General features: G+C 73.9%; 95 protein-coding genes and 4 tRNA genes (2 of these 99 cut by a window edge). 23 read left to right on the top strand and 76 right to left on the bottom strand.

Annotation, left to right across the window (positions count from 1 at the left end; all coding sequences use genetic code 11):
- From tuf to JOE63_RS07040, 12 genes are all read right to left on the bottom strand, one after another.
- Positions 1–106, bottom strand: partial view of an elongation factor Tu gene (gene tuf, locus JOE63_RS07095; RefSeq protein WP_087471311.1) — the 5' portion only. 1,091 nt of this gene lie to the left of the window's left edge; 106 of the gene's 1,197 nt are visible here — the first part of the coding sequence; the start codon lies at positions 104–106; its stop codon lies beyond the left edge, outside the window.
- A 128-nt stretch (positions 107–234) separates the two neighbouring features.
- Positions 235–2,337 carry an elongation factor G gene (fusA, locus tag JOE63_RS07090; RefSeq protein ID WP_087471310.1) on the bottom strand — a complete coding sequence of 701 codons (2,103 nt, stop codon included), beginning with the start codon at positions 2,335–2,337 and terminating at the stop codon, positions 235–237.
- 117 nt (positions 2,338–2,454) lie between these two features.
- Complete coding sequence (gene rpsG / locus JOE63_RS07085; protein WP_087471309.1) at positions 2,455–2,925, bottom strand: 30S ribosomal protein S7; 471 nt, start codon at positions 2,923–2,925, stop codon at positions 2,455–2,457.
- Positions 2,925–3,299, bottom strand: coding sequence for a 30S ribosomal protein S12 (gene rpsL / locus JOE63_RS07080; RefSeq protein WP_021479869.1), 375 nt, complete (start codon positions 3,297–3,299; stop codon positions 2,925–2,927). Before rpsL ends, rpsG begins: the two co-directional genes overlap by 1 nt.
- A gap of 454 nt (positions 3,300–3,753) precedes the next feature.
- Positions 3,754–7,635: a DNA-directed RNA polymerase subunit beta' gene (locus tag JOE63_RS07075; protein ID WP_204540206.1), complete on the bottom strand. Its 3,882-nt coding sequence runs from the start codon at positions 7,633–7,635 to the stop codon at positions 3,754–3,756.
- Positions 7,636–7,750: 115 nt separating this feature from the next.
- Positions 7,751–11,263, bottom strand: a complete 3,513-nt coding sequence (rpoB, locus tag JOE63_RS07070) for a DNA-directed RNA polymerase subunit beta (RefSeq protein ID WP_087471307.1) — start codon at positions 11,261–11,263, stop codon at positions 7,751–7,753.
- Positions 11,264–11,775: 512 nt separating this feature from the next.
- Positions 11,776–12,165 (bottom strand): 50S ribosomal protein L7/L12, encoded by a 390-nt coding sequence (gene rplL, locus JOE63_RS07065; RefSeq protein WP_087471306.1) that lies wholly within the window; start codon positions 12,163–12,165, stop codon positions 11,776–11,778.
- A 114-nt stretch (positions 12,166–12,279) separates the two neighbouring features.
- Positions 12,280–12,810 (bottom strand): 50S ribosomal protein L10, encoded by a 531-nt coding sequence (gene rplJ / locus JOE63_RS07060; protein WP_087471305.1) that lies wholly within the window; start codon positions 12,808–12,810, stop codon positions 12,280–12,282.
- A 288-nt stretch (positions 12,811–13,098) separates the two neighbouring features.
- Entirely contained in the window at positions 13,099–15,477 is a 2,379-nt protein-coding gene (locus tag JOE63_RS07055) for a CHAT domain-containing protein (RefSeq protein WP_204540203.1), read from the bottom strand.
- A 232-nt stretch (positions 15,478–15,709) separates the two neighbouring features.
- Positions 15,710–17,536, bottom strand: a complete 1,827-nt coding sequence (locus tag JOE63_RS07050) for a S8 family serine peptidase (protein WP_204540200.1) — start codon at positions 17,534–17,536, stop codon at positions 15,710–15,712.
- 149 nt (positions 17,537–17,685) lie between these two features.
- Entirely contained in the window at positions 17,686–18,183 is a 498-nt protein-coding gene (locus JOE63_RS07045) for a carboxypeptidase regulatory-like domain-containing protein (RefSeq protein ID WP_087471302.1), read from the bottom strand.
- Positions 18,180–18,815 (bottom strand): RNA polymerase sigma factor, encoded by a 636-nt coding sequence (locus JOE63_RS07040; protein ID WP_047233802.1) that lies wholly within the window; start codon positions 18,813–18,815, stop codon positions 18,180–18,182. Before JOE63_RS07040 ends, JOE63_RS07045 begins: the two co-directional genes overlap by 4 nt.
- 455 nt (positions 18,816–19,270) lie before the next feature.
- Between JOE63_RS07040 and JOE63_RS07035 the strand changes: the two genes are divergently transcribed.
- A complete protein-coding gene (locus JOE63_RS07035; RefSeq protein ID WP_204540197.1) occupies positions 19,271–20,548 on the top strand; it encodes a glycosyl hydrolase family 18 protein in 1,278 nt (425 codons plus the stop codon).
- Between the two features lie 101 nt (positions 20,549–20,649).
- On the opposite strand, the gene rplA is transcribed toward JOE63_RS07035, so the two are convergent.
- The 5 genes from rplA to JOE63_RS07010 all read right to left on the bottom strand — a co-directional run bounded on the left by rplA (position 20,650) and on the right by JOE63_RS07010 (position 23,516).
- Positions 20,650–21,366, bottom strand: a complete 717-nt coding sequence (rplA, locus tag JOE63_RS07030) for a 50S ribosomal protein L1 (protein ID WP_087471301.1) — start codon at positions 21,364–21,366, stop codon at positions 20,650–20,652.
- Positions 21,367–21,530: 164 nt separating this feature from the next.
- Positions 21,531–21,962 (bottom strand): 50S ribosomal protein L11, encoded by a 432-nt coding sequence (rplK, locus tag JOE63_RS07025; RefSeq protein ID WP_087471300.1) that lies wholly within the window; start codon positions 21,960–21,962, stop codon positions 21,531–21,533.
- 121 nt (positions 21,963–22,083) lie between these two features.
- A complete protein-coding gene (gene nusG / locus JOE63_RS07020) occupies positions 22,084–22,938 on the bottom strand; it encodes a transcription termination/antitermination protein NusG (RefSeq protein ID WP_204540194.1) in 855 nt (284 codons plus the stop codon).
- Between the two features lie 117 nt (positions 22,939–23,055).
- The gene (gene secE, locus JOE63_RS07015; RefSeq protein ID WP_047233797.1) at positions 23,056–23,313 is read right to left on the bottom strand and encodes a preprotein translocase subunit SecE; all 258 of its coding nucleotides are present in this window, start codon (positions 23,311–23,313) and stop codon (positions 23,056–23,058) included.
- A gap of 130 nt (positions 23,314–23,443) precedes the next feature.
- Positions 23,444–23,516: transfer RNA gene (locus JOE63_RS07010), tRNA-Trp, on the bottom strand.
- A 206-nt stretch (positions 23,517–23,722) separates the two neighbouring features.
- Between JOE63_RS07010 and JOE63_RS07005 the strand changes: the two genes are divergently transcribed.
- The 8 genes from JOE63_RS07005 (at position 23,723) to JOE63_RS06970 (ending at position 31,441) form a co-directional block, all read left to right on the top strand.
- On the top strand, positions 23,723–24,751 hold the full coding sequence (locus tag JOE63_RS07005; RefSeq protein ID WP_204540191.1) for an ABC transporter ATP-binding protein: 1,029 nt from the start codon (positions 23,723–23,725) through the stop codon (positions 24,749–24,751).
- A complete protein-coding gene (locus tag JOE63_RS07000) occupies positions 24,748–25,620 on the top strand; it encodes an ABC transporter permease (protein WP_087471297.1) in 873 nt (290 codons plus the stop codon). The genes JOE63_RS07005 and JOE63_RS07000 overlap by 4 nt, the downstream gene beginning before the upstream one ends.
- Positions 25,607–26,923, top strand: coding sequence for a sensor histidine kinase (locus tag JOE63_RS21645; protein ID WP_307839981.1), 1,317 nt, complete (start codon positions 25,607–25,609; stop codon positions 26,921–26,923). Before JOE63_RS07000 ends, JOE63_RS21645 begins: the two co-directional genes overlap by 14 nt.
- Positions 26,920–27,597, top strand: a complete 678-nt coding sequence (locus JOE63_RS06990; RefSeq protein WP_307839980.1) for a response regulator transcription factor — start codon at positions 26,920–26,922, stop codon at positions 27,595–27,597. The genes JOE63_RS21645 and JOE63_RS06990 overlap by 4 nt, the downstream gene beginning before the upstream one ends.
- A 102-nt stretch (positions 27,598–27,699) precedes the next feature.
- Entirely contained in the window at positions 27,700–28,719 is a 1,020-nt protein-coding gene (locus JOE63_RS06985; RefSeq protein WP_204540188.1) for an adenosine deaminase, read from the top strand.
- A gap of 51 nt (positions 28,720–28,770) precedes the next feature.
- Complete coding sequence (locus JOE63_RS06980) at positions 28,771–29,076, top strand: hypothetical protein (protein WP_204540185.1); 306 nt, start codon at positions 28,771–28,773, stop codon at positions 29,074–29,076.
- Positions 29,073–30,776, top strand: a complete 1,704-nt coding sequence (locus tag JOE63_RS06975; protein ID WP_307839979.1) for a sensor histidine kinase — start codon at positions 29,073–29,075, stop codon at positions 30,774–30,776. The genes JOE63_RS06980 and JOE63_RS06975 overlap by 4 nt, the downstream gene beginning before the upstream one ends.
- Positions 30,773–31,441 carry a response regulator transcription factor gene (locus tag JOE63_RS06970; protein WP_204540182.1) on the top strand — a complete coding sequence of 223 codons (669 nt, stop codon included), beginning with the start codon at positions 30,773–30,775 and terminating at the stop codon, positions 31,439–31,441. Before JOE63_RS06975 ends, JOE63_RS06970 begins: the two co-directional genes overlap by 4 nt.
- Before the next feature lie 123 nt (positions 31,442–31,564).
- On the opposite strand, the gene JOE63_RS06965 is transcribed toward JOE63_RS06970, so the two are convergent.
- Together JOE63_RS06965 and JOE63_RS06960 are read right to left on the bottom strand one after the other, a co-directional pair.
- Positions 31,565–31,969, bottom strand: a complete 405-nt coding sequence (locus tag JOE63_RS06965; protein ID WP_087471293.1) for a hypothetical protein — start codon at positions 31,967–31,969, stop codon at positions 31,565–31,567.
- A gap of 64 nt (positions 31,970–32,033) precedes the next feature.
- Complete coding sequence (locus tag JOE63_RS06960; RefSeq protein WP_204540179.1) at positions 32,034–33,392, bottom strand: aminoglycoside phosphotransferase family protein; 1,359 nt, start codon at positions 33,390–33,392, stop codon at positions 32,034–32,036.
- A 127-nt stretch (positions 33,393–33,519) separates the two neighbouring features.
- Between JOE63_RS06960 and JOE63_RS06955 the strand changes: the two genes are divergently transcribed.
- The 3 genes from JOE63_RS06955 to JOE63_RS06945 all read left to right on the top strand — a co-directional run bounded on the left by JOE63_RS06955 (position 33,520) and on the right by JOE63_RS06945 (position 36,022).
- Complete coding sequence (locus tag JOE63_RS06955; RefSeq protein WP_204540176.1) at positions 33,520–34,494, top strand: hypothetical protein; 975 nt, start codon at positions 33,520–33,522, stop codon at positions 34,492–34,494.
- Positions 34,481–34,882, top strand: coding sequence for a GntR family transcriptional regulator (locus JOE63_RS06950; protein WP_307839978.1), 402 nt, complete (start codon positions 34,481–34,483; stop codon positions 34,880–34,882). Before JOE63_RS06955 ends, JOE63_RS06950 begins: the two co-directional genes overlap by 14 nt.
- Positions 34,883–35,011: 129 nt before the next feature.
- Complete coding sequence (locus tag JOE63_RS06945) at positions 35,012–36,022, top strand: L,D-transpeptidase family protein (RefSeq protein WP_307839977.1); 1,011 nt, start codon at positions 35,012–35,014, stop codon at positions 36,020–36,022.
- An 81-nt stretch (positions 36,023–36,103) separates the two neighbouring features.
- Here JOE63_RS06945 and JOE63_RS06940 read toward each other — a convergent pair whose 3' ends face one another.
- The 3 genes from JOE63_RS06940 to JOE63_RS06930 all read right to left on the bottom strand — a co-directional run bounded on the left by JOE63_RS06940 (position 36,104) and on the right by JOE63_RS06930 (position 40,515).
- The gene (locus JOE63_RS06940) at positions 36,104–37,348 is read right to left on the bottom strand and encodes a UDP-N-acetylmuramate dehydrogenase (protein ID WP_374059064.1); all 1,245 of its coding nucleotides are present in this window, start codon (positions 37,346–37,348) and stop codon (positions 36,104–36,106) included.
- A 219-nt stretch (positions 37,349–37,567) separates the two neighbouring features.
- On the bottom strand, positions 37,568–38,875 hold the full coding sequence (locus tag JOE63_RS06935; protein WP_087471290.1) for an MFS transporter: 1,308 nt from the start codon (positions 38,873–38,875) through the stop codon (positions 37,568–37,570).
- Positions 38,872–40,515 (bottom strand): MFS transporter, encoded by a 1,644-nt coding sequence (locus tag JOE63_RS06930; protein ID WP_204540173.1) that lies wholly within the window; start codon positions 40,513–40,515, stop codon positions 38,872–38,874. Before JOE63_RS06930 ends, JOE63_RS06935 begins: the two co-directional genes overlap by 4 nt.
- 72 nt (positions 40,516–40,587) lie before the next feature.
- Between JOE63_RS06930 and JOE63_RS06925 the strand changes: the two genes are divergently transcribed.
- The gene (locus tag JOE63_RS06925) at positions 40,588–41,727 is read left to right on the top strand and encodes a LacI family DNA-binding transcriptional regulator (RefSeq protein ID WP_204540169.1); all 1,140 of its coding nucleotides are present in this window, start codon (positions 40,588–40,590) and stop codon (positions 41,725–41,727) included.
- 22 nt (positions 41,728–41,749) lie between these two features.
- On the opposite strand, the gene JOE63_RS06920 is transcribed toward JOE63_RS06925, so the two are convergent.
- The 7 genes from JOE63_RS06920 to JOE63_RS06890 form a co-directional block, all read right to left on the bottom strand.
- A complete protein-coding gene (locus JOE63_RS06920) occupies positions 41,750–43,285 on the bottom strand; it encodes a Tat pathway signal sequence domain protein (protein ID WP_204540166.1) in 1,536 nt (511 codons plus the stop codon).
- Positions 43,286–43,506: 221 nt separating this feature from the next.
- Positions 43,507–43,941 carry a MaoC family dehydratase gene (locus JOE63_RS06915; RefSeq protein ID WP_087471287.1) on the bottom strand — a complete coding sequence of 145 codons (435 nt, stop codon included), beginning with the start codon at positions 43,939–43,941 and terminating at the stop codon, positions 43,507–43,509.
- Positions 43,938–44,399, bottom strand: coding sequence for an FAS1-like dehydratase domain-containing protein (locus tag JOE63_RS06910; RefSeq protein WP_087471286.1), 462 nt, complete (start codon positions 44,397–44,399; stop codon positions 43,938–43,940). The genes JOE63_RS06915 and JOE63_RS06910 overlap by 4 nt, the downstream gene beginning before the upstream one ends.
- Before the next feature lie 28 nt (positions 44,400–44,427).
- On the bottom strand, positions 44,428–44,598 hold the full coding sequence (gene rpmG, locus JOE63_RS21395) for a 50S ribosomal protein L33 (protein WP_021482899.1): 171 nt from the start codon (positions 44,596–44,598) through the stop codon (positions 44,428–44,430).
- Between the two features lie 86 nt (positions 44,599–44,684).
- Positions 44,685–44,761 (bottom strand) — tRNA-Met (locus JOE63_RS06900).
- A gap of 62 nt (positions 44,762–44,823) precedes the next feature.
- Positions 44,824–44,896, bottom strand: a tRNA-Thr gene (locus tag JOE63_RS06895).
- Between the two features lie 205 nt (positions 44,897–45,101).
- A tRNA-Tyr gene (locus tag JOE63_RS06890) sits at positions 45,102–45,183 on the bottom strand.
- A 140-nt stretch (positions 45,184–45,323) separates the two neighbouring features.
- Between JOE63_RS06890 and rarD the strand changes: the two genes are divergently transcribed.
- From rarD to JOE63_RS06875, 3 genes are read left to right on the top strand one after another with little or no spacing between them, the layout of a single operon-like run.
- Positions 45,324–46,349: an EamA family transporter RarD gene (gene rarD, locus JOE63_RS06885; RefSeq protein ID WP_087471285.1), complete on the top strand. Its 1,026-nt coding sequence runs from the start codon at positions 45,324–45,326 to the stop codon at positions 46,347–46,349.
- Positions 46,350–46,406: 57 nt separating this feature from the next.
- Positions 46,407–46,901, top strand: coding sequence for a YajQ family cyclic di-GMP-binding protein (locus tag JOE63_RS06880; protein ID WP_204540164.1), 495 nt, complete (start codon positions 46,407–46,409; stop codon positions 46,899–46,901).
- Between the two features lie 8 nt (positions 46,902–46,909).
- Entirely contained in the window at positions 46,910–47,878 is a 969-nt protein-coding gene (locus JOE63_RS06875) for an HAD family hydrolase (protein ID WP_204540162.1), read from the top strand.
- On the opposite strand, the gene JOE63_RS06870 is transcribed toward JOE63_RS06875, so the two are convergent.
- From JOE63_RS06870 to JOE63_RS06690, 37 genes are all read right to left on the bottom strand, one after another.
- Positions 47,847–48,236 (bottom strand): hypothetical protein, encoded by a 390-nt coding sequence (locus JOE63_RS06870; protein WP_204540160.1) that lies wholly within the window; start codon positions 48,234–48,236, stop codon positions 47,847–47,849. The genes JOE63_RS06875 and JOE63_RS06870 overlap by 32 nt on opposite strands.
- Positions 48,237–48,321: 85 nt before the next feature.
- The gene (gene htpX, locus JOE63_RS06865; protein ID WP_087471281.1) at positions 48,322–49,206 is read right to left on the bottom strand and encodes a zinc metalloprotease HtpX; all 885 of its coding nucleotides are present in this window, start codon (positions 49,204–49,206) and stop codon (positions 48,322–48,324) included.
- Positions 49,207–49,416: 210 nt separating this feature from the next.
- Positions 49,417–50,829, bottom strand: coding sequence for an FAD-dependent oxidoreductase (locus JOE63_RS06860; protein WP_087471280.1), 1,413 nt, complete (start codon positions 50,827–50,829; stop codon positions 49,417–49,419).
- Positions 50,830–51,048: 219 nt separating this feature from the next.
- Positions 51,049–51,522: an LpqN/LpqT family lipoprotein gene (locus tag JOE63_RS06855; protein WP_087471279.1), complete on the bottom strand. Its 474-nt coding sequence runs from the start codon at positions 51,520–51,522 to the stop codon at positions 51,049–51,051.
- 187 nt (positions 51,523–51,709) lie between these two features.
- The gene (locus JOE63_RS06850) at positions 51,710–51,982 is read right to left on the bottom strand and encodes a WXG100 family type VII secretion target (RefSeq protein ID WP_021482523.1); all 273 of its coding nucleotides are present in this window, start codon (positions 51,980–51,982) and stop codon (positions 51,710–51,712) included.
- A 135-nt stretch (positions 51,983–52,117) separates the two neighbouring features.
- A complete protein-coding gene (locus tag JOE63_RS06845) occupies positions 52,118–56,602 on the bottom strand; it encodes an FtsK/SpoIIIE domain-containing protein (protein ID WP_204540158.1) in 4,485 nt (1,494 codons plus the stop codon).
- Between the two features lie 123 nt (positions 56,603–56,725).
- Positions 56,726–57,427, bottom strand: coding sequence for a hypothetical protein (locus tag JOE63_RS06840; protein WP_087472808.1), 702 nt, complete (start codon positions 57,425–57,427; stop codon positions 56,726–56,728).
- Positions 57,424–59,229, bottom strand: a complete 1,806-nt coding sequence (locus JOE63_RS06835) for a serine/threonine-protein kinase (protein WP_087471277.1) — start codon at positions 59,227–59,229, stop codon at positions 57,424–57,426. Before JOE63_RS06835 ends, JOE63_RS06840 begins: the two co-directional genes overlap by 4 nt.
- Positions 59,226–60,872: an FHA domain-containing protein gene (locus JOE63_RS06830; RefSeq protein ID WP_307839975.1), complete on the bottom strand. Its 1,647-nt coding sequence runs from the start codon at positions 60,870–60,872 to the stop codon at positions 59,226–59,228. Before JOE63_RS06830 ends, JOE63_RS06835 begins: the two co-directional genes overlap by 4 nt.
- The gene (locus JOE63_RS06825) at positions 60,869–61,726 is read right to left on the bottom strand and encodes a PP2C family protein-serine/threonine phosphatase (protein ID WP_204540156.1); all 858 of its coding nucleotides are present in this window, start codon (positions 61,724–61,726) and stop codon (positions 60,869–60,871) included. Before JOE63_RS06825 ends, JOE63_RS06830 begins: the two co-directional genes overlap by 4 nt.
- Positions 61,723–63,333 carry an RDD family protein gene (locus tag JOE63_RS06820; RefSeq protein WP_204540154.1) on the bottom strand — a complete coding sequence of 537 codons (1,611 nt, stop codon included), beginning with the start codon at positions 63,331–63,333 and terminating at the stop codon, positions 61,723–61,725. Before JOE63_RS06820 ends, JOE63_RS06825 begins: the two co-directional genes overlap by 4 nt.
- Complete coding sequence (locus tag JOE63_RS06815) at positions 63,330–65,831, bottom strand: transglutaminase-like domain-containing protein (RefSeq protein WP_204540150.1); 2,502 nt, start codon at positions 65,829–65,831, stop codon at positions 63,330–63,332. Before JOE63_RS06815 ends, JOE63_RS06820 begins: the two co-directional genes overlap by 4 nt.
- On the bottom strand, positions 65,831–67,168 hold the full coding sequence (locus JOE63_RS06810) for a DUF58 domain-containing protein (RefSeq protein ID WP_204540147.1): 1,338 nt from the start codon (positions 67,166–67,168) through the stop codon (positions 65,831–65,833). The genes JOE63_RS06815 and JOE63_RS06810 overlap by 1 nt, the downstream gene beginning before the upstream one ends.
- 109 nt (positions 67,169–67,277) lie before the next feature.
- Positions 67,278–68,252, bottom strand: coding sequence for an AAA family ATPase (locus JOE63_RS06805; RefSeq protein WP_157759590.1), 975 nt, complete (start codon positions 68,250–68,252; stop codon positions 67,278–67,280).
- Positions 68,253–68,304: 52 nt separating this feature from the next.
- Entirely contained in the window at positions 68,305–74,325 is a 6,021-nt protein-coding gene (locus JOE63_RS06800) for an Ig-like domain-containing protein (RefSeq protein ID WP_307839974.1), read from the bottom strand.
- Between the two features lie 357 nt (positions 74,326–74,682).
- A complete protein-coding gene (locus tag JOE63_RS06795) occupies positions 74,683–75,687 on the bottom strand; it encodes a polyprenyl synthetase family protein (protein WP_087471272.1) in 1,005 nt (334 codons plus the stop codon).
- Positions 75,688–75,752: 65 nt separating this feature from the next.
- Complete coding sequence (gene nuoN / locus JOE63_RS06790; protein WP_087471271.1) at positions 75,753–77,525, bottom strand: NADH-quinone oxidoreductase subunit NuoN; 1,773 nt, start codon at positions 77,523–77,525, stop codon at positions 75,753–75,755.
- On the bottom strand, positions 77,522–79,192 hold the full coding sequence (locus tag JOE63_RS06785) for an NADH-quinone oxidoreductase subunit M (RefSeq protein WP_087471270.1): 1,671 nt from the start codon (positions 79,190–79,192) through the stop codon (positions 77,522–77,524). The genes nuoN and JOE63_RS06785 overlap by 4 nt, the downstream gene beginning before the upstream one ends.
- A 13-nt stretch (positions 79,193–79,205) precedes the next feature.
- Positions 79,206–81,236 carry an NADH-quinone oxidoreductase subunit L gene (nuoL, locus tag JOE63_RS06780; protein WP_087471269.1) on the bottom strand — a complete coding sequence of 677 codons (2,031 nt, stop codon included), beginning with the start codon at positions 81,234–81,236 and terminating at the stop codon, positions 79,206–79,208.
- A gap of 13 nt (positions 81,237–81,249) precedes the next feature.
- Positions 81,250–81,549: an NADH-quinone oxidoreductase subunit NuoK gene (gene nuoK, locus JOE63_RS06775; RefSeq protein ID WP_047234414.1), complete on the bottom strand. Its 300-nt coding sequence runs from the start codon at positions 81,547–81,549 to the stop codon at positions 81,250–81,252.
- Entirely contained in the window at positions 81,549–82,487 is a 939-nt protein-coding gene (locus JOE63_RS06770) for an NADH-quinone oxidoreductase subunit J (RefSeq protein WP_087471268.1), read from the bottom strand. The genes nuoK and JOE63_RS06770 overlap by 1 nt, the downstream gene beginning before the upstream one ends.
- The gene (nuoI, locus tag JOE63_RS06765; RefSeq protein WP_204540144.1) at positions 82,484–83,215 is read right to left on the bottom strand and encodes an NADH-quinone oxidoreductase subunit NuoI; all 732 of its coding nucleotides are present in this window, start codon (positions 83,213–83,215) and stop codon (positions 82,484–82,486) included. The genes JOE63_RS06770 and nuoI overlap by 4 nt, the downstream gene beginning before the upstream one ends.
- Positions 83,208–84,623, bottom strand: a complete 1,416-nt coding sequence (gene nuoH, locus JOE63_RS06760; RefSeq protein ID WP_087471266.1) for an NADH-quinone oxidoreductase subunit NuoH — start codon at positions 84,621–84,623, stop codon at positions 83,208–83,210. Before nuoH ends, nuoI begins: the two co-directional genes overlap by 8 nt.
- Positions 84,620–87,310 (bottom strand): NADH-quinone oxidoreductase subunit G, encoded by a 2,691-nt coding sequence (locus JOE63_RS06755; protein ID WP_204540141.1) that lies wholly within the window; start codon positions 87,308–87,310, stop codon positions 84,620–84,622. The genes nuoH and JOE63_RS06755 overlap by 4 nt, the downstream gene beginning before the upstream one ends.
- Positions 87,310–88,677: an NADH-quinone oxidoreductase subunit NuoF gene (nuoF, locus tag JOE63_RS06750; protein WP_087471264.1), complete on the bottom strand. Its 1,368-nt coding sequence runs from the start codon at positions 88,675–88,677 to the stop codon at positions 87,310–87,312. Before nuoF ends, JOE63_RS06755 begins: the two co-directional genes overlap by 1 nt.
- Positions 88,674–89,588 carry an NADH-quinone oxidoreductase subunit NuoE gene (nuoE, locus tag JOE63_RS06745; RefSeq protein ID WP_087471263.1) on the bottom strand — a complete coding sequence of 305 codons (915 nt, stop codon included), beginning with the start codon at positions 89,586–89,588 and terminating at the stop codon, positions 88,674–88,676. The genes nuoF and nuoE overlap by 4 nt, the downstream gene beginning before the upstream one ends.
- Positions 89,585–90,964, bottom strand: a complete 1,380-nt coding sequence (locus JOE63_RS06740; RefSeq protein WP_204540138.1) for an NADH-quinone oxidoreductase subunit D — start codon at positions 90,962–90,964, stop codon at positions 89,585–89,587. Before JOE63_RS06740 ends, nuoE begins: the two co-directional genes overlap by 4 nt.
- Positions 90,961–91,662, bottom strand: coding sequence for an NADH-quinone oxidoreductase subunit C (locus tag JOE63_RS06735; protein WP_239577389.1), 702 nt, complete (start codon positions 91,660–91,662; stop codon positions 90,961–90,963). The genes JOE63_RS06740 and JOE63_RS06735 overlap by 4 nt, the downstream gene beginning before the upstream one ends.
- A gap of 71 nt (positions 91,663–91,733) precedes the next feature.
- Positions 91,734–92,285 (bottom strand): NuoB/complex I 20 kDa subunit family protein, encoded by a 552-nt coding sequence (locus tag JOE63_RS06730; RefSeq protein WP_047234408.1) that lies wholly within the window; start codon positions 92,283–92,285, stop codon positions 91,734–91,736.
- Between the two features lie 56 nt (positions 92,286–92,341).
- On the bottom strand, positions 92,342–92,704 hold the full coding sequence (locus JOE63_RS06725) for an NADH-quinone oxidoreductase subunit A (protein WP_047234407.1): 363 nt from the start codon (positions 92,702–92,704) through the stop codon (positions 92,342–92,344).
- Positions 92,705–92,810: 106 nt separating this feature from the next.
- On the bottom strand, positions 92,811–94,145 hold the full coding sequence (locus JOE63_RS06720; protein WP_087472805.1) for a geranylgeranyl reductase family protein: 1,335 nt from the start codon (positions 94,143–94,145) through the stop codon (positions 92,811–92,813).
- Positions 94,146–94,422: 277 nt separating this feature from the next.
- Positions 94,423–95,118, bottom strand: a complete 696-nt coding sequence (locus JOE63_RS06715; protein WP_204540135.1) for a hypothetical protein — start codon at positions 95,116–95,118, stop codon at positions 94,423–94,425.
- The gene (locus JOE63_RS06710; protein ID WP_204540133.1) at positions 95,115–95,687 is read right to left on the bottom strand and encodes a signal peptidase I; all 573 of its coding nucleotides are present in this window, start codon (positions 95,685–95,687) and stop codon (positions 95,115–95,117) included. The genes JOE63_RS06715 and JOE63_RS06710 overlap by 4 nt, the downstream gene beginning before the upstream one ends.
- Positions 95,680–96,150 (bottom strand): hypothetical protein, encoded by a 471-nt coding sequence (locus tag JOE63_RS06705; RefSeq protein ID WP_204540129.1) that lies wholly within the window; start codon positions 96,148–96,150, stop codon positions 95,680–95,682. The genes JOE63_RS06710 and JOE63_RS06705 overlap by 8 nt, the downstream gene beginning before the upstream one ends.
- On the bottom strand, positions 96,147–96,689 hold the full coding sequence (locus JOE63_RS06700) for a hypothetical protein (protein ID WP_204540126.1): 543 nt from the start codon (positions 96,687–96,689) through the stop codon (positions 96,147–96,149). The genes JOE63_RS06705 and JOE63_RS06700 overlap by 4 nt, the downstream gene beginning before the upstream one ends.
- A gap of 10 nt (positions 96,690–96,699) precedes the next feature.
- Positions 96,700–97,242 (bottom strand): alternate-type signal peptide domain-containing protein, encoded by a 543-nt coding sequence (locus JOE63_RS06695; protein WP_087471256.1) that lies wholly within the window; start codon positions 97,240–97,242, stop codon positions 96,700–96,702.
- A 145-nt stretch (positions 97,243–97,387) separates the two neighbouring features.
- Positions 97,388–98,083, bottom strand: a complete 696-nt coding sequence (locus JOE63_RS06690; protein ID WP_204540123.1) for a demethylmenaquinone methyltransferase — start codon at positions 98,081–98,083, stop codon at positions 97,388–97,390.
- A 67-nt stretch (positions 98,084–98,150) separates the two neighbouring features.
- Between JOE63_RS06690 and JOE63_RS06685 the strand changes: the two genes are divergently transcribed.
- Together JOE63_RS06685 and JOE63_RS20925 are read left to right on the top strand one after the other, a co-directional pair.
- Positions 98,151–99,527 carry an isochorismate synthase gene (locus JOE63_RS06685; protein ID WP_204540120.1) on the top strand — a complete coding sequence of 459 codons (1,377 nt, stop codon included), beginning with the start codon at positions 98,151–98,153 and terminating at the stop codon, positions 99,525–99,527.
- Between the two features lie 114 nt (positions 99,528–99,641).
- Complete coding sequence (locus JOE63_RS20925) at positions 99,642–100,145, top strand: GNAT family N-acetyltransferase (RefSeq protein WP_204540117.1); 504 nt, start codon at positions 99,642–99,644, stop codon at positions 100,143–100,145.
- A gap of 211 nt (positions 100,146–100,356) precedes the next feature.
- Here the strand turns inward: JOE63_RS20925 and JOE63_RS06675 are convergent, their stop codons facing one another.
- The 6 genes from JOE63_RS06675 to pdxR all read right to left on the bottom strand — a co-directional run bounded on the left by JOE63_RS06675 (position 100,357) and on the right by pdxR (position 107,705).
- Entirely contained in the window at positions 100,357–102,147 is a 1,791-nt protein-coding gene (locus JOE63_RS06675) for a S1C family serine protease (protein ID WP_204540116.1), read from the bottom strand.
- An 83-nt stretch (positions 102,148–102,230) separates the two neighbouring features.
- Complete coding sequence (gene menD / locus JOE63_RS06670) at positions 102,231–104,177, bottom strand: 2-succinyl-5-enolpyruvyl-6-hydroxy-3-cyclohexene-1-carboxylic-acid synthase (RefSeq protein ID WP_204540115.1); 1,947 nt, start codon at positions 104,175–104,177, stop codon at positions 102,231–102,233.
- Complete coding sequence (locus JOE63_RS06665) at positions 104,174–105,175, bottom strand: o-succinylbenzoate synthase (protein WP_374059000.1); 1,002 nt, start codon at positions 105,173–105,175, stop codon at positions 104,174–104,176. Before JOE63_RS06665 ends, menD begins: the two co-directional genes overlap by 4 nt.
- A 52-nt stretch (positions 105,176–105,227) precedes the next feature.
- Entirely contained in the window at positions 105,228–105,833 is a 606-nt protein-coding gene (locus JOE63_RS06660; protein WP_204540114.1) for a TetR/AcrR family transcriptional regulator, read from the bottom strand.
- Positions 105,834–105,838: 5 nt separating this feature from the next.
- Positions 105,839–106,162 carry a DMT family transporter gene (locus JOE63_RS06655; protein WP_087471249.1) on the bottom strand — a complete coding sequence of 108 codons (324 nt, stop codon included), beginning with the start codon at positions 106,160–106,162 and terminating at the stop codon, positions 105,839–105,841.
- Positions 106,163–106,226: 64 nt separating this feature from the next.
- Positions 106,227–107,705: a MocR-like pyridoxine biosynthesis transcription factor PdxR gene (pdxR, locus tag JOE63_RS06650; RefSeq protein WP_204540113.1), complete on the bottom strand. Its 1,479-nt coding sequence runs from the start codon at positions 107,703–107,705 to the stop codon at positions 106,227–106,229.
- Between the two features lie 67 nt (positions 107,706–107,772).
- Between pdxR and JOE63_RS06645 the strand changes: the two genes are divergently transcribed.
- Positions 107,773–108,798 carry a DMT family transporter gene (locus tag JOE63_RS06645; RefSeq protein WP_204540112.1) on the top strand — a complete coding sequence of 342 codons (1,026 nt, stop codon included), beginning with the start codon at positions 107,773–107,775 and terminating at the stop codon, positions 108,796–108,798.
- A 5-nt stretch (positions 108,799–108,803) separates the two neighbouring features.
- Positions 108,804–109,823, top strand: coding sequence for a 1,4-dihydroxy-2-naphthoyl-CoA synthase (locus tag JOE63_RS06640; protein WP_204540111.1), 1,020 nt, complete (start codon positions 108,804–108,806; stop codon positions 109,821–109,823).
- An 8-nt stretch (positions 109,824–109,831) separates the two neighbouring features.
- Here the strand turns inward: JOE63_RS06640 and JOE63_RS06635 are convergent, their stop codons facing one another.
- Together JOE63_RS06635 and JOE63_RS06630 are read right to left on the bottom strand one after the other, a co-directional pair.
- Positions 109,832–110,089, bottom strand: coding sequence for a hypothetical protein (locus tag JOE63_RS06635; RefSeq protein ID WP_204540108.1), 258 nt, complete (start codon positions 110,087–110,089; stop codon positions 109,832–109,834).
- Positions 110,090–110,228: 139 nt separating this feature from the next.
- Complete coding sequence (locus tag JOE63_RS06630) at positions 110,229–111,305, bottom strand: DUF3048 domain-containing protein (RefSeq protein WP_087471243.1); 1,077 nt, start codon at positions 111,303–111,305, stop codon at positions 110,229–110,231.
- 98 nt (positions 111,306–111,403) lie between these two features.
- Between JOE63_RS06630 and JOE63_RS06625 the strand changes: the two genes are divergently transcribed.
- Both JOE63_RS06625 and JOE63_RS06620 read left to right on the top strand, forming a co-directional pair.
- A complete protein-coding gene (locus tag JOE63_RS06625; protein ID WP_204540103.1) occupies positions 111,404–112,666 on the top strand; it encodes an AMP-binding protein in 1,263 nt (420 codons plus the stop codon).
- A gap of 51 nt (positions 112,667–112,717) precedes the next feature.
- Complete coding sequence (locus JOE63_RS06620) at positions 112,718–113,587, top strand: 1,4-dihydroxy-2-naphthoate polyprenyltransferase (RefSeq protein WP_087471241.1); 870 nt, start codon at positions 112,718–112,720, stop codon at positions 113,585–113,587.
- A gap of 36 nt (positions 113,588–113,623) precedes the next feature.
- On the opposite strand, the gene JOE63_RS06615 is transcribed toward JOE63_RS06620, so the two are convergent.
- Entirely contained in the window at positions 113,624–113,962 is a 339-nt protein-coding gene (locus JOE63_RS06615; RefSeq protein WP_087471240.1) for a DUF4229 domain-containing protein, read from the bottom strand.
- Between the two features lie 31 nt (positions 113,963–113,993).
- Here JOE63_RS06615 and JOE63_RS06610 point away from each other — a divergent pair, with 31 nt between their 5' ends.
- Complete coding sequence (locus JOE63_RS06610) at positions 113,994–114,464, top strand: PLD nuclease N-terminal domain-containing protein (protein ID WP_087471239.1); 471 nt, start codon at positions 113,994–113,996, stop codon at positions 114,462–114,464.
- Positions 114,465–114,575: 111 nt separating this feature from the next.
- Here the strand turns inward: JOE63_RS06610 and ccsB are convergent, their stop codons facing one another.
- Positions 114,576–115,343, bottom strand: partial view of a c-type cytochrome biogenesis protein CcsB gene (ccsB, locus tag JOE63_RS06605; RefSeq protein ID WP_204540101.1) — the 3' portion only. The gene runs 285 nt beyond the window's last position; only the last 768 of its 1,053 coding nucleotides appear in the window; the start codon falls outside the window, past its right edge; its stop codon occupies positions 114,576–114,578.

Here is a 115,343-nt window from a genome sequence, read left to right as displayed (position 1 = left end):
GCGTCTTCGAGATCGCCGCCGTGAGCGTCGTCTTACCGTGGTCGACGTGACCGATGGTGCCGACGTTGACGTGCGGCTTGGTCCGCTCGAACTTGGCCTTAGCCACTGGGGTCCTCCTGGGACTTGGGTAGATGTGCCGAACGTTGCGAATGTCGACCGAGAGATCCTACATCCGCGGGGCGTTGCGGTTTTCCTACAGGTTGATGGTTGTGCGGGTCTTCGACCTGTGGGGACTCACTCGCCCCGGGTCTTCTTGATGATCTCTTCGGCAACGTTCCGAGGAACCTCGGCGTAGCTGTCGAACTGCATCGAGTACACGGCGCGACCCTGGGTCTTGGACCGGAGGTCGCCGATGTACCCGAACATCTCTGACAACGGTACTTGGGCCCGGACGACCTTCACACCCGTCGCGTCCTCCATGGACTGGATCATTCCACGACGTGAGTTCAGGTCGCCGATGACGTCGCCCATGTACTCCTCGGGCGTACGCACCTCGACCGCCATCACCGGCTCCAGCAGAACCGGGTCCGCCCGCTTGACGCCCTCCTTGAGGACCATCGAGCCGGCGATCTTGAACGCCATCTCCGAGGAGTCGACCTCGTGGTAGGCGCCGTCGAGCAGCGTCGCCTTGACCCCGACCAGCGGGAAGCCGGCGAGCACGCCGAGCTCCATCGCGGACTGGATACCGGCGTCGACGCTCGGGATGTACTCGCGCGGGATGCGACCACCGGTGACGGCGTTGGCGAACTCGTAGAGCTCACCCTCGGCCGTGTCGAGCGGCTCGAAGGTCACCTGGACCTTCGCGAACTGCCCGGAGCCACCGGTCTGCTTCTTGTGCGTGTAGTCGATCTTCTCCGCCTTGCGACGGATCGTCTCGCGGTACGCGACCTGCGGCTTGCCGACGTTCGCCTCGACCTTGAACTCGCGACGCATGCGGTCGACGAGGATGTCGAGGTGGAGCTCGCCCATGCCGCCGATGACGGTCTGACCGGTCTCCTGGTCCAGCTTGACGCGGAAGGTCGGGTCCTCCTCGGCGAGCTTCTGGATCGCCGTCGAGAGCTTCTCCTGGTCGGCCTTCGTCTTCGGCTCGATCGCGACGTCGATGACGGGCTCGGGGAACGTCATGGACTCGAGGATCACGGGCGCGTCGAGCGCGCTGAGCGTGTCACCCGTCGTGGTGTCCTTGAGGCCGATGAACGCGTAGATGTGGCCCGCGCTCGCCTCCTCGACCGGGTTCTCCTTGTTGGAGTGCATCTGGAAGAGCTTCCCGATGCGCTCCTTCTTGCCCTTGGTCGAGTTGAGCACCTGGGCGCCCTGCGCGACCTTGCCCGAGTAGACCCGGACGTAGGTGAGCTTGCCGAAGAACGGGTGCGACGCGACCTTGAACGCGAGCGCGGAGAAGGGCTCGGTCGCGTCGGGGTGACGCTCGACGATCTTCTCCTCGTCCTTGACGTCGTGGCCCTCGATCGCGGGGACGTCGAGCGGCGACGGCAGGTAGTCGATGACCGCGTCGAGCATGGGCTGGACGCCCTTGTTCTTGAACGCGGACCCGCACAGGACCGGGAACGCCTCGCCCGCGATGACGAGCTTGCGGATCCCGGACTTGATCTCCGCGATCGTCAGCTCCTCGCCGCCGAGGTACTTCTCGAGCAGCTCCTCGTCAGCCTCCGCGACGGCCTCGACGAGCTCGCTGCGGTACTGCTCGGCCTTCTCGACGAGGTCGGCCGGGATCTCCTCGGTCTCGTACGCCTCGCCGAGCTTCGTCTCGCCGCGCCACACCAGAGCCTTCATCTCCAGGAGGTCGACGACACCGGTGAAGTCGTTCTCGGAGCCGATCGGCAGCTGGATGACCAGCGGCTTCGCCTTGAGGCGGTTGATGATGGTGTCGACGGTGAAGTAGAAGTCCGCACCGAGCTTGTCCATCTTGTTGACGAAGCAGATGCGCGGCACGTTGTACTTGTCCGCCTGGCGCCACACCGTCTCCGACTGCGGCTCCACGCCCTCCTTGCCGTCGAAGACGGCGACGGCGCCGTCGAGCACGCGCAGGGAGCGCTCGACCTCGACCGTGAAGTCGACGTGGCCGGGCGTGTCGATGATGTTGATCTGGTTGTTCTTCCAGTAGCAGGTCGTCGCGGCCGACGTGATCGTGATGCCGCGCTCCTGCTCCTGCTCCATCCAGTCCATCGTCGACGCGCCGTCGTGCGTCTCACCGATCTTGTAGTTCACACCCGTGTAGAACAGGATGCGCTCGGTGGTCGTGGTCTTCCCGGCATCGATGTGGGCCATGATGCCGATGTTGCGGACCTTGTTCAGGTCGGTCAGCACGTCAAGTGCCACGGTCTGTTTCCCTCGCTAGGTGGGTTGAGTCGGGGGCGCTGCTCGGACCGGGGTGGCCGGCCGGAGACCCGCCGACGGCCCCGGGGACCGTGAGGTCCCCGAGGCCGGTCGGGCGGACTACCAGCGGTAGTGGGCGAAGGCCTTGTTGGACTCCGCCATCTTGTGCATGTCCTCGCGACGCTTGACCGCGGCACCGAGGCCGTTGCTCGCGTCGAGGATCTCGTTCATGAGGCGCTCGGTCATGGTCTTCTCGCGACGGGCGCGCGAGTAGTCCGTGAGCCAGCGCAGCGCGAGGGTCGTGGAGCGCGCGGGACGCACCTCGACGGGGACCTGGTAGGTCGCGCCACCGACGCGGCGCGAGCGGACCTCGAGCGCGGGACGCACGTTCTCGAGCGCACGCTTGAGGACGACGACCGGGTCGCCGTCGGTCTTCGCACGGACGCCCTCGAGGGCGCCGTAGACGATCGACTCGGCGGTGGACTTCTTGCCGTCGAGCAGCACCTTGTTGATGAGCTGCGTGACGACGGGCGACCCGTAGACGGGGTCGATGATGAGCGGCCGCTTCGGGGCCGGGCCCTTGCGAGGCATCAGCTCTTCTCCTTCTTGGCGCCGTACCGGCTGCGGGCCTGCTTGCGGTTCTTCACGCCCTGCGTGTCGAGCGCGCCGCGCACGATCTTGTAGCGCACACCCGGGAGGTCCTTCACACGACCGCCGCGCACGAGCACGATGGAGTGCTCCTGGAGGTTGTGGCCGACGCCCGGGATGTAGGCCGTGACCTCGACCTGGGAGGAGAGCTTCACGCGAGCGACCTTGCGCAGCGCGGAGTTCGGCTTCTTCGGGGTGGTGGTGTACACGCGCGTGCACACACCGCGCCGCTGCGGGGAGCCCTTGAGGGCGGGGGTCTTCGACTTCCCCACCTTCGAGGTCCGCCCCTTGCGGACGAGCTGCTGGATCGTAGGCACTACGTCTCCGTGTCTTCTCGAGCTACCGGGGCTATCCCCGATGGTGGTCGTGCTGGCTGCTGGAGCCGATCGCACGAGGCACCCGCAGCGCGAGACACGCTGCAGCAGCCACCTACCACCGGCTCGATGGTCCGTCCCTGCCCACGAGCACGAGGTGCCGTCAGGACCGGGATCCGGAATGCCCGGGCACTCACATCGGCCCGTCCGGAGCCCGCTGCGCGGAGGTGGGAGCGATAACTCGCTGACACCGCCCCGCCAGGGACATCACGGAGGGCCCGACGGCGCGGGCACGGTTTACCAGGTTACCTGCCGCCCAGCAGGTAGTCAAAGGAGCAGGTCACCGCCCGCCTGCGGCGGGCGGGTCCGCTCCCCCAGGACGCCGAACGGGTGCCCCCGGCGCCCCGCACCCGAGGTGCGGGACGCCGTCGGGCACCCGTCCGGCGGTCGAGGAACGTCAGCGGTAGTCGCCGAAGTCCAGGTCCTCGAGCGGGATCGCCTCGCCGGAGCCCATGCCGAGCGCCGGGAAGTCGATCTCGTCGTAGCCGAAGCTCGGGTAGAGCTCCGTCTTGGCCTGCTCGGTCGGCTCGACCTGGACCTTGGTGTACCGGGGCAGACCGGTACCGGCCGGGATGAGCTTTCCGATGATGACGTTCTCCTTGAGGCCGAGGAGCGGGTCGCGACGACCGCTCATCGACGCCTCGGTGAGCACGCGCGTCGTCTCCTGGAAGGAGGCGGCCGACAGCCACGAGTCCGTCGCGAGCGACGCCTTCGTGATGCCCATCAGCTCGGGACGGCCGGAGGCCGGCTGGCCACCCTCCGCCACGGTACGACGGTTGGCGTCCTCGAAGCGGCCACGCTCGGCCAGCTCGCCCGGGAGCAGCGGCGCGTCACCCGAGTCGAGGACCGTGATCCGGCGGAGCATCTGCCGGACGATGACCTCGATGTGCTTGTCGTGGATGTCCACGCCCTGGGAGCGGTAGACCTCCTGGACCTCGTCCACCAGGTGCTTCTGCGTGGCACGCGGGCCGAGGATGCGCAGGACCTTCTTGGGGTCCACCGCACCCTGGACGAGCTGCGTGCCGACCGAGACCTGGTCGCCGTCCTGCACGAGCAGGCGGGCGCGCTTGGTCACCGGGTACGCGATCTCCTCCGAGCCGTCGTCCGGCGTCAGCACGAGACGGCGCGAGCGCTCCGTGTCGTCGATCGCGATGCGACCCGAGAACTCCGCGATGGGCGCCTCACCCTTGGGGGTGCGGGCCTCGAAGAGCTCCGTGACACGGGGCAGACCCTGCGTGATGTCGTCCGCGGACGCCACACCACCGGTGTGGAACGTACGCATCGTCAGCTGGGTGCCCGGCTCACCGATCGACTGGGCGGCGATGATGCCGACCGCCTCGCCGATGTCGACGAGCTTGCCCGTGGCGAGCGAGCGCCCGTAGCACTTGGCGCACGTCCCGACGCGCGACTCGCACGTGAGGACCGAGCGGACCTTGGCCTCGCGGACGCCCGCGGCCACCGCGGCGTCGATGAGGACGTCGCCCGCGTCGTCGCCGGCCTTGCCGACGACGTTCCCGTCGGGGTCGACCAGGTCGGCCGCGAGGGTGCGCGAGTAGACGCTCGTCTCCACCTTCGGGTGGCGCACGAGCTTGCCCGCGAGCTCCTCCGCGATCGGCAGGGTCAGGCCGCGCTCCGTGCCGCAGTCCTCCTCGCGGACGATGACGTCCTGCGACACGTCCACGAGACGACGCGTGAGGTAGCCCGAGTCGGCGGTCCGCAGAGCGGTGTCCGCCAGACCCTTGCGGGCGCCGTGCGTCGCGATGAAGTACTCGAGGACGGACAGGCCCTCGCGGTAGTTGGACTTGATCGGGCGCGGGATGATCTCGCCCTTCGGGTTCGCCACGAGACCGCGCATGCCGGCGATCTGACGGACCTGCATCCAGTTACCACGGGCACCTGAGCCGACCATGCGGTACACGGTGTTGCGGTCGTTCGCCTCGAGGTTCTCGCGCATGACCGACGCGACCTTGTCCGTCGCCTGGGTCCAGATCTCGATGAGCTCCTGACGGCGCTCGTCGTCCGTGATGAGACCACGGTCGTACTGCTGCTGGACCTTGAGCGCGCGCTCCTCGTGCTGCTCGAGGATGACGGCCTTCTCCTTGGGCGTCGCCACGTCGGAGATCGCGATCGTGACGCCGGAGCGGGTCGCCCAGCGGAAGCCGGCGGCCTTCAGCGCGTCGAGCGACGCCGCGACCTCGACCTTCGGGTAGCGCTCCGCGAGCTCGTTGACGATCGCCGAGAGGCGCTTCTTGTCGACGACCGAGTTCACGTACGGGTAGTCGACGGGGAGCGTCTCGTTGAACAGCGCACGACCGAGCGTGGTGTCGAAGAGGATCGGCTGACCCTCGTCCCAGCCCTCGGGAGCCTCGAAGCCGGAGACCGGCGGGACGAGGTCCGTCGTGCGGATCTTCACCTCGGCGTTCAGGTCCAGGGTGCCCTGGTCGAACGCCATGATCGCCTCGGCGACCGAGCCGAACGCGCGGCCCTCGCCCTCGGCGCCCTTGCGGTCGCTCGTCAGGTGGTACAGGCCGATGATCATGTCCTGCGAGGGCATGGTCACCGGACGACCGTCCGACGGCTTGAGGATGTTGTTGCTCGAGAGCATGAGGATGCGGGCCTCGGCCTGCGCCTCCGCGCTCAGGGGCAGGTGGACGGCCATCTGGTCACCGTCGAAGTCCGCGTTGAACGCGGCGCACACGAGCGGGTGCAGGTGGATCGCCTTGCCCTCGACGAGCTGCGGCTCGAACGCCTGGATGCCCAGGCGGTGCAGCGTCGGCGCACGGTTGAGCAGCACGGGGTGCTCCGTGATGACCTCTTCGAGCACGTCCCACACGACCGGGCGGGCACGCTCGACCATGCGCTTGGCGCTCTTGATGTTCTGCGCGTGGTTGAGGTCCACGAGCCGCTTCATGACGAACGGCTTGAACAGCTCGAGCGCCATCTGCTTGGGCAGGCCGCACTGGTGCAGCTTGAGCTGCGGGCCGACGACGATGACCGAACGGCCCGAGTAGTCGACGCGCTTGCCGAGCAGGTTCTGACGGAAACGACCCTGCTTGCCCTTGAGCATGTCCGAGATCGACTTCAGCGGGCGGTTGCCGGGGCCCGTGACCGGACGACCACGGCGGCCGTTGTCGAACAGCGAGTCCACGGCCTCCTGGAGCATCCGCTTCTCGTTGTTGACGATGATCTCCGGGGCGCCCAGGTCGAGCAGACGCTTGAGGCGGTTGTTCCGGTTGATCACGCGGCGGTACAGGTCGTTCAGGTCGCTCGTCGCGAAGCGGCCACCGTCGAGCTGCACCATCGGGCGCAGGTCCGGCGGGATGACCGGGACGGCGTCGAGCACCATGCCCGTGGGCGAGTTCGTCGTGGTGAGGAACGCGTTGACGACCTTGAGGCGCTTGAGGGCACGCGTCTTGCGCTGCCCCTTGCCCGAGCGGATGGTCTCGCGCAGGGACTCGGCCTCCGCCTCCAGGTCGAAGTCCTGGAGACGCTTCTGGATCGCCGCGGCGCCCATCGAGCCCTCGAAGTAGGTGCCGTAGCGGTCCTGGAGGGCGCGGTAGAGCATCTCGTCGCCCTCGAGGTCGGCGACCTTGAGGTTCTTGAAGCGGTCCCACACCTGGTCGAGGCGGTCGAGCTGGGCGTCCGCGCGCTTGCGGATCTGCGCCATCTCGCGCTCGGCCGAGTCGCGGACCTTGCGGCGCGCGTCGGCCTTCGCACCCTCGGCCTCGAGCTCGGCCAGGTCGGCCTCGAGCTTCTGGGCGCGGGAGTTGATGTCGTTGTCGCGGGCGTCCGCGATCTCCTTCTTCTCCAGGTCGATCTCGTTCTGGAGGTTGGGGAGGTCTTCCTGGCGACCCTCGTCGTCGACCGACGTGATCATGTACGCCGCGAAGTAGATGACCTTCTCCAGGTCCTTCGGGGCGAGGTCGAGCAGGTAGCCGAGGCGCGAGGGCACGCCCTTGAAGAACCAGATGTGCGTGACGGGCGCGGCGAGCTCGATGTGGCCCATGCGCTCACGACGCACCTTCGAGCGCGTCACCTCGACGCCGCAGCGCTCGCAGATGATGCCCTTGAAGCGCACGCGCTTGTACTTGCCGCAGTAGCACTCCCAGTCCCGGGTGGGGCCGAAGATCTTCTCGCAGAAGAGTCCGTCCTTCTCGGGCTTGAGGGTGCGGTAGTTGATGGTCTCGGGCTTCTTCACCTCTCCGTGCGACCACGCACGGATGTCGTCGGCCGTGGCCAGGCCGATGCGCAGCTCGTCGAAGACGTTGACGTCGAGCAAGTTGTCCTACTTCCTTCGTCTGCCGGGACCGGACGGGGCCGGTGCCGACGCCATAAAGACGGTTGGTGCGGGGTCGTCGGCGGGAGCGGGGTGACCCGCTCCCGCCTGCCCGAGATCAGATCTCGTCGATGCTGGACGCCGCGTTGGGGCGGCGCGACAGGTCGATGCCGAGCTCTTCTGCTGCGCGGTACACGTCGTCGTCCGACTCCCGCATCTCGATGGACACGCCGTCGCTCGAGAGCACCTCGACGTTCAGGCACAGCGACTGCATCTCCTTGAGGAGGACCTTGAAGGACTCCGGGATGCCCGAGTCGGGGATGTTCTCGCCCTTGACGATGGCCTCGTACACCTTGACGCGGCCGGGGACGTCGTCGGACTTGATGGTGAGGAGCTCCTGCAGCGTGTAGGCCGCGCCGTACGCCTCGAGGGCCCACACCTCCATCTCGCCGAAGCGCTGACCACCGAACTGCGCCTTACCACCCAGCGGCTGCTGCGTGATCATCGAGTACGGACCGGTCGAGCGCGCGTGGATCTTGTCGTCGACCAGGTGGTGGAGCTTGAGGATGTACATGTAGCCCACGGCCACCGGCTCGGGGAACGGCTCGCCGGAGCGGCCGTCGAACAGGCGGGCCTTGCCGTCGCCGCCGACCGTCCGCACGCCGTCGCGGTTGGGGATCGTCGACGAGAGCAGACCGGTCAGCGCGTCCTCGTGGAGGCCGTCGAACACCGGGGTGGCGACGGGGCGGCCGGGCACGGACGACGCCGCGATCTCGGGGACGTTCTCCTTCCAGGAGAGGTCCTTGCCCTCGGCGAGCGAGATGTCCCAGCCCTGCTTCGCGACCCACCCGAGGTGCGTCTCGAGGACCTGGCCGACGTTCATACGACCGGGCACGCCCAGCGGGTTGAGGACGACGTCGACCGGCGTCCCGTCCGCGAGGAACGGCATGTCCTCGACGGGCAGGATCTTGGAGATGACGCCCTTGTTGCCGTGGCGGCCGGCGAGCTTGTCGCCGTCCGTGATCTTGCGGCGCTGCGCGATGTAGACGCGCACGAGCTGGTTCACGCCCGCGGGCAGCTCGTCGCCGTCCTCGCGGTTGAACTCGCGCACGCCGATGACCGTGCCGGACTCGCCGTGGGGCACCTTGAGGGACGTGTCGCGCACCTCGCGCGCCTTCTCGCCGAAGATCGCGCGCAGCAGGCGCTCCTCCGGCGTCAGCTCGGTCTCGCCCTTCGGGGTGACCTTGCCGACCAGGACGTCGCCCGCGCCGACCTCGGCGCCGATGCGGATGATGCCGCGCTCGTCGAGGTCCGCGAGGACGTCCTCGGAGACGTTCGGGATGTCCCGCGTGATCTCCTCGGGGCCGAGCTTGGTGTCGCGCGCGTCGACCTCGTGCTCCTCGATGTGGATCGAGGAGAGCACGTCGTCCTGCACGAGACGCTGGCTGAGGATGATCGCGTCCTCGTAGTTGTGGCCCTCCCACGACATGAACGCCACGAGCAGGTTGCGGCCGAGCGCGAGCTCGCCCTCGTCCGTCGCCGGGCCGTCCGCGAGGACGGAGCCGGGCTCGATGCGCTGGCCCTCGTCGACGAGCACGCGCTGGTTGTAGCTCGTGCCCTGGTTGGAGCGGCGGAACTTCGCGATGCGGTAGCTGCCGGTCGTGCCGTCGTCGTTCGCGACGAGCACGAGGTCGGCCGAGACCTCGGTGACGACACCGGGCTTCGACGCGACGACGACGTCGCCCGCGTCGACCGCCGCGCGCCACTCCATGCCGGTCCCGACGAGCGGGGCCTCGGAACGGACCAGCGGCACGGCCTGGCGCTGCATGTTGGCGCCCATGAGGGCGCGGTTGGCGTCGTCGTGCTCGAGGAACGGGATGAGCGCGGTCGCGACCGACACCATCTGGCGCGGCGAGACGTCCATGTAGTCGACCTGGGCCCCGGGGACGATCTCGACCTCGCCGCCCTTGGTGCGCACGAGCACGCGCTCGTCCGCGAAGGAGCCGTCGACGTTGAGCACCTGGTTCGCCTGCGCGATGACGTGGCGGTCCTCGTCGTCGGCCGTGAGGTAGACGACCTCGTCGGTCACCTTGCCCGCCGTCACCTTGCGGTAGGGCGTCTCGATGAAGCCGAACGGGTTGATCCGGCCGTACGACGCGAGCGAGCCGATCAGGCCGATGTTCGGGCCCTCAGGGGTCTCGATCGGGCACATGCGGCCGTAGTGCGACGGGTGGACGTCACGGACCTCCATGCCGGCGCGGTCGCGCGACAGACCACCCGGGCCGAGCGCGGAGAGGCGACGCTTGTGCGTCAGGCCCGCGAGCGGGTTGTTCTGGTCCATGAACTGCGAGAGCTGCGACGTGCCGAAGAACTCGCGGATGGACGCCACGACCGGGCGGATGTTGATGAGCGTCTGCGGCGTGATCGCCTCGACGTCCTGCGTCGTCATGCGCTCGCGCACGACGCGCTCCATCCGGGACAGGCCCGTGCGGACCTGGTTCTGGATGAGCTCGCCGACGGCGCGGATGCGACGGTTGCCGAAGTGGTCGATGTCGTCGGTCTCGACGCGCACCTCGACGGCCTCGCCGTTCCGGGTGCCCGGGATGCTGGCGTGGTCGGCGTGCAGGGCCGCGAGGTACTTGATCGTCGCGACGACGTCCGAGACGGAGAGCGTCGAGTCCGTGAGCGGCGCGTCGATGCCGAGCTTCTTGTTCGCCTTGTAGCGGCCGACCTTCGCCATGTCGTAGCGCTTCGGGTTGAAGTAGAAGTTCTCGAGCAGCGCGCGGCCGGCCTCGACCGTCGGCGGCTCGCCCGGGCGGATCTTGCGGTACAGGTCGACGAGGGCCTCGTCCTGGGTGTGGACGTGGTCCTTCTCGAGCGTGTCCAGCACCGACGGGAAGTCGGCGAACTGCTCGCGGATCTCCGACTCGGTGAGGCCGAGCGCCTTGAGCAGCACCGTGACGGACTGCTTGCGCTTGCGGTCGACGCGCACGCCGACGGCGTCGCGCTTGTCGATCTCGAACTCGAGCCAGGCGCCACGCGAGGGGATGATCTTCGCGGAGAAGATGTCCTTGTCGCTCGTCTTGTCGGCCGTGCGCTCGAAGTAGACGCCGGGCGAGCGGACGAGCTGGGAGACGACGACGCGCTCGGTGCCGTTGATGATGAAGGTGCCGCGCTCGGTCATGAGCGGGAAGTCGCCCATGAAGACCGTCTGGCTCTTGATCTCACCGGTGTTGTAGTTGACGAACTCCGCGGTGACGAAGAGCGGCGCGGCGTACGTGAAGTCCTTCTCCTTGCACTCGTCGGCCGTGTACTTGGGCGGCTCGAAACGGTGGTTGGAGAACGACAGCGACATCGAGGAGCCGAAGTCCTCGATCGGGGAGATCTCCTCGAAGATCTCCTCGAGACCCGACGTCGAGGGCACGTCCTGGCGGCCGGCCGCGGCGGCGGCGGCGACACGCGCCTGCCACGCCTCGTTGCCGAGGAGCCAGTCGAAGCTCTCGGTCTGGAGGCCCAGCAGGTCGGGGACCTCGAGGGGCTCGTAGATCTTGGCGAAGGAGAGGCGACGCGATGCGGTGCGGTTCGCGATGGCGTCGGCGGTCGGAGCAGAAGGGGTGCGCGAGGCAGCCAAGAGGGGTCCTTCCCTGCAGATCGAAAGAACGCTGCACCGCCGGGCTGGACACGATCACCGCCGCCACGACACCTCGCGGACGCGCACGTACGTCGACGAGGGGGTCGGGGGTATTTGAGATCGGGGGCACAGGACAGCGCAAAGCGTGAGCATAGCCCACAACGCATCGCAACACAACCCCGGGGCGTGCGACCCCGCCCGGTACCGGACGCCTGGGCGCCCCACCGGTACTCGTGCGGGCCCCGTCGCCCGCCACCGACCCGTCCCGCGGGTCGCGAACCTGCTGCCGTCGACCTCGCTGTCCTGCGTCGTCGACCCGCACATGGTGGCACACTCGTGGCCGTTCCGTGAAGCCGGTGCGCCCGCCCGGGTGCCCGACGACGTCCCGCGCCCGCGCTCCTCCACGCGCCGCGCGGCCGTGCGGCGAGAACGACGACGAGGCCCGCACCCCGAGCGGGGTGCGGGCCTCGTGCGGCGTGCTGACCGGTCCCGTCAGGACGGGACCGGCGAGATCACTTGACGGTGACCGTGGCGCCGGCGCCCTCGAGGGCAGCCTTCGCCTTGTCCGCGGCGTCCTTCGCGACAGCCTCCAGGACGGGCTTGGGGGCGCCGTCGACGAGGTCCTTGGCCTCCTTGAGACCGAGGGACGTGAGGGCGCGCACCTCCTTGATGACCTGGATCTTCTTGTCGCCGGCAGCCTCGAGGATGACGTCGAACTCCGTCTTCTCCTCGGCCTCCTCGGCGGCGGCACCGCCACCGGCGGCAGCCGGGGCAGCAGCGGCGACGGGGGCGGCCGCGGTGACCTCGAAGGTCTCCTCGAAGGCCTTCACGAACTCGTTGAGCTCGATGAGGGTGAGGTCCTTGAACTGCGCAATGAGCTCGTCGGTGCTGAGCTTCGCCATGATGGCGTTCCTTTCGGTCGGTGCTCGGCAGCGGCCCGGTGCGGGCCTGCCAGAAGCGGGGTGTGTGCTTGCGCTGCGTGGATCACGAGTCCGGGGCGCGCCCCGGGCACGGGATCAGGCGGCAGCGCCCTCCGATTCCTGCTTCTGACGCAGGGCATCGATGACGCGGGCGGCCTGGGCGGTGTTCGCGGTGAAGACGTAGGCAGCCTGGAAGAGCTTGGCCTTCATCGCGCCGGCCGCCTTGGCCAGCAGGACCTCGCGGGACTCGAGGTCCGCGAGCTTCGTGACCTCCGCGGCGGTCAGGGGGCGCCCGTCGAGGACACCGCCCTTGATGACCAGCGCGGGGTTCGCCTTGGCGAAGTCACGCAGACCCTTGGCAGCCTCGACCGGGTCCCCGGTGACGAAGGCGATTGCCGACGGGCCCTGCAGGTCGGCGTCGAGTCCCTCGACACCGGCCTCCTTGGCCGCGATAGCGGTCAGCGTGTTCTTCACCACGGCGTAGGTTGCGTTGCCGCTGAGCGACCGACGCAGCTGCTTGAGCTGCGCGACGGTGAGCCCGCGGTACTCGGTCAGCACGGCAGCGTTCGAGTCGCGGAGCTTCTCCGAGATCTCGGCGACTGCGGCTGCCTTGTCCGGCCTCGCCATGGCAATCCTTCCGGTGGTGGTACCACCGGCGTCCGTCCCGGAACGAGAAAGAGCCCCGCGCAGGCGCGGGGCTCGTGGTCGCACGCACGGCGGGGCCGGGCGGACGTCGTCGATTCGCTACCTGCGCTGGCCTCCACCTCGTGGTGGGACTTCGATCCGTCACGTCCTGCAGACGGAGTCTGCGGGCAGCGTCGGACGACCGGCGGTCTTGGGTACACGCTCATCGTACGGGACGGCGGCGCGTGCGCCAAACCGCGCTCGCCCACGTCGGCCCCTCCCGCCGCGCGGTCAGAGCACCAGGGGACCGAAGCAGACCAGCGGGACGGGCTCGGGCTCGTCGGCGACCGCACGGGCGAGCGCCGTCCCGGGCATGGCGCCGTCGCGCAGCTCCGCGTGGAGCGACGGCATGACGCGTGCGGCGACGTCGTCGCGCAGCGGGGCGACGCTCGCGATCACGGCGCGCGCGCCGAGCCGCAGGAGGACGCTCGTCAGGCCGAGCGACTCGCCGCCGATGCGCGGCGTCGAGAGTCCGACCTCGCACGCCGACAGGACCACGACCACGCCGTGCAGGTCGGTCCCGTCGAGCTCGTGCGCGAACAGCGGGCCGTCCGCCAGACGCAGCGAGGAGAAGAGCGGGTTGTCGGTCTCGTGCGTCCCGTGCGCCGCGAGATGGACCACGCCGGCGGTCCGGAGCCCCTCGACCACCGCCTCGCACGTGGCGTCCTCGCCCGCGAGGGCCTCGGCCCCCTCCCAGACCGACGCGACGAGCTTGGCCTCCGCGCCCGAGAACCGCAGTCCCGGGCCGGCGACGACGAACGCCTCGTCCCCCCGCCGGACGGGTTCGCCGGGGCGCAGGTCCACCCACGAGTTGGCCCATGTGCGCCGACCACGCCGTGAGGGCAGCGACGCCCACGGGAGCGCGAGCAGGAGGTCGCGCGCCGCGACGTGCAGGTCGCCGTCGGCCTCCAGGGGCAGCACGAGGGCGTCGTCGAGCGCGGTCAGCGTGCGCGTGAGCGACGCGACCGCCGCCTCCCGCATCGGGACGGGGATGAGCACGTTCGACAGCACGGCGAGGTCCGCTCGGGCCCGGCGGACCTGCTCGGCGACCGTCACGCGCGCCCCGAGCCGGACGAGCCGCGTCCCGGACGCGGAGACGCGGACCGCGAGCACGTCGTCACCGTCGAGCACGAGGTCCGCGACCACGGCGTCGGTGCCCGCCGCGGCGAGCGCAGAACGAAGGCGGCGCTCCGTCGCGGCGACCGGGGTCGCCGCCCCTCCCCCGTGCTGCCACGCGCGCCGCCGCGCGTCGTCCTGCAGCCGGCGGGCAGCCCGCAGGTGGTCCTGACGCCGGGCGAGGTGCGAGGGGTCCGAGGGGGCGCCGAGCGCGCGGGCGGCCTCGACCTCGCGGCGCGCCGCGGCGAGGAGGTCCGCGAGGACCGGGTCCGACGGAGGGCGCACGCGGCCGGTGCCCGCGAACGCCGCGCGACCCCGCTCGACCGCGTCGAAGATCGTCCCAGGACGCCGCGTCCGCAGCGCCGCCGCCACGTCCACGTTGCCGAGCCGGACCCCGTGCACGGCTGATGCCGTCACCGCGTCCACGGAGCCGAGCCGCGCACGGTGCTCGGCGAGGGCCGACTGGCCGCGCCGCACGGCCCGCACGCCGCCGCGACGGTCACCAGCCGCGAACGCGAGCTGGGCGAGCACGGCCTCGTGCTGCAGCCGCACGGGCAGCGGGGCACGGTCGAGCCGCCCGGGAACCTGCGCGAGGACGTCCTGCGCGGCGGGCACGTCCCCTGCGGTCACGAGCCACTCGGCAGCGAGGAGCTGGGCCGGGATCGTCACGCCGAGGCCGGCGACGCCGCCGAGCGTGTCGCCCTCGCGCGCGAGGTCGAGCGCCCAGGCGGCGTGCCGCCGCGCCGTCGTCGGCGTCACGCCGTCCGACCGGTGCTCCGTGAGCGCCGCCTGCAGCTCGGCGACGCGGGCGCGCAGCATCCACGGGGTGTTCCCCAGCCGATCGAACCGGCGCGACGCCGACCGGGCCAGTCGGCGGGCGTCGGTGTAGCGGCGCAGGCCGAGCACGACGCGCGACCGCACCAGCTCGACCTCGGCGAGGTCGCGCAGCATGCGGTAGCGCGAGAGGTGCTCGCGCGCCTCGCGCAGCGCGTCGTCGGCCTCGGTCAGCAGCCCGGCGTCGAGCAGCACCTGCGCGCGGTCGATCAGGCCGACGGCGGCGTGCCGGTCCGGCGCCTGCTCTGCGGCCTCGTCCATCGCACGCAGGGCCGCCGGGAGGTCGCCCTGCAGATACATGACCCACCCGAGGTTGTGCGCCGCCATGGACGCGTACATCTCGTTCTCGATCCGGCGCGCCAGGGCGAGGCAGTCCGCGAAGTCGGCGGCGGCCGAGGTCAGGCGGCCGAGGTCCGAGTGCAGGCTCCCTCGGTTCATGTGGAGGACAGCTCGGTCTCGTTCGTCCTCCGGCGGAACGAGACCGACCGCCTCGTCCATCGCCCGCAGAGCTTCGCCGAGCGAGCCCGTCCGGTGCAGCACGAGGCCGCGCTGGCCGAGCACGACGGCACGAAGGGCACCGTCGTGCTCGACCACCGAGGCCGCGTCAGACAGCAGGTCGAGCGCGTGCTCGACGTCGCCACGCGACTCCAGGTGGCACACCGCCAGCCCGATCCTGGCCCGGACGACAAGGTGCGCGACCTCCCTGGTGCGCGAGGCCCCTGTTCCTCCTGCCCCTGCACACCACCCGAGCACAGCATCGAAGTCGCGCCGCGCCGCGTCGTGGCGCCCTCGGGCATTCAGTCCGAGCGCGCGGTCGAGCCGGGCGGACGCCTCCTCCAGCGTGGAGACACCCACGGCACACCTCCGTCCCGTCGGGACGGACGACTGAGCCCTAGTCGCGCGTTCCCGGTCGCTCGATCCCCACCGTCGCCGTGACGGCCTTCCACGCCGCGTCGACACGGTCTGCCACCCGGTCACCGAGGGTACCGCTCCCACCGGGCAGCAACCCGGTCTCCAGGACCGCGCCGATCTCGGCAGCCAGCACCGGGGCCGCGAACGACGTCCCGCTCCACGTGCCGAAGCCTCCCTCGAAGCTCTCGGGGTCGATCGTCGCGCGCACACCCCCGAACCGACCGTCGGGGAGCTGGAGCGACGGGGTCGTCGGGCCGTTGAGCGTCGTCGGGAACGTGCTGACGATCGCCGCGCCCGGCCGAAGGGTGGTCACCCATGCGCCCTCGTTGGTGAAGAGCGCCGTGGAGCCGTCCGGGTTGCGCGCACCGACGGTGAGGATCGGAACGTAGTCGTGCGACAGCTGCTCGTCCTCCACGACGACGGTGCTCGCAGTCCCCGAGACCTGCGGCGCGAAGGCTGCCGGGTACATCGGACGCGTCGAGCCGTCGTTCCCCGCTGCGACGACCACCACCACACCCGCCTGGCGCAGCGCGCGGAGGAGTGAACGGAGAGGGACGTCGTAGGCCAGGTCCTCGGGCTCCTCGTGGTAGTAGCCCATCGAGAGGACGGCGACGTCGATCGGGAAGTAGCCGTCGACCTCCCGCAGGCCCCGCAGGTGGAACCGCAGGAGCCGACGCAGCGACTGGAGCACGTCCCACTCGGGCACCGTGCCTGAACCGCCGAAGATCCGCACCGGCAGGATCGCCGCCTCCGGCGCGATCTGGTGGACCACGCCAGCGATGAAGGTGCCGTGGCCGGCGATCGGGTCCAGCGGTCCGGTCAGCGGCGCCGACGACGCGCCCCCGTACTCCGCGTCGTCAGCCGGCCGCCGGGCGATCGGGAAGGTACCGATCGGGTGACCGTCGAGCGTCGCGGAGCGCAGGACCACACCGTTGCCGTCGCCTCGGGTCGGGTCCTCCGGGAAGTACTCGCCGAACCACGGGTGCGAACCGACGCCGGTGTCGAGCACTGCGACGACCGGGCGACGACGACCCGTCTCGTCGACGAGCGGAGAGTCGCCCGCCGGCTTCCGGGGCGGGGCCCCGCCGAGCCGGCGAACGGGTGAACGGCCCCCGGTGCCCGCCTGACCATACTCCGCGAGCCCCCGGACGGGGAGTGGCGTCGAGTACGGCAAGGGCGTCGAGTACGGCAACGGTGTCGAGTACGGCAACGGCGTCGAGTACGGCAACGGCGTCGAGTACGGCAAGGGCGTCGAGTAGGGCAACGGTGTCGAGTAGGGCGTAGCCGTCATGACGTGGTCGAGCGTGATCGTCGGGCCTTCTGGATCGCCCGGGTCGAGGAGTCCGGAGAGCTCCTCCACGAGCTTCCACGCGTCGGGAACCTCGTCGTGGTCGTCCGGGACCAGACGCAGCGCGAACCCGTACTCGTCGTCGTCGGCGTGCTCCGGTCCTTCCCCCACCACGTCGCCCAGTGCGCGTGCGACCGAGAGCGGGGCGCGGTCACCGGCCGTGTCGAGGGCTACCGACCACCCTCGTCCTCGCGCCGCCTGCTCGATGGGCTGCATCCCTCCGCTGCCGCCCTCGGCGAACGCGACGAGAGCGTCGACGTCGGTACGCCCGGAGATGCGCTCGCGCAGCGCGCGGGGCGGCGGCCCCTGCACGATCAGCCTGTCGGCGACGTACCAGGTGGGGTTGAGCGGTGGGCGTCCGCGCCGCGGGCGCACGTCGATCGGGTCGAGGAATCGCATCGCACGTCCGGCATAGGCGTCGCCGCCGGGAGCAGGAAGGTCGGTGGAGGACTGGCTCACAGGTGGGCTCCAAACTCTGGGTCGAGGGAGTGCGTGGGCCGCGTGACGACCGTGTCACGGTCCCGGAGGGCGGCGCACGGGTGCGCGGAGAGGGATGGGCGTGGACGTCGTCGTGCCGCGGGCAAGGTCTGCCCGCGGCACGACGGCGGCTACAGCTCGACGACCGGGGTGCTCACGGCGCCGCCGGCGCCGTCGGCACGGCGCACGACGAGGCTCGCGGGGCCGCGGTCGACGGCGTCGAAGACGAAGCGGCCGTCGTCGTCGCTCGTGGTCTCGCTCACGGAGCCAGGCCGGTGCAGCTCGACGCGCAGCGCCGTCGCCGGGGCGGCCCAGCCGTCGATGCGGATGTGCCCGTCGTCGGTCGCCGAGAGGGAGATCATGACCGTGACGGACTCGGACGTGAAGGTGATGGTGCGCGCCTCGACGGGCGGCGCGTCGCCCCGCACGGACATCTCGGGGACCTGGACGTACTCCAGCTCCATGACCTCGGCCTCGAGGCCGGCGAGGGTGATCGCGAACAGCGACCGCTCCACGAGGCCGTCGGGCACGGGGTCGATCTCCTCGGCGATGCGCGCCAGCTCCGCGAGCAGCGCGAGGTCGACGGCGTCGAGCGGCTCGTCGGGGCTGTGCGTCGGCTCGGTGCTCATGATGCTTCCCACGATTCCCCCTGGTCGTCGATGATGTCGCGCAGCTTGGCGAGGCAGCGGCCACGCGTGGAGCCGATGCTCCCGACAGGCATGCCGATCGCGGCCGAGATGGCCTTGTAGTCGGGTCGGTCGGCGAGCGACACGAGCCGCAGGAGCCGCCGGCAGCGGTCCGGCAGCTGGTCCAGCGCGGCCCACAGCGTGCGGTCGCGCTCGTTGCGGAGCACCTCGACGTCCGGCGTCGGGTCTCCCGAGGGGAGCTCCGGCACGCCCTCGTCGGTGTCGTCGGGGAGCTCGGTGCGGCGCTTGGCCTCGTCGCGGTGCTTGCGCACGGCCTCCCATGCGGCGCGCTTGGCCGTGATGAGCAGCCACTTCAGGACGGCGTGCGGTTCCTTGATCGTCATCGCGTTCCGCACGAGCGCGACCCACACCGTCTGGACGATGTCGTCGGCCTGCTCGCGCTCGACGCCCTGCGCCCGCACCGTGTGCCAGAGCAGGGGCGTCGCCTCGCGGACGAACTCGCCGAGGGCGTGGGGGCGACCGTCCCGGTACTCGAGGAGCGCGAACGCACCCCGGTCCCCCAGGCTCAGGCCCGGTTCGTCGGTGTCGGCCACCTCGTCGGTCGTTCTCGTCATGGGGGGCACCGTCCTCGGCGCGCTCGTCCGGTCAGGCATCAGCGGGGGGTCCCCGGAAGCGCCTGATTCTAGGGCCGGGCCGGTGGGGTCGACAACCATCGTCACTGGTCACACCCCTCCTGGCTCGTGCGGCTGCGTCCCATCTTGCTCCTTCGACACGCGGGTCGGAGCGTCGGGCCGACACTCCTCCACCGGGACAAGAGGGACGGGTCGCCCGTCTGATACATCCGTCGCCCACCGGTCTGGGCGACGTCGCCCACCCTGCTCAGGATCGCCGTCGGCCCGGAGTGCCGTCTAGGTGGTACCCCGTATGGGAGGCCCCGGAACTGCCGGGGAATCCCTCATGCCACGGCACGGCACGGGCTCCTAGCGTGCAGGACGACCCCTGCACCCACCGCGGGTGCGGACCGGCGGGCCGCGACGTCGCGGCCCGCCCGAGCACGAGGAGCACTTCCGTGAGAACAGTCCTCTCCGGCCGCACGCGCGGCCGCACCGGGCGCGCGCTGCGCGCCCTCGCCACCGTCGTCGCCGCAGCGACCGTCGCCGCGGGCGGCGCCCTCGCTGCCGCGCCCGCGACCGCGGCGCCCGCGCCGGCCGTCGCCGCACCCGCCGCCGCGTCCGCGGGCAGCACCCAGTGGCTCACCGGCTACTGGCACAACTTCGACAACGGCTCGGTGACGATGCGCCTGTCGGAGATCCCGCAGGCGTACAACCTCGTCGCGATCGCCTTCGCCGACAACCTGACCGGCACGCCGGGCGGCATCACGTTCAACCTCTCCAGCGCGGAGCTGGGCGGCTACACGGAGGCGCAGTTCAAGGCCGACATCGCGACGATCCGGTCGCAGGGCCGCAAGGTCGTGCTCTCCGTCGGCGGCGAGAAGGGCAACGTCATCGTCTCCAACGCGACGGAGGCCAAGAACTTCGCCGACACCGCGTACGGGCTCATGCAGGAGTACGGCTTCGACGGCGTCGACATCGACCTCGAGCACGGCATCAACGCGACGTACATGTCGAGCGCGCTGCACCAGCTCTCCGCGAAGGTCGGCCCGAACCTCGTCCTCACGATGGCGCCGCAGACGATCGACTACCAGGCGACGAGCATGGGGTACTACCAGCTCACCCTGGCGATCAAGGACATCCTCACGATCGTCAACACCCAGTACTACAACTCGGGCTCGATGATGGGCTGCAACCAGCAGGTCTACTCGCAGGGCACGGTCGACTTCCTCACCGCGCTGTCCTGCATCCAGCTCGAGATGGGCCTGCGCCCCGACCAGGTCGGCATCGGCGTGCCCGCCGTCCAGAAGGCCGCCGGCGGCGGCTACCAGCCGCTCGCCAACGTCGTGAAGGCCGTCGACTGCCTCGAGGTCGGCACCGGCTGCGGGTCGTTCAAGCCCGCGACGCCGTACGGCAAGATCGGCGGCGTCATGACGTGGTCGATCAACTGGGACAAGACGAACAACTACCAGGTCGCCTCGGTCATCGGCGGGCGTCTCGCCAGCGGCCCGACCACGCCGACCGACCCGACCGACCCCACGGACCCGACCGACCCCACGGACCCCACCGACCCGGGCACCTGCACCGCCCCGGCGTGGTCAGCGTCGGCCGTGTACACCGGCGGCAACCGCGTCTCCCTCCAGGGCCACACCTACGAGGCGAAGTGGTGGACGACCAACGAGAACCCGACGCAGAGCGGGCAGTGGGGCGTCTGGAAGGACCTCGGCACCTGCTGACCCGGCCGCTCTCCTGAGACGACGACGGCGCGGCACCCTCGCAGGGTGCCGCGCCGTCGTGCGTGGTGCGGGTGGGGAACCACCCGCGGTGAGGACTGCCGTCAGGCGGCGTCGTCCTCGAGCAGCTTCGTCGTCTTGGACTGGTCCAGCGGGATGCCGGGGCCCATCGTCGTCGTCAGCGTGGCCTTGGTGATGTACCGGCCCTTCGAGGAGGACGGCTTGAGACGCAGGACCTCTTCGATCGCCGCCGCGTAGTTCTCCACGAGCGCCTTCTCGTCGAACGAGACCTTGCCGATGATGAAGTGCAGGTTCGAGTGCTTGTCGACGCGGAACTCGATCTTGCCGCCCTTGATGTCGGACACGGCCTTCGCCACGTCCATCGTCACGGTGCCGGTCTTCGGGTTCGGCATGAGGCCACGGGGACCGAGCACCTTGCCCAGGCGGCCGACCTTGCCCATGAGGTCCGGCGTCGCCACGGCGGCGTCGAAGTCGGTGTAGCCACCGGCGACCTTCTCGATGAGGTCGTCGCCGCCGACCTCGTCGGCACCGGCCGCACGGGCCTCCTCGGCCTTCGCCGCGTTCGCGAAGACGATGACGCGGGCCGTCTTGCCCGTGCCGTTCGGCAGGTTGACCGTGCCGCGGACCATCTGGTCCGCCTTGCGCGGGTCGACGCCCAGGCGGAACACGACCTCGACGGTCGCGTCGTACTTCACGGTCGACGTCTCCTTGGCGAGACGGATCGCCTCGAGCGGCGCGTAGAGACGCTCGCGGTCGATCTTCTCCTCGGCGTTGCGGTACGCCTTGCTGCGCGTTGCCATCTGCTTCTCCTTCTGCAGTCGTGGTCAGCGGGTCCGCGCGGACCCTGCCACCGTCATCCGCGGGTGCGGATCGACGTCGTGCCCGAGGCCGGCACGCGGTGCGTGCCGGCCTCGGTACGTCGTCCGGGGCGCCTCGGGCGTCCCGTGACCGACGTGGTCTGTCGTCAGCCCTCGACGGTGATGCCCATCGAGCGGGCCGTGCCCGCGATGATCTTCGACGCGGCGTCGAGGTCGTTCGCGTTGAGGTCCTCGAGCTTGGACTGGGCGATCTCGCGCACCTGGTCGGCGGTGATCTTCGCGACCTTGACGGTGTGCGGCGTCGCCGAGCCCTTCTGGACGCCCGCGGCCTTCTTGATGAGCTCCGCGGCCGGCGGGGTCTTCGTCACGAACGTGAACGAACGGTCCTCGTAGACCGTGATCTCCACGGGGATGACGTTGCCGCGCTGCGACTCGGTCGCCGCGTTGTAGGCCTTGCAGAACTCCATGATGTTCACGCCGTGCTGACCGAGCGCGGGGCCGATCGGCGGGGCGGGCGTCGCCGCACCGGCCTGGATCTGGAGCTTGATGAGGCCGGAGACCTTCTTCTTGGGAGGCATGACTCTTCCCTGACTTTCTTCTCGTGGGCCGACGCCGTGGGCGATGACCCGGTTGCAGTGTTTCCTGGGGTACTTCTGAGGTGCTGCGCTCACGCGCGCACGGCCGGTGCCGTGCGGCGCGTCAGATCTTGGCGACCTGGTTGAACGACAGCTCGACCGGGGTCTCCCGGCCGAAGATGGAGACGAGGACCTTGAGCTTCTGGTTCTCGACGTTGATCTCGGAGATCGTGGCGGGCAGCGTGTCGAACGGGCCGTCCGTGACGGTGACCGACTCGCCGACCGTGAAGTCGACCTCGACCGGAGCCTTCGCGGTGGCCTGGGCGGGCTTGCCGGGCTCCGGGGCGGGGGCCAGCATCGGCGCGAGCATCGAGAAGACCTCGTCGAGCGTCAGCGGCACGGGCTGGTGGGTGTGGCCGACGAAGCCGGTGACACCGGGCGTGTGGCGCACGGCGCCCCACGACTCGTCGGTGAGGTCCATGCGGACGAGGACGTAGCCGGGGATGCGCACGCGTCGGACGATCTTCTTCTGCGCGTTCTTGATCTCGGCCACCTCCTCCATGGGGACCTCGATCTGGAAGATGTAGTCCTCCATGTTCAGGCTCTGGATGCGGTTCTCCAGGTTGGCCTTCACACGGTTCTCGTAGCCGGCGTACGAGTGGATGACGTACCAGTCGCCGAGCTGCGTGCGCAGCGTGCGCTTGAACTCCGCGACCGGGTCCTCGATGACGTCGCCGTCCTCGTCGACCGGACGCTCGTCCTCCGACGCCTCGTCGTCCGACGCGTCCTCGTCCGCCTCGTCGTCGGAGGCGTCCTCGTCGACCGTCTCGTCAGCCTCGTCGTCGGAGGCGTCCCCGTCGACCGTCTCGTCAGCCTCGTCGACCGCCGGGACGTCCGTGGTCTCCTCGACGTCGTCCTGGGCACCCTCGGGCTGCGTCGGGTCGACGTTCTCCGTCTGGTCCAGCGACTCCTGGGACACGAACGAACCTGCTTTCTGACGAACTGCTCGATGACTTCTTCTGGAAGCGCCGACGGCGCCCCGAGGGGCGCCGGCTGCCGTGATGAGGCCCGGCATGACCGGGCGGAGGTGCGCTCGCTAGCCGAAGACCCACATGACGGCCTTGCCGATCCCGAGGTCGAGCACGGTCACGAAGGCCATGACCACGACCACGAAGACCAGGACCACCGTCGTGTAGGTGATGAGCTCCGAGCGCGTCGGCGTGACGACCTTGCGGAGCTCGGCGACCACCTGGCGCACGAACAGGGCGATGCGCGCGAAGATGTTGGGCTTCTTGTCCGCGGACGGACCGCCCTTCTTCTTCACCTCGTCGGCGCGTGCGCCGCCTGCACCCACGGCCTCTGACGGCGATTCGCTCACTCGTTCTTCCCCATCGCTCACGTACGGGACCTGCTCGAACCCTCGGTGCGACCCGGTGCCGGGCCGCGCGTGGTTCCGGGGAAGGTCCCACGAGAGCCACGCCGTGCAGGGTAGACAGGACTCGAACCTGCAACCTGCGGTTTTGGAGACCGCTGCGCTACCAATTGCGCCACTACCCTTCGTGCTCGACGACGCCGTACGAGCCCCCGGCCCCGGGACGAAACACGTGTCTCGGGCGCGGACCAGCGTGGCGGGCGTCAACCACCGAGGGATCACTGTACGCGACGCGAGGCCCCTGGTCGAACCACCGTCCACCGATCGGTGGACGCGAGGTCCGGACGAACGGCCGTCGCGGGCGGCGGGGCCCCGCCGACAGGCTGGTCCCATGACGACGACACCCCTCCCCACCGGCTCCCCCGCCGGCTTCCCCACCGCGGGCGCCCGGCATCGCGGCCCGGCCGTCGAGGTCCGCGGCCTGCGCAAGAGCTACGGCGCCAAGCAGGCGGTCGACGGCGTCGACCTGCGGGTCGAGCGCGGCGAGATCTTCGCCGTCCTCGGCCCCAACGGCGCCGGCAAGACGACGACCGTCGAGATCCTCGAGGGCTTCCGGCGCCGCGACGCGGGCGAGGTCCGCGTGCTCGGGGAGGACCCCCAGACCGCCGGCCGCGCCTGGCGCTCGCGCATCGGCGTCGTGCTCCAGGACTCGCGGGACCAGGCCGAGCTGACGGTCGCCGAGATCGTCCGGCACTTCGCGACGTTCTACCCCGCGCCGCGCGACCCGGACGAGGTGATCGACGCCGTCGGGCTGCGGGAGAAGGCCCGCACCCGCACGCGTCAGCTCTCCGGCGGCCAGCGCCGGCGCCTGGACGTCGCGCTCGGCATCGTCGGGCGCCCGGAGCTGCTGTTCCTCGACGAGCCGACGACCGGGTTCGACCCGCAGGCCCGCCGCGCGTTCTGGGCGCTGGTCCGCTCGCTGCGCGAGGACGGCACGACGATCCTCCTCACCACGCACTACCTGGACGAGGCCGCGCACCTGGCCGACCGTGCGGCCGTCGTGCGCGCGGGCCGGGTCGTCGCGCTCGACGCGCCCGACCGCCTCGGCGGCCCCGACGCGCGCCGGCCGGAGGTCCGCTGGCTCGACGACGGCGCCTGGCGGTCGGAGCGCACCGACTCCCCCACCGCGCTCGTCGCGTCCCTCGCCGCGCGGTACGCCGGACCCGACGGCGAGGTCCCCGGCCTCGCGGTGACCCGCCCGAGCCTGGAGGACGTCTACCTCGAGCTCATCGGCGAGCCGGCCACGGCGCCCGCCGCCGCGCCCGCCCGACCGACCGCACCCGGTTCCCTCGACGCACCCGCCGAGGACCCCACGCCCGACGGCACGACCGCCGTCGTCCCCGAGGAGGCCCGCCCGTGACCACCGCCCCGACCGTCGCCCGGTCCGCACGCCCCGCCCGACCCGCCGCCCTGCCCGGCGCCGGCCGGCTGGGGGTCGAGCGCACCCGCGCCGAGCTGCGCGCGTTCTTCCGCGAGCGCGACGCCGTGATCTTCATCTTCACGTACCCGCTCATCATGCTCGCGATCTTCGCGACGGTGTTCGACGGCCAGGACCAGGGCACGGCCGGCTACTCCGTGCCGTTCGCGCAGTACTTCCTGCCCGGCATGATCGCGACCGGCGTCATGCTCACGAGCTTCCAGTCGCTCGCGATCTCGATCGCCGTCGAGCGCGACGACGGGTCGCTCAAGCGGCTGCGCTCCACCCCCCTGCCGCCGTCCGCCTACTTCTACGGCAAGGTCGGGCTCGTCCTGCTGACGTCGGTCGTGCAGACCGGGCTGCTCCTGGTGCTTGCCGCGACGGTCTACGACGTCCCCATGCCGTGGGAGATGCCCGACGGCGGCGCGCGCCTCGCGACGTTCGCGTGGGTGTTCGTGCTCGGGTGCGCGGCGGGCGCGGTGTGCGGCGTGGCGTTCTCGTCGCTGCCGCGGTCCGGCAAGTCCGCGACGGCGGTCGTCACGCCCGTCGTGCTCGTGCTGCAGTTCATCTCGGGGGTGTTCTTCGCGTTCTTCGCGCTGCCGTCCTGGATGCAGACCGTCGCGTCGCTGTTCCCCCTCAAGTGGATGGCGCAGGGCATGCGCTCGGTGTTCCTCCCGGAGCAGGCGGCGGCGCTCGAGCCGTCGGGGTCGTGGCAGCACGGCGCGACCGCTGCTGTACTGGTCGCATGGCTGGTCGTGGGGCTCGTGGTGGGTGCGCGGTCGTTCCGGTGGCGGCGCCGTGACGACGGCTGAGAAGCCGCCGGGCGGGGTGGTCGCCGAGGTGGTCGACGGCGCGGCCACCGACGCCGCGACCGCCCAGCTCGACGGGACGTGGGAGCGCGACGTGCGCTGGTGGGACGTGGCGTTCTACGTCATCGTCGTGCTCAGCGCGCTCGCGCTGCTCACGGCGGGCGTCCGCGGCCCGTCGCTCGCGGTCTCGCTCGCGGCGGTCGCGGTGATCCTCGTCGGGTACCTCGGCTGGGGACGGCGCGCCGCGCGGACGCGGGACCAGGTGACGGCGCACGTGTACCTCGTCGTCGCGATCGCGTGCACGCTCGTCGTCGTCGGGCAGGACGCGCTCGGCACGCTCCTGCTGTTCGCCGTGTTCACGCAGATCTGGATGCTCTCCGAGCACCTGTGGGCGCAGGTCGTGCTGTGCGTCGCGCTCTCCGCGGGCACCGCGCTCGCGCTCGCGTTCGACCCGGCGACGGGCCGGGTCGAGCCCGCCGAGCTCGCGAGCTCCGCGCCCCAGATGGGCGTCGCGCTCGCCTTCGCGCTGAGCCTCGGGCTCTGGACGGCCCACACCATGCGGCAGGCGGAGCGCCACGCGCGGCTCGTCGACGAGCTCCGGGCGACCCAGGCGGAGCTCGCGCGGTCGCACCACGAGGCGGGCGTGCTCGCCGAGCGGGAGCGCGTCGCCCAGGAGATCCACGACACGCTCGCCCAGGGGTTCACGAGCGTCGTCATGCTCGCGCAGGCCGCGAGCGCCGACCTCGACCGGGACGCCACCGACGCCGCGCGCGAGCGGCTCGCGCTCGTGGAGTCGACGGCGCGCGACAACCTCGCGGAGGCGCGCGCGCTCGTCGCGGCGTCCGCGCCCGCGCCGCTCCAGGGCAGCACGCTCGGGGAGGCGCTGCGCCGCCTCGCGACCCGCTTCGCGGAGGAGACCGGCACGCGGGTGGACCTCGCCGCCGACGAGGCGCCCGGGCTGTCGAGCGCCGAGGAGGTCGTGCTGCTCCGCTCCGCGCAGGAGGCGCTGACGAACGTCCGGCGGCACGCCGAGGCCCGCACGGTCCGGGCCCGGCTGAGCCAGGACTCGGACGGGACGGTCCTGGAGGTGTGCGACGACGGGCGCGGGCTGCCCGCGGACGCGGCCGAGGGCTACGGTCTGCGGGGCATGCGGGAACGCGTCGCGGCGGAGGGCGGCAGCCTCGAGGTGGGGCCGGCCCCGGGCGGCGGCACCCGCGTCGCGGTCCGGCTGCACGCCACGGGCGCGGTCGCGGGGCGGGCGGGCACGGGACGGACGGGCACGACGGCGACGGGATCGGTGCGGTGAGGGGGACGACGGACAGCGGCGGCACGATCCGGGTGCTCGTCGTGGACGACCACCCGGTCGTGCGCTCGGGCATCACCGGCATGCTGGCCGCCGAGCCCGACCTGGAGGTCGTCGGCGAGGCGGGCGACGGCGAGCAGGCGGTCGCGCTCGCGGGCGAGCTGGGGCCCGACGTCGTGCTCATGGACCTGCGCATGCCCGTGCTCGACGGGGTCGGCGCGACGGCGGCCATCGTCGGCGCGCCCGGCCGGGGGGCGGGGCGCGGCGGCGCGGCGACGGCCCCCCGCGTCGTCGTGCTCACGACGTACGAGACCGACGCGGACATCCTGCGCGCCGTCGAGGCCGGGGCCACCGGCTACCTGCTCAAGGACACGCCGCGCGACGAGCTCGTCGCGGGGGTGCGCGCCGCGGCGCGCGGGCAGACGGTGCTCGCACCGAGCGTCGCGACCCGGCTCGTCACGTCGGTCCGCGGGGCGGACCGGCTCACGGGCCGCGAGATCGAGGTGCTGCGCCTCGTCGCCCGCGGGCTGTCGAACGCGGCCGTCGGGAGCGAGCTGTTCATCACGGAGGCGACGGTGAAGACCCACCTGCTCCGCGCGTTCGCCAAGCTCGGCGTGGACGACCGGACCGCCGCGGTGACGGTCGCCATGCAGCGCGGGTTCCTCCCCGGGACCTGACCGACGTCCGACGTGACGGGGCCCGCGCAGGGGGCGGGCCGCCGTCGGGACCCGGCCCCGTGCCCGACGGCGCGGGCCGGGTCCGCGTGACAGACTCCCGGTGTGCGAGACCTGGCGACGCTCCCCAAGGCCCACCTGCACCTGCACTTCACCGGGTCGATGCGCCCCGAGACGCTGCGCGACCTCGCCGCGCGGTACGGCGTGCGCCTGCCCCACGCGCTCGTCGACGGCGACCCGCTGCGGCTGCCCCCGACCGAGCGCGGGTGGTTCCGCTTCCAGCGCCTGTACGACGCCGCGCGCGCGTGCGTGCGCTCCGAGGCCGACATGCGCCGCATCGTGCTGGAGGCCGCGCAGGACGACGCCGCGGAGGGGTCGGGCCGGCTCGAGATCCAGGTGGACCCGACGTCGTACGCGCCCTTCGTCGGCGGCATCACCCCGGCCGTGGAGATCGTGCTCGACGCGGCGCGGTCCGCGAGCGCGGCGACGGGGACGGAGGTCGCGGTGGTCGTCGCGGCGTCGCGCATGCGGCACCCGCTCGACGCGCGGGCGCTCGCGCGTCTCGCGGCGCAGTACGCGGGCGAGGGCGCGGGCGAGGTCGTGGGGTTCGGCCTGAGCAACGACGAGCGTCGCGGGGACACGGCGGAGTTCGCCCGTGCGTTCGCCATCGCGCGGCGGGCCGGGCTCGCGTCCGTGCCGCACGGGGGCGAGCTGCTCGGGCCGGCGCACGTGCACGAGGTCGTGCACGAGCTCGTCCCGGACCGGCTGGGCCACGGCGTGCGGTCCGCGGAGGACCGGCGTGTGCTGGACGACGTCGTGGACCGCGGGATCGCGCTCGAGGTGTGCCCTGCGTCCAACGTCTCCCTCGGCGTCTACGAGGAGGCCGGCCAGGTGCCGCTCGGGGCGCTGGTCGACGCCGGGGCCCGCGTCGCGCTCGGCGCGGACGACCCTCTCCTCTTCGGCTCCCGCCTCGTGGCGCAGTACGAGACGGCGCGGCACGAGCACGGCTTCTCCGACGAGGAGCTCGCCGCGCTGGCGCGGTCGTCGATCCGGGCGAGCCGGGCGTCGTCGGGCACGCGGGAGCGCCTGCTGGCCGGCGTCGACGACTGGCTCGCGGCGGGCTGACGGCCGCCGACCTCTCATGTGCGTCTCATCCTGGTCTCGGATACTGGGGCCATGACTCGCCGGACCGTCGCGTGGCTCGTGGGGGCGCTCGTGCTCGTCCTCGGGGGCGCGGCCGCCGCCGGTGCGCTCGCCGCGCGCCCGCAGGACCGCGAGGTCGGGGGTGCCGTGGTCGTGACGCCCGCCCCCGCGACCCCCACCACGCCGACGACCACGCCGGACCCGTCGCCGACCACGTCCGACGACGATCACGACGGGGACGACGACGATGACGACGACGACCGCGTGACGCCGGCCCCGCCGTCGAGCGACGACGACGATGACGACGACCGCAGCGGCTCCGACCGGGGCGACGGGTGAGCCGCCGGACGCGCCGCGCGGGGCTGACCGTCCGCACCCGCATGCTCGCGGCGTTCCTCGGCCTGTCGGCACTCGCGCTCCTCCTCGCCGGGGGCGCGGCGTGGTTCCTCCAGCGCGGGCAGATCGACGACCGCATCGACGAGAGCCTCGCCCGGAGCGCGAACGAGCTGAAGCGCCTCGCCGGGTCCGGGGTGAACCCCGTCACCGGCGAGCCGTTCACGTCGCCCGAGGACGTCGTCGTCGCCTCCATCCAGCTCACCGTGCCCGCGCAGAACGAGGGCGTCCTCGGGCTCCGCGAGGGTCGCACGCCGCTCGTCTCGCAGCAGGAGGTGCGGCTGCGGCTCGAGGACGACCCGGAGCTCGTCGCCGCGCTCTCGCCGCTCGTCGCGGGGGACGACGTCGTGCTGCGCTCGCCGCGGACCGCGACGGCCGACTACCGCGCCCTCGTCGCCCCGGTCCGCTCCGTCGGCGGCACGGGCGCGCCGGCCGGTCAGGCGCCTGCGGCCCTCGTGCTCGCCTACGACCGCTCGGCAGAGCACGCCGAGTTCGCGCAGGTCTTCCGGACCTACGCCGTCGTGGCGCTCGGCGCCCTCGTGCTCATCGGCGTCGTGGGGTGGGTCGTCGCCGGGCGCCTCCTCCAGCCGATCCGCACGCTCTCGCGCACCGCGCAGGACATCGGCGAGACGGACCTGTCCGCGCGCATCCCCGTGACCGGCAACGACGACCTCTCGGACCTGTCGCGCACGGTGAACGGCATGCTCGACCGGCTCGAGGGGGCGTTCGACTCGCAGCGGCGGCTCATCGACGACGTCGGGCACGAGCTGCGCACCCCGCTCACCGTGGTCCGGGGGCACCTCGAGCTCATGGACCCGCACGACGCGTCCGACGCGTCCGAGACGCGCGACCTCGCGCTCGACGAGCTCGACCGCATGAACCGCCTCGTGGACGACCTCGTGACGCTCGCGACCGCCGGCCGCCCCGACTTCGTCCGCCCGGTCGACACGGACCTCGGGCGCCTCCTCGACGACGTGCACGACAAGGTCCGCACGCTCGGGGACCGCCGCTGGCTCGTCGACGCCCGGGCCGACGTCGCCGTGCGCGCCGACGCGCAGCGCCTCACCCAGGCGCTCCTGCAGCTCGCCGCCAACGCGGTGAAGTTCTCGGCGCCCGGGTCCGTCGTCGCGCTCGGCTCGGCCGTGTCCGACGACGGCGCGCGCGTGCGCGTGTGGGTCCGTGACGAGGGCGTCGGGATCGCCCCGGAGCAGCAGGCGCGGATCTTCGAGCGCTTCGCCCAGGCCACCACGCCCGGCGCGGCCCACCCCGAGGGCGCCGGACTGGGGCTCGCGATCGTCGCGGCGATCGCGGGGGGCCACGGCGGCCGGGTGCACGTCGCGTCGACGCCCGGCGTCGGGTCGACGTTCACGCTCGACCTCCCGCTCGTCCCCGTCGCCGCCGCACCCCGCGACCAGGTCGAGGCCCCGTCCGACGTGCACGACGCCGCACCGGGACGACCGTCCGCGCCGACCCGGGTGGCGCCCACCGCGCCGACCGTGCCCAGCGCGCCGTCGGCCGTCACGCCCGCGCTGCCCCCGCCGCCTCCCCGGGCGTCGGGGCCTGCGCCGGGCACGCCGCCCGCGGTCGGCCCGGACGCCCAGCAGCCGCCCACGCACCCCACCCCCGACGGAAGGACCACCCGGTGAGCCAGATCCTCGTCGCGGAGGACGAGACCCGGATCGCCTCGTTCGTCGCGAAGGGCCTGCGCTCCGCGGGCTACGCCAGCACGACCGTCGCGACGGGGCGGGAGGCGCTCGACCTCGCCAGCACCGGCGACTTCGCGCTGCTCGTGCTCGACCTGGGCCTCCCCGACCAGGACGGCTTCACCGTGCTGCGCCGCCTGCGGGAGACGGGCAACGCGATCCCCGTCATCATCCTCACCGCGCGCACGTCGGTCACGGACACGGTCGCCGGGCTCGAGGGCGGCGCCGACGACTACATGGCCAAGCCGTTCCGGTTCGAGGAGCTGCTCGCGCGCATCCGGCTGCGCCTGCGCACCGAGCCTGCCGGAGAGGTCACGGTGCTCACGCACGGCGCGCTCAGCCTCGACCTGCGCACGCGGCGCGCGCGCACCGCCGAGCGCGAGGTCGACCTCTCGGCGCGCGAGTTCGCGCTCGCCGAGGCGTTCCTGCGCAACCCCGGCCAGGTGCTGAGCCGCGAGCAGCTCCTGTCGCGCGTGTGGGGGTACGACTTCGACCCCGGGTCGAACGTCGTCGACGTGTACGTGCGCTACCTGCGCAACAAGCTCGGCGCGGAGCACTTCGTCACCGTGCGCGGCATGGGCTACCGGCTCGCCGACGCCGCCCGCTGACCTGCGGGACCCGACGGGCGCGGACGCACCCCTGACACGCCGAACCCGGGCCTGCGGGTCGCGAGGTGGTCCCTCGTGACCCGCAGACCCGGGTTCGGCACGGTGGCCCTGAGTGCGCCTCGGTCAGTCGGCCGACTGCGGCGACGGCGGCGTGACCGGGCTGGGCGGGGTGTTCGGCGTCTGCGGGGTGTTCGCCGTGTTCGCCGTCGGCGGGGTGTTGGGCGTGTTCGGGGTCTGGCTGGTCACGGCCGAGCCGGACGTGTTCGCCGAGCCCGAGGTGTTCGGGGAGGCGGACGTGTTCGCCGTGACGGTGGTGATCGACGTCCCGTTCTGCACGTCGGTGGGGCTCGGCGTCGCCGTCGCGGTGGGCGCGTCGGTCGGCGTGCTCGACGACGTGCCCACCTGGACCGACGGTGAGACGGTCGCCGGCTCGGGAGCGTCGAACGCGCCCTGCGCCGCGGCCACCGTAGCCCCGAGACCGACCGCGCCGAGCGCCCCGGTGACGATCCATGCGCTGCGTGCCTTCATGATCCTTCTCCTTCGTCCGATGGTGCGCACGACCCCTCGGCCGTGCATGGTCCGAGCCTCGCGGTCACGGGTGAGACGCCGAGGAGGCGCCGATGAGAGTGCTCTCAGGAACGACGCTCGGCTCGTCGGTGACGCCGCGGGCCGCGTCCAGCAGGTCCTCCGCGACGCGCAGCCACGCGTCCGCGAGGTCCCGGGACGCCGCGCCCGCCGTGAGGGACAGCACGACGCCGGCAGCGCGCGCCCGTAGCGCCGCGGGGTCGACGCGCTCGTCGAACACGGCCACGCACCGGTCGACCAGCGCCCCCACGCCGCCGTACACCGCCGGGGCGAGCGACGGGAGCACGGCGAGGTGCGCGACGAGGCACGCGAGGTCGTCCACGCGGTGCCCGGGGCCGAGCGTGTCGACGTCGAGCAGGACGCCGACGCGGGCGCCGCCACCCGGCGCGGCGGGGTCGCCGGGAGCCGCCAGGTCGAGCAGGACGTTCGCCTCGTAGAAGTCGCCGTGCGTCGCGACGACCGGCCCGGGGTCGCGCGTCGCGACGGCCGTCCGGACCGCGCGGGCGACGCGGTCCGCGCGGGCCGGGTCCAGCCCGTGCACCGCGAGCGCCGACGCCGCGTAGTGCTCGACGCGCTCGGACCACGCGGGACGTCGCCGCAGCGTCGTCGCGCGGGCGGGAAGGGCGTCGAGCGCGCGAAGGAGCTCGCGCGGGTCGATCGCGGCGGGCTGGTCGTCGGGGCCGAGCGCCGCGAGATGCTGAGCGAGCGACGGGCCGAACGCCTCCTCGAGGACGACCACGCCGTCGTCGTCGCGGGCCAGGCAGCGCGGGGCGCGGACGGCGGCGGTCCGGAAGAGGTCGTGCCGGCGGACGAGGGAGCGGGCCCGGTCGGGACGGACGACCTTGACGTAGACCGTGCGCGCGGACGTCCGCGCGCGCAGCACCGCTCGGCGCAGCGGACGGTAGGCGACCATCGTCACCGACTCCACGACCTCGCCGTCCGCGAGCGCCCCCGCCGCCGCGAGGCGGCGCGTGAGCTCGACCGCGTCGCACGCGGCGGCGAGGCCGGGCAGCAGCGGGTCGGCGGGGTGGCGCCACACGTGCACGACGCGCGGACCGTCCGCGAGGCGGACCACCCCTGCCCCGACCGCGTCCGGCGAGAGGGGCGCCGTCGTGGCGAGCAGGTACTCAGCGGCGTCCGCCGAGGCGGTGCCCCCGCCCGGGCCGGCCGCGAGCGCCCGGCGCGCGACGACGTCGTAGCCGACCGTGACCTCCGCGCCCGGGCGCGCGTGCACCTGGTGGACGCGCCACGTGTCGAGGCTCGCGCCGTCGGCACCCAGCGCCACGGCGAGCAGCTCCCCCGCCTCGGGGGCGGTGAGCAGGTCGAGCCAGGCACGCTGGTCGGGCACGGGTGGGGCGAGCGTCATGGTGCCAGGCAACCTCGCTCGCGTGGGCCTCGGGTGAGACCGGTATGAGAGAGCTCTCATCCCGGCGGGCGGTTCGGGGAGCGGGGTCTTGACGGGGCCGAGGACCGCGTGTCAATGTACTGATGTGTTGATACAAACGTCGGACGAGCCGCAGGGCGTCGACCTCTTCCTCCCCGCGACGTACGACCTCGCGTGGACCGGCGCCGTCCTCGCCCTCGTGGTGGCGCTCGGCGTCGCGGTGGTGCTCGCCGTGCGGGCCGCGACGCGCACGCCCGAGCCGTCGCTCCGCGGGCTCGCCACGGAGGACCCGGTGCGCCGCGCCGCCCGGCGGCACGCGACGACCGTGAGCGTCGCTGCGATGACGGCTGCGCTCCTCGCCGGCGCGGTCGTCACCCAGGCCGCCGCGACCTCCGTCGGGGGCCTCGCCGAGGGCGTGCTCGTGGGCCTCTCCCCCGCGGTCGTCGGGCTGGCGTTCCTCGGCGCGCACGCCGTCGGGGAACGTACCTGGCCGCGCCAGCGGACCTCGGTCCGCGCGGCCACGTTGCGGCCCCGGACCGTCACCGACGTCGCGCCGCGCGGCCTGCGTCGCCTCTCCTGGTCGCTCGGAGCGCTCGTCCTGGTGCTCGCGGCCGTCGGGGCGCTCACGGCCGGCGACGACGGGCGGTCGGTGACCCGCGTCCTGGGCGACACGACCTCGACCGCGAGCCCCTACCCCGGCGCGTTCTACGGTGCGTGGCTCGCGCTCGCGGCCGTGCTGCTCGTCGCGGGCGCCGAGGGCGTCCTGCGGCTCGTCGCGCGACGGCCCGCCGTCGCACAGGTCGAGGAGACGTGGGACGTCGGCCTGCGCCGCGCGTCCGCGCACCGCGTCCTGCGCGGCACGCAGCTCGCGCTCGGGCTCACCGCCGCCGGGATGCTCGGCGTCGGAGCGAACGCCGCGGCCCGGGCGGGCTACCCAGGGGCGGTCGTCCTCGTGGTCGTCGCGGTCGGGCTCGCGCTGGCGACGATCGCGGTCGTCGTGCGGCCCGCACCCGATCCGGACGCGCGGGCGGACGACCGCGCGGGCGCGCCCGCGGTGGCAGGGACGGGCCGTGCCGCCCGCTGAGCTGCGCGTCGAGATCGACCTGCGGTCGGGCCTCGCGCCGTACGAGCAGATCCGGTCGCAGGTCGTCGCGCACGTCGCCGCCGGACGCCTGCGCGTCGGCGACCGGCTGCCCACGATCCGCGCCCTCGCCACGGACCTCGGGCTCGCACCCGGGACCGTGGCGCGCGCGTACCGCGAGCTCGAGGCGGCCGGCATCGTCACGACGCGGCGCCGCGCCGGGACCGTCGTGGCCGACGGCGTCTCCCCGAGCGACGTCGCCGCCCGCCACGCCGCGCACGAGCTCGTCCGCGCCGGCCGCGAGGCCGGCCTGTCCGACGACGCGATCCTCGACGTCGTCCGCGGGGCGCTGCTGCACGAGCCACCCGAGCCGGGAGAAGCAGGGCACTGAACGACGCAGCGCCGCGTCACGACCGGGTCACGATCCGTCGACAGGCGCCCGGCACGGACGTCCGAGGCACCGACCGGGCGCATGATGGTGCTCCGCGGCGGACGCCGCGGCACACGTGAGGGGGAACAGGTGGACGGAGCTTCCGCGGGCGCGCGGACGGGCGCGGCGGCGCGTACGACGGCGGGGGACGCGGCGTGCGTCGCTCTCACGGCCGCGGGGCGCGGACCGGGACGACGCGGGCGCGGCGGACGAGCGGCGTCGCTCGCCGTCGTCTCCACGCTGGTCGCGGCGCTGGCGCTCGCGGGCTGCCAGGCCGGGCTGCCCGACCTCGAGCCGGGACGGACGCCGTCGGCCACCGCGGACGGGCCCGCGACGACGGGGCCGGTGAGCCCGAGCCCGACGGAGACCACGCCCGAGCCGACGGAGACGCCGACGCCGACGCCGACGCCCGAGCCCACCGAGACCCCCGACCCCGAGCCGAGCACGCCCCCGCCCGCACCGGAACCGACCCCCGAGTCGCCGCCCGCACCCGTCGAGCCGGCCGAGCTGGCCCGCGGCGCGACCGGCGACCGCGTCGTCGCGCTGCAGCAGCGCCTCGCCGACCTCGGCTACTTCATCGGCGCGCCCGACGGCGACTTCGGCGGCGGCACGCAGCAGGCCGTGTGGGCGCTGCAGAAGGCCGCCGGGCTCTCGCGCGACGGCGTCGTGGGCCCCGCGACGCAGGCCGCGCTCGACCAGGGCGTCACGCCGCAGCCGCGCAGCGAGTCGGGCAAGGTCATCGAGATCGACCTCGACCGGCAGCTCCTCCTCGCCGTCGAGGACGGCCGGGTCGTCACGGTCGTCAACGCGTCGTCGGGCAACGGGGAGTCGTACGAGGCGAAGGGCCGCACCTACCGCGCGGGCACGCCGCGCGGCGAGTTCCACGTGGGGCGGCAGGTCGACGGCAACCACTCGTCGAGCCTCGAGCTCGGCGACATGTGGCGCCCCAAGTTCTTCACCGGCGGCATCGCGGTGCACGGCTCGGGCTCGATCCCGCCGTGGCCCGCGTCGCACGGGTGCGTGCGCGTCGCGAACTCGGCGATGAACTGGCTCTGGGACACCTGGCACGCCGACCCGGGCACCACGGTCCTCGTCTACTGACCCCACGGGTTGTGGGCATGGAACGGGCCCGGTTCCGAGGCTGGAACCGGGCCCATTCCATGCCCACAACCGGTGGGTCGGTCAGAGGGAGACGCCGACGAGGACCGGCTCGGGGACGAGCTCGACGCCGAACGCGTCGAGCACGCCGTCGCGGACCGCGCGCGCGAGCTCGACCAGGTCCTCCGCGCTCGCGCCGCCCCGGTTGGTGAGCGCCAGGGTGTGCTTCGTCGACAGCCGCGCGAGGCTCGACGGGCCGTGGACACCGAAGCCCTTGGTGAAGCCCGCGTGCTCGATGAGCCACGCCGCCGACGTCTTGACGAGCGTCGGGTCGATCTCGCCGAGGCTCGGGCCCGTCGTGCGGGACGGCGTCGCCGAGCGCACCGGGTAGCGCGGGGCCTCTGCCGGGAGCAGGTCGGCCTGCTCCGCCGGGACGACGGGGTTCGTGAAGAACGACCCCGCGCTCCAGCGGTCGTGGTCCGGGCCCTTCTCCCCCGGCGCGGCGTCCCCCGCCGCCACGGGCGCGACGTCCGGACCGACGCCGTCGAGCAGCATGCCCTTGCGCGCCCGGAGCACGAGGACGGCGTCGCGCACGTCCGCGCTCGGAGCCCGGTCGCCGACCTGCACGCCGAGCGTGCGGGCGAGCTCCGGGTAGGCGACCGGGGCGGACAGCGAGCCGAGCCGGGACTGGAAGCCGACGTCGAGCACGACGTAGCGCGGCGACGGGTACCACGGGCCGTCCGCCTCGCCGTCACCGCTCACCGCGGCGTGCATGCTGCGCTTCAGCAGCGACGTGCGGTACCCGAACGCGAGCTCGCCCAGCGCCAGGGTGCGCACGCGCGACCGTCGGCGGTCCCACACCCGCACGGTCGAGATCACCCCCGCGACCTCCTGGCCGTAGGCGCCGATGTTCTGGACGGGCGCGGCACCGACCGTGCCCGGGATGCCCGAGAGCGCCTCGACGCCCACCCACTCCTCCGCGACCGCGCGCGCGACCAGCTCGTCCCAGTCCTGGCCCGCCGGGGCGTGGAAGCTCGCGCCGCCGCACGAGTCCTCGGCGTCCACGGTGATCCCGCGCCGCAGGTCGCGCACGACGACCCCGCCGAACCCCTCGTCGCCGACGAGCAGGTTCGAGCCGCCGCCGATCACGAGGAGCGGCTCCCCCGCGTCGTCCGCGGCGCGCACCGTCTCCAGCAGCTCGGCCTCGCTGTGCGCCTCGACGTACTGGTCCGCCGCACCGCCCACGCGCAGCGTGGTCAGCTCCGCCAACGAGGGCGCGCCGACGGCGTCGGGCCGCAGCCCGGGCGCGGTCCGGACGATCTCGGGCAGGTCACGGTCGACGGGGGTGAGGGGTTCGCACGTCACCGCCCCAGCGTAGTTCGCCCCCGCCCCGGCCCACCGCCGTCACCGTTCCCACGGCCGGCCTCGGCCCGGCGGCTGGCCGACCCGGTGGTCCCGGCACGCCGAGCCGGCGACCACGGCTCGTCAGAATCCCGGGACCGGCCCGAACCACCTGCCCGGCGGTCCTGCCTCGCACGGGGGCGCGGCTCAGCGGTCGCGGGTCTCCTCGGCGCTCCGGGCGGCCTGCTGGCCCGCGGAGCCCGCGGCGGTGGGGAGGGGGCGGGTGGCGCCCACGACGAGGAGGCCGACGACGACCGGGACGGCGATCACGAGGAGCGCGGCGCGGTAGCCGACGTGCTCCGCGAGGAAGCCGATGAGCGGCGGGCCCATGAAGAACGCGGAGTAGCCGATGGTCGCGACGACGCTCACGCGCACGGCGGCGCGCGCGGGGTCGTCGGAGGCCGCGCTCATCCCGACGGGGAAGCCGAGCGCCGCGCCCATGCCCCACGCGACCACGCCGAGCAGCGCGAGCCAGATGCTCGGCGAGAGCGTGAAGAGGAGCAGGCCGACGAGCGCGAGCGCCGCGCCGAGCCTGAGCACGGTGACACGGCCGTAGCGGTCGAGCAGGCCCGTGCCGAGGAGGCGCATCCCGGTCATGGCCGTGAGGAACACGGCGAGGCCGACGGCGCCCATCGCGTCGGACGTCTCGAAGCCGTCGACGACGGCGAGGCTGACCCAGTCGTTCGCGGCGCCCTCCGTGAGCGCGGCGGCGAGCACCACCAGCCCGATGAGGAGCGTGCGGGGCTCGGTCCACGCGCTGAGCGCCCCGCGCGCGTTCTCCGACGCGGTGAGGGGTGCGCCGCTCCCGGCCGCGGCGGCGGGGTCCGACCCGGCAGCGTCCTGGGCCGCGTCGACGACGTGCTCCACCTGCCCGGCGGGCAGGAAGAACCGTACGGACCACAGCACGCCGAGGAGGCTCAGCACGACCGCGGCCGTGAGGTGCACCTGGACCGGGACGTGCAGCGCGGCCATGAGCGCGCCGACGCCCGCGCCGGCCATGGTGCCGAACGAGAAGCCCGCGTGGAAGCGGGGCATGATCGCCTTGCCGAGCCGCTGCTCGACGGCGGCGCCCTCGAGGTTCATCGCGGCGTCCCACACGCCCGTGCCGATGCCGGCGAGGAAGAGCCCGGCGCGCACGACGACGTCCTCCCCCGTCGCCACGCCCGTGACGGCCGTGACGAGGCCGACGACGTTGGTCACGGCGAACAGCGTGACGGCCTTCGACGCGCCGAGCCGCTGGACGACCATGCCGGAGAGGGGCAGCGCGAGGAGCGACCCGACGGCCATGAAGAGCAGCAGGAGGCCCATCTGCGCCTCGGTGAAGCCGAGCGAGTCCCGGACCGCGGGCAGGCGGGACGCCCAGGTCGCGAAGTTGAAGCCGTTGAGGAAGAAGACCGCGAACACGGCCCAGGTGGCGAGCGCGACGACGCGACGGTCGGGACGGGCGGTGGTCATGCGGAGGTCTCCTCGCGGCGGTGCGACGGGCGGGTTCGGGGACGGCGTGCGGAGGCACGGTGGACGGTGGACGACCCGGTGCGGGCCGTCGCGCGGGGCCGGCGCGACCAGCGGGGACGGCGTGCGTCGTCGGCCTCGTCCGGGACGGCGCCGGCCGCGTCGTCCCGGTCGGGGTCGCCCGTCCGGTCGGCGGCGTCCGCGGCGACCGCCGCGTCGGCCTCGGGACCATCCTCCACCCCGGACGGCACGCCGTCGTCCGTGTCCGTCCCGGGACGGGACGTCCGTGCGGTGCGCGCGGCCGGGGTGCGCAGGGGCGTGACCTGGCGCGCGAGGAGGACGCTGAGGACCATCGCGGCGACGATGAGCACGAGCGCGTGGCGCGCGCCCATGGCCTCGGCGGCGAGCCCGAGCAGGGGCGGGGCGGCGAGCGACGCCATCGACGCGAAGGCGGAGACGACGGACACGCGGCTCGCGGCGCGCAGCGGCTCGTCGGACGCCGCGGCGATGCCGACGGGCACGGCGAGCGCCGCGCCGAAGCCCCAGAGCACGACGCCGACCCCGGCGAGCGGGAGCGTCGGCGCGAACCCGAAGAGGAGCAGCCCGGCGATCGACGCCACGCCCGAGGCACGGAGCACGGTGACGCGGCCGAAGCGGTCGATGAGGCGCGTGCCTGCCAGGCGCATGACCGTCATGGCCGCGACGAACGTGCCGAACACGACGGCGCCGACGGCCTCCGTCTGGGCGAACCCGTCGACGACGGCGAGCGAGAGCCAGTCGTTGGCGGACCCCTCGGACAGCGCGGCGGAGAGGATGACGAGGCCGATGAGCAGCGTGCGCGGCTCGCGCCAGGCCGAGAGCGCCGCCCCGAGCCGGGCGCCGCGGCGGGCGAGGCGCGCGCGGAGCCCGGCCGTCTCGACGTCGACGACCGCGTCGCCGAGCGCCTCGACCGGGGCAGGAGCGTCCGCCGGTGCGCGCGTCGGGAGCGTGTCGTGCACCGTCGCGGGGATCGCGGCGAGGCGCCAGACCATGGCGACCGTGCCCGTCGCGACGAACTGGACGAGCACCGGCACCTGCGCGTGGGCGCACGCGGCGCCGACGAGCGAGCCGATGACGGCACCGATGGAGAACGCGGCGTGGAACTGGGGCAGGATCGTGCGCCCGACCCGCCGTTCGATGCCTGCGCTCTCGACGTTCATCGGGACGTTGCCGAGCGAGAAGGCCATGCCGTTGACGAAGATGCCCGCGGCGAGCAGGGGGACGGAGCCGGTCGCGGGGCCGAGGCCGAGCAGCAGGAACGCGACGCCGAACAGGACCGCGGAGACGGCGAAGGCGACGCGCCCGCCGAAGCGCGTGACGAAGGGACCGGCGGCGGTGACCGTCGCGAGGGCACCGACGGCGCCCGCGAGCAGCACGACGCCGAGGTCGGCGGGGGTGAGCCCGAGCGCGTCGCGCACCGAGGGGATGCGCGCGAGCCAGCTCGACATCATGACGCCGTTGAGCGCGAACACGCCCAGCAGGACCCAGCGCGCCCGGGTCAGGGCGCGGGGGTCGGACAGGAGGTCGGTCGGTGACTGCGCAGCACCTCCTCGAATCGATTCGATCCGACGGACGAGGGTGCGCTTCGAATCGATTCGAGGCATGGTCACCAGTGTGCGGGTACGCTGGCCGCGCGTCAATCGAGAATCCCGCGCGCGCGGGAGGCAGGGAGCGTGATGAGCGACACCCCCGGGAACCGGGAGACCACGGCCGGACCGACGGCCCACCGCCCCACGCTCGCGAAGGTCGCCGAGCGAGCCGGCGTCTCCGTCTCGACGGCGTCGCTCGCCTTCTCCGGCGCGGGACCGATCACCCCGGAGACGCGGGCGCGCGTGCTCGACGCCGCGAAGGAGCTCGGGTACACAGGCCCCAACCCGCTCGGCCGCCAGCTCCGGTCGGGCCGCTCGGGCGTCGTCGGCGTCGTCGTCGGCGACCAGCTCCGGCGCGCGTTCCGCGACCCCGTCGCCGTGCAGGTGCTCGACGGCCTCGTCTCGACCCTCGGCGAGAACGGCCTCGGCGTGCTCCTCATCCCCGGCATCCCGTCCGACGACCCGGCCCGCGCCGTCGACCCGCTCGTCGAGAGCGCGGCCATGGACGTCGCCGTCCTCGTGTGGGGCGTGGGGTCCGACGACGCGACGCTCGCCGCGCTGCAGCGCCGCGGCGTGCCGGTGGTCATCGGCGAGGGACGCCCTGTCGAGGGCACCCCGCTCGTCGCCATCCGCGACCGGGTCGGGACCGCCGACGCCGTGCGCCACCTCGTCGACCTCGGCCACACGCGCGTCGCGGAGGTCTCACTCCCCCTCGACAGCTCCGACCGGAGCGGGCCGATCGACGCCGAGCGCCTCGCCCAGGTGGACCGCACGCCGACGGCCAACCGGCTCGCGGGCGTGCGCGACGTCGTCGAGCCCGTCGCGAGCTGGGAGACCGAGGCGTCGCTCGTCGAGCACGGCCGCTCCGCGACGCTAGCGCTGCTCGGCCGCACCGCCGCGGACGGGACGACCGTGCCCACCGACCCGTCGACCCGGCCCACGGCGGTGATCGCCCACTCCGACCTGCTCGCCGCGGGCGCGCTGCTCGCCGCGCGCGAGCTCGGCCTGCGTGTGCCCGACGACGTCTCGGTCGCCGGGTTCGACGGGCTCGACCTCCCGTGGCTCGCGCCGGACGTCCTCACGAGCGTCCACCAGCCGCTCGCCCGCAAGGGCTCCGAGCTGGGCCTCGCCGTCATCCGCCAGCTCGCAGGCGAGGCCCCGACGACCGTCGAGCTCGACGTCGAGCTGGTGGTGGGGACGACGACGGGCCCCGCCCTCACCACCTGACACCGGACGACCCGGACGCGGGTCAGCCGAGCCGGCCCGGCTGCAGCGGGTTCGCCCGCGCGGCCGCCAGGAGGTACCAGGACGTCGCCCCGACGTGCTGCACCTGGAAGTACCCGAACCCGAAGCCCGAGTCGAGCAGGCTCGACGCGGCGACGACGCCCCCGCGCTCCGGCAGCGCGGCGCCGCCGATCGTCTGACCGGCCCCGACGCCCTCCTGCACGCCCTGCACCTCGCGCAGCAGGCCCTCGGCGCGGACCCGGTCGTCGTCCCGCTCGCAGCCGCGGCGACCCCGCCGCCGGTCGTCGCGGCCACCGCGCCCGCGTGCCCCGCGGTCCGCGAGCGCCGACGCGAGCTGCGCCGCCCCCTCCAGCCACACCCCCTGCTGGTGCACGGGCAGCCCGTTGTACGACGCGGCCGACGTCAGGCTCGCGCTCGAGAACGTCACGCCTTCGACGACCGTCCCGGCGGGGAGCTGCGACACGCCCTCGCCCGCGACGTCGCGCGCCGCCAGCGCGTCGTCGGCCCAGTCGAGCGCGCGGGCGTAGCCCCGCTCGCGCAGGGCGAGCCAGCCCCACGTCTGCGGGTCGAGCGGGAGGGGGTCCCGGTTGATCTCGGTGCCGTCGTTCGTGCCGGTGTAGAGGTAGCCGCCGCCGGGCTCCCACATGCGGTCGACGAACGCCCGCGCGTGCTCGGCGGCACGGTCCCAGCGCCGGTCGCGCGTCACGGACCCGAGCTGGCGGAAGAACGCGACGCAGTCGATGTTGTGCTCCGTCGAGCCGTTGGGGATCGGGACGTTCGCGCCGTCCACGCCGAACGAGAACCCGCCGAGCGGAGCCTGCGACCACGTGTTCGCGACGATCCACTCGCCGATCCGCAGCGCGGCGTCCCGGTAGCGCCGCTCGCGCGTCACCGCGTGCAGGTGCAGCAGGGCGATGCCCGGCCACGCCATGTCCCCCACCGCCGTCCCGAGGAAGCCGAACTGCCACCCGACGTTCGCCGTGCCGTCGGGCAGCACCAGCCCGTGCTCCTGCGGCGTGCCGTCGTAGAAGGTGTAGGGCCCGACGTTGTACGCCTGGCGCAGCCGGCCGTCGGCGTGGTCGGGGTCGTTCTCGAGCGCGAACACGAGCCCGTCGCCGAGCGCCCGGGCGCGGTCGAGGTGTCGCCGGCCGGCCGTGAGCGTCGCGAGGATCGCGAGGGCGTTGTCGTACACGAACGCCGTGGAGAACAGGCCGAGCTGGTCGGCGTACGACTGCGCGAGCCGCGGGCCGGGGTTGACGTCGGGGTAGGCGTCGGCCGCCGCGGCGAGGAAGCCGTGGGCGCGCTGGACCGACGCCGTCCGGCCCCGTGCCGGGCCACCGCCCGTCGGCCCGACGGCGCGCGCCGACGCAGGGAGGGTCGCGCCCGGTCCTGCTGTCGCCGGGGTCGCCGTGAGCCCGGCGAGCGCGAGCGCCCCGCCGAGCGCGAGGACGGCGCGTCGGTCGAGCCCCCGCCGAGGCGCGGGCGTGGGGTCGAGATCGCGAGGGTCCTGGGGTGCCGGAAGGCCACCGTGCTGGGTCATGAGCGTCTCCTTCGACGTCGTGAGGGGCGCGACCTACGGTAGTGGGAGCGTTCCCATGGCGAAAGAGGGCGTGCCGTGGTGAACGATGTCGAATCTCGTGCGGCCGTCGCGGCGCGCGGCCGAGCCGACTCCGGGGGCGCGACGACGAGGGCGCCGCACCCGGTCGGGTGCGGCGCCCTCGTGGCGTCAGGAGCGCGTGGTCGCCCCGGGGCGACCGCGGATCAGACGCGGACGACCGCCTGCGTCTTGCCGAGCACGCGCGCGCCGTCGAACGTGACCGTGAGGTCGACGCGGACCGTGCCGGCGTCGGCGTCGACCGCCCCGACGGTCCCGGTGACCTCGAGCGTCGCGACACCCGGGTTCGGCACCGGCACGGGGCGGGTGAAGCGCGTCTGGTAGTCGACGACGGCGCCCGGGTCCCCGGCCCAGTCCTCGACCAGCGCGACGGCCGCGCCCATCGTGAACATGCCGTGCGCGATGACGCCCGGCAGGCCGACCTCGGCCGCGAAGGCGTCGTTCCAGTGGATCGGGTTGAAGTCGCCGCTCGCGCCGGCGTAGCGGACGAGGCGAGCGCGGTCGACCTCGACCGTGCGTGTGCCGATCACGTCGCCGACGGAGAGGTCCGCGAGGACGGGGCGGGTGACGTCGGTGCTCATGCGCCCTCCCCGCGGACGGCGAGGGTGGAGGTGACGGTCGAGACCGGCTCGGTGCCGCCGTCGGGCAGGAGCGCGGCGATCTCGCAGCGCGTGGTGACCATGGCGAGGCCGGCTCGCTCGGTGATCGAGTCCACGTGCAGCACGGTCACGAGCTCGTCGCCCGCGACGATCGGCCGGTGGTGCGTGAAGCGCTCGTCCGCATGGACGACGCGCGAGAAGTCGATGCCCGCCTCCGGGTCCTCGATGAGCTGCCCCTCCGCCCGCTGGGCGACGACGACCGCGAAGGTCGGAGGTGCGACGAGGTCCGGATAGCCCGCACCCCGCGCCGCCACGAGATCGTGGTGCACGGGGTGGGTGGCGCCGACGGCGCCCGAGAACTCCCGCAGCTTCTCGCGTCCCACCGAGTACGGCGCGTTGGCGGGGTACTCGCGGCCGACGTAGGCCAGGTTGACGCTCACTGCGGTGCGCGGGCGCGGAGCCGGAGGCTCAGCGGGTCTCGCGGTGCGCGGTGTGCTTGCCGCAGCGCGGGCAGAACTTCGCGAGCTCCAGGCGGTCCGGGTCGTTGCGACGGTTCTTCTTCGTGATGTAGTTGCGCTCCTTGCAGTCCACGCAGGCCAGCGTGATCTTGGGGCGAACGTCAGCGCTCTTGCTTGCCACGGTAGTGAGCCACCTCTCGCGCCTCCGGAGGGCGCATGTGCTGTGCAGGTCGCACGACGCCGGCCGCCGTACGAGGTTGTCGAAAGTGGTAGCGGAGGCGGGGATCGAACCCGCGACCTCACGATTATGAGTCGTGCGCTCTAACCATCTGAGCTACCCCGCCGCGTGACTGAACGCGAGGCCGTCTCGCCAGTATTCCAGCAAGACGACCCCGCGTCACCACAGAGCCCCGAAAGGGAATCGAACCCTTGACCTTCTCCTTACCATGGAGACGCTCTGCCGACTGAGCTATCGGGGCAGCGCGGAAAACTCTACACGGAACACGGCGTCGAACGAAATCGGCGCCGTTCCGCCGTTCCTGGGCCTTCCAGCCCCGCTCCACCGGCGTCGCGCACCGTCCGACGACGCCGGGCTGTGCCGCGCACGGGGAGTGCTGGCGCCGACGACGGCCCCGGGCAGACGACGACGGGGCGCCACCCGTGGGTGACGCCCCGTCGCTCCGGTGGCAGGTGAGGGATTCGAACCCCCGAAGGCTGAGCCGTCTGATTTACAGTCAGATCCCTTTGGCCGCTCGGGCAACCTGCCGTGTGGAGTTGTCGCTCGCCGAGAGGACTGCACATGGTGCAGCCCCGCCGTGCGGGCGAGCCAACGATACAGCCCCGTCGGACCAGGTGCGAAATCCGGGTCCCGGCGACCGCCCGCGCGTCCGTCCGTACAGTGGTCCGGTGACCCGCCCCTCCCCCGCGCCGGACCACCTCCCCGGTACCGGGAACCCCGGCCCCGCGCCCACCGGCGCACCGTCCTCGCCCACCCCGGCCGCGCCGTCGGGCGGCGGGCGCGGCGTCCCCGCCCCGACCGACCGCTGGGGGCTCCTGCTCGGCGCCGGCGCGTTCTTCCTGTGGGGCGCGATGCCCCTGTACTTCCCGCTCCTGGAGCCCGCGGCGCCGCTCGAGATCATCGCGCACCGGGTCGTGTGGAGCCTGCTCTTCTGCCTCGTGCTCCTCGCCGCGACGCGCCAGCTCGGCGGGTTCGTCACCGCGCTGCGCACCCCGCGCACGCTCGGTGTGCTCGCGGTCGCGGCCGTCCTCATCGTCACCAACTGGACCGTCTACGTGTACGGCGTCCTCAGCGGCCACGTGCTCGACGCCGCGCTCGGGTACTTCATCAACCCCCTCGTCACGGTCCTGCTCGCCGTCGCCGTGCTGCGCGAGCGGCTGCGCCCGGCGCAGTGGGCGGCCGTGGGCATCGGCGTCGCCGCCGTCGTCGTCATCAGCACGGGCTCGGGCGGCCTGCCGTGGATCGCGCTCGTGCTCGCGGCGTCGTTCGGCCTCTACGGCCTCGTGAAGAACCGCGTGGGCCGGACGGTGGAGGCGCTCCCCGGCCTCGCCGTGGAGACGGCCGTGCTCACGCCGGTCGCCCTCGCGTACCTGGTCTGGCTGAGCGCGACCGGCGCCGGCACGTTCGGCGCCGAGGGTGCCGGCCACGCGCTCCTGCTGGCGTCCGCCGGGATCGTCACGGCCCTGCCGCTCCTCCTCTTCAGCGCGGCCGCGCGCCGGCTCCCGCTGAGCGTCGTCGGGCTCCTGCAGTACCTCGGCCCGGCGCTGCAGTTCCTCTTCGGTCTCCTCGTCTTCCACGAGCCCATGTCGCCCACCCGCTGGGCCGGGTTCGGGCTCGTGTGGGTCGCGCTCGTCGTGCTCTCGGTCGACGGGCTGCGCGCGGCACGGGCGACGCGTCTCGCGACCCGACCCTGAGCCCGCTCGACTACGGTGGGACCCAGCACCCGTTCCCGGCCCAGAGAGGACCTACCCATGGCCGACTCCTCGTTCGACATCGTCAGCAAGGTCGACCGCCAGGAGGTCGACAACGCGCTGAACCAGGCCGCCAAGGAGGTCGCGCAGCGCTACGACTTCCGCAACGTCGGTGCCTCGATCGCGTGGAGCGGCGAGAGCATCGTCATGGTCGCCAACTCGGCGGAGCGCGTGCTCGCCATCCTCGACGTCTTCGAGACCAAGCTGGTCAAGCGCGGCATCTCCCTCAAGTCGCTCGACACGGGCGACAAGGAGCCCAAGGCGTCGGGCAAGGAGTACCGCCTCGCGGCGACCCTCAAGGAGGGCCTGTCGAGCGAGGACGCGAAGAAGATCACCAAGATCATCCGCGACGAGGCGCCCAAGGCCGTCAAGACCCAGATCACGGGCGACGAGGTGCGCGTGACGAGCAAGTCGCGCGACGACCTGCAGACCGTCATCGCGCTGCTCAAGGGCGCCGACCTCGACGTCGCGCTGCAGTTCACCAACTACCGGTAGCGCTCGCCGTGTCCCTGCCCGACGGCGGCGCGCGCCCGGTCGCACCGGGTCGTCCTGCCGCGTCGTCGAGCGCGCTCCCGCGCGTCGTCGCGACGGACCTCGACGGCACGCTCCTGCGGTCCGACGGGACCGTCTCGGAGCGCACGCGCGCCGCGCTGCGCGCCGCCGAGGACGCCGGGGTGGAGGTGGTGTTCGTCACGGCGCGCCCGCCGCGCTGGCTCGACCAGCTCGCCGACGTCGTCGGCGGGCACGGGCACGTCATCTGCCTCGGCGGCGCGGCGGTGTGGGACCTGGCCACCGCGAGCCCGCTCGACGTGTGCGGCTTCGCCGCGGACGAGGCGGCCGCGCTCGTCGCCGACCTGCGCGCCGCCGTGCCGGGCGTCGCGCTCGCGTTCGAGAGAGTCGACGGGCCGACGTTCGACCCGGGCTTCCGCTCCACCCCGGACGACGACGCGGACGTCGTCGCCGTGGTCGAGTCGACGCTCGCCGCGCCCGGCGCCACCCCCCGCACCGGCACCCGGCAGCCCGTCGGCAAGATCCTCGCGCGGGACCCCGGCGCTCCGGTCGAGGACGCCCCCGCGACGCAGCCCGTCGTCGTCGCGGACGGGCAGACGACGGCGCAGGAGACGTTCTTCGCGCGCGTGCGCGACGCGGTCGGCGACCGGGCTCACCTCGCCTACTCCGGGGCGGCGGGCCTCGCCGAGCTGCTCGCCCCGGCCGTGACGAAGGACGCCGCGCTCGCGCGCTGGTGCGCCCGGCTCGGCGTCGACGCCCGCGACGTCTGGGCGTTCGGGGACATGCCCAACGACCTGCCCATGCTGCGCTGGGCGGGACGCTCGTTCGCCGTCGCGAACGCGCACCCCGACGTCCTGGCCGCGGCGACCGACCGCACCGCCGCGAACGACGACGACGGCGTCGCCGCCGTCCTCCTCGACGCGCTGGGGGTCAGCGCGCCGGGCGGCGCCTCCGCGCCGTGACCGCCAGCCCGACGTGGAGGGCGACCGCGACGTACGCGGCGAGCAGGCCGACCCAGCCCTGCACGAGCGCCTGGTCGTCGAGGACGCGCCACGTGCCGACGACCGCCCCGACGGCGGTGAAGACGCCCACGAGGACGTAGAGCGCCGTCTCGCGCGCGACCGGGCCGGGCGCGCGCCGCGTCAGCGCGAGACCGACCGCGGCGGACAGGCACACGAGACCCGAGACCGTCACGGCGGTGACCACGTCGTCGACGATCCACCCGCGGCCGTGCCGTTGGCGCAGCACGAGCGTGGGCCCGCCGACGGCGAGGAGCACGAGGGCGAGGTCGCGCGCGAGATGCGTTCGGCGGCGGGGCACGGGGTCATCGTGCCACCTGCCCCGCGCGTCGGCGCTGCGCGTCTGCCGCGCCCGTGGCCCCGCCCGGCACGCCGCCCCGCGCCCGTCAGTGGTAGGTGATGCCGCCGTAGCCCGGGCCGTGGCCGGCCATCGTCTCGAGCCGCTTGATGCGCTCCGCCATCGGCGGGTGGGTCGCGAACATCTTGGCGACGCCCGCGCCGCGGAACGGGTTCGCGATCATGAGGTGCGAGACGTCCACGAGGTCGCGGTTCTGCGGGAGCGGGGCCCGCTGCGTGCCCGCGTCGAGCTTGCGCAGCGCGGACGCGAGCGCGAGCGGGTCGCCGGTGAGCTTGGCCCCGTCCTCGTCGGCGTCGTACTCGCGCGTGCGAGAGATGGCGAGCTGGATCAGCATGGCCGCGACGGGCGCGAGGACGACCATCGCGATCGCCGCGAGCGGGTTCCCACCACGGTCGCGGTCGCCGCCGAAGATCAGCAGGAACTGCGCGAGCGAGGTGATGACCCCGGCGAGGGCGCCCGCGACCGACGACGTGAGGATGTCGCGGTTGTACACGTGCATCAGCTCGTGCCCGAGCACGCCGCGCAGCTCGCGCTCGTCGAGGAGGCGCAGGATGCCCTCCGTGCAGCACACGGCCGCGTTCTTGGGGTTGCGTCCCGTCGCGAACGCGTTGGGCGCCTGCGTGGGCGAGACGTAGAGGCGGGGCATCGGCTGGCGCGCCTCGGTCGAGAGCTCGCGCACGATCCGGTACATGGCCGGCTGCTCGAGCTCGCTCACGGGGCGGGCGTGCATCGCGCGGATCGCGATCTTGTCGGAGTTCCAGTACCCGTAGAACGTCGTCACGAGGCCGATGCCGACGAAGAGCCACAGCAGGTTCGCCTTGGCGCCGAACAGTGCCCAGAGGCCCAGGACGATGGCCCACATGACGCCGAACAGGCCGGCCGTCTTGAGACCGTTGAAGTGCTGACGCCCCACGCTGTGCTCCCTTCCGCGCCTCGGGCACCCGCGTGGTCCGCCGGGCGCCCGACGGGCGCCGACCCCGTCGGCGCCCACCTGGTGAACGCCCGAGGCGACCGTCCCGTTCCCGGTCGCGGCCGTCGTCGTCCCTGCCGCGCACGACGACGGCGCCCCACCCTCCGGGGTGGGGCGCCGTCGTCGCGATCCCTGGCCTAGCAGGCCGTGGGGTCAGCCGACCTGGGTCTCGCCGCGGGCCACGCGGATCATGTCCTCGCGCGGCACGACCTTGATGCGCTCGCGCCCGTGCGGCTCGCCGAGGGCACGCTCGTACGCGTCGAGCAGCTCCCAGCCCGACCACTCGACGTGGTCGACGCCGCGCTCGCGGAGGAAGTCCACGACCGCCTCGGGGTCGCCGAGCGGCGCGACGCGCCCTGCGGCCAGGTCCGCCGCCGCGACGTCGCCGCCGTCGCCCGCACCGGTGACGTCCTCGACGAGGTGGCGGATCGTCTCGGACGCGTCCGACTTGGTGTGGCCGATGAGGCCCACCGGGCCGCGCTTGATCCAGCCGGTCGCGTACACGCCGGGGATGTGCTCGCCGTCGATGTCGATGACCCGGCCCTCGCGGTTCGGGATGACGCCCTTGAGCTCGTCGAACGGGATCTCGGGCAGCGGCGAGCCGAAGTAGCCGACCGCGCGGTACACGGCCTGCACGGGCCACTCGTGGAACTCGCCCGTGCCGGAGACGGTGCCGTCGCCGTTGAGCTGGGTCCTCTCGGTCCGCAGCGCCTCGACCTTGCCGTCGCCGAGGACCGCGGCCGGGGCGTGGAGGAAGTGCAGGTGCAGGCGGCGCGACGCCGTGTTCTCGCTCGGGTCCTTGAGCGTCCAGTCCGTGAGGGTCTTGACGACCTGCTTGGTCTGGTTCGACGAGCTGATCGCGGCCATCGAGCCCTCGTCGAACTCGAAGTCCTCCGGGTAGACGATCACGTCGACGTCGGGGACGTGGCCCAGCTCGCGCAGCTCGAGCGGCGAGAACTTGGCCTGCGCCGGCCCACGGCGGGCGAACACGTGCACGTCCGTGACCGGCGAGGACTTGAGGATCTCGTAGACGTTCTGCGGGACCTCGGTCGGCAGCAGGTCGTCCGCGTGCTTGGCGAGCACGCGCGCGACGTCGAGCGCGACGTTGCCCGCGCCGAGGACCGCGACCTGCTGGGCCTCGAGCGGCCACGTGCGCGGGACGTCCGGGTGGCCGTCGTACCAGGACACGAAGTCGGCCGCGCCGTACGAGCCCGGCAGGTCGATGCCCTCGACGGGCAGCGCCGCGTCGCGGATCGACCCCGTGGAGAAGATCACCGCGTCGTAGTACTGGCGCAGGTCGTCCAGCTTGAGGTCGACGCCGTAGTCCACGTTCGCGAGCAGGCGGATGTCGCCGCGGCTCAGCACCTTGTGGAGCGCCACGATGATCTGCTTGATGCGGGGGTGGTCCGGCGCGACGCCGTAGCGCACGAGGCCGAACGGCGCGGGCAGACGCTCGAACAGGTCGATGCTCACGTCGAGGTCGGTCTTGGACAGGATGTCCGCGGCGTAGATCCCGGCGGGACCAGCGCCGACGATCGCGACGCGCAGTGGACGGATGCTGCTCACAGGACGGTGCGCCTTCCGGTCGAGGACGGGGGTCTCTCCCGCGCGGCCGACGGGCCGTTCCGCGTCGGCCGGTTCGGGTACCGGCCGCAGGAGACCTCTCGATTGTACGACTGGGGTGAGGGTCGCCTCACTCGGGCCCTCTCCTCCATGACCAGGGTCTCACCGGTCTCGCCTGGTGGATACCTCGTCTTGTGATCCGGGCGAATGTAACGCCGGGGCTCAGCGGTCGAGGCGGAGGCTCTCCTGGACGGCACGGATCTCCGCCGCGGCCCACGGGTGCTGGAGGAGCGTGCACGTCCCCGTCGTCTGGACGAGGTCCGCCACGGGACCGCGCGGGACGACCACGGTCCGCACCGACTGCACGAGCACCGCTCCCCCGCCGCCCTTGAAGGACGCCTCGACCCACCGCCCCGGCAGGCCGTCCACGTCCACGTCGCCGCCGTCGAGCTGGCGCAGCCGCGGCAGCGGCTTGAGCTTGCGCAGCACCTCGGCGTGCACGTCGTCCAGCGTCTGCTCGGCCCGGATGCGCGAGACCACCACGATGACGTTCGGGTTGAACTCCCCCTCCTCCACCTCGCGCCCCAGCGCGAGCGGCAGGGCGACGTGCGGCAGCGGGACCCAGCGGTCCGGCGCGTCGACCCGCACCCCCACCGGCGCGGGGAAGTCGTCGCTCGGGTAGCGCAGCTCGGTCATGCGTCAGGTCCTCTCGGTCGCTCTCGTCGCGCTCCGGGGGCGCGGGGCGCGCCAGCAGTCTCGCAGACCGGCGGAGCCTCGACCGCCCCGGCCGGGCCGCCGGCAGGCCACGGCGACGCCCGACCCCGGACACGCCGAGGGCGCGGGACCCGTCCCGGGTCCCGCGCCCTCGGTGGAGCTCAGCGGATCAGCTGTTCGAAGCCTGCTCCTGCTGCTGCGCGTTCTGCGTGGCCTTCTGGCCCGCGTCCGTCAGCGTCTGCGCGACGTTGTTGAGCTGCGTCTGCGCGGCCGGCCAGTCGCTGCCCTTGAACTGCTGGGCGTCGGGGCCCTCCCACGGCACGCTCTGGATCTGCGAGTTCAGGTTCTGCATGGTCGTGCGGATCTCGTCCGCCTTCTGCTGCAGCGTCTGACCGAGCCCACGCAGCTCCTCGACGTTCGCGCCCCACATGCCACCAGCCATGGTGTTCTCCTTCTGTGTCTCGACCCCCACCCTGCGTGGACGTCGTCCCGTTGTCGATGGCCTTACTCAACCATCGGCCCGCGCGCCCCGTCGATGGGGAGGTGTCCCCATGAGGTCCCCGCGGGCGTCACGTCGCTACCGCGGGAGCGCGACGTGCAGCTTGCGCGCCCTCCCGGAGACGACGAGGAAGCCGCGTCCCGGCGGGAAGTCCGCGCGCCGGATCCGGCCGAGACCGGTCCCGAGCAAGGTGTCGCCGTCGAGGTCGCCGGGCGTGAGGAGCAGACCGCTGCGACCGGCCTTGAACGGCTGCGCGATCGCCCACGCCTGCCCCCAGGTCGACGACTCGGCCTCGCCCACGACGAGCTGCTCCGCGCGCGTGGCGGCCCGCACGAACGCGACGAGCGGCTGCTCCGCCGGCGTCCCCGTGAACTCCGTCACCGACTCGACGAGCACGGTGAGCGCGCCGGGCCGCAGCGAGCCCCCGTCGAGCGCCTGGGTGAGCGACTCCAGGAGCGTCACGACCTCCTCGGGCGACGTCGCCGCCGTGTCCCACGCGTCGAGCGCCGAGATGCTCGTGCGGCGCGGCGAGAGGTACACGACCCGGCCCGCGCGCGCCCGGCGCACGGCCTGGGCGATGGTGACGAGCGCCGTCGTGCGACCGCCCCCGGGCGGGCCCGAGAGCATGAACGTCCCCCGGGCGGGCAGCGCCACCGGGGCGATGTCGAGGTCGTCGAGGCCGATGGTCGGCCGGCCCCCCGTGACCTCGGGCAGCGCGTCCAGCGCGAAGCTGTCGGGCAGCCGCTCGACGCCGGGCGCCTGCTGGATGCCGAGGCGCGTCATCGCGTCGCGCAGCTTGCCCAGCTCGCGCGCCTGGAGCGCCACGTTCGGGTCGCCGCCCAGGACCGCGATCTGGACCTCGTTCTCGTCGAGCACGCCACGCCCGGGCGGGGACGTGAGCGACAGGACGTCCTTGGGGACGCCGAGCGTCAGGTAGTCGTCCTCGCTCGCCAGGCGCAGCACGAGCCGCTTCTGGATCGTCGAGCCGAGGGACGTCGGGACCGACGCCGCCCGGTCGCCCGCGACGACGACGTGCACGCCGACCTGGCGGCCGTCGGTCGCGATCGCCGTGAACGCGCCCCACACGGGGAACGCGTGCGCGGGCCGGAACTCGTAGGACTCGCGGAACGCGCCGATCCCGTCGACCAGCAGCAGGATGCGCGGCTCGTCGGGCGCGTTCGCGAGGCGCCGGTACTCGTCGAGGCTACCGGCGCGGACCGAGGCGTAGCGCGCGGAGCGCTCGTCGACGAGGTCGCGCAGCGTGCGCAGCACGCGCTGGACGCGCTCCTCGTCGTCGCCCGTGATGACCGCGCCGACGTGCGGCAGGTCCTCGAGCATGCGCAGGCCGCTCGCACCGCTGTCGATCGCGTAGACCTGGACGGGGCCGCCGCGCGCCGTGATCGCGGCGGAGACGGCGATCGTCCGCAGCGTCGCGCTCTTGCCCGAGCCGCCCGTGCCGTAGATCGCCATGTTGCCGTCGCGGTCGGGCTCGTAGAAGACGGTGGGCTGCGCCTGGGTCGTCGGGTCGTCCTCCACCCCGAGCAGCAGCATCGTGTCGGTGCGGGGGTTGGGCAGGCGCGCGAGGTCGTACGTCGGAGCGAGCTCGGCCAGCCACGGCTTGCGCGGCATCGGGACCGCGGCCTCCGTCGCGGCCCGCGAGATCGTCGTCACCACGCGCGCGATGTCGTTGGGGCCCGGGTCGGTGACCTCCTCGACCTCGGGCTCCGGCAGCTCCCAGCGGATGTCGGAGCCGAACGCCATCTCCTGGATGTCGATGCGCGACCGCTCGGGCTGCGCCGTCGTCCAGCCGCCCGCGTAGCCGGTCTGGAACGGCGTGATGCGGCCGGGGCCGGTCTTCACGGCGCCACGGCCCGGGATCGACGGGTCGAAGTGCGCGGCCATCGGGATGCCGAGGATGTCGGTCGAGTCGTCCTCGTCCGCCATGCGCAGCGCGACGCGCAGGTTCGTGTTCGCGCGCAGGTTGTCCTTGATGACGCCCGCGGGGCGCTGCGTCGCGAGGATGAGGTGCAGGCCGAGCGAACGGCCGCGCTGGGCGACGTCCACGACGCCGTCGACGAACTCCGGGACCTCGTTGACCAGGGCGGCGAACTCGTCGACCACGATGAGCAGGCTCGGCGGCGCGTCGGGGTCCCCGGTCCGCTCCAGGGACGCGAGGTCCTTGGCCTTCTTCCGGTTGAGCAGGTGCTCGCGGTAGCGCAGCTCGGCCCGCAGCGACGTGAGCGCCCGGCGCACGAGGTGGGGCGACAGGTCCGTGACGAGGCCGACGGTGTGCGGCAGGTTGACGCAGTCCGCGAACGCCGCGCCGCCCTTGTAGTCGACGAACAGGAACGTCACGCGGTCGGGGCTGTGGGCGGCTGCCATGCCGAGCACCCACGACTGGAGGAACTCGGACTTGCCCGCGCCGGTCGTCCCGCCCACGAGCGCGTGCGGGCCCTGCGTGCGCAGGTCCAGGTAGAGCGGCTCGGTGCCCGAGTGCCCGACCAGCCCGCGCAGGTTCGTCGGCACCTTGCGCCGGACGGGCGGCGAGCCGTCCCGCGGCGTCAGGGAGCCGTTCTCGCGCCACGCGTCGATGAGGCGGCCCGGGTCCTCGGCCAGCGCGGTGCCGGCGAGCGTGAGGTAGGAGACCGAGCGCGGGAGGTCGGAGTCGTCGTCGACGGGCGCGCCGACGTCGACCACCGGGGCCAGGATGCGCGCCACCTCGTGGGCCGTCGCGAGGTCCACCGTCTCGCACGCCACCGGGAACGACAGCCGGCCCACCCGGACCTCGCCGCTCGTCGCGCCCGCGGTGGCACCGGGGCCGCCCGCGCCCGTGGTGTCGACCGTGTCCACGAGGACGAACGTGCGGCACGCCGCCGGGAGCTGCTCGACCGACGGCGCGACCCACACGACGTGCACGCCCGCGTCCGCGCCGCGCTCCACGAGGCGCGTCAGGCGCGAGCGGTCCACCGGGGCGTCGTCCTCGACGAGCACGACGACGGTCGGCAGCACCGGCTTGGGCGTGTCCTCGCCCTCCTCGGGGTCGATCGGCCCGCGCAGCTCGGCGTGCGTGTCGAGGTCGGCTCCGCGCGCCTCGACCAGGTCCTCGAGCTGCGACAGCAGCGCCTGGGCGGCGCCCGGGTTGTCGGCCAGGTGGTCGCCGCCCAGCGGGCTGTGCGGCGACCCGGTGTGCGGCAGCCACTCGAGCCACTCCCAGTCGGCGCGCGAGCGCTGCGACGTCATGGCTGCGAGCACGAGCTCCGACGGCGAGTGCAGGCCGGCGAGCTGGACGAGGATCCCGCGCGCGACGGCGTCGACCGCGGCCCCCGCCCCGGCGACGCCGAGCGCGCCGTCCGTGCGCAGGCGCGCGACGACCGGGACGCCGGAGATCGTCGCGCACTGGGCGTGCAGCTTCTCCAGCTCGTTCCAGTACTCCGGCAGCGTGTTGTTCTCGCCGGGCTGCTCGAGCTGGGTGCGCGACGGCGCGGCGCCGAGCCCGATGCGGACGGAGAGGAACGCGTCGTGCTCCGGGCGGTGCGTCCACATGAGCCCGCCGAGCCGCCGGACCGCGTCGACCGTGTCGCCCACGGACGGGGCCTCCGAGAGGCGCACCGCGCGCTCGACGGCGTGCGTGCGGTCGATCGTCTCGCGCATCGCGACGACCCCCGCCTCGAACTGCTCGCGCTGCGCCTTGAGCTTGCGCTTGGCCTGCACCTTCTGGTCGAGGTAGTTGCCGAGCATGAGGATCGGGCTCAGCCCGACGAAGACGATCGACAGGACGTTCTTCGTGACGGAGTACAGGATCGCGCCCATGAGCAACGGCGCGACCATCGCCAGGTAGGGGAAGCGCTGCGGCTCCGGGGGCTGCGGCGGCTTGGGCGCCTTGAGCTTGCGCTCGGGGAAGCGGGCGACGACGCGCGGGGACCGGTTGAACTCCACGACCGGGCTCGTCGGCGCGAGGCTCGTCGTGCGGTGCAGCGCGACGACGGACACGACCGTGCTGCCGATCGTCACCGTGTCCGACGACGTGAGCGTCGAGCGCATCATGCGCTGGCCGCCCATGACGAGACCGTTCGCCGAGTTCGTGTCGGTGATCTCGATCGTCTCGCCGACCGTGAGGCGGGCGTGCCGCTTGGAGATCTGCGGGTCGCTCAGCCGGATGTCCATGTTGCGGTCGCGACCGAGGTAGCTCGTCCCGACGGGCAGCGGGAACTCACGCCCCGCGTCGGGACCCTCGAGCACGCGCAGGACGGCGACGGCCGCGCCGCGGTCCTGGCCAGGGGCGTCGAACTGCTCGGACACGCGCACGATCGAGACCGTCGACCCGGACCGCAACCCCGCCTCCGTGAGGTCGCTCGTCGGGGACAGCACGCGCCCCTGCCCCGACCCCGACGGCGCGGTGCCGACCTGGAGCGTGAGCCGGTCCGGGACGGCGGTGCCCGACCGGGTGGGGTCGCCCGCGAACAGCGCCTCGGCGACGTCGCGCACCGTGGCCGTCGCGTCCGCCGTGACGGCGACGTTGGTCGTGCTGGCGTCGGGGCGGTGCAGCGTGAGCTTGATTCGCACGAAGGTTCCTGTTCAGGTCCGGGGAGAGGGACGGGCAGGCCGGAGGCTCCGACGGTCGGGCAGCGGTACGCAGGGCGCGACCAGGAGGGGCGCACGGGACGCGCGCCCGCGGAGCCGCTGACGTCAGCCGTCGTCGGTGAGGTCGAGCAGGGGCAGGTCGGCCGAGGTGACCAGGCGCGACGCCACGGCGTACTCGACGAGGCGCGCGCGGCGGTTCGTCGCAAGCGCACCGGGGCCGCCGCGCAGGCCCTTGACCCCGATCCGGTCGAGCTTGTCGCACACGTTGTCGAGCTTGCGGTTGAAGCGCGTCGTCGCCCAGCCCAGGCGGGCCGCGGCTGCGGCCGACGACGGGATCTCCGACAGGCCCGTGCCGTCGCGGCGCAGCATCGGCTCGGCCAGCGCGACGATGAGCTGCTTCTGGCTCGTCGTGAAGGTGATCATGCCGATCGTCGTCGCGCCGCCCGACTCCGTGTCCTCGGAGCGGATCTCCTGGTACGGCGCGCCCCTGAGCTGCGCGGTGAGCTCGTACGTGGTCGGCCCGGCCGTGAACACGATCGACGTCGTCGGGAAGACGATCGGAAGGCGGTTGCCCGGCGAGAGCCAGGACTGGACCCCACCACCCGAGTCGCACACCGTCGCGGAGATGAGCGTCCCGACGTTCGAGAGCCACCAGATGCCGCCCTCGTGCGAGATGCGCAGGAAGCGGCGGTGCAGGTACGGGTTGTCCTCGATCGCGAGGTCGCCGTCCCGCCCGATGTCGAACGGGTCCCCGTCCACGGACGGGCGGAACCACTCCCCGCAGAACTCGACCGCGAGCTCGCTCACGCCGCCTCCCCCGTCACGCACGACTTCCCGGGCGCCGCGGACGGCCTGCCGTCCCTGATCACGACGACCTCGATGCAGACCTGCTCGCCGGGCTTCGCCCGGAGCTCGACGGTCGTCTCGTCGAAGATCTCCTTGTAGGGGGTCTCCTCGATGGGGTCCAGCTTCTTCCAGGCGAACGAGTCGCCGTCCTGCGCCTTGTCCGAGTTGTACGCCCACGTGAACGTCGCGACCTCGCGCGCCGGGTCGTAGGTGCCCACGAGATCGTTCACGGGCGGGACGAGGTCGCCGAGGTTGTCCGACGGCAGGAAGTCGTCGTCCGTGGCGGCCGTCTCCTCGCCGCCGCCGTCGGGGTCCGTGTCGTCCACGGTGGCGTCCGGGCGGAGCAGGAAGAAGCCTCCGACCGCGACCGCGACCCCGACGACGCCCGCGAGCGTCGCCCACAGCGCGCCACGACCCGACCGTTCCTCCGTCGGCGCGGCGGCCGGTCCGCCGTCCTCCGGCCCGGTGGGCCGGTGGACCGTGTCCTCGACCGGGGGCTGGCCCCAGGCGCCCGGGCGCCGGGCGCCGGGGTACATCCGGGACGGGTCCGTGAGCTCCGCGACGGGCGCGTGCCCGCCCGGGCCGACGGCGGACGTCGGCGCGGTGCCCGCGGTGTGCGCGGGTGCGCCCTGGCTCCAGGCCGCGGGCGCGTAGGGCTGCTGCGGGGCGCGCGGTCCCGGCTGCTGCGGGGCGGCGGGTCCGGGCGCGACGGTCTGGCCAGGCCATGGGGCGCCCGGCTGGCCCGGCCGCAGCGGCGTCGTCGGCTGGGTGGGCCGGTTCGGCGCGACGGGCCCCGACGACGTCCCGCCCGGCCCCGCCGGGTCGATCGACACGACCTGGCGCAGGCGGGTCCCGGCGTCGTCGTCCGGCTCCTCCTCCTGCACGTGCCCCGTGTCGTCGAGCAGGTCGATCGGGGTGACCGCGTACGACAGCTCGTTCTGCACCTGCTGGAGCGCGCGGGCGAACGCGAGGACCGTGGGGTAGCGCGACCCGGGGTTCTTCGCCATCGCCGTCGCGAGCACGCGCTCGAGCGAGGCCGGCACGTCGGTGCGTCCCGTCGGGGGCAGCGGCGAGGTCTCGATGCGCGAGATGAGGTTGGCGCTCGAGTTCGACCCGCCGGGCACCTCGAACGGCGTCCGGCCCGCGAGCAGCGTGTACGTCGTCGCCGCGAGGGCCCAGACGTCGGTCGCGATGCCGCTGCGGGGCGGCTCGGCGAACGACTCGGGCGGGGACCACGGGATCGACATGCCCTCGGCGCGCGCGGCGTCGTCGACCGTGGAGGAGATGCCGAAGTCCGTGAGGGCCGGGTGCCCGTACTCGGTGACCAGGATGTTCGCGGGCTTGATGTCGCGATGCAGGATGCCCGCGCGGTGCGCCGTCTCCACGGCGCCGGCGATCTGGACCGCGGTGCGCAGCGCCTCGGCGACCGAGAGCCGCTCGGTGCGGTACCTCGCCCCCAGGTTGGGACGCGAGCAGTACTCCATGGCGAGGTACGGGCGCCCGTCGTCGGCGATGTCCGCCTCGTACATCGTGACGATCGACGGGTGGGTCGAGAGCGTCGCCATGAGGTCGGCCTCGGCGTCGAACGCCGCCCGCTGCGAGTGGCTGGACCACTCCTGCAGCAGGACCTTGACCGCGACGCGCCGGCGGGGGCGCTGCTGCTGGTAGAGGAAGACGTCGGAGAACCCGCCCGAGCCGACCAGCGAGACGTACTCGAAGCCCGTGATCTCCGGCGGTGGGGACGGCGCGCGCTTGGTGCTCACCGGATCCCCTCGAAGACGAGGGTCACGCCGTCGCCGAGGTCGGCGACGTCCCCGTCGACGACCAGGACCGGCTCCGACGGGTGCAGGCGCCGCGGCGGCTGACCCGCGCGCAGGAGCGTGGTGCCGTTCGTCGTCGCCATGTCGCTCACGAGCACGTGCCACCCCTCGAGCGTGATCTCGAGGTGCGAGCGCGAGATGTCCTGCTGCGGGCTGGGCACCGTCACCAGGCGGGGCAGGTCCGCCGCCTGCGACCGGGGCGTGCGCGGGCGCCGGCCCACGACGACGGGACGGTCGAGCTCGACCGCCTGCCCTGTCGAGACGAGGACCCGCCCGAGCGGCGGACGGATCGCGAGCTCGGCGTCTCCCTCGAGCGGCCCGCCGCAGACCGCGCACGTGTCCCGCGACGGCGGGTTCGCGTGCCCCTGGGCGCACGTGCGCGCCAGGATCTGCTGCTGCCCCGGCCCGGGCGGAGCGCTGAACGACGGCGGAGGCGGCACCGGGGCGGCGCCGCCGCCCGCGTCCCGCGCGGCCGCGCGCAGGTCGGCGATGGCGGACGAGTGGACGGTGTGGCCGTCGTGGTCGAGCCCGGGCTCGCCCTCGGCACCGGTGGGCTCGCCGTCGGGGTCGACCGTCGCGGCGCGGTGCGCCGCGGCAGGCGTCGCACCCGTCCACTCCCGCGGGACGCCCGCGATGAGGCCGTCGCCGGTCGCGGCCGGCGGCGGCAGGGGCGGCTCCCCGACGTCGGGTGCCGGGGGGACGGGCGGCGTCACGGGGCTCGGTGACGCGGGCTCGTCGTGCTCCTCGTCGTCCTCCGTGCGCACGGCGGCGTCCTCGACGGTCCGCAGGATGGTCGACCCCCACAGGTGGGCGTAGTCGTCGTCGGCGTCCTCCTCCGGCGACACGGCGGCATCGGGCTCCGCCGTCGCGGGCGCGTCCGCGAGCACCGGCGTGACCGAGGAGCCGGACTCCGGCTCGGGCGCGATGGTCTCCTCGGGGAGACGGAGCGTCGCACCGAGCGGCGCCGCCACCTCGGCGGGCGTCGGCTCCACCGCCGTCGGCCCGGTGGTCGAGCCCCAGGAGGGGCGGTCCGCCGGAACGGGGTCGACGGCGGGTGCGTCGTCGACCAGGAGGTCCTCGACCGCGGGCGGGGCGGGACGCTCGGCGAGGGGCCACGCGACGGCGCCCGCGAGGACGACGCCGGAGACCAGCGGGAGAGAGGTCGCGCCCCCGAGCAGGGGCTCGCCTGCCGGTGCCTCGTCGAGGGTGCCGACGACGCCGGTGTCCGCGCGCACGAGCAGCTCGACGACGTCGTCCAGGACGCGCTCCGACCAGGTCGTGACGCCCTCGCCCTCCACCCGCACGCGCTCGCCGCCGTCGAGCTCGAGGGTCACTGCGACGCGACCGCGCGCGGCGACGTGGACGCGACGGTCCGCGACCACCGCCACCACGAACGGCGGCACCGTCCGCAGGCTCGAGCCGAAGGCGCCGGTGAGCACCTGGAGGACCTCGACGACCCCCGCGTCGGTGCCGAGCTGGTCCCAGACCTGCTCGACGAGCGAAGCCTCCACCGGACCCGGCAGCACGACGACCGTGCCGCCTCGCACGACGGCTCGTGCGGTACCCGTGACGTAGCGCAGCGTCACGTCAGACCCCCGATCTGCAGACGAACATCCCTGGGCAGCGTGTCCTCGTCGACGACCGGACCCGGCACCCCGGCGTGGTCGCGCGGTGTCGTGCTCCCGCCGCTCGTGTCGTCGGACACGCCCGTCGCGTCGACGACGACGACTGTGATGTTATCCCGCCCACCGGCCGCGATGGCCTCGTGGACCAGACGCTCGGCGGCCGCCTGCGGGTCGGGCGTGGAGAGCAGGACCTCCGCGATCCGCTCGTCCGTGAGCTCGCCCGTCAGCCCGTCCGAGCAGACCAGGACGCGGTCGTGCCGCTCGATCGGCAGGTACCAGAAGTCCACCTGCGGGGGGTTGCGCGAGCCGAGCGCGCGCGTGACGACGTGCCGACGCGGGTGGGTGAGGGCCGCCGCGGGCGTCAGCAGTCCCGCGTCCACCATCTCCTGGACCTCCGAGTGGTCGACGCTCACCTGCTCGAGGTGCCCGCCGGCGAGGTGGTAGGTCCGCGAGTCGCCCACGTTGACGACGAGCCAGTACGGGTTCCCGTCCTGCTCCGAGACCACCACACCGGTGACGGTGGTGCCCGCCCCCCGGCCGGGCTCGGTGACGATCGCCTGGACGTTCTCCTGCGCGACCGCGATCCGGGTCCGGACCTCGTCCGGCGTGATCACGTCGAGGTCGGCCAGCGGCCGGAGCGCCTCGACGGCCGTCGCGCTCGCGACCTCGCCCGCCTCGTGACCGCCCATGCCGTCGGCGACGAAGAAGACGGAGCGCGAGACGAGGAACCGGTCCTCGTTGAGCAGCCGCCGCGCGCCGCGGTGCGACGCCGCGCCCCAGGCCAGGTGGACCTCGGCGGGCGGTTCGGTCGTCATGCGACACCCGGGTGGACGACGATGCGGCGGTCGCCCACGTGGATCGTCGCACCGACCGGGACGCGCACGCGCGTCCCGGGCTCGGCGACGCGCGGCGGAGCGCCCGGCACGGAGACGACGGTGCCGTTCGTCGAGCCGCGGTCCGTCAGCCAGAGGCCGCTCGGGTCGGCCCGGAGCTCGGCGTGGGTCTTGGACACGGACCGCGTCGGGTCGTCCACCGCGACGAGGTTCCACGGGCCGTCGTCGGGCGCCTGCGGGTTGCGGCCGAGCAGCGTCGGACGGTCGACGGCGCGGCGCTCTCCCGACTCGAGCTCGATGACGACCGAGACGTCGGGTGCCGGGTCCATGGCGCGGACGTCGCGCGCCGTCATGCGCGTGCTGTCCCACTCGGCCTCGGCGGGCTCCGGCGTGGGTGCGGCGGCGGGGACCGCGGCAGCGGGCCTCGCCACGGGCGCGGGCGTGGCGGGCGGCACGGGCGCTGCGGGGGCCGACGGCGCGGAGGGGGCGACGGCGGGCGCCGGGCCTCCCCCGACGCCGGGGACGCCGGTGATCAGCCCGCCACCTGCGGGTGACGCGGGCGACGGGAACGCCCAGGGGTCCGGGACCGGAGCGGACGGAGACGGCGCCGCCGGGGCGAACGCGCCCGGCGCGGCGGGAGCGGCCGGGGCCGCGGCACCCTGGCCGCCGACCGGGGCGGGCGGGTAGGGCGCGTACCCGGCCTGTGCCGGTGCGGGGGCGTACCCGGGCTGGGGCGCGTATCCCCCGGCCGCGCCGTGGCCGGTTCCCGCGGGCGCGCCAGCCACGAGCGAGGCCACCCCGTCGTAGCCCGAGGGTGCCGAGGACGCGGGGGCGATGCCACGCACGTCGACGACGAGCGAACGGCCGGCCTTGTCTTGCCACCCCTGCGACCGACCGGAGGAGTCGAAGCCCGGGCTGAGCAGGACCACGATGATCCCGCCCGCCGGCACGACGCCGACGATGATCCAGCGCAGCGCGGCCCGTCCGAAGCCGATCGGCTCACGCGTCCCCGCGTCGACCGTGCGGATTCCCGTGAGGAGGTTGCCGAGCGTCTTGCCCGTCGAGCCCTCCCAGAACCAGACGCCCACCCACCACGCGAGCGCGAGCACCGCCGCGACGACGTAGACCACGAGCATCTTGCCGAGCAGCGCGGCGGCCTCGTCCTGCGTCACGACCTGGACGCTGCCGAGCGGCGTCCCGACCATCGCGAGACCCGCGACGACGACCACCAGGGCGACGAGGCCCGGGACCGCGACGTCGACCACGTAGGCGAGGAACCGCCGCCCCTTCCCGGCGAACGGAGCGGTCGCGAGCGACGACGACGGCGCGACGACGGCCGGGCCGAACGCCTTCTGGGTCGCCGCGTAGACCTCGGGCTCCGTCGTGGTGTCCGGCGCCGAGTGCGACGCGGACGCGTACGGCAGGTCGGCCCCCGCGCGCGCGGCGACCGCCTGGACGCTACCGACCGGGCCCGCCGCGGGCTCGGCGACCGGGCGCCCCGTCCGGGGGAACGGCTGCCCGCACACCGCGCAGAACGCGGACCCCGAGGACTGCGCGGACCCGCAGGCGGCGCACGTCACGTCGCTCATGACTCGTCTCCCTGTCGTCTCGTCGGCTCCGACGACGACCCTGCCGCCGGGGGCACGGCGCCACCCTTCGTGCCGGCGCGGCGGCCGGGCAGCCACCGGCGCAGACCCGAGGAACCGGAGGGCGCGCGCACGGACCGCAACGAGAGTGCGGCACGGACGCGGGCCCGACGGTTCACGGAGGAGCGTAGCCCCCCGACGACCGTGTCGACGTCGGCCCAGAAGGCCTCGATCTCCTGCTCGGTCGGCTCGCCCTCGCCGAAGACGGTCGCGTCGGCACGGTGCGCGAGCGGGATCGTCGCCGTCGCGCCGTACGCCTGGGAGAGGACGCCTGCCCCCTCGCGCCGCGTGGAGCCTGCGGGGACAGGGGTCCCGAGGTCCGTCGCGGTGTCGAGGACCTCGCGCCAGCCGCCGCTCACCCGGTCCACCGGACGTGCCGCCGCGCGGCGCCGGGCCCGGCGGCGCGCCTTGTAGGCGAGCACGAGGATCACGGGCAGGGCGAGGAGCGCCAGGGGCACGACCACGGCGACCGCGACGAGGGCCGCCTGGCCCCAGTCGAAGCCGTCGCTCTCGGCCTTCTCCTTCTCCTCGTCGTCGACCTTCCCCGCCTCGGCCTCGGCGGGCTCCTCCGGCGGCTCCGGGTCCTCGAGGATCGGGGGCTTGGGCACCTGGAGGCTCTTGGGCTCCGGCTGGATCTTGTTGTCCTCGTCGGGGATCGCCGTGATCGGCACCCACCCGTAGCCGACGAACGGCACCTCCGCCCACGCGTGCACGTCGGTCCCGGTCGCCGTGAACGGCTCGCCGGGCTCGAGCGGGTTCTTCTCCATGTCGGGGTAGAAGCCCATGACCACCCGCGCCGGGATGCCGGCCTGGTTGGCCATGAGGGCGAGCGCCACCGCGAACTGCTCGTCGTCGCCCACCATCTCCTCGTCCGCGAGGAGCGTGTCGATGCGCTCCGCCGAGTGGCCCGGACGCGACGGCGGCTGGGTGTCCAGCCCGCTGGAGAAGACGCCGCTCGCCACGAGGCCGTCGCGGAGCGCGAAGAGCTGGTCGACCGGCTCCGTTTCCTCCCCCATGAACTGGGCTGCCTTGCCTGCGAGCGACGCGGGCAGCGCGTCCTTCGGCGGCGTCGGGACCTCGATCGACTGGTCGATGGCACCCGCCCGCAGGTCGTCCTCGGTGGGCTCGACGGAGACGAGCGTGTCGAGCGTGTACGCGTCGCCGGGGCGCAGCCCGGCGGTCGTCAGCGCGGTCCCCGTGGTCGAGTTGTAGTACGTGGTCTCGCCGAGCTCGCGCGCGCGGTCGCCCGCGTAGGTGATGCCCTCGAGCGTGCCGACGTCGGGCACCCACACGCCGGCGTAGTCCCCGACCTGGACGTCGACGCGCGTCGGCGTCCCGGACGCCACGGTGGCGATCTCCTCGCCCGCACGCGTGTAGACGCCCGAGCCCGGCAGCCCGCTGGAGACGTCGTAGACGACGCCGTTGTACGTGTCGAGACCGGCGAGGCGGACTTTGGCTCCCGCCGGGAGACCCCGCACCGTGAACAGCTCGTCCTCGCGCATGTCCTTGGCGTACTTGCGGAACGCGGTGAGCGGGCTCACGTACTCGTGCAGGTCCAGGGGCGGCACGACGGTCTCGCGCAGCACGGTGCGCGGCTCGTCCGGGAGCAGCACGGGCGCGGCGAACGCCGCGGCGACGCCGCCGACGACGAGCATCGCGGCGCCCGTCCGCACCCGGTGCCACCAGAGCCGCCGCGTCGCGGCCTTGCTCGCCTCCGTCGTGATCTGGTGCGCACCGAGCCGCGCGGCCGTGACCCGCCACCCGGCCCACAGCAGACCCACGCCGCCGACGACGAGCCCCTGCACCACCGGGAGCGCCGCGATGACGGTCCCGAGGAGGATGACCCCGACGAACGCGACCACGACGGGCACGAGCGCCCACTCGGCGCGGCGCGCGCGCCACGCGATCGTCCCCGCGAGCAGCGCGGTGGCGAGCATGAGGAGGTACGGGACGACCGCGAGCTCCGGGAAGGAGTGCAGCGGCGGGACCGTGGTGACGAACTCCTTCCAGCCCGTGACGGCGCCACGGAGCAGGTCGGTGAGGGTCTGCAGCGACGGGACGACGCCGCCGATCGCGTCGGCGGGCAGCGCGAGCGCGCCACCGAGGAGCAGGTACGCGACCACGCCGACGACGAGGACCGTGGCGGCGGACCACCGGCGCCAGGCGCCGAGCCACGCGACCAGGAGCCCGACGACGGCGCCGCCGACGGCGGGGACGAGGTACCCGGTCGAGCCCCAGACGGGCCCGAACCCGACCGCGACCGCGCCGAGGACGAGGACCAGCGCGAGCGCGTCGACGACACCGAGGGTCGTGAGCGCGCGCGGAGCGTCGGCGCCGCGCAGCCGGGTCGTGTTGCGCTGCGACGTGCCGGAGGAGGGGGCCGGCGTGCCGACCGGGGTGGCGCGGCGCGAGCCGCGCGTCGTGGTGCTGGGAGCGCTCATCAGTCGTTCAGCCTCCGCAGGGCGAGGGGGAGCTCGCCGAGCTCGCCGATGGTGAGGACGACGAGCTCCGCGATCGCGTGCCGGCTGAGCGAGGCGCCGGGGACGCACTGGATCGCCATCACCCGGACGTCCTGGGGAAGCCGGGCGGACGCCGCCCGCAGCTCCGTGGGCGTCACCTTGCTCCCGACGATGAACGCCACGACCGACGCGTCGCTGATCGTCAGTCCCGCGACGCGAGCGACGTCGACGAGCGACGTCCGCTGCGCGCGCGTCTCGACGCGGGCGAGGTCGTCGAGCAGGCGGGTGCGGTGGTCGCCGCGCAGGTTGCCGTCGTTGACGAGCACCGTGACGCCACGGTCCTCCTTGATGGCCTGCAGCCCGAGCGACCCGCACGCGCTCACGGCGAGCTCGAACTCGTCGTCGTGCGCGTAGTCCTCCGCGCGGGTGGAGAGGAGGACGGCGAGGTGCGACCGGCGCGTCTCCTCGAACTGGCGGACCATGAGCTGCCCGGTGCGGGCCGTCGTCTTCCAGTGGATGTGCCGTCGGTCGTCGCCCGGGACGTAGTCGCGCAGCGCGTGGAACGAGACGTCCGAGTTGGAGATGTCCGTCGTGACACGGCCCTCGAGGTCCTTGAGGAACCCGGTGGACGAGCCCGAGAGGTTCTTCACCCGCGGGTGGACGAACAGCTCCTCGGGCTCGGTCCAGACGACCTCGCGGCGCAGCAGCCCGAGCGGGTCCGCCCGCACCGACCGCACCGGACCCACGGAGATCACCGAGCGCCGGTGCGTCGGCACCGTGAAGATCTCCTCGTGGCTCCCCTGGGGACGCAGGCGCGGGACCGGGAACGTCGCCATGCCCTGCCCCACCGGCAGCTCCATGACCGACGGGAGCAGCGGCCGACCCGAGTCGTTGCGCACGTCGAGCCGACCGACGGCGCGGTCGCCGACCGTGACGCGCTGCTGCGCGAGGTCGAGAACGACGGCGTAGCGGAAGCGGCCGAGCACGAACGCGACCGCGGCGAGCAGCGACACCGTCAGCAGGATCGATACCACGAGCAGCTCGAGCCACGAGAAGGCCAGCCCGGCCCACCACGCGCCGACGGTGACCACGAGCGCGGCCCAGCCGAACGGGCTCACCGCCGACGTCACCGGCTCGACCGCCCGCGTCACCGGCGCGAGCGCGCGACCGATCGGCGCGGCGACCCGGGCGAGGGGTGCCGCGAGGGGACGGAGCAGTCCGGCGAGGGCCGACGACGCGGGTGGCGTGCCGGTCCTGCCGCCCGGGCTGCCGGAGCGGGAGCTCGGGCGGCCGGTCGAGGGGCCGTGTGAGGCGTTCATGCGATGTGCTCTCGGTCGGTACGGGGGAGGACGGTCCGCCGGTCGGTGGTCCGCGCGGCAGCACGGAGGGGCGGAAGGGGCGGGCGGCGTGGGAGCGCCGCGCGTCCGGTCAGGCGGAGCGTCGCTCCTGCGGCGCCGCGACGTCGGCGAGGAGCCGGCCGAGCACGGCCTCGTTCGTGGCGCCGGCGAACTCCGCCTCCGGGTCGAGCACGAGGCGGTGCGCCCACGCCGGCTGCGCGAGCTCCTTGATGTCGTCCGGGAGCACGTAGTTGCGGCCGTGGGCCGCGGCCCAGACCTTCGCGCAGCGCACGAGCGCGAGCGAGCCACGGACGGAGACGCCGACGCGGACCTCGGGCGCGTTGCGCGTCTCCTCGGCGAGCCGGGAGACGTACTCCAGGACCGCGCCGTCGACGTGCACGCGCGCGCCGAGCTCGGCCATCTCCGTCACGGCCTGCGTCGTGATGAGCGGCTGGAGCGTCTTGCTCCGGTCGCGCACGGCGGCGCCCGACAGGATCTCGACCGTCGACGCGTGGTCCGGGTACCCGATCGACGCCTTCATGAGGAAGCGGTCGAGCTGGGCCTCGGGCAGCCGGTAGGTGCCGGCCTGCTCGATGGGGTTCTGCGTCGCGATCACCATGAACGGGCGGCCGACCTCGTGGCCCACGCCGTCGACGGTGACCCGACCCTCCTCCATGACCTCGAGGAGCGCGGACTGCGTCTTGGGCGACGCGCGGTTGATCTCGTCCGCCAGGACGATCGACGCGAAGATCGGGCCCTGGTGGAACTCGAACTTGCCGGTCTTCTGGTCGTAGATCGTCACGCCCGTGACGTCCGACGGGAGCAGGTCGGGCGTGAACTGGATGCGGTTGTTCGTGCCCTGGACGCTCGCCGCGAGGGCGCGGGCGAGCGACGTCTTGCCGGTGCCCGGCGCGTCCTCCAGGAGGATGTGGCCCTCGGAGAGCATGCACGTCAGGGTCAGGCGCACCACGTGCGCCTTGCCCAGGACGGCCTGGCCCACGTTGCCGACGAGGCGGTCGAAGGTCTGAGCGAACCAGGTGGCCTGCTCGGGGGTCATGGTGGTCATTCGTCGCTTTCCGTTCGCTGTGCTGGGGAGCGTGCTCGGGGTCGTCGAGCCGCTAGTACCAGGTCATGGAGTTCGTGTTCCCGATGGACGTGTCGATCCGCACCGACGAGCCAGGCTGCCCCCAGACGCACTGCTGGCCGCCCGAGTAGTTCCCGTTGCCGTCGGTCCGCAGGGCGCGACCCTGGGCGTCGTAGCTGTAGTTGCCCGACCCGATCCGGTCCCCACCGCCGTAGCACGTGGTGCGGAAGGGCGTGTTCGGCGGCCCGTCCTTGATCGTCAGGTACAGCTCGGCGCACGACGAGTGACCGCACTCGCCGGGCCAGTTGCCGTCGGGCAGCTTGTGGTTGCTGCCCTTGCTGACCGTGAACACGGGCTCCGGCTTCTTGTCCGAGGTGGCCGAGCGGCAGGTCTCCTTGGTCTCGCCCTCGGTCGGGTTGACCGTCACGCAGATCTCGCGGGTCTGGGAGTAGCCCACGCTCAGCGTCCCCGAGCCCGACTTCGCGCTGGACTGCACCGCGCCGCGCACCGAGACCGTGTACGGGCGTCCGTTGTCCGACGTCGACCAGCTGTACGAGATCGACTGGTCGCCGCCGTTCATCGAGACATTCGGTGCAGGGATCGGGCCGTAGGGCGACTCCGCATTTGCGGCGACGCCGGCACCGGGCTCGACGGCCCCGTCCACGCCGGCCACCGCGCGGACCGAGATGGTGTAGTTCTCACCGTTCGTCAGGCCGCGGACCACGCGGTCCCCGGCGAGATCCCGCCAGCTGCCCCCGGCGTTGTACTGGTAGGAGATCTCCCCCGCCTTGACACCGTTGCCGGTCGCGTCGCCGAACGAGAGCTGGATCTGGTTGTTGGTCCCGTTGGCGTCCGCCGTGAGGTTCGAGACGGTGCCCGGCGTGGCGAAAGCGCGCACCGGGTCGGAGGCCGGCGAGAACTCCGCGTCGCCGAACTTGTCGGTCGCCTTGTTGTGTGCCCTGACACGGAACGTGTAGCCCGTGGTGTCGGCGGGCACGCCGAGGGTGGCCGACGTGGCGCCTCCGGACGCGGTCGTGGACCTCACCACGGAGCCGCCCTGGACCGCCTCGACGGTGTATGACGTGATCGCGGCACCGTTGTCGTCCGGGGCCGTCCAGGAGACCTGCATCTGCGACGTGTCGCCGATGGACGTGCGCTTCGCCGAGGGCTTCCCGGGCGCCGCGGGCTTGCCCGCGGGCGTCTCCGCCGTCGAGTACTCGCCCCAGTCCGAGGGGTCGGGGGCGAGGTTGTTGGCCCGGACGCGCACCTTGTAGGCGACGCCGTTCTTCAGCCCGTCCCAGGTCACGGACGTCCCGACGAGCGCGGTCTTCTGGACGGCTCCACCCGGCGGCGCGGGGGAGATCTCGAGGTCGACGGTCTCGATGGGCGAGCGGTCGGTGTAGGTCTTGTTGGTCCAGGTGACGGTGAGGGACTGGTCGCCGAACTCGAGGGTGGGTGCGGCGGGCGGGTCGGGCTTCTCGTCGGGTCGGGCCTCCTCGGAGGGCGGGGAGGCGGGTCCGTCGCCGACGGCGTTGGTCGCGTAGACGGTGAAGGTGTACTTCACGTTGTTGGTCAGGCCGTCGAGGGTGCAGGTGGTGGTGCCGCAGGCCTTCTCGTAGCCGTTCTGGGAGCGCACGGTGTAGCCGGTGATGTCTGCGCCGTTGTTGTTCGGCGGGTCCCAGGACAGCACGACCGTCTTGGACCGGATCTCGTCGACCTGCGGGGTCGCGGGAGCCTCGGGCTTGCCGAGCACCTTGAGCTGGATGCGACCCTCGACCTCGCGGTCGGGGTCCTTGGTCGCGTCCTGGATCCGGTACCGGACGACCATGACACCGATGAAGTCGTCGCGCGGCGTCACCGTGACCTGGTCGCCCGAGACCTCCGGGGTGCCCTGGCCGGTCTCCACGATCGCGTCGACGACCTTCAGCGGGGTGTCGGGGAACGGGTTGGCGTCGTTGGCGAGCACGGGGACGGTCGTCGGCTTGCCCTGGTGGGCGTCGTCGACGGTGTCCTGGTTGGCGCGTGCGAGGGGTCGGGTGGAGGCGACGACGGTGAGGGTCGCGGTGCCCTCGACCGGGGGGTGCTCGCCGTCGGTGACGGTGATCGGGACCTGGACGACCGAGCCCTTGGGCACCTCGGGAGTCGCCTGGGCGTGCAGGGTGGAGCCCTCGACCGTGACGGTCACACCCTGCGTGCCGCCCGGGGACGCGGTGAACTTCAGCGAATCGCCGTCGGCGTCCGTGGCGAAGCGCGCGAGGTCGGCCGAGGCCTCCTCGCCCGCCGCGACGTCGAGCGCCGGCGACCCGATGAGCTCGGGTGCGAGGTTCTCCGGAGGCAGGACCTGGACGGGGATGGTCAGGACGTTGGTGTTCCCCTCCGGGTCGTCGGGGCCGGAGCCGTCGGTCACCTCGAACGACACCGAGGCCGGCCCGGTGTAGGCCGGGTCGGGGGTGTAGACGATCTCGGTCACGGAAGGGATCTCACGCGAGCCCTCCGTGACCTTCACGGTCTCCTCCGTCGTGAGGCGCGGCGTCCTGCCCTCGACGACGAGCACGTGCTCCGTGATGTCGATCGGCAGGGACTCGCCGGCCAGCACCTCGAGCTGCGTGCCCGGCCGGAGCGTGGGCTTCTGGTCGGTGAGGCCGGGAACCTTGACGAAGGCCTTGGCGGTGAGGCCGTCGATGTCGGTGACGGTGTAGGTCACGACCTGGCGGTCCTCGGTCAGGGTGATGACGAGCTCGCCGGCATCGGTGACGGTGGTGGTGGTCGCGTCGGTGGTGACGGTGAGCTCGGTCGCGGCGCCGTCGGGGTCCTCGTCGTTGTCCAGGACGGGGACGGTGACCTCGGTCTTGCCCAGGATGTCCTCCACGGGCACGGTGTCGTCGCGCGCGACGGGGGGCAGCAGGGGTGCGTCGGCGGCGACGTTGACGGTGACGGCGCCGGTGGCGCGGGCGCCGTAGGTGTCCTGGACCTGGTAGTAGAAGGTGTAGGCGCCGTCGGCGTCGGGGGAGGTCAGGACGATGCGGTCGACCACGACCTCGGCGTCCAGGTCGTGGGTGTCCTCGATGCCGCCGGGGACCAGGCCGACCTGGTCGCCGTCGGGGTCGGTGTCGTTGGCCAGGGCCGCGACCGAGACCGTGCGCCCGGGGCGCACCGTGATCTCGTCGTCGACGGCGACGGGAGGCTGGTTCGTCTCCCCCGGACGCGCGATCCCCACGTGCACGACGCCGGTCGCCGTCGCCCCGCGTGCGTCCAGCACCGTGTACGTGAAGGTGTCCGGGCCCACGGCGTTCTTCGCGGCGGTGTACTCGAGGAAGCCGTCGACGACGCCCGCCGCGCCCTTGCCCGCGGGGGACGCGATGCCGGTGACCTGGACGGAGTCGCCGTCGGGGTCGATCCCGTCCAGCGGGACCGCGATGCGCACGCTGGACCCGGACAGCACGCGGGCCTCGATCTCGCGGGGCTGCGGGGGTGCGTTGTCCTCGCCGTCGCGGATGCGGATCGTGACCTGGGCGGAGTCCTCCTGCCCGTTGACGTCGCGCACCTTGTAGATCGCATAGGCGGTCCCGGCCTCGGGGCCGGCCTTGAACCGCAGCGTGTCCTCGGACACGAACGCCTCGCCCAGTGCCGGGTCCACGTCCTGCTCGAGCTCGGGCTGCAGGAACAGCTCCAGCCCGTCGGGGTGGGTGTCGTTCTTCAGCACCGGGATCGTCACCACGTCCCCCGCGTGCACCGTGACCTCGTCCGCCGCCGCCTGCGGCGGCTGCAACCGCGTCGGGGCCGGCACGGGGATGACGCGCACCTGACCCGTCGCGGTCTCGGTCCCGTTGGACACGGTGTAGGTGATGGTGAGGGGGCCGTCGAGCTGGCGCAGCTCCGTGATGCGCAGCATCTGGTGCGCGAGCACGGCCACGGAGACGCCGGCATCGGAGGGCACCTTGACCGACTGGACGACCAGGACCCCACCCGCGGGGTCGGTGTCGTTGGCGAGGACGTCGACGAGAGTGCTGCCGCCTGCCGGGAGCAGGGCGGTGTCGGTCACCACGATCGGGGCACCCGTGGCCTCCGACGGGGGCAGGACGTCCACCCGCACCAGACCCGTGGTCGCGTTCGGCCCGTCGGTGACCTGGTACGTCAGGTCGTAGGAGCGCGGCTCCATCGACATGAACGTGAACGTGCCCGCGTCATAGTTCGGCGTGATCTCCGCCGGCGCCGACTCCGACACCGACGCCAACCGCAGCTCGTCGTCGTTCGGGTCCGTGTCGTTGCGCAACGGCTCGACCGTCACCGGCTGCCCCGCCGGGACCACCACGTGGTCGTTCACCGCGACCGGCGGCTGCGGACCCGGCACCACATCGACCAGCAGCTTGCCCTCGAACACCCCGCCCTGCCCGTCCGCGACGGTCACCGTGACGATCTTGCGGCCGGTGGAGCCGCCGCCGTCGCGGAACTCCACGGTCCCGTCCGGGCGCGAGCGCACGTCGTCCCCCGCGACCGTCGCGGCAGCCGAGGCCAGGTACAGGTCGTCCCCGTCGGGGTCCTTGAAGTACGGCAGCACCTTGATCGTGGCCCGACCACCCTGCCCGACCCGCAGCACCGGGTCACCCTTCTGCTCCGGCGCCGCGTTCTCCCCCCACGGCGACACCTTCAGCGTCACCCCGGCCTCGGCCACACCCCCACGACCGTCCGCCACCGAGTACCGGAACGTTCCGGTCCCCTGCGCGTCCTCGGGCACCACGGCCTGCAACGCGGCACCACCCATGATCGCCTGCACCGTCGCGTTGCCCGGGGAGTCCCCCACCAACGACGCCGTCATCACGTCCCCGTCCGGGTCCACGTCGTTACCCAGCACCGGCAAGATCGTCGTCCGCCCCGGACGCACCCCGAACGAGTCGTCCTGCGGCTGCGGAGGCTTGTTCGGCTGCGAACGGTCCGCGATGAACTGATCCACCTGCTCCGGGTTCGTCAGCTCCGCGTCGGACTCCTCACCCTCGGCCTCCTCCGGCATCTGCACGTCCCAGTCGTCGACCTTCTGGTACTCGTCCGCCGCCATCCACAACGTCCCCGCCGACAGGTCGTTCAGCACGATCACGTGCCGGTTCACCCGGTACTCCAGGCGCGCCTGGGGATCGACCCCCTCCAGACGGGTGTCCAGGTCGCGGTCGGTGCCCTCGCAGTCTCGGATCACCTGCCCCGTCGAGGCCCACGCCCCGTACGTGCAGGCACCGAGCTGGACCGGGGCGCCCGGGCGCCCCTCGGCCGAGCGACGCAGGGCGTCACCGCCCGTGAGCGGCTGTGTGACCAGTCCCCCGGTCGTCGCCACGACGACGTTCTCCGAGTCGGCCGACGGCTGCTGGAGGCGCGCCTGGGCACCGTCGTCCAGCGTCACCGTCTTGCCGCCGGGGAGCACGAGCTGCGACGCCGACCGGTCGAGCACCACCGGCTCGTCGCCCACCGCGGTCACCTCGACCTCGGCGCCCTTCCCCACGGGGAGGGAGGACGACGTGGGGTCACCGTCCACCGCGCCCTTCGACGTCGTCGCCACCGTCCACAGCGTCCCCGTCGACGGGATCGCCGCGAACACCGTCCCGTCCTGGGACACCGTGAGGCCGCCGCCCCCCTCGACCTCCGCCGTGGGCTCCGACTTCTCGGCGTCGAACGAGGTCGCACCGTCGAACGGCAGCACCCACAGCAGCCCCTCCTCACCGTCGAGGATCGCCGTCGTCGCACCACCCGAGACCACCTGCGCCCCCGCCGGCAGGCGGATCTGCCCGTCCAGCTTCAGGTGCGCCACGCTCACCGGGGAGGCCGTACCGGTGCTCGTGTCATCGAGCAGCACCCGGCCCGCGTCCTGCTGCACGTCGAACGACGTGCTGCCCGCGTTCAGCGTCCCGTCCAACGCCTGGGACTCGTAGTTGAACCGACCCAGCAGACCGGACGACGACTTCGTCACCCACACGCCCGAGTCGTTCAGGTCCACATCCGCCGTGGCCTCACCCTCGTAGAGGAAGGCCAGCCCCACCAGCGCCGTCGAGAACACCGAGACGGTGCTCACCGACGCGACGGTACGGCGGTGCTCGCGCAGACGCGCCAGGAAACCCACAAGCCCTCCGAGGAGTTGGATCGGGAGACGATCGGTCTCCTTCTCCAGCCCCCTCGATCTCGCACTTTCCAGGCGGCCCCACCGATCGCGCACTCGAGGATAGCGGGCGACCGGGTGAATTCCGACACCCGTTCCATGGGGAGCACTCCCCACCCACGCGCCGGGTGGCGCGGCGTCGCGGCGACCACCGCGGCGGTGCGCGGCACGTCGGGCCAGGTCAATCCGGTGACGGAGGCAACGATGCAGGCCGGAAGTTCCGACGGCCCGGCCTACCGGACCCCGGTCGAAAGATCACCCTCCGCGAGACCGTCAGGCGGCGCGGTCGGCGAGCGCCTCCGCGAAGGACCGCAGCGCGTCGGCGACCGGACCGTCGGGGAGCCTGTCGAGCTCCGCCACGGCCGACCGCGCCCAGCGGACCGCCAGCGCACGCGTCTCGCCGAGCACCTCGTGCCGGCGCAGCGCGGCCACGGCCGCGGCGAGCGCGGCGTCGTCCGTGAGGTCGGAGTCGAGGAGCTCGACGAGCCCGGCGTCCGCCTCGCTCGCCGTCCCGTTCGCGATCCGGGCGCGGAGCAGGAGGACGGGCATGGTCGGCACCTTCTCGCGCAGGTCGGTGCCCGGCGTCTTGCCGGACTCGTCGCCCGACGACGCCAGGTCGAGCACGTCGTCGGCGAGCTGGAACGCGACCCCGAGCTTCTCCCCGTAGGCGGAGACCATCTCGACGACGTCGGCCGCGCACCCGGCGAACATCGCACCGAGCCGGGCGGACGTCGACAGGAGCGAGGCCGTCTTGTCGGCCAGCACCTCGAGGTAGTGGTCGACGGGGTCGTCGCCCGCGTCCGGACCGATCGTCTCGTGCAGCTGGCCCAGGCACAGCCGCTCGAACGTCCTCGCCTGGATCAGCACGGCCTCCGGCCCGAGCGCCGCGACGGTCGACGCCGCACGCGCGAAGAGCAGGTCGCCCACCATGATCGCGACGGAGTTCCCCCACACCGCGTGCGCGGACGGTGCGCCGCGGCGCACCGGGGCGGAGTCCATGACGTCGTCGTGGTACAGCGACGCGAGGTGCGTGAGCTCGACGACGACCGCCGCCTCCACGACCTTGGGCCGCGTCCCGTCCCCGAGCTCGGCGGCGAGCAGGGTGAGCAGCGGCCGGAGCCGCTTGCCGCCCGCGTTGACGAGGTGTCGGGACGCGGTGTCGGCGAGCGGGTCGGCGTGCGCGACGGCGTCGCGCAGCCGGGCCTCGACCCCCGCGAGCCGCTCGGTGAGGGCGGCGGCGAGCGCGGGGTCCGAGATCGGGATCGCGGTGGTCGTCACGGGCGCGGTCCGATCACGCGGGCCGCGGGGCCCGGCGGGCGCGGGCGGCACGGAAGGCACAGAGGTCACGGGACGAACTTAACCGCCTCGGCCGCCAGATCGAGAACCGGGGACGGGAACACACCGAGGAGGAGCACCCCGAGCGCGCACACGGCGATCGCGATCGTCGTCGGACCGGTCGACCGGACGACGGTCACGCCCGGCCCATCGACCGCACGGTCGTCGTCGTCCGACCCGTCCGCCGGGCCTCCGGACGGCGCCGTGAAGAACATCAGCACGATGATGCGGACGTAGAAGAACACCGCGACCGCCGACGCGAGGACGCCGACCACGGCAAGCACCCACGTCGAGCCCCCGCCCTGGCCGTCGGGCCCGGCGACGGCCGCGCCGAACGCGGTGAACTTCGCCACGAAGCCCGCCGTGAGCGGGATGCCCGCCATGGAGAGGAGGAAGAGGGAGAACACGCCCGCGAGCCACGGGCTCCGGCGTCCGAGCCCCGCCCACTGGGCGAGGTGCGTCGCCTCGCCGAGCACGGCGACCGGCTGCTCCGCCGCCCCGTCCGTCGCGTTGTCCGCGGCGTCGGTTCCTGCCGCCCCTGCACCCACCGCCGCGGGCACGCGCCCTCGCACCGGGGCGGTCTCGCGCACCAGCGTGACGACCGCGAACGCGCCGACCGTCGCGAGGCCGTAGACGAGCAGGTAGAAGACCGTCGCGCGCAGCGAGAGCTGCGAGAACCCGACGACGCCGACGAGGATGAAGCCCGCGTGGGCGATCGACGAGTAGGCGAGCAGGCGTTTCACGTCGGTCTGCACGGCACCGACGACGGTGCCGACGACCATGGTGAGCAGCGTGACGATCCACAGCGCGACGAACAGGTCCTCGCGCGCCGTGGGCGAGGACTGCGCGAGCCCCAGGCTCACGACGTACAGGACGCGCAGCAGAGCGCCGAACGCCGCCGCCTTGGTGCACGCGGCCATGAAACCCGTGATGGGCGTCGGGGCGCCCTGGTAGACGTCGGGCGTCCACGCGTGGAACGGCGCGGCGCCGATCTTGAAGAGCAGGCCCGCGAGGACGAGCAGGACGCCGACGACGACGAGACCGGGCATGCTCGCGAGCGGCCCGGCGGGGTTCGCGAGCGACTGGTAGACCTCGACGAGGTCGACCGAGCCGGCGAAGCCGTACACGAGCGCGACGCCGAACACGAACAGGGCGGAGGCGAACGCCCCGAGGAGGAAGTACTTGAACGACGCCTCCTGCGAGAGCAGGCGACGGCGGCGGGCCATCGCCGAGAGCACGTAGAGCGGGAGCGAGAGCACCTCGAGCGCGACGAACATCACGAGGAGGTTGCCCGTCGCGGGGAAGATCATCATGCCGCCCACGGCGAAGAGCACGAGCGGGTAGACCTCGGTCTGCTCGAGGCCCTTGCGGCGCGTGAGGTCCTCGTACGGCGAGCCCGGGACGGCCGCCGCGGACGGCGCGAACGCGTCCTGGCCGGTCGACGTCTTGTCGGCGATCACGAGGATCGCCAGGAACGCGAGCAGGACGACGATCCCCTGGATCGCGAGCCCGAACGGGTCGATCACCATCGACCCGCCGAGCACCCGGACCCCGTACGGTGCGCCGTCGGCGCCCTGGACGGCGGGATCGCGCCACAGCACGACGACGAGCGCGAACGCCGCGGCCGTCGCGAGCAGCGCGAGGACGACCTGCGTCGTGCGCCGGACGCGCGCGGGGACGAACGCCTCGATCAGCACCCCGACGACGCCGGCGCCCAGCACGACGAGGATCGGGGCGAGGTAGAGCCAGTCGACCGTGGGGGCCACGAAGGAGTCGTTCACGACTCGCTCCCTTCGTCGGTGCTACGAGAGACGGACGACCCCTGGCTCTCGAGGGCGACCTGCTCGGCCCCCTCGGCGAACGGGTCGGAGCGCGGCGGGTCCTCGACGCCGGCGACCGCGAGGTCGGACAGGGTGACCTCCGCGGGCTCGCGCACGAGGTCGAGCGCGGGAGCCGGGTAGAAGCCGAGGACGAGGAGGACCGTGATCAGCGGCGCGACGACCCACTTCTCGCGCGCCCCGAGGTCGGGGAGCTGGTCGAGCCCTTCGCGGGTGCTCCCCGTGAAGATCCGCTGGTAGGTCAGCAGCACGTAGAGCGCTGCGAGCACGACGCCGAGCACCGCGACGAGCGCCGCCCACGGGCTGCGCGCGAACGTGCCGACGAGCACCATGATCTCGCTGACGAACGTCGACAGGCCGGGCAGCGACAGCGCGGAGAGGCCGGCCACGAGGAACGTCCCGGCCAGCACGGGGACGACCTTCTGCAGGCCGCCGTAGTCCGCGATGCGCTGCGAGCGCTCCGGGTGGCGGGCGATCAGGAACCCCGCGAGGAGGAACAGCGCGCCCGTCGAGATCCCGTGGTTGACCATGTACAGCGACGACCCGGACACGCTGAGCGACGTGAACGCGAAGATGCCGAGCACGATGAACCCGAAGTGGGACACCGACGTGTAGGCGATGAGTCGCATGAGGTCGCTCTGGCCGATCGCCATGAGCGCGCCGTAGAGGATCGACACGACCGCCAGGACGATCACGACCGGGGCCGCCCACGCGCTCGCGTGCGGGAAGAGCGGGAGGCACAGCGTGAGCATCCCGAACGTGCCGACCTTGTCCAGCACGCCGACGAGGAGCGTGGACGTGCCCGCGGGCGCGTGCTGCGCGGCGTCGGGCAGCCAGGTGTGGACGGGGAAGAGCGGCGCCTTGATGGCGAACGCGAGGAAGAACCCGAGGAACAGCAGCCGCTCCGTCGCGACGGGCATGGGCGACGCGGCGAACGTCTCGACGAGGTTCGCGGTGAGGAACGCGTCCTCGGGGCGTGCGCCCGTCGCCGGGTCGATCGGCACCTGCACGTACAGGGCGATGACCGCCGCGAGCATGATGAGCCCGCCCGCGAGCGAGAACAGCAGGAACTTCACCGCCGCGTAGCGCCGCCGCGCCCCGACGCCGAACCCGCCGATCATGAAGTAGACCGGGATGAGCATCGCCTCGAACAGCACGTAGAAGAGGAACACGTCGCGCGCGACGAACACCGCGACCATGAACGCCTCGAGCAGCAGGACGAGCGCGAGGTAGTGGCGCAGGCGGCGCACGTCGCCGTCCTGCTCCTTCCACGCGGCCAGCACGACGAGCGGGACGAGCAGGACCGACAGCGCGACGAGCGCGAGCGCGACGCCGTCGGCGCCCACCGCGTAGCTCGCGCCGATCTGCGGGATCCAGCGGTACGTCTCGGCGAGCTGGTGCGTGCCGGCTGCCGACGTGTCGAACGCGGTGAACGCGCCGACGAGCAGGCCCAGCTCGACGAGCGCGGCGCCGAGGGCGATGCCGCGCACCGTGCGCAGGGCGCCCGCGCCGACGCCGCGCGTGCGGGCCGCGGCCGTGAGCCACACCGCCGCGGCCCCCACCAGGGGCCAGGCGACGAGCAGGGACAGCCAGGGGACGGAGGTAGTCATGGTTGTCTCCCTCTCAGCTCGCGGAGCCGGTGGTCAGGGCGAGGACGACGGCGACGATCACGACGAGGCCGCCGAGCATCGTCGCGCCGTACGAGCGCACGTAGCCGTTCTGCCACCCACGCAGCCACTCCCCGATCCGGCCGACCAGGCCGGCGAGGCCCATCCAGCCGCCGTCGACCATCTCCTTGTCGGCGTAGACGAGCGAGCGCGTGAGGTACTGGCCGGGCCGCATGAAAACGGCCTCGTTGACGTCGTCCTGGTACAGGTCGCGGCGGGCCGCACGCGTGAGCACGGAGCCCCGCGGCGCGCGGACCGGGACGCTCGACATCGCGTACTGGCGCCACGCGAGCGCCGCACCCGCGAGGACGAGCAGGAGCGTCAGGGTGATGAGCGACCACACCGGCAGGACCGGCTCGTGGTGCTCGGCGTGCCCGGTGACGGGCTCGAGCCACGTGACGAAGCGCGAGCCCGCGGCGAGGATGCCGCCGAGGGCCACCGAGCCGACCGCCAGGACGATCATCGGCCACGTCATGAGCCGCGGGGACTCGTGCGGGTGCTGGACCGGGCCGTCCTGCGGGCCGAGCCCGTCCGCCGAGCCGCTGCCGTCGTTCCAGCGACGGCGCCCGGAGAACGTCATGAAGAACAGGCGCGACATGTAGAACGCGGTGATCCCGGCGCCGAGCAGCGCGACGCCGCCGAAGACCCACGCCCGCCACGGCTCGCCGTCGACGGGGACGAACGCGGCCTCGATGATCTTGTCCTTGCTCCAGAAGCCGGAGAACGGCGGGATGCCGAGGATCGCGAGCCAACCCATCATGAACGTGATCCACGTGACCTTCATGTACCGCGCGAGGCCGCCGAACCGGCGCATGTCGACCTGGTCGTCCATGCCGTGCATGACGGAGCCGGCCCCGAGGAACATCCCGGCCTTGAAGAACCCGTGCGTGACGAGGTGGAAGATCGCGAACGCGTACCCGATCGGGCCGAGCCCGGCGGCGAGGATCATGTACCCGATCTGGGACATGGTCGACGCCGCGAGGGCCTTCTTGATGTCGTCCTTGGCGCAGCCGACGATCGCCCCGAAGAGGAGCGTCACCGCGCCGACGATCACGACGACGAGCTGCGCGGTGGGCGCTCCCTCGAAGATCGGGGCCGACCGGACGACGAGGTAGACGCCCGCCGTGACCATGGTGGCCGCGTGGATGAGGGCGGAGACCGGCGTCGGGCCGGCCATGGCGTCCCCGAGCCAGGCCTGGAGGGGGAACTGCGCCGACTTGCCGCACGCGGCGAGCAGGAGCGCGATGCTCGTCGCGGTGAGCAGCGCGGTCGACGCCTCGGGCACCTGCGCGAACACGGTGGTGAAGTCGACCGCGCCGAACGTCGCGAACATCAGCATGAGGGCGACGATGAGGCCGATGTCGCCCACGCGGTTCATGACGAACGCCTTCTTGGCCGCGACCGCGTACGCGCGGTTGTGGTTCCAGAACCCGATGAGCAGGTACGACGCCAGGCCCACGCCCTCCCAGCCGACGAACAGCAGCAGGTAGGAGTCGGCGAGGACGAGCACGAGCATCGCCGCGACGAACAGGTTGAGGTAGGCGAAGAACCGCCGCCGGTCGCGGTCGTGCGCCATGTAGGCGACCGCGTAGACGTGGATCAGCGTGCCGACGAACGTCACGAGGAGGACGAACGTCAGGGACAGCGGGTCGATCCGCAGCCCCATCGCCAGGTCGAGGCCGCCGGACACGATCCAGTCGCCGATGCGGAAGTCGACCACGCGCTCGTCGACGGGCAGGCCCAGCATCACGAGGAAGAGGACCAGGCCCACCACGAACGCGGCGCCGGACATGAGCACGCCGAACCACGCGCCCCAGCGGTCGCTGCGGCGCCCGGCGAGGAGGAGGACGGCCGCCCCGAGGAGCGGGAGCAGCACCAGGAACGGTGCCACGAGGAACGCGCCCGGCACGGTCTCGGACGCGGGCACGACGTCGGTCGCGGCCAGCAGTCCGCTCGCCGTGGGCAGGGCGGGAAGGAGCGTCGTCATCGGTGCCGGCCCCTCAGCTCTTGAGCAGGTTGACGTCGTCGACCGAGGCGGACCGACGGGTGCGGAAGATGGACACGATGATCGCGAGGCCGACGACGACCTCCGCCGCCGCGACGACCATGACGAAGAACGCGAGCACCTGCCCGGTCACGTCACCGTGCATCCGGGCGAAGGTGACGAACGCGAGGTTGGTCGCGTTGAGCATGAGCTCGATGCCCATGAACACGATGATCGCGTTGCGCCGCAGCAGCACGGTCGCGGCGCCGATCGAGAACAGGATCGCCGCGAGCACGAGGTAGTTGGTGAGCTCCATCAGTCCTCTCCTCGCTCGGTCCCGCGAGCGTCACCGGGGACCCGGGACCGGCCCGGGTCGTCGGGTCCGGCGACCTCCCCCGCGGGCGCCTCGCCCTCGGGCTGGTCGGCGGTCGCGGTCTGCACCGTGCGCTCGTTCGCGTCCCGGGCCCGCAGCGCGGGCAGCGCCCGCAGCGGCTCGTGCTCGACGAGCACCTCGCGCTCGGCCTCGAGGATCGTCCCGGCCGACCGCTCCTGGCCGCGGATGCGCAGGATGCGGGAGACCGACTCCTCGATGGGCCGGCCCTGCGCGTCGAGCGCCGGGGTGTCCATGGCGTTGTTCTGCGCGTACACGCCGGGGGCGGCGAGCGGCGTGAGCCGGCCGCCCGCGGGCAGCGCCGCGACCTTCGCGTCGGCCTGCTCGCGCTGACCCACCTTCGGGGTGAGCCGGCGCCGGTGCGTGAGCACGAGCGCCGAGACCGCGGCGGTGATGAGCAGGATGCCCACGACCTCCATCGCGAACACGTAGTCCGCGAAGAGCACGCGCGCGAGCGCGACCGGGTTGGTCGCCGCGTTGGCGAGCTCGAGGCCCACCGACGGCGGGAACGTCGCCTGCGCGACCACGCCCACCAGCACGACGCCGAGCCCGAGCCCGAGGAGCACGCCGACCCAGCGCTGCCCGCGGATCGTCTCCACGAGCGAGTCCGACGCGTCGACCCCGACGAGCATGAGCACGAAGAGGAACAGCATCATCACGGCGCCCGTGTACACGACCACCTGGACGACGCCGAGGAACGACGCCTCCTGCGCGATGTAGAGGATCGCGAGGTCGACCATGACGAACATGACCGCGATGGCGGCGTGCACCGCCTTGCGCGCGAAGAGCAGCGAGAGCGCCGCGAGGACCATGAGGGGGGCGAGGACCCAGAAGAGGACCGCCTCGCCGCCGCTCGCGGTCACCGGGCGGCCTTCCGGGCCGACGCGCCGGCGGACCGCCCCGAGGTCGGCGTGACCCGCCGGACCTCCGGCGGCGGCCCTGTGGGCTCCGGCGGGAGGGTCGGGTCGTCCGGCCGGTGCTCGCGCACCCAGTCCACCTGCTCGGCCACCGGGCCGCTCACCTCCCCGCGGTAGTACTCGGTGTCCGAGGTCCCGGGCACCATCGGGTGGGGCGCGGCGAGCATCCGCTCCTGGAGCGGCGCGAGCAGGTCCTGCTTCTCCCAGATCATGCCCTCGCGCGTCGGCCCGGCGAGCTCGTACTCGTTCGTCATCGTCAGCGCGCGCGTGGGGCACGCCTCGATGCAGAGCCCGCAGAAGATGCAGCGCAGGTAGTTGATCTGGTAGACGCGCCCGTACCGCTCGCCGGGCGACATGTGGCCGCCGTCGGGCAGGTCGGCGTTGTCCGCGCCCTCGACGTAGATCGCGTCCGCGGGGCACGCCCACGCGCACAGCTCGCAGCCGATGCACTTCTCGAGCCCGTCGGGGTACCGGTTGAGCTGGTGGCGCCCGTGGTACCGCGGCTTCGTCGGCACCTTCTGGCGCGGGTACTGCTCGGTGACCGTCGGCCGGAACATCGAGGAGAAGGTCACGCCGAACCCGGCGACGGGCGCGAGCGCCTCGCGCAGCCCCTTCGCCTGGGGACGCCGGACCTCGTACTCGCCGGGCCGGGTCGGCTTCTGGTCGTCAGCCACGGTCGACCTCCTTGTCGTGCGGTGTGTCTCGGGGGGCACCGGCGCCCGGCGAGCCGGACGCCCCGGGCGAGCGTGCGTCGTCGGGCACCAGGGCACGACGGCGGGGCGAGGGCGGGAGCGACTGGCCCGGCAGCGGCGGGACGGGGAACCCGCCCGCGAACGCGTCGAACGGCTCGGGACCGGTGCCCGCGGCGCGGGGCGTCGCGCCGGGTGGCGCCTTCTTCTCGGGCCAGAACCACACGACGACCACCACCACGAGGGCGAGCGCGACGGCGATGCCGACGAAGACCCGGAGGTCGACGTCGAGGAACTGGCGCACGGCCTGCGCGACGGCGAGCAGCACGAGCCACGCGAGCGCGAACGGGATGAGGACCTTCCAGCCGAACCGCATGAACTGGTCGTAGCGCAGGCGCAGCAGCGTGCCACGGACCCACACGAAGAAGAACATGACGGCCCAGACCTTGACGAGGAACCAGAGGATGGGCCACCAGCCCTCGTTGAACATGCCGTCGTTGATCGCCGAGAGCGGCCACGGGGCGCGCCACCCACCGAGGAAGAGCGTCGTCGCGACGGCGGAGACGTTGAGCATGTTGATGTACTCCGCGAGGAAGAACCACGCGAACTTCATCGATGAGTACTCGGTCATGTACCCCGACACGAGCTCGCCCTCGGCCTCAGGGAGGTCGAACGGCAGGCGGTTCGTCTCGCCGACCATCGAGATGACGTAGATGACGAACGCCGGCAGGAGCGGGAGGAACCACCAGAGCTGCGTCTGCGAGTCGACGATGCGCGAGGTCGACATCGACCCCGCCATGAGGAAGACCGAGACGAGCGAGAGGCCCATCGCGAGCTCGTAGCTGATGACCTGGGCCGTCGAGCGGACCGACCCGAGCAGCGGGTACGTCGACCCGGACGACCAGCCCCCGAGCACGATCCCGTACACGCCCAGCGACGCGCACGCGAGGATGTAGAGCGTCGCGACCGGGAAGTCGGTGAGCTGCGCCGGCGTCACGTAGTCCGTGAACGGGATCTGCACCTCGGGCCCGAACGGGATGACCGCGAACACCAGCAGCGCGCAGAACACGGAGATCATCGGCGCGAGCAGGTAGACGAACTTGTCCGCCGCCTTGACGGTGATGTCCTCCTTGAGCAGGAGCTTCATCGCGTCGGCGAGCGACTGGAGCAGGCCGAACGGGCCGTGCCAGTTGGGGCCGGGGCGCACCTGCATGCGCGCCACGACCTTGCGCTCGAACCAGATCGCGAACAGCACGCTTGTCAGCAGGAAGACGAGGATGAGGACGGCCTTCACGAGGTACGTCCAGCCGTTGTCCTGCGAGAAGTTCGCGGTGATCCCCGGCACGCCCGGGGTCTCGGCCGCGAGCGCGTGGATCAGGTACCCGCCGCTCATGCGCCCTCCCCTCCGTCGGTGCTCCCAGGCCCGAGCCGGACGACGTCGCCCGGCACGGCGCCGAGCGCCGCGTGCACGGACGACCCCGGCGACCGCAGCGGCAGCCACACCACGTGGTCGACCATGTCGGTCACCACCACCGGGAGCGTGACCGCACCCCGGTCCGTCGAGACGCGCACGAGGTCGCCGTCGAACAGGTCCACCGCGGCGGCCGTCGTCGCGGACAGCCGCGCCACCGGGCGCTTCGCCGTCCCCGCGAGGTAACGCTCGCCGTCCTGGCCGCGCGCGTCGTCGAGCAGGAGCCGCCAGCTCGCGAGGACCGCGGTCCCGGGTGCGACGGCGGGCGGCTCGGTGCTCTCGACGTCCGGCGCGGCGGCGCGCTCGCCGTCCCACGCGCCGTCGCCCACGAGCTGGTCCAGCTCGGCACGCACCGACTCGGTGGTCGCGAGGCCGAGCGGCACGCCTGCGGCGTCGGCCAGCGCGTCGAGCACGCGGTGGTCGGTCATGGCCGTGGAGGCGAGCGCCGCCGGGAACCTGCGCACGCGCCCCTCCCAGCTCACGAACGCGCCCTCGCGCTCGACGGGCGGTGCCACGGGGAGCACGACGTCCGCCAGCTCGGTCACCGCCGAACGCCGCACCTCGAGCGAGACGACGACGTCCGCCGCCTCGAGCGCACGACGCGCGTGCGCGGGGTCCGGCAGGTCGTCGAGCTCGAGACCGCCGACCAGCACGCCCGCGAGCTGGCCGACGGACAGGGCGTCGAGCATCTCCCCGACGTCTCGGCCCGCCGTGGCGGGCAGCCCTGTCGGCTGCGCGTCGGTGGCGGTCACGCCCCAGACGGTCGCGACGTCGACGCGGGCCGCCGCGTCGGCGACCGGACGCCCGCCCGGCAGGAGGTTCGGCAGGGTGCCGGCCTCGACGCCGCCGCGCTCGCCGGCGCGGCGCGGGACCCACGCGAGCCGCGCGCCCGTCGCAGCGACCGCCCGGAGCAGCGCGCTGTACCCGCCGCGCGTCGCGGCGAGCCGCTCGCCGACGAGGATCACGGCGCCCGGCGCCCGGAGCGCGTCGCTGACCTCGGCGAGGAGGTCGGTGCCCTCGGCCTCGTCGAGCGTGCGGACCTGGTCGCCGGCGGCGATGCCGTCGAGCCACTCGGACTCGGTGCCCGGCGCCGCCGGGAGCAGCGTGCCGTGCACGCGCTGCACGCCGCGCGTCGCGAACGGCGCGACGGAGAACACCCGCACCCCGTTCCGCACGGCGCCCTTGCGCAGGCGCAGGAAGGTCACGCCCGCCTCCTCCTCGGCCTCCAGGCCGACGAGGAGGACGGCGGGCGCCTTCTCGAGGTCGGTGAACGTCACCCCGCCGGCGTGACCGACGGCGCGCCCCGCGACGGCGTGCGCGAGGAAGTCCGCCTCCTCCGCGCTGTGGGCGCGGGCGCGGTGGTCGACGTCGTTCGTGCGCAGCCAGGTCCGGGCGAGCTTCGCGTACGCGTACGCGTCCTCGACCGTGAGGCGCCCTCCCGGCAGGACGCCGACGCCTCCGGCGTCACGTGCCCGGGTCAGGGCGTCGGCCGCGACCTCGAGCGCCTCCGCCCACGAGGCGGGGCGCAGCTCGCCGCGCGTCACCGACCCGTCCGGGGCGACCTCGCGGTCGCGCACCAGCGGGTGCGTGAGGCGGTCCGGCGCGGACTGCCACGTGAACGCGAAGCGGTCCCGGTCGGTGATCCACTCCTCGTTGACCAGCGGGTCCTCGCCCGCGAGGCGGCGCAGCACGACGCCGCGGCGGTGGTCGACGCGGATCGCCGAGCCCGACGAGTCGTGCTCGGAGACGGACGGCGTCGACACCAGGTCGAACGGGCGGGACCGGAACCGGTACGCCGCGCCCGTGAGCGCGCCCACCGGACAGATCTGCACCGTGTTGCCCGAGAAGTACGACGCGAACGGCAGCCCCGACTCGTCCTCGAGCGCGAGCCCGACCGGGCGGTCGCCCGGCGCCTGTCCCGCGGGCGGCGCGAAGTCGAGGACCGCCTCGTCGAACCGGCCGATCTGCTGCGCGGCCCCGCGCTTCTGCAGGTCGATGAACGCGTCGCCCGCGATCTCCTGGGAGAAGCGCGTGCACCGCTGGCACAGGACGCAGCGCTCGCGGTCGAGCAGGATCGTCGTCGAGACCGCGATGGGCTTGGGGAACGTGCGCTTGACGTCCACGAACCGGCTCGTCGCGCGGCCGTTGCTCATCGCCTGGTTCTGCAGCGGGCACTCGCCGCCCTTGTCGCACACCGGGCAGTCGAGCGGGTGGTTGATGAGCAGCAGCTCCATGATCCCGTGCTGCGCCTTGTCGGCGACCGCGCTCGTGCGCTGCGTCTTGACCACCATGCCGGGCGTCGCCTCGAGCGTGCACGACGCCTGGGGCTTCGGCATCGGCCGGACGTTGCCCTCACGGTCCGGCGTCGCCACCTCGACGAGGCACTGGCGGCACGCGCCCGCGGGCTCGAGCAGCGGGTGGTCGCAGAACCGCGGGATCTGGATCCCGATCTGCTCGGCCGCGCGGATCACGAGCGTGCCCTTCGGCACCGACATCTCGACGTCGTCGATCGTGAACGTCACGTGGTCCGCGGGGACCGGGGGCTTGGCCGCGCCACCCGTGGGAACGGCCGCTGAGCCGGTGCCCGGGGCGGGGGTCGTGGTCGTCATCAGTGCACTCCTGCCGTCAGGACGCGGGCCGGGCGGGGCGTGTAGTCGAAGAGGGCCGCTGCGGCGGGGTCGAACGGGCAGCGGTGCTCCGTGATGTGCGCCTCGTACTCGTCGCGGAACAGCTCGATGCTGCTCGTCACCGGCGACGTGGCGCCGTCGCCGAGCGCGCAGAACGCGCGGCCCAGGATGTTGTCGCACGTGTCGAGGAGCAGGTCGAGGTCGGACTCCGTGCCCTGGCCCGCCTCGATGCGCGCCAGGACCTGCTTCATCCAGTACGTGCCTTCGCGGCACGGGGTGCACTTGCCGCACGACTCGTGCGCGTAGAAGTCCGTCCACCGGCTCACGGCCCGCACGACGCACGTCGTCTCGTCGAAGAGCTGCAGCGCGCGCGTGCCGAGCATCGAGCCCGCCGCCGCGACCGACTCGTAGTCGAGGGGCGTGTCGAGGTGGGCGTCGGTGAACAGCGGCGTCGACGAGCCGCCCGGTGTCCAGAACTTCAGGGCCTTGCCGCCGCGCATCCCGCCGGCGAGGTCGAGCAGCTCGCGCAGCGTCGTGCCGAGCGGCGCCTCGTACTGCCCCGGCCGCGTCACGTGGCCGGACAGCGAGAACAGGCCGAACCCGGCCGAGCGCTCGGTCCCCATCGACGTGAACCAGTCCGCGCCGCGCGCGACGATCGACGGCACGCTCGCGATGGACTCCACGTTGTTGACGACCGTCGGGCGCGCGTACAGGCCCGCGACCGCCGGGAACGGCGGCTTGAGCCGCGGCTGCCCGCGGCGCCCCTCGAGCGAGTCGAGCAGCGCCGTCTCCTCGCCGCAGATGTACGCACCCGCCCCGGCGTGGACCGTGACGTCCAGGTCGAAACCCGAGCCCTGGACGTTCTTGCCCAGGAACCCGGCCTCGTACGCCTCCTCGACCGCGCGCAGCAGGCGGCGGTACACGTGCAGCACCTCGCCACGCACGTAGATGAACGCGTGGTCGCACCCGATCGCGTACGACGTGATCGCCACGCCCTCCACGAGCGCCTGCGGGCTCGCCAGCATCAGCGGGATGTCCTTGCACGTGCCCGGCTCGGACTCGTCCGCGTTGACGACGAGGTAGCGCGGCCCGCCGTCGGGCGCAGGCAGGAAGCCCCACTTCATGCCCGTCGGGAAGCCCGCGCCGCCGCGGCCGCGCAGGCCTGACGCCTTGACCGTCGCGACGACGTCCGCCGGGTCCTGGGCGAGCGCCGCGCGCAGGCCCGCGTACCCACCGCGGTCCACGTACGACGCCAGCGTCCAGGACCGGTCCGCGTCCCACGTGTCCGACAGGACGGGGGTCAGCGGGTCCGGGGTCGTCCGAGCCACGGTGCCCTGCTGCTCGCTCATGCGTCCGCTCCCTTCGACGGGTCGGGCTGGGTGCCGGGAGACTCTGCCTTGCCGCCGGGGTCGACGTCGGCGTCGGTCGTCGGCGTGCGCTCGGCGCTCGACTGCTCGCCGCCGGTGACCGGCTTCTCGGGCGCGCTCTCGCCACCGGCGTCCGGCCCGCCTGCCGAGGCAGAGGACTGGTCCGGCGAGGTCGAGGCCTGGTCGGTGCCGGGGGCGGTCCAGCCCTGCTCGCGCGCGAGGCGGAGTCCGGCGAGGGTGGGCTCGCCCGCGCCGACGCCCTCGTCGGCGCGACCGTCGGGGAAGCCCGCGAGGATGCGGCTCATCTGCTTGAAGGAGCACACGCTCGCGGCGCCGCGCGTCGGGGCGACGGGCTCGCCCGCCCGGAGGCGGTCGACGACGTCGGTCGCCGAGCCGGGCGTCTGGTTGTCGAAGAACTCCCAGTTGACCATCATGACCGGCGCGTAGTCGCAGGCCGCGTTGCACTCGACGCGCTCGAGCGTGATCGCCCCGTCCTCGGTCGTCTCGTCGTGGCCGACGCCGAGGTGGTCGGAGAGCTCGTCGAAGATCGCGTCGCCGCCCATGATCGCGCACAGGGTGTTGGTGCAGACGCCCACGGTGTACGTCCCGTTGGGGTGGCGCTTGTACTGCGTGTAGAACGTCGCGACCGCGGAGACCTCCGCCGCGGTGAGGCCGAGCTGCTCCGCGCAGAAGAGGATGCCGTCGCGCGAGACGTAGCCGTCCTCGGACTGCACGAGGTGCAGCATCGGCAGCAGCGCCGAGCGTGACTCGGGGTAGCGCGCGACGATCTGCGCGGCGTCGGCGGCGAGCCGCGCCGCCGTCTCCGCGTCGTACCCGGGGCGCGGCCCGCCGGCGGGCGAGCCGTTCGTCGCAGGTCCGGCGTCGATGGTCATCGGTCCACCCCTCCCAGCACGGGGTCCAGCGACGCGACGGCGACCACGACGTCGGCCACCTGGCCGCCCTCGCACATCGCCGCCACGGCCTGGAGGTTGTTGAACGACGGGTCGCGGAAGTGCGCCCGGTAGGGGCGCGTGCCGCCGTCGGACACGACGTGCACCCCGAGCTCGCCGCGCGGGTGCTCCACGGTCTGCCACGCCTGGCCGACCGGGACGCGGAAGCCCTCGGTGACGAGCTTGAAGTGGTGGATCAGGGCCTCCATGGAGGTGCCCATGATCTCCTTGATGTGGTCGAGCGAGTTGCCCTGGCCGTCGCTGCCGATCGCGAGCTGCGCCGGCCACGCGATCTTGCGGTCGCCCACCATGACGGGCTGCCCGGCCGTCCTCTCGAGGCGCTCGAGGCACTGCTCGACGATGTGCAGCGACTGGTAGCACTCCTCGAGCCGCAGCACGACGCGGTCGTAGCAGTCGGCGCCGGTCGCGGTCGGGACGTCGAAGTCGTACGTCTCGTAGCCGCAGTACGGGTCGGACTTGCGCACGTCGTACGGGTGGCCGGTCGAGCGCAGCACCGGCCCCGTGATGCCCAGCGCCATGCAGCCCGCGAGGCTGAGGTGCCCGACGCCGACGAGCCGGCCCTTGAAGATCGGGTTGGCGAGCATGAGGTCGCCGAGCTGCCCGAGGTACCGGCGGATGAGCGGGTCGGCCTTGCGGACCTGCTCGACGAGGTCCGGCGGCACGTCCTGCGCGACGCCGCCGGGACGCACGTAGGCGTTGTTCATGCGCAGTCCCGTCACCGCCTCGAAGATCCGCAGGATCTCCTCGCGCGCGGTGAACGCGATGGTCATGACGGTCGTCGCGCCCATCTCGTTGCCGCCCGTGCCGAGACACACGAGGTGGGACGCGATGCGGTTGAGCTCCATCATGAGGACGCGGATGACGCTCGCCCGCTCGGGCACGTCGTCCGTGATGCCGAGCAGCTTCTCGACCGCGAGGCAGTACGCCGTCTCCTGGAACAGCGGCGCGAGGTAGTCCATGCGGGTGCAGAACGTGACGCCCTGCGTCCACGTCCGGTACTCCATGTTCTTCTCGATGCCGGTGTGCAGGTAGCCGATGCCGCACCGCGCCTCGGTGACGGTCTCGCCGTCGATCTCGAGCATGAGGCGGAGCACGCCGTGCGTGGACGGGTGCTGCGGCCCCATGTTGACGACGATGCGCTCCTCGCCGAGCGCGGCCGCGGCGACGGCGCTCTCGGCGATGTCCGCCCAGTCGCCGCCCGACGCCTCGAAGCTCGGGACGCCCTCGTCGAAGTCCCCGACGGGCGGGCGGGTCGAGTGCGGGGCGGCGCCGGGGGCGCCGGTGGTGTGCGTGCTCACGAGTACGACCTCCTCGTGTCGGGCGGGGGCACGGTCGCGCCCTTGTACTCGACGGGGATCCCGCCGAGCGGGTAGTCCTTGCGCTGCGGGTGGCCCGGCCAGTCGTCGGGCATCTCGATGCGCGCGAGCGACGGGTGGCCGTCGAAGACGATGCCGAAGAAGTCCCACGTCTCGCGCTCGTGCCAGTCGTTCGTCGGGTAGACGGACGTGGTGCTCGGCACGTGCGGGTCGGCGTCGGGCACCGACACCTCGAGGCGCAGCCGACGCCCGTGCGTGATCGACGTGAGGTGGTACACGGCGTGCAGCTCGCGGCCGACGTCGTGCGGGAAGTGCACGCCGCTCACGCCCAGGCTCAGCTCGAACCGCAGGTCCTGGTCGTCGCGCAGCGCACGGCACACGTCGACGAGGTGGTCGCGGTGCACATGGATCGTCAGCTCGGCGTGCGCGCCCGGCGGGTCCACGACGACGCGCTCCACCGCGGCCTCGAACCGCGTGCCGCCCTCGGCGAGCACCTCGGCGAGGACGTCGACGACCTCGTCGAACCAGCCGCCGTACGGCCGCGGGCTCGCACCGGGCATCGCGACGGGCTGGACGAGCCCGCCGTACCCCGACGTGTCGCCCGAGCCGTGGACGCCGAACATGCCCTCGCGCACCTCGACGACCTCGAGCGTGCGCGGCGCGCCCGCCCCGGTCACCAGGTCGCCCGACCGCGGTCCGGAGACCTCCTCGGGCTGCGGCACGGGCGTGCCGCCGCCCGTCTTCTCGTCCGTCACCGCAGCAGCCCCTTCATCTGGAACGTGGGCGTCGCCTCGAGCGCCGCCGCCTCGGCGGCACGCGCCGCCTCCTTGCGGTTCACGCCGAGCGGCTCGTGCTGGATCTGGTCGTGCAGCGCGAGGATCGCGTTGATGAGCATCTCCGGCCGCGGCGGGCAGCCCGGGAGGTAGATGTCCACGGGCACGATGTGGTCGACGCCCTGCACGATCGCGTAGTTGTTGAACATGCCGCCGCTGGACGCGCACACGCCCATCGACAGCACCCACTTGGGCTCGCTCATCTGGTCGTAGACCTGCCGCACGACCGGCGCCATCTTCTGGCTCACGCGCCCGGCCACGATCATGAGGTCCGCCTGGCGCGGCGAGGCCCGGAAGACCTCCATGCCGAAGCGCGACAGGTCGAACCGCGACGCGCCGGCGGCCATCATCTCGATGGCGCAGCACGCGAGCCCGAACGTCACGGGCCACAGCGACGCCTTGCGCAGGTACCCCGCGAGGTCCTCGATCGTGGTGAGCAAGAAGCCCGAGGGAGCCTCCTCGATCCCCATGGTGTTCTCCTAGTTCTCTCGCCGGAGCCCGCTGCCGCGGACGGTCGGTCGGTCGCTCAGTCCCACTCGAGACCACCCCGGCGCCACTCGTAGACGAACGGGACGGTGATGAGCGCCAGGAACGCGAGCATCGCGACGAGGCCGAAGGTCGCGAGCGTCGCGAAGTCGACCGCCCACGGGTAGAGGAAGACGACCTCGATGTCGAAGACGATGAACGTCATGGCGACGAGGTAGTACTTGATCGGGAAGCGCCCGCCGCCGATCGCGTGGGGCGTGGGCTCGATGCCGCACTCGTAGGCGTCGAGCTTGGCGCGGTTGTACCGCTTGGGGCCGATGACCGCGCTCGCGGCGACGCCGCCGAGAGCCAGCACGGCGGCCACGCCCATGAGGACGAGAAGCGGTACGTACGGGTTGGTCATCGCGTACTCCTCGAGTGGGGGCTCGGGACGGGGACGCCCGGGCGGTGCCCGGGAAGACCTGCAGGTGGTGCGAGCGCCCGCGTCGTTGCGGGCCCACCTCGTGGGCTCATGACGAGGGCACCACCCTCGTCAGCCCCGCGATGACGCGGTCGACCCAGTCGCCGCCGCGGGGCTCGTAGCAGTCGGACAGGAGCTTGAGGACGAACCGCATGACGACCGGGCGCGGGAGCCCGTAGCGCGTGCAGATCCGCATGATCTCGGGGTGCTCGATGAGCTTCACGAAGTACCGGCCGAGCGTGTAGTAGCCGCCCAGCTCGCGGCGCATGATCCGCGGGTAGGTCTGCAGCGCGCGCTCACGGCCACCGTCGGTGAGCCGCACGCGCGACTGGGCGACGACGTCGGCCGCCGCCCGCCCGGCCTGCATCGCGTACGCGATGCCCTCGCCGTTGAACGGGCTGACCATGCCGCCGGAGTCGCCCACGAGGAGCACGCCGCGCGTGTACAGCGGCGACCGGTTGAAGCCCATGGGGAGCGCCGCGCCGCGCACGGGCGCGAGCCGGTTCTCCTCGGTGAACTCCCACTCCTCGGGCGCGTTGCGCATCCAGGTGGCGAAGAGGTCCTTGTAGTCGACGTTCGCCGCCGACTGGCGCGCCGGGGTCGAGCTCACCGAGCCGAGCCCGACGTTCGCGGTCCCGTCGCCGAGCGAGAAGATCCAGCCGTAGCCGGGCAGCAGGTTGGACTCGCGGGGCTTGCCGTCCCACAGCTCGAGGTGCGACTCCATCCACGGGTCGTCGTGGCGGGGGGTGCGGAAGTAGGTGCGGACGGCGACGCCGATGGGCCGGTCCTCGCGTCGCGCGAGGCCTAGCGCGAGCGCGAAGCGCGACGAGACGCCGTCGGCGGCGATGACGACGGGCGCGCGGTAGGTGACCTCGTCGCCCGCACGCCGTCCCTTGTCGTCCACGGGCCGCGCGGTGACGCCGACGACGCGGCCGGTGCGCTCGTCGAGCACGGGGCCCGTGACGGCGGTGCGCTCCAGCAGCTTGGCCCCGGTGCGCTGCGCGTGCTCGGCGAGGGTCCGGTCGAACGAGTGGCGGGCGCGGGCCATGCCGTAGCTCGGGTAGGACGCGAGGTCGGGCCACGCGAGCTCCCACGAGCGGCCGCTCGCGACGACGCGCAGGCCCTCGTTGCGGATCCAGCCGTCCTCGGCGCGCGTCGGGACGCCCATGCGCACGAGCTCGGCCACCGCGCGGGGCGTCAGACCGTCGCCGCAGATCTTGTCGCGCGGGAACGAGGACTTCTCCAGCAGGAGGACGCTCAGCCCGGCGGCGGCGCAGTAGTGGGCCGCCGCGGAGCCCGCCGGACCCGCGCCCACGACGATGACGTCGGCGTCGTCGAGCCTCGCGCCCACCGTGCTCACCTCACCGTCCGGTCGTCGGGACATCTCCTGGTGGTCCACCGTGACCCGGGTCGGGACACGGCGCACCCACGGTCCTTGTGAAGTCGGTCACAATGGACATCGCCACTCTAGTCACTCCCGGCGCGGGATGTGTAGCAAGGCGACCCTTCCCTGGGAGATCCTGTGACGAAGGTCCTCGCGCCCGACGACTCCCGGCCCTGTGGCTCGGGACCGGCGGGCAAGGGGCCCGGACCGCCGATGGCCTAGCCTCTCCGCGCCGTCCCGGCTCCCGGAACGCGCGGCCGGCTCGCGTCGCCGCAGGTCAGCGACCGCCGGACGACGCCGCGCGCCGCCGCCCGAGTCGGGCGAGCACCAGCCCGGCACCGGCCGCGAGCGCCGCGGCGACCGCGATCCCCCACGCGTCCGCCCCGGTGCGCGCCAGCCCGGGACCGGTCGACGGCGGCTCCCCCGGGACGGTCGGCGGGGCGGCGTCCGCGACGCCCACGAGGTGCACGGTCTCCAGCACCCCGGCGACCGAGCGGCGCGTGGACGACGGTGCGGTCGCGGACATCGCGACGCTGACCTCCACCCGGCCCACCTCCCCGGGGTCGAGCACGGGCCCCTCCCAGGTCGCGGCGCCCGGCACCGCGCCGTCCAGCCGGACGTCGAGCCACGCGCCGAGCCCCGTCCGGGCGGCCGTCGGGTCGACGTCGGGCGCGAGGTCGACGAGGACGCGCGCCGCCGTCGGGCCGTCGTTGCGGACCCACAGGTCGCGCACGACGGTCGCCCCCGGCACGGCGAGCGCGTCCGACCCGAAGAGGGACGCCGGGAGGCCGGGCGTCCACGTCGCGCCGTCGGCACTCAGCCGGAGCGCGTCCTCCTCCCCCGGCACCACGCCCGTGCCCGCCGCGGCGCTCGCCGTCGCCCCCACCGCGGCCTGGCCCGGCCCGGCGAGCACCAGCGCGAGCAGCACCCCGGCGAGCGCGCGTCGCGCCCCTCGACCCGGCTCCCGGCTCACGGCGTCACCGCCGGGGACCTCCGGCGCCGCGAGCGCTCGCGCAGTCCCGCCGCGACCTGCCAGGCGCCCCACCCGAGGAGCCCGGCCGCGGCCACGACGGCGACGGTGCGGCGCGTGTCCCCCGACACCGCGGAGCTCACCCACCCGAGCAGCGGGACCGCGTAGACGACCGTGCCGCGGACCTGCACGGGGCGGACCGGTTCCGGGTCGGGGCCCGCGTTGGCGTCCCCCTGCGTCGTGAGCACCCGCTCGTCTCCCGCCCCCACGCCGACGGCGACGACCCGGTGGGTGACGACCTCCGGCCGGCCCGAGGCGAGCTGGTACGTGACCACGTCCCCCGGGGCGACGCGCTCGACGTCGACCGGCCGCACGACGACCATCGTCCCGGGCGGGTAGGTCGGCCGCATGGACCCGGTGAGGACCGTGTACGGCGTCGCCCCCAGCACGAGCGGCACGACGACCCCCACGAGCGCGATCGCGACGGCGCACCCGAGCGCGAGGACGCCGAGCGCCCGGGCGAGCGGCCCGGACCGCCGCGCGCCGTCCCGCGCGTGCCGGCGCTCAGACACAGCGGATCCCGACGCCCTCGGTCAGCGTCGCGTTCCGGACGGCGACCGTCCCCGCGGCGACGGAGGTCCACCCCGAGGCGTGGACGGCCTGCACGCGCACCTGGAGGGGCTGCCCGCCCAGCAGGAGGTCGAGGATGGACTCGAGGAGGCCCCCGAGCAGGGTCGTCGAGACGACGACCTGCGGCGTCGTCGTCTCGGTCGTCGCTGTCTCACCACCACCGCTGAACGTCACCCGGTAGCGCGCCGGGGCAGGCGTCGGCGCGGTCCACGTCACGGTCGCGGTCCGTGCCGCGAACGTCCCCGTGTTCGCGCACAGGACGTTCGTCGGCGGCGGCACGGTCCCCGCCGACACGGTCGTCCACAACGACCCGCTCGCGGTCCACCACGCCACGGCCGGGGCACCGACGAGCGCGAGCGCCACGGCCAGCGCCGCCGCGACGCGGAGCCTCGTGCCGCGCCTCACGAGGGCCTGCTCTCGATGGTCACCGTCACCGCGACCTGCGCGCTCTGCCCCTGCCACTCGCCCGGGCTCCCCGCGGGCAGCGTGTAGCGGACGCACACCTGCGTCGTCGCGCCGCGCGCGTACGTCTGGGGGCTGAGCGTCCCGGCGGGAAGCGCCGTCCCCGTGCAGGTCGTCCCGGGGTAGAACGCGACGGTCGGCCGCACGACCCCCTCGTACGCGACCGCGAGCCGATAGCGCCAGGTGCCGTCGCCCGTGTGGGTGACGGCGACCACGCCGTCGCGGGACTGGCCCGGCAGCATCGCCGTGAGGTCGGGGAACGTCTGCCAGGACGTCTCGACGCCGAACGAGCCCGACCGCACGTCCGCCCCGCTGACCGGCTGCGACGCCGACCACGTGGCCCACGCCGCACCCGCCGAGAGCGGGAGCGCGGCGAGCGCGAGCACGACGGCGCCACGCGCGACGGCACGGCCGCGCGGGACGCGGCCCTGCTCCGGTGGCGGACCGGGCGACCGTGCGCGGCGGGAGCGGACGATGCCCACCGCGGGCCTCTCAGAGGTGCTGCTCGAGCGTGAACGTCAGGCTCGACAGGTTCACGACCGAGCTCGTCGCGACCTGGTCCGGCGTGGTCTCGTCGAACGTCAGCGTGACGTCGGCGTCGACCGCCGGGTAGGCGGCCGTCGACGGCGCGACCGCGAACGTGCCGTCGCCGTTGTCCGTCGCCCACGACGGCGGGCCGTCGAGCACGAACGCCACGTCCAGCGCGTCGACGAGCGCCTGGTCGCCGGTGAGCGTGTCCGTGCCCGAGACCGCGAGGGTCGACTGCAACGAGTCCCCGATCGCGGTCACGGTGATCGGCTGGCTGAGCGCCAGCACGTCGCCCGGGACGATGCGGACGGCCGTGACGTCCGCGACCGCGGTCCCGTTGAGCGTCCAGGCGGCCGTCCCCAGCGCGAGGTCCAGGTCACCGGAGCTGATGTCCCCCGCCTCCGCGACGGCCTGCGAGTCGGACCACAGCGCGTAGGTCCCGGCCCCTCCGAGGAGGAGGAGCGCCCCCGCCCCGATCGCCAGCGCACCCTTGGTCAGGCGTTCCATGTCGTGCCCCCTACGTACCGCGCACGGGCCCCCGTTGGCCGCGCTCGTCCTTCGACGATAGGTCGGACGTCGTGGACCGGCTCGCCCAGGCGTCGGGCGCGACGGGTGAACTCGCCGCCGTCCGGGCCCGGGCCGGGCGGCGGCGTCAGGCGGGGCGCGTGCCCCGGTGGAGCGCGACGATCCCGCCGGAGAGGTTGCGGTAGGCGACCTTCTCCCAGCCCGCGCGGAGCAGGAGCCGGCCGAGCCCGACCTGGTCGGGCCAGGCCGCGATGGACTCCGCGAGGTACTCGTACGAGCCGCCCTCGCGCGTCACGGCGGCGGCGATGCGGGGCAGCGCCTGCACGAGGTACTCCTGGTACAGGACCCGGAACGGCGCCCACGTCGGGGTGGAGAACTCGCAGATCACGACCCGCCCGCCCGGGCGCACGACGCGCAGCATCTCGCGCAGCGCGCCCTCGGTGTCGACGACGTTGCGCAGCCCGAACGAGATCGTCACGGCGTCGAACGTCCCGTCCGCGAACGGCAGGCGCGTCGCGTCACCGGCGACGAACGGCAGGTCGGGCCGGCGCTCCTTGCCGACCTGGAGCATGCCGAGCGAGAAGTCGCAGGGCACGACCCGTACCCCGTCGTCGGCGAACGGCTCGGACGACGTCCCGGTCCCGGCCGCGAGGTCGAGGACCTTCTCCCCCGGCAGCGCGCCGACCGCGCGCACCGTCGCCCGCCGCCAGGCACGGTCCTGGCCGAACGACATGATGTCGTTCGTCAGGTCGTAGCGCGAGGCGATCCCGTCGAACATCGACGCGACCTCGGAGGGCTTCTTGTCCAGGTTGGCGCGGGGCATGCCGCCCATGCTTCCACGTCCCCGCACCGCAGGGCGCACCCGCGTGCGCGGCTTACGCTGGGAGGCGATGACTGCAGAACCGTCGGCCACGGCCGCACAGCCCCACCCCAGGCCGAGCATCGTCGTGCGGACCACCCGGATCCCCGACCTGCCCGGCGGACTGGACGCCCTCGTCGACCTCCTGCCCGACGTGCGGCCCCTCGCCTGGGTGCGGCGGGGCGACGGGATCGTGGGCTGGGGCGAGGCGCTGCGGCTCGAGACGTGGGGGCCCGGCCGGTTCGCCGACGCGGAGGCCGCGTGGCACGAGACCCTCGCGCGTGCGGTCGTGCGCGACGAGGTCGGTCTCCCGGGAACGGGGCCGGTCGCGTTCGGCTCGTTCGCGTTCGACGACTCCGCGCCCGGCGACGACGCCCACGACCCGGTCCGCGCGGGCGGGGTGCTCGTCGTGCCGCGCGTCGTCGTCGGCCGGCGCGACGGCCGGGCGTGGCTCACCACCGTCGACACCGCCGGGTCGCTCTCGTCCTCCCCGACGGACGCGCTGCGCCGCACGCCCCGCGCGCCCGTCATGTCGCCCGGCGAGGTGGCGTGGCACGACGGCGCGCTGCGGGCCGACGACTGGGCCGCGGTCGTGGCGGAGGGCGTCGAGCGCATCCGCTCGGGCGCGCTCGAGAAGGTCGTCCTGGCGCGGGACGTCGTCGCGCACACGGCGGAGCCCGTCGACCCGCGCTGGCTGCTCGCCCGCCTGGCGACGGCGTACGAGGCGTGCTGGACGTTCTCCGTCGACGGCCTCGTGGGCGCGACGCCCGAGCTCCTGGTCCGCAGCGAGAAGGGTCTCGTCACGTCGCGCGTGCTCGCGGGGACGATCCGCCGCGGCGGGTTGTCCGACGACGAGGCGCTCCTGCGGGCGGCCCAGCTCGCCCGGTCGTCGAAGGACCTCGAGGAGCACGAGTACGCCGTGCGGTCGGTCGCGCAGGCGCTCGCGCCGTTCTGCTCGTCGATGAACGTCCCCGACGCGCCGTTCGTGCTGCACCTGCCGAACGTCATGCACCTCGCGTCGGACGTGACCGCGGTCCTCGCGCGGGGAGCGGTCGCCCCCGGCTCGTCGGGCGGTGCGGCGGCCGGGCCGACGAGCCTCGCGCTCGCCGCGGCCCTGCACCCGTCGGCGGCCGTGTGCGGCACGCCGACGAGCGTCGCGCGCGACGTGATCCGCGAGATCGAGGGCATGGACCGTGGTCGGTACGCCGGGCCGGTCGGGTGGCTCGGCGCGGACGGCGACGGCGAGTGGGGCATCGCGCTGCGCTCGGCGGAGCTCTCGGCGACGGACCCCCGGTCGGTGCGGCTGTTCGCCGGCTGCGGGATCGTCGCCGCGTCCGACCCGGCGGCCGAGGTCGCCGAGTCGGAGGCGAAGCTCGAGCCGATGCGCTACGCGCTCGGCGGGGCCTGACGGACGCGGGGCGCCGACCGCCGCGGGCCGGCGTGCGGAACGTCACCCCCGCCGACTTTCGACCGCCACCCGGACGACCGGGCCCGGCGCCCGCGGCGCTGCTAGGTTCGGGAGGTGTCCGACTCCTCCCAGTTTCTCCGTCCCCGCCCCGCCGCCCCGTCCGGCGTGCTCGTCCGTCGGGCCATCGTCGCCGACCGTGACGCCGTGTGGCCGCTCGTCCTCGAGCTGCCCCGCCACGACCCCGAGCGGGAGGCGTACGAGCGGTCCTTCGGCCCCCTGCTCGCGGCGCTCGACACGTACTTCGCCGTGGCCGAGCTGCCCGACCACGGGGTCGTGGGCTACCTGCTCGCGAACCGGCACCTGACCTTCGCGTCCAGCGGCGTCGTCTGCCGGGTCGAGGAGGTCGCCGTCCTTCCGTCGCACCGCCGCCAGGGCATCGGCCGCCTCCTCCTCGAGAGTGCCGAGGAGTGGGCGGCGGAGGTGGGCGCGCGCCGCGTCGGCCTCGCCACGGGGCTCTCCAAGGAGTTCTACGTCTCCGGCGGCTACGCCGAGACGGCCGGCTTCTTCACCAAGCGCGTGGAGGCATCGTCGGCACCGGACGTCGCGGTCACCGACTGAGCGGGCACCACCGACGACGAGCGGCCGGCACGGGGATCCGTGCCGGCCGCTCTGCGATGGCCCGACCGTGGGGGGACGTCCGCGGTCCGGTCACCCGCCCGTCGCGGTCAGAGGTCGCGACGGGACGTGGCGCGGGGTGCGGGTCGCGCGTGCCGGCACGACGACCCGCCCCCGCAGATCGGGGGCGCCCCTCGCGGGGCGCCCGTCAGGGTCAGCCCTGGCCGCCGAAGAACCAGTCGAACGGGTTCGGCACGTTGCCCGGGTCGGTCGGGTCGGTCTGCTGACCCTGGTCGCCGCCCTGCTCGCCACCCTGGCCGGGGAGCTGGCCCTGACCACCCTGGCTGCCGTCCTGGCCCGGGAGCTGGCCCTGACCGTCCGGCGAGCCCTGGCCGGTGGTCTCGTCGTCCGCGGGGCGCGTCGCGAGGGTGACGTCGAGCTCGAGCGTCTTGCCGTCGCGCACCACGGTCAGCGTGGACTTCGCGCCCGCGGCGCGCTCGCGGACGAAGGCCGTGAGCGACTCCGCGCCGCCGACGGCGTGACCGTCGATCTCGACGACCACGTCGCCGGACCGGATGCCGGCGTCGGCCGCGGGCGACCCGTCGGTCACCTCCTGGACCTCGGCGCCGCGGCGCGTGACGCCGTCGGCGGTCGCGGTGGCGTCCGCGAGCGTCACGCCGAGGAACGCGTGCTCGGCGGTGCCGTTCTCGATGAGCTGCTCGCTGATGGACTTCGCGAGGTTCACGGGGATGGCGAACCCGAGACCGATCGAGCCGGACTGGGTGCCGCCGCCCGACAGCGTCGCGATCGACGACGTGATGCCGATGACGCGACCCTGCGCGTCGAACAGCGGGCCGCCGGAGTTGCCGGGGTTGATCGCGGCGTCGATCTGGATGGCGTTCGTCACGACGGACGTGCCGCCGTCCTCGCCCGACGCGGAGACCGGGCGGTCCACGGCCGACACGATGCCGGTCGTCGCGGTGTTCGCGAGTCCCAGCGGGTTGCCGACCGCGAGGACAGACTCGCCGACGCTCACGTCGTCGGAGTCGCCGAGCGTCGCGGGCTGGAGGTCGTCGGGCGCGTCGACGAGCTGCACGACGGCGAGGTCCGTCGCCGGGTCGAGCCCGACGATCTTCGCCTCGAAGAGGCGGCCGTCGCTGAGCGTCACCTGGACGGTGTCGTTCTCCGCGCCGGACACGACGTGGTTGTTCGTCAGGACGTGGCCCTTGTCGTCGATGATGACGCCCGACCCTTCGGCGCCGCCCTGCTGGGTCTGCACCTGGATCGCGACGACCGACGGGGAGACGGCCTTCGTCACGGACTCCCAGTTGGGGTTCTGCGAGGACGAGTCGGAGACGGGCGCGGCCGTGTTCTCCTGGTGCTGGCCGACGTCGGCGAGCGACGCGGTGTCCTGGTCGGGGCTGAACGCACCGGTGAGACCGGCCGTGCCGACGCTCGCGAGGACCGCGGCCGCGGCCGCCGCGCTCACGACCGGCACCCACGTGCGCCGACGCCTCGGGGACTCCGCCCCGTTCTGCGCGGTCGGGACCGGCGGCGCGGGCGGCGGGCCGTAGGCGCCCGACGGCGCGTGCGGGCCGGCGGGGGTGCCCTGGGCGGGACGTGCGTACGGGTTGGGCATCGGCGTCGCGGCCGCGTGTCCCGACGGCGCGGGCCGGGGCGGCGCGACGTGCTGCACGTGCTGCGGCGCGGCGAGCGGCTGCGTCGGGTGCGTCATGGGGTGCGCGGGCGCCTGCTCACCGGTGGCGGCCGGGGCGGCGCTCGGGGTCGGCGTCGTGACGGGGTTCGTCGCCGCGGGCAGCGGCTGCGTCGCGCCGACCGGGGCGAGCGGCTGCGTGGGCGTCTCGACGGCGACCGTCGCGGCGCGCTCCGCGGCGGCGGGCGTCGTCGCAGGGGTCGCGGGTGCAGGCGTCGTGGGCGCCGCGGCGGCCGGGGCGTCGGTGGTCGGCGTGGTGGGGGTGGGCTCGGTGCCCGGGGTGTGGGTCATGGTGGGCCTCCTCGTTTCTGCCCACTACTTCACACCTGCGCGCTTGAACGACGCTTGAACGAGCCTGGGAGTTTCCTGCGAGTTCAGGCGAGCGCCGCTCGCACCGCCTCGTGGACGCGCCCGGCGAGACGCTGGCCCGCCGCGCGCCGGTCGGCGCGGGGGACGCGCACCTCGAGCACCTGGACGCCGTGGCTCGGTGCGGCCAGCGCGTGCCGCAACGACGGGACGTCCTGCACGAGCTGGTGGTCCACGCCGTACCCGGCGCAGAGCTGGGCCAGGTTCGCCCCGTGCGGGGTCGCGAAGACCCGCTCGAACGTGCGGCCCGCCGCCTCCGACGTCTCCCCGAGCCCGCCCGGCTCGAGCCCCGCGAAGATCGAGCCGCCGTCGTCGTTCACCACGACGAGCTGCAGGTCGACGTGCGGCTCGTGCGGACCGCGCAGCAGGCCGCCCGCGTCGTGGAGGAACGTGAGGTCGCCGAGCAGCGCGCGCGTGCGCCGGTGCGGGCGGGCGGTGGCGACGGCCGCGCCGAGCGCCGTGGACACGGTGCCGTCGATCCCGGCGAGGCCGCGGTTCGCGAGGACGCGCGGCGCGTCGACGTCGAGGCCGAGCACGAGGGCCAGGTCGCGCACGGGGTTGGACGACCCCACCACGAGCAGGTCGTCCGGCCCGCACGCGCTCACGACGGCACGCGCCACGCTCGGGCCGTCGGTCAGCGACCCGTCGGTCGCCGCGGCGACGACCTCCGCGGCCGCTGCCGACGCCCTGCGCCAGCGCGCGAGCCACCCCGCGTCGGTCGCGTGGCCCGACGCCGGCCCTGGCGCGGGCTCGGCCGGGTCCGGGGTACCCGGGCGCGGGTCGAGCCACCGCTCGGGTACCGCCGTCAGGACCGTCGACGCGTTGCGCGCGGCGTCGGGCCACGGGCCGGCGCCCGGCGCGACGACGCTCACCTCGACGTCGGGCCGCCCGAGCAGGCGCTGCACGGGCCGCGAGAGCGTCGGGCGGCCGAGCACGACGACGTGCTCGACGCCGTCCACGAGCGCGTCGACCCCGAGCACGAGCGCGTGCGCGACGACCAGGTTCGGGCCGCCCGCCGCCCCCGACGACGGCTCCGCGAGCAGCGGCCAGCCGCGCGCCTCGGCGAGGTCGCGGGCGACACGGCCCGCCCCGTCGCCCGCGACGACGACGGTCCGCACGCCGGGGACCGGCACGGCGACGGGCGCGACCGACGCGCCGACGAGCGCGGCGTCGTCGCGCGGCTGCGGGCCCGACGGCACGGCGGCGGGCAGCACGACGGCCGCGCGGACGCCGCGCGGGTCGGGACCCGGCGCGGCGAGCGCGTCGATGCCGGCCGCGACGCCGGGGACGAGGGGCTCGCGGTACGCGAGGTCGAGGTGGACCGGGCCGGGGTGCCCCGAGCGTGCGCCGACCGCCTCGGCGAGCGCGCGCGTCGCGACGGCGACGAGGTCGCGCACCTCACCCGGGCGGCCGTCAGGAGCGGGGACGTCCGCGGCGAACCGCACGGCCGGTCCGAAGATCCCGGCCTGGTGCGTCGTCTGGTTCGCGCCCGTGCCCCGCAGCTCGTGCGGCCGGTCGGCGGTGAGGAGCACCAGCGGGACGCCCGTGTGGTGCGCCTCCAGCACCGCGGGGTGCAGGTTCGCGACGGCCGTCCCGGAGGTCGTGACGATCGCGACCGGCCGGGGCAGCGCGACGCCGCCGTGCACGACCGGCCCCGCGCCGCGCGAGAGGCCGACGGCGAGGAAACCGGCCGCGCGCTCGTCGACCCGCACGTGCAGCGTGAGGTGCCCGAGGTCGGACGCCGCCGCGAGCGCGTAGGCGAGCGGTGCGCTGCGCGACCCCGGCGCGAGGACCACGTCGGCGACGCCCGCGAGCGCGAGGCGGTGCACGAGGGCGAACGCGCTGCGCACCGCGGGCGGTTGCGCGTCCGTGCCGTCGAGCAGCGGGTCGAACGCGGTCGCACCGTCGCGCGGTGCGGCGGCGCCGGGGCCCGGTGCGCCGGCGGGCGCGCTCATCGCGCACCCCCCGTGAGCACCAGGCCGGCGACGCGATCGAGCCGTTCGCGCCAGCGCCGGTCGGTCTCGTCGTCGGCCGCGGTGGCCGCGAGCGCCGCGGCAGAGGGCTCGGGGCGGACGACGGGAAGCGCACCGTCGACGGGCACGAGCGGCGGGTCGGCCACGTCGGCGACGAAGAGGTTGACGGTCGCGAGCCCGCACGCGTAGGGCAGCGCGGGGAGCGCGGCCGCGAGCGCGACGCCCGCGGCGATGCCCACGGACGACTCGAGCGCGGACGACACGACGACGGGCACGCCGACCTGCCCGGCGAGGTCGAGGCACGCGCGCACGCCGCCGAGCGGCTGCACCTTGAGCACGACGACGTCCGCGGCGTCGGCGCGCACCACCGCGAGGGGGTCCGCGGCCCGGCGGACCGACTCGTCGGCGGCGACCGGTACCGCGGCGTCGCCCCGCTGCCCGCGCCGCACGGCCGCGAGCCCCGCGACGTCGGCGCACGGCTGCTCGACGTACTCCAGCCCGCCCGCCGCGCGGTCGAGCGCGGGGAGCCGCCGCAGCGCCTCGTCGACGTCCCACGCGCCGTTCGCGTCGATCCGCACGCGCCCGCCCGGGCCGAGCGCGTCGCGCACGGCCTCGAGGCGCGCGACCTCGGCTCCCAGGGGTTCGAGCGCGCCGTCCGGCCCGCGCTGCGCGACCTTGACCTTCGCGGTGCGGCACCCCCCGGACGCGGCGACGAGCTCGCGCGCGCGGTCGGGCCCGACCGCGGGGACGGTGGCGTTGACGGGCACGCGGTCGCGCACGGCGTCCGGCCAGCCCTCGTGCGCGGCCTCGTGCGCCGCGCGCAGCCAGGCGGCCGACTCGGCGTCGTCGTAGTCCCAGAACGGGGAGAACTCGCCCCAGCCGGCCTCCCCGCGCAGCAGCACGCCGTCGCGCGCGTCGAGCCCGCGGAACCGCGTGGTCAGAGGGGTGCGGTAGACGACGGTCTCGAGAGGGTCGGGCACGCGTTCCAGGCTAGGCCACCGCGGGCGGTCCCACGTCGCCGGGGGTGGGCCGTCAGCTCGCGCGAGGGCGGCCCACGAGCTCGCCGACGAGCTGCACGGCGAGCGCGCGCACGTCGTGGCCCTCGCTCAGCGCGCTCACCGCGGCGCCGTCCACCACGGCGATGAGCAGCCCGGGCGGCACGCTCGCGAGACCACGCACCGCGAGCAGCTGACCGACGGCGTCGTCGAGCCCCTGCCTGCCCTCGCCGTAGGCGCGGGCGAGCGCCGGGTAGCGGCCCGCGCCGACGAGGTGCTCGTAGAAGCCGCGCAGCTCGCTCTCGCCCCCGGGCGGCAGGACGGCGTCGACGAGCACGTGCGCGTCCTGGCGCGCGCGGTCCCCGCCGCGCGCGGCCCGTTCGGCCGCGCCGCGCGCGTGGGCGGCCCACCCGGCGACGACGACCTCGCCGGCCGCGCCGATGAGGTCGTCGAGGCCGGTGAAGTAGTACGTCGTGGCGGCGAGCGGGACGTCGGCCCGGGACGCGACGGCCCGGTGGGTCACCGCGGCGGGCCCCTCCTGGAGGATGAGGTCCGCGGCGGCGCGGACGATCGCGTCACGGCGCGCCACGCCGCGCGCCTGGCGACGCGGCGCGGGCCGCGGGTCGACGGTCTCGGTCGGCATCGGTGTCAGTGCCCTCCCCCGGAGAGGTTGAGCCCGACGACCCCCGCGACGATCAGCACGAGGGAGACCACCTTGAGGATCGTGACGGGCTCGTCGAACAGGACGACGGCGAGGACAGCGGTCAACGAGGCACCGATCCCCACCCAGACACCGTAGGCCACGCCGACGGGCAGCGACTTCAGCGCGATGCTGAGGCCGACCATGCTCAGGACGAGCATGACGACGAACGCGACGCTCGGCCAGAGCTTGGTGAAGCCGTGCGACGCCTTGAGGCTCAGGGCCCAGCCGGCCTCGAGCATGCCGGACACGATGAGGACGATCCATGCCATGGGGAGACTCCCTCGGGGTCGACGCACCGGGTGGCAGGGCCCGCCGTCGTGCGCAGAACTGGTACTAACGTACCAGTTTGTGGTCGCTCGTCAAGACGGCGGCCCGGAGGACCTCCACGACCCGCGCGACCTCGGCCTCGCGGACGCGCGCCGTCCCGACGACGACCCCCGGTTCCGTGCGGTCCACCCCCGTCCCGCTCAACGGCTCGGCCGGCACCCCCGCCGCGTGCAGCCCGTCGAGCGCGGCACGCTCGGCGGCGGGGCCGGGCAGCGGGACGACGAGGTGCAGGCCCGCGGCCACTCCCCCGACCTCGACGCCCGGCAGGGCGTCGCCGAGCGCGTCGAGCAGCGCACGACGACGCCGCTGGTACACGAGCCGGGCCCGGCGCAGGTGGCGCTGGTAGGCGCCCGACCCGAGCAGCGCCGCGAGCGCCGCCTGCTCGGGCACCGACGTCCCGAGGTCCGCGTGCCGCTTCGCCTCCACCAGCGGCCCGACGACGCGCGGCGGCGCCACGACCCAGCCGAGCCGCAGCGCGGGCGAGAGCAGCTTCGACACCGAGCCGAGCAGCACCACGCGCTCCGGGTCCAGGGCCTGCACCGAGGCGACCGGCTGCCGGTCGTACCGCAGCTCGGCGTCGTAGTCGTCCTCGAGGACGAGGCGCTCGCCCGCCGCGGCCCAGGCGAGCAGGGCACGCCGTCGCGCCGGGGCGAGCACGACCCCGAGCGGGAACTGGTGAGCCGGCGTCACGAGGACGGCGCGCGCGTCGTCGGGCAGCAGGTCCGCGCGCAGACCGTCGGCGTCCACGGGCACGCCGACCGTGCGCAAGCCCGCGTCGCGCAGCAGCTCGAGCGCCCCGCGCGACGACGGGTCCTCGACCGCGACGCGCACGGGCTCCGCGGGTCGCGCGCCCGCGACCCGGCCCGCGGCGAGCAGCCGGGCGAGGAGGGAGAGCGCCTGCGCGACCCCGCTCACCACGACCACGTCCTCCGCCGCGACGTGGGCCCCCCGCGCGCGGCGCAGGTGGACCGCGAGCGCCTCGCGCAGGGCCGGCAGCCCCTGGGGATCCGGGTAGCCCAGGTCGGCGTCGGCCAGCCCTCGCACCCCGTCGCGCACGGCGCGCGCCCACGCGGCACGGGGGAAGAGCGCGGGGTCGGGCGTGCCGACGCTCACCGGCCGCGCCCCCGGCACCGGGCGGGGCCCCGTGTCGGGCTCGACGCCGGGTGCCGCACCGGTCGGGCCCGCCGCGGCCGTCCCCGCACGGCCCGACGGCGGCGCGGGCAGCGCCGCGACGACCACCCCCGAGCGGGGCCGGGACACGAGCAGCCCCTCGCCGACGAGCACGTCGACGGCGGTCGTCACGGTGCCGCGCGAGACGCCGAGCGCCGCCGCCGCGTCGCGACTCGAGGGGAGCACGACGCCCGCCTCGAGGCGCCCCTCCACCACGGCCGCGCGCAGGCCGGCCTGCAGCCAGCGGCCGACGTCACGCCCCGGACGCGGGCCGAGGGCGAGCAGCAGCGCGTCGGGCTCGGTCCGGGTCGTCATCTGGCCCAGTGAACCAGGCGCGATCTGGACCTGCACCCTGGACCAGGGACGTCTCTACGGTCGACGCATGACCCTCCCCGCCCCTCGCTCTCCCCACGGCGTCCCGTCCGACGGCGGCGACCGTGCGCCCGACCGCCCCGCCGCGACGCGGTCCGGGGACCTCCGGTGCGCCGTCGGCATGGTGGTCGTCGGCTCGTCGTTCGTCGCGTCCGCCGCCCTCGCCGACTTCCCGGTGCTCGGCGGGCAGGCCGCGCGCTACGCCGTCGCGGCGCTCGTCCTGCTCGCCGTCCTCGCCGCGCGCCGCACGCCATGGCTCCTGCCGTCGCCGCGCGCGCTGCTGCGCCTCCTCGCGCTCGCCGCGACCGGGCTCGTGGGCTTCAGCGTCCTCGTCGTCGAGAGCGCGGGCCGCGCGGACCCGTCCCTCGTCGGGGCGGTCGTCGGCGCCTCGCCGGTCGTGCTCGCGGCGGCGGCCGCGCTCCGCGCGCGTCGGGTCGCGGTCCGGACCCTCGCGGCGGCCGTCGTGGTGACCGTCGGCGTCGTGGTCGTCGAGGGCGGCGGCGCCGGTGACCCGGTCGGCGTCGCGCTCGCGCTCGGGGCGCTCGCGTGCGAGGTGTGCTTCTCGCTGCTCGCCGTGCCGCTCCTGCCGACGCTCGGCGCGCTGCGCGTCTCCGCCTACGCGTGCGTCCTGGCCGTCCCGCAGCTCGCCCTGCTCGGCCTCGTCCGGCAGCAGGTCTCGGGGCAGCCGTTCCTCGTCGCGCCCGACGCCGCCGAGCTCGCCGCGCTCGCGTACCTCGCCGTCGTCGTCACGGCCGTGGCGTTCCTGCTCTGGTACTCCGGGCTCGCCACGATCGGACCGGCGCGGGCCGGGCTGTTCGCGGGGCTCCTGCCCGTCGCGGCGCTCGCGACGTCGGTCGCCCTCGGGTTCGAGGCGCTCGACGCCCGCTCCCTGGTCGGGACGCTCGTCGTCGGGGCCGGCCTCGTCCTCGGCCTCGCGGCACCGCCGCGGGGAGCCGACGCCCCGGCGCCCTCGCCCCGCGCCGAGCAGCGGGCGCCCGCGCAGGGCGCGGGCCTCGCCCCGCAGCGGCTACCGTGACGATCGTGAGCAGCACCGAACCCACCCCCGCCGTCCCCGCCGACGACCCGCGCGCCCACGCGCTCCCCCGCCAGGTGTCCGAGACGTTCGACCCGCGCGCGTGGCGCGACGTCGCCGGGTTCGAGGAGCTGACCGACGTCACGTACCACCGGGGAGTGGAGCGCGACGCGGCCGGGGCCGTCGTGCGCGACCTGCCCGTGGTGCGCGTCGCGTTCGACCGGCCCGAGGTGCGCAACGCGTTCCGCCCCCACACCGTGGACGAGCTGCACCGCGTGCTCGACCACGCGCGCATGACGTCCGACGTCGGGACGGTGCTCCTCACCGGCAACGGGCCCTCGCCCAAGGACGGCGGGTGGGCGTTCTGCTCGGGCGGCGACCAGCGGATCCGCGGGCGCTCCGGCTACCAGTACACGACCGCGCCCGACGGCGGCGGCGAGGTGCACACGCGCGACGCCGTCGACCCGGGACGTGCGGGGCGCCTGCACATCCTCGAGGTGCAGCGGCTGATCCGGACGATGCCCAAGGTCGTGGTCGCGGTCGTCAACGGGTGGGCGGCTGGCGGCGGGCACTCGCTGCACGTCGTCGCGGACCTGTCGATCGCGAGCCGTGAGCACGCGCGGTTCAAGCAGACCGACGCGAACGTCGGCTCGTTCGACGGGGGCTACGGCTCGGCGTACCTGGCGCGGCAGGTGGGGCAGAAGCGAGCGCGGGAGATCTTCTTCCTCGCGCGGGAGTACTCGGCGCAGGACGCGTACGAGTGGGGGGCGGTGAACGAGGTCGCGGACCACGCGGACCTCGAGGCGCTCGCGATCGAGTACGCGCGGGTGATCGCGACGAAGTCGCCGCAGGCGATCCGGATGCTCAAGTTCGCGTTCAACCTCGCGGACGACGGGCTCATGGGCCAGCAGGTCTTCGCGGGCGAGGCGACGCGGCTGGCGTACCTCACGGACGAGGCCGTGGAGGGGCGCGACGCGTTCCTCGAGCGGCGCGACCCGGACTGGGGCCGGTTCGGCTACGCGTTCTGACCTGCGGGTCAGGAGCCGCCGACGAGGCTCGTCAGCATCTCGATGAGGCCGCGGCCGACGAATGCCGCGGCGACGGCGAGGCCGAACAGGAGCCCGACCGAGATCGCGACGGGCGCGGCCGAGCGGGCGACGCCGGGCTCGTCGTCGCGCGGCGTGCGCGGCGCGTAGGACGGCGGGAGCTGACCCTCGGTCGAGCGCTGCGGGGCTCCCTCGCCGGAGGAGCCGGGGTGGGACGGGTGGACGGGGTGCGGGACGAAGGTTGCCATGACTCCACGGTGCCGCCCGGGAGCCCCTCGCCGCGTCGGCCCCGCGGCTCGACCTGCGTGCCCGCCGGTCCCCCTCGGGGCGGAGCGGTCGTACGCCGTGGGGAGGACCCGGGAGGCCGCCGCCGGACGAGAACGGCCCTCAGGAGATCTCCCAGCTCCCCGACCCGATCGGCACGAGCTCGATCCACGAGGCACCGGGCTCGAGCTCGACCGGCGCGCCGTCCGCCCCTGTGAGCACGAGCGGGGCGTCGACCGCCTCCTTGGACCACGACACCGCCACCTGCTTGCCGCCGCTCGCGACGACGCCCTCGCCGGTCCCGACGAGCTTCGTCTCCGGGACGGGCACGCCGGCGGGGTCCTTGAACGGGGTGTTCTCCATCGTCGCGGCGAGCAGCACGACGTTCGTCGCCGCGAGCCGCACCTCGTCCGACGACACGGCCGGGGTGTCGCCCTCGCTGCGCACGTAGCGCCCCTCGTCGGCGTTCCACTCCCACACGGCGCGGCTCGCGTGCGTGAGCCGGACGTCGAGTCGCGTCGCGGGCGCGCCCGCCACGGTGGCCGTCGCGGTCCCCGGCTCCCGGGCGAAGACGAGCTGGGCGGGCGGGGGCGAGGTGCGGTCGCCGTCGGCCTGGGCCCAGAACTCCTCCGGGCTGCCGTACACGTTGTGCGGCGCCCGGCGCGCGCGGGTCGTGGTGAACCCGTCGTCGCCGTGGTCCATGACGACCGACTGGATGCCCGCCGCGCCGACGGCGTCGACGAAGGGCTCCTGGCCGCCGGTGTACGCGAGGATCCCGTGCAGCGGCCCGACGATCGCGGGGTCCATGGGTCGCACCGACCGGACGGGTCCCACGCTCTCGGGGACCTGCGAGTGGTAGACGGCGACGAAGCGCGTGATGCCGCCCTCGACGACCTCCTCCCACACGACGTCGGCCTGCTCCAGGCCGGTCTGCGGGCGCGCCTGGGGCGCGTTCTCGATCTTCACCGCGAGCGCCGGCCGGTCGGCGACCTCCTCGGCCGCGACCCCGGTGAGCGGCCAGACGAGCGGCACCTCCGGAGTCGGCGGCGCCCCCTTGTCCGCGGACACGTCCGCGTCGACCGTCTCCGTGGTGGGTGCTGCCGGTTCGCCGGAGCACCCCGCGAGCAGGACCGTCGCCGCGGCGAGCGTGGCGACCAGCCCCGCCCGGAGCGCGCCGGACCCTCGTCCCGTCCTCGTCATCCTCGACCTTCCCGTCGGCCCAGGACCCGGTCCTGGGGCAGCCCCTGCGACGGACGTGCGTTTCCCGGCCACCCTACGGCCCGGCCTACGCTGATCCGGTGAACCGCGCCGTCGTCCCCGCCGATCTCGACGCCCTGGTCTCGGCCGTCGGCGCCGCGCTCGACGGCGCGGGGCCCCCGGTGGCGCCCGTCGCGCTGCTCCCCCGGCCCGGGCGCCCCGACGTCGCCCCGGGCACCGCGCTCGTCCTGCGCACGTCGGGCTCGACGGGCGAGCCGCGCGAGGTCGTGCTGTCCGCGGCCGCGCTGCGGGCCTCGGGCGCCGCGACGCACGAGCGACTCGGCGGCCCGGGACACTGGCTCCTCGCGCTCCCCCCGACGCACGTGGCGGGCGTGCAGGTCGTCGCCCGTGCGCACGCGGCCGGGCGGGGCCTCACGGTCGCGCCGCCGGACGAGCCCTTCACCCCCGCCGGATTCGCGGCGCTCGTCGGCCGCACCCCGCCCGCCGAGCGGCGGTACGTCTCGCTCGTCCCCACGCAGCTCCACCGCCTCCTCGCCGCGGCGGACGCGGGCTCCGACGGCGGCACGGCGGGCCTCGACGCGCTCTGCGGCCTCGACGCGGTCCTGCTGGGCGGGGCCGCCACGCCTCCGGCCCTGCTGCGCCGCGCGCGGGCGGCGGGCGCGCGCGTCGTGACCACGTACGGCATGACGGAGACGAGCGGCGGGTGCGTGTACGACGGCGTCCCGCTCGCGGGGGTGCACGTGCGGCTCGGCGCGCCGCAGGAGGGGACGGACGCCCCGGGAGGGACCGCGGGCGTCGTCGAGCTCGCCGGGCCCGTCCTCGCGGACGGCTACCTCGGTGACCCCGACGCGACCGGGCACGCGTTCCGCACCGACGACGACGGCACGCGCTGGTTCCGCACCAGCGACCTCGGCCGGCTCGACGAGCCGCCGGACCGGCCGACGCTCACCGTGCTCGGCCGGGCGGACGACGTCGTCGTCTCGGGCGGCGTCAACGTCGCGCCGGCGGCGGTCGAGGCCCTCGTCGGCGAGGTGGACGGCGTGGGCGAGGCGTGCGTCGTCGGCGTGCCGCACCCGGAGTGGGGGCAGGAGGTCGTCGCGGTCGTCACGACCACCGGGACGACGCCCCTCGGCCCCGGGCACGTCGCCGGGGACGCGGTCGCGGACGCCCCGGCCGCGCTCGTCGCCGCCGTCCGGGACCGCGTCGCGGATAGGCTGGAGCGCGCGGCCGCACCGCGTCGCGTGCTCGTCGTCGCGGAGCTCCCGCGCCGCGGGCCCGGCAAGGTGGACCGCGCCGCGGTGGCGCAGCTCGCCGTCGGGCACCTCCAGGTCTCCCCTGGTTGAGCCGCACGGTCCCACCCCCCTGCACGACCCGCACGACCGAGACGGAGCACCATGGCCAGCACCACCGAGTGGGTCGCAGGCGCGCGCCCGCGCACCCTCCCCGCCGCCGCCACGCCCGTCATCGTCGGGTCCGGCGCCGCGGCCCAGGTGGACGGCTTCGCCTTCTGGCCCGCGCTGCTCGCCCTCGGCGTCGCGCTCGCGCTCCAGGTGGGCGTGAACTACGCCAACGACTACTCCGACGGCGTGCGGGGCACCGACCTCGACCGCGTCGGCCCGATGCGCCTCACGGCGACCGGCGCGGCACGGCCGGGCCAGGTGCGCGCCGCGGCGTTCGGCGCGTTCGGCGTCGCCGCCGTGCTCGGGCTCGTGCTCTGCGCGGTGACCGGCCACTGGTGGCTGATCGCCGTGGGCGCGCTCGCGATCCTCGCGGGCTGGTACTACACGGGCGGCCGCAACCCCTACGGCTATCGGGGCCTCGGCGAGGTCGGGGTGTTCCTGTTCTTCGGTCTCGTGGCCACGCTCGGCACCACCTACACCCAGGCGGGCGTGGTCACGTGGCCGTCGGCCGTCGGCGCGGTCGCGGTGGGCCTGCTCGCGTGCGCGATCCTCATGGTCAACAACATCCGCGACATCCCGACCGACGTCGTCGCGGGCAAGCGGACCCTCGCGGTCCGGCTCGGCGACTTCCGCGCCCGCCGGGCCTACGTCGCGATGATCTGGGTCCCGCTGCTGCTGGCGGTCGTGTGCGCGTTCGCGGCGCCCTGGTCGCTCGCCGTCCTGCTGCTCCTGCTGCCCGCGGTGCTGCTCACGGTCCCGGTGATCGCGGGCGCGCGCGGGCCGCTCCTCGTGCCGGTGCTCGCCGGGACCGGGCTGTTCGAGCTCGCGTACGGCGTGCTCCTGGGGGTCGGGCTCGCGCTCTGAGCGCGTCCCGACCTGCGCCGGACGGCGCCGGAGGGCTCAGCGGGCCGACGACGCCCCGGGCTGCTCGGTCGGCGTCGCGTCCGCGCCGGACGAGGCCGCGTCCTCCTGCGCGTCGAGGGCCGCGTCCTCGGCCGCGGCGTCGTCCTCGATCTCGCGCGAGAACCGCTCGCCCGTCCGGGCGCGGTGCTCGGCCCGCTCGGCGAGGTAGCGCGACGCCGCCTCACGGGGCCCGCGCAGGGTCAGGTACGACAGCATGAGCGCGACGACCGCGGCGACGAGGACGAGCAGCCAGCCCCGGAGGCCGGCGAACCAGAGCACCCCCAGCGCGGCGGCGAAGAGCAGCAGACGCAGGACGGAGTAGATCACGACAGGCACGAGTCCAGGGTACGGCCCGTAGGCTGGAGCCATGCTTCGCGTGCTGCTCCCCCTCATCGCCGTCGGCCTCGCGGTCTACGCGCTCGTCGACCTCGCCTCGAGCGACGAGGAGGAGCGCGGCGGCATCCCCAAGGGGCTGTGGATCGTCCTCATCATCCTGCTGCCGTTCCTCGGTCCGATCGCCTGGATCCTCGTCAAGCGCTCCGCGGGGCGCTCGGGCTCGCGGTACGCGGCCGGCCGCCCGTCGGGCGGCTCGTCGAACGGCGGCACGCGCCGGCGCCGCAACGCCCCGGTCGCGCCCGACGACGACCCCGAGTTCCTCTGGCGGCTCGAGCAGCAGCAGCGCCGCCAGGCGCGCGACGACGCACCGTCGCCCGCCACGGACGACGCTCCCCCGGCGGCCGGGGACACGACGGAGGACGGCCGGACCGAGGACGACGGCGACGCACACCGTCCCGGAGCGAGCAACGGCTCCGACGACGGCGACGACACCGCTCGCTGACCGACCCACCGCGCACAGGTCGAGCGCTGCCTCCGCGGTCGAGCGCTGCGTGTCTGGACGCAGCGCTCGCGCGGGGACGCAGCGCTCGATGAGGCTCGGTGCCGGACCGGGTCAGTCGCCCGGGTTGAGGCCCGAGTACGAGTGCTTGCCGTTGAAGAGCAGGTTCACGCCCGTGAAGTTGAAGAGCACGCACGCGTAGCCGACGATCACGAAGTACGCCGCCCGGCGCCCGGACCAGCCGCGGGTCGTGCGCGCGTGCAGGTACGCCGCGTACACGATCCAGACGACGAAGCTCCAGACCTCCTTGGGGTCCCAGCCCCAGTAGCGGCCCCAGGCGTGCTCGGCCCAGATCGCGCCGCCGATGATGGTGAACGTCCACAGCACGAACGCGACCGCGTTGAGGCGGAAGCTCAGCGCCTCGAGCTGCAGCGGTCCGGGCGTCGAGTCGAGCCACCGCCAGCCGCGGGTGCCGAGGAACGCGTTCCCGGAGTCGCGCGAGTCGCGCAGGAGCTGGAGCACCGACGTGACGAACGCGACGGTGAAGATGCCCGTCGCGATGATCGCGACCCCGACGTGGATGACGAGCCAGTAGGACTGGAGCGCGGGCTGCACGCCGGTCGCGGCGACGAAGAACGCGTTCTGCGCGAGCACGAGGAAGAGCACGGCGAGGCCGGTGACGAACGACCCGAGGAAGCGCACGTCCCGCTTGAGCGACACGGCCAGGAACACCGCGAGCGCGACGAACGCACCCACGAGCGTGAACTCGTACATGTTGGCCCACGGCGTGCGGCCGGCGGCGATCCCTCGCGTGACGATCGCGACGAGCAGCAGCGCCGTCCCGAGCCACGTCAGCGAGATCCCGATGTTCGCCGCCTTGCG

The sequence above is a fragment of the Cellulosimicrobium cellulans genome (assembly GCF_016907755.1).
Taxonomy (GTDB): Bacteria; Actinomycetota; Actinomycetes; order Actinomycetales; family Cellulomonadaceae; genus Cellulosimicrobium; species Cellulosimicrobium cellulans_D.
This window is presented reverse-complemented; position numbering and strand designations above follow the sequence as displayed.

Coding starts and splice junctions, on each gene's coding strand:
- rpsG (WP_087471309.1), bottom strand. CDS start 2,925: ATGCCTCGCAAGGGCCCGGCCCCGAAGCGGCCGCTCATCATCGACCCC.
- rplL (WP_087471306.1), bottom strand. CDS start 12,165: ATGGCGAAGCTCAGCACCGACGAGCTCATTGCGCAGTTCAAGGACCTC.
- rplJ (WP_087471305.1), bottom strand. CDS start 12,810: ATGGCGAGGCCGGACAAGGCAGCCGCAGTCGCCGAGATCTCGGAGAAG.
- JOE63_RS07045 (WP_087471302.1), bottom strand. CDS start 18,183: ATGAGCACCGAGCCGACGCACAGCCCCGACGAGCCGCTCGACGCCGTC.
- JOE63_RS07040 (WP_047233802.1), bottom strand. CDS start 18,815: ATGACGAGAACGACCGACGAGGTGGCCGACACCGACGAACCGGGCCTG.
- rplA (WP_087471301.1), bottom strand. CDS start 21,366: ATGGCAACGCGCAGCAAGGCGTACCGCAACGCCGAGGAGAAGATCGAC.
- rplK (WP_087471300.1), bottom strand. CDS start 21,962: ATGCCTCCCAAGAAGAAGGTCTCCGGCCTCATCAAGCTCCAGATCCAG.
- JOE63_RS07005 (WP_204540191.1), top strand. CDS start 23,723: ATGACGACGACACCCCTCCCCACCGGCTCCCCCGCCGGCTTCCCCACC.
- JOE63_RS06980 (WP_204540185.1), top strand. CDS start 28,771: ATGACTCGCCGGACCGTCGCGTGGCTCGTGGGGGCGCTCGTGCTCGTC.
- JOE63_RS06965 (WP_087471293.1), bottom strand. CDS start 31,969: ATGAAGGCACGCAGCGCATGGATCGTCACCGGGGCGCTCGGCGCGGTC.
- JOE63_RS06960 (WP_204540179.1), bottom strand. CDS start 33,392: ATGACGCTCGCCCCACCCGTGCCCGACCAGCGTGCCTGGCTCGACCTG.
- JOE63_RS06935 (WP_087471290.1), bottom strand. CDS start 38,875: ATGACCACCGCCCGTCCCGACCGTCGCGTCGTCGCGCTCGCCACCTGG.
- JOE63_RS06930 (WP_204540173.1), bottom strand. CDS start 40,515: ATGCCTCGAATCGATTCGAAGCGCACCCTCGTCCGTCGGATCGAATCG.
- JOE63_RS06925 (WP_204540169.1), top strand. CDS start 40,588: ATGAGCGACACCCCCGGGAACCGGGAGACCACGGCCGGACCGACGGCC.
- JOE63_RS06920 (WP_204540166.1), bottom strand. CDS start 43,285: ATGACCCAGCACGGTGGCCTTCCGGCACCCCAGGACCCTCGCGATCTC.
- JOE63_RS06915 (WP_087471287.1), bottom strand. CDS start 43,941: ATGAGCACCGACGTCACCCGCCCCGTCCTCGCGGACCTCTCCGTCGGC.
- JOE63_RS06880 (WP_204540164.1), top strand. CDS start 46,407: ATGGCCGACTCCTCGTTCGACATCGTCAGCAAGGTCGACCGCCAGGAG.
- JOE63_RS06855 (WP_087471279.1), bottom strand. CDS start 51,522: ATGACCGAGCTGCGCTACCCGAGCGACGACTTCCCCGCGCCGGTGGGG.
- JOE63_RS06850 (WP_021482523.1), bottom strand. CDS start 51,982: ATGGCTGGTGGCATGTGGGGCGCGAACGTCGAGGAGCTGCGTGGGCTC.
- JOE63_RS06825 (WP_204540156.1), bottom strand. CDS start 61,726: ATGACGACCGAACCGCCCGCCGAGGTCCACCTGGCCTGGGGCGCGGCG.
- JOE63_RS06820 (WP_204540154.1), bottom strand. CDS start 63,333: ATGAGCGACGTGACGTGCGCCGCCTGCGGGTCCGCGCAGTCCTCGGGG.
- JOE63_RS06815 (WP_204540150.1), bottom strand. CDS start 65,831: ATGAGCGCTCCCAGCACCACGACGCGCGGCTCGCGCCGCGCCACCCCG.
- JOE63_RS06810 (WP_204540147.1), bottom strand. CDS start 67,168: ATGAACGCCTCACACGGCCCCTCGACCGGCCGCCCGAGCTCCCGCTCC.
- JOE63_RS06805 (WP_157759590.1), bottom strand. CDS start 68,252: ATGACCACCATGACCCCCGAGCAGGCCACCTGGTTCGCTCAGACCTTC.
- JOE63_RS06785 (WP_087471270.1), bottom strand. CDS start 79,192: ATGACTACCTCCGTCCCCTGGCTGTCCCTGCTCGTCGCCTGGCCCCTG.
- nuoL (WP_087471269.1), bottom strand. CDS start 81,236: ATGACGACGCTCCTTCCCGCCCTGCCCACGGCGAGCGGACTGCTGGCC.
- nuoK (WP_047234414.1), bottom strand. CDS start 81,549: ATGGAGCTCACCAACTACCTCGTGCTCGCGGCGATCCTGTTCTCGATC.
- nuoH (WP_087471266.1), bottom strand. CDS start 84,623: ATGAGCGGCGGGTACCTGATCCACGCGCTCGCGGCCGAGACCCCGGGC.
- JOE63_RS06755 (WP_204540141.1), bottom strand. CDS start 87,310: ATGACGACCACGACCCCCGCCCCGGGCACCGGCTCAGCGGCCGTTCCC.
- nuoF (WP_087471264.1), bottom strand. CDS start 88,677: ATGAGCGAGCAGCAGGGCACCGTGGCTCGGACGACCCCGGACCCGCTG.
- nuoE (WP_087471263.1), bottom strand. CDS start 89,588: ATGACCATCGACGCCGGACCTGCGACGAACGGCTCGCCCGCCGGCGGG.
- JOE63_RS06730 (WP_047234408.1), bottom strand. CDS start 92,285: ATGGGGATCGAGGAGGCTCCCTCGGGCTTCTTGCTCACCACGATCGAG.
- JOE63_RS06725 (WP_047234407.1), bottom strand. CDS start 92,704: ATGACCAACCCGTACGTACCGCTTCTCGTCCTCATGGGCGTGGCCGCC.
- JOE63_RS06720 (WP_087472805.1), bottom strand. CDS start 94,145: ATGTCCCGACGACCGGACGGTGAGGTGAGCACGGTGGGCGCGAGGCTC.
- JOE63_RS06695 (WP_087471256.1), bottom strand. CDS start 97,242: ATGGAACGCCTGACCAAGGGTGCGCTGGCGATCGGGGCGGGGGCGCTC.
- JOE63_RS06690 (WP_204540123.1), bottom strand. CDS start 98,083: ATGCCCCGCGCCAACCTGGACAAGAAGCCCTCCGAGGTCGCGTCGATG.
- JOE63_RS06685 (WP_204540120.1), top strand. CDS start 98,151: ATGACTGCAGAACCGTCGGCCACGGCCGCACAGCCCCACCCCAGGCCG.
- JOE63_RS06675 (WP_204540116.1), bottom strand. CDS start 102,147: ATGACCCACACCCCGGGCACCGAGCCCACCCCCACCACGCCGACCACC.
- menD (WP_204540115.1), bottom strand. CDS start 104,177: ATGAGCGCGCCCGCCGGCGCACCGGGCCCCGGCGCCGCCGCACCGCGC.
- JOE63_RS06660 (WP_204540114.1), bottom strand. CDS start 105,833: ATGCCGACCGAGACCGTCGACCCGCGGCCCGCGCCGCGTCGCCAGGCG.
- JOE63_RS06655 (WP_087471249.1), bottom strand. CDS start 106,162: ATGGCATGGATCGTCCTCATCGTGTCCGGCATGCTCGAGGCCGGCTGG.
- pdxR (WP_204540113.1), bottom strand. CDS start 107,705: ATGACGACCCGGACCGAGCCCGACGCGCTGCTGCTCGCCCTCGGCCCG.
- JOE63_RS06645 (WP_204540112.1), top strand. CDS start 107,773: ATGACCCTCCCCGCCCCTCGCTCTCCCCACGGCGTCCCGTCCGACGGC.
- JOE63_RS06635 (WP_204540108.1), bottom strand. CDS start 110,089: ATGGCAACCTTCGTCCCGCACCCCGTCCACCCGTCCCACCCCGGCTCC.
- JOE63_RS06630 (WP_087471243.1), bottom strand. CDS start 111,305: ATGACGAGGACGGGACGAGGGTCCGGCGCGCTCCGGGCGGGGCTGGTC.
- JOE63_RS06620 (WP_087471241.1), top strand. CDS start 112,718: ATGGCCAGCACCACCGAGTGGGTCGCAGGCGCGCGCCCGCGCACCCTC.
- JOE63_RS06610 (WP_087471239.1), top strand. CDS start 113,994: ATGCTTCGCGTGCTGCTCCCCCTCATCGCCGTCGGCCTCGCGGTCTAC.